General features: G+C 28.1%; 77 protein-coding genes, 4 pseudogenes and 2 riboswitches. Of the genes and pseudogenes, 7 read left to right on the plus strand and 74 right to left on the minus strand.

What is annotated here, in order from left to right; all coding sequences use genetic code 11:
• Positions 1-59 precede the first annotated feature (59 nt).
• The 17 genes from TY07_RS07400 to TY07_RS07480 all read right to left on the minus strand — a co-directional run bounded on the left by TY07_RS07400 (position 60) and on the right by TY07_RS07480 (position 17,438).
• Positions 60-1,241: a glycosyltransferase gene (locus TY07_RS07400; RefSeq protein ID WP_042397496.1), complete on the minus strand. Its 1,182-nt coding sequence runs from the start codon at positions 1,239-1,241 to the stop codon at positions 60-62.
• Between the two features lie 6 nt (positions 1,242-1,247).
• Complete coding sequence (locus TY07_RS07405; protein ID WP_042397499.1) at positions 1,248-2,345, minus strand: polysaccharide pyruvyl transferase family protein; 1,098 nt, start codon at positions 2,343-2,345, stop codon at positions 1,248-1,250.
• A gap of 24 nt (positions 2,346-2,369) precedes the next feature.
• Positions 2,370-3,554 carry a glycosyltransferase gene (locus TY07_RS07410; RefSeq protein ID WP_198133982.1) on the minus strand — a complete coding sequence of 395 codons (1,185 nt, stop codon included), beginning with the start codon at positions 3,552-3,554 and terminating at the stop codon, positions 2,370-2,372.
• 11 nt (positions 3,555-3,565) lie between these two features.
• A complete protein-coding gene (locus TY07_RS07415) occupies positions 3,566-4,594 on the minus strand; it encodes a glycosyltransferase family 2 protein (RefSeq protein WP_042397507.1) in 1,029 nt (342 codons plus the stop codon).
• 13 nt (positions 4,595-4,607) lie between these two features.
• The gene (locus TY07_RS07420; RefSeq protein WP_042397510.1) at positions 4,608-5,801 is read right to left on the minus strand and encodes a glycosyltransferase; all 1,194 of its coding nucleotides are present in this window, start codon (positions 5,799-5,801) and stop codon (positions 4,608-4,610) included.
• Positions 5,802-5,808: 7 nt separating this feature from the next.
• Positions 5,809-6,579, minus strand: a complete 771-nt coding sequence (locus TY07_RS07425) for a glycosyltransferase family 32 protein (RefSeq protein WP_341349574.1) — start codon at positions 6,577-6,579, stop codon at positions 5,809-5,811.
• A complete protein-coding gene (locus TY07_RS07430; RefSeq protein WP_042397516.1) occupies positions 6,570-7,640 on the minus strand; it encodes an EpsG family protein in 1,071 nt (356 codons plus the stop codon). The genes TY07_RS07425 and TY07_RS07430 overlap by 10 nt, the downstream gene beginning before the upstream one ends.
• 32 nt (positions 7,641-7,672) lie before the next feature.
• Positions 7,673-8,560 carry a glycosyltransferase family A protein gene (locus TY07_RS07435; RefSeq protein ID WP_042397519.1) on the minus strand — a complete coding sequence of 296 codons (888 nt, stop codon included), beginning with the start codon at positions 8,558-8,560 and terminating at the stop codon, positions 7,673-7,675.
• A gap of 25 nt (positions 8,561-8,585) precedes the next feature.
• Positions 8,586-9,149, minus strand: a complete 564-nt coding sequence (locus TY07_RS07440; RefSeq protein ID WP_052330639.1) for a serine O-acetyltransferase — start codon at positions 9,147-9,149, stop codon at positions 8,586-8,588.
• A gap of 12 nt (positions 9,150-9,161) precedes the next feature.
• Entirely contained in the window at positions 9,162-10,277 is a 1,116-nt protein-coding gene (locus TY07_RS07445; protein ID WP_042397520.1) for a glycosyltransferase, read from the minus strand.
• Positions 10,278-10,297: 20 nt separating this feature from the next.
• Positions 10,298-11,455, minus strand: coding sequence for a glycosyltransferase family 4 protein (locus tag TY07_RS07450; protein WP_042397524.1), 1,158 nt, complete (start codon positions 11,453-11,455; stop codon positions 10,298-10,300).
• Positions 11,424-12,113: an acetyltransferase gene (locus TY07_RS07455; RefSeq protein WP_042397527.1), complete on the minus strand. Its 690-nt coding sequence runs from the start codon at positions 12,111-12,113 to the stop codon at positions 11,424-11,426. The genes TY07_RS07450 and TY07_RS07455 overlap by 32 nt, the downstream gene beginning before the upstream one ends.
• 19 nt (positions 12,114-12,132) lie before the next feature.
• Positions 12,133-12,828, minus strand: coding sequence for a CpsD/CapB family tyrosine-protein kinase (locus TY07_RS07460; RefSeq protein ID WP_042397531.1), 696 nt, complete (start codon positions 12,826-12,828; stop codon positions 12,133-12,135).
• On the minus strand, positions 12,779-13,513 hold the full coding sequence (locus TY07_RS07465) for a YveK family protein (RefSeq protein WP_042397532.1): 735 nt from the start codon (positions 13,511-13,513) through the stop codon (positions 12,779-12,781). The genes TY07_RS07460 and TY07_RS07465 overlap by 50 nt, the downstream gene beginning before the upstream one ends.
• Positions 13,514-13,628: 115 nt before the next feature.
• Positions 13,629-14,225, minus strand: coding sequence for a sugar transferase (locus tag TY07_RS07470; protein ID WP_042397535.1), 597 nt, complete (start codon positions 14,223-14,225; stop codon positions 13,629-13,631).
• 85 nt (positions 14,226-14,310) lie between these two features.
• Positions 14,311-15,420: a DegT/DnrJ/EryC1/StrS family aminotransferase gene (locus tag TY07_RS07475; protein WP_242833236.1), complete on the minus strand. Its 1,110-nt coding sequence runs from the start codon at positions 15,418-15,420 to the stop codon at positions 14,311-14,313.
• A 104-nt stretch (positions 15,421-15,524) separates the two neighbouring features.
• Positions 15,525-17,438 carry a polysaccharide biosynthesis protein gene (locus TY07_RS07480; RefSeq protein WP_042397541.1) on the minus strand — a complete coding sequence of 638 codons (1,914 nt, stop codon included), beginning with the start codon at positions 17,436-17,438 and terminating at the stop codon, positions 15,525-15,527.
• A 661-nt stretch (positions 17,439-18,099) separates the two neighbouring features.
• On the opposite strand from TY07_RS07480, the gene TY07_RS07485 reads away from it, so the two are divergent.
• Entirely contained in the window at positions 18,100-18,771 is a 672-nt protein-coding gene (locus TY07_RS07485; RefSeq protein WP_042397544.1) for a helix-turn-helix transcriptional regulator, read from the plus strand.
• A gap of 1,090 nt (positions 18,772-19,861) precedes the next feature.
• On the plus strand, positions 19,862-20,302 hold the full coding sequence (locus TY07_RS17225) for a prepilin-type N-terminal cleavage/methylation domain-containing protein (protein WP_052330640.1): 441 nt from the start codon (positions 19,862-19,864) through the stop codon (positions 20,300-20,302).
• A 394-nt stretch (positions 20,303-20,696) separates the two neighbouring features.
• Here the strand turns inward: TY07_RS17225 and TY07_RS07495 are convergent, their stop codons facing one another.
• Positions 20,697-21,992: a M18 family aminopeptidase gene (locus tag TY07_RS07495; protein WP_042397547.1), complete on the minus strand. Its 1,296-nt coding sequence runs from the start codon at positions 21,990-21,992 to the stop codon at positions 20,697-20,699.
• A gap of 560 nt (positions 21,993-22,552) precedes the next feature.
• On the opposite strand from TY07_RS07495, the gene TY07_RS07500 reads away from it, so the two are divergent.
• The gene (locus TY07_RS07500; protein ID WP_042397550.1) at positions 22,553-23,728 is read left to right on the plus strand and encodes a cation diffusion facilitator family transporter; all 1,176 of its coding nucleotides are present in this window, start codon (positions 22,553-22,555) and stop codon (positions 23,726-23,728) included.
• Positions 23,729-24,120: 392 nt separating this feature from the next.
• On the opposite strand, the gene TY07_RS07505 is transcribed toward TY07_RS07500, so the two are convergent.
• The 4 genes from TY07_RS07505 to TY07_RS07520 form a co-directional block, all read right to left on the minus strand.
• A complete protein-coding gene (locus TY07_RS07505; protein WP_052330641.1) occupies positions 24,121-26,694 on the minus strand; it encodes a tetratricopeptide repeat protein in 2,574 nt (857 codons plus the stop codon).
• Positions 26,695-26,845: 151 nt separating this feature from the next.
• Entirely contained in the window at positions 26,846-27,568 is a 723-nt protein-coding gene (locus TY07_RS07510) for an amino acid ABC transporter ATP-binding protein (RefSeq protein ID WP_042397552.1), read from the minus strand.
• Positions 27,555-28,235 (minus strand): amino acid ABC transporter permease, encoded by a 681-nt coding sequence (locus tag TY07_RS07515; protein ID WP_042397555.1) that lies wholly within the window; start codon positions 28,233-28,235, stop codon positions 27,555-27,557. Before TY07_RS07515 ends, TY07_RS07510 begins: the two co-directional genes overlap by 14 nt.
• A 118-nt stretch (positions 28,236-28,353) precedes the next feature.
• Entirely contained in the window at positions 28,354-29,202 is an 849-nt protein-coding gene (locus TY07_RS07520; RefSeq protein WP_042397558.1) for a transporter substrate-binding domain-containing protein, read from the minus strand.
• A gap of 363 nt (positions 29,203-29,565) precedes the next feature.
• On the opposite strand from TY07_RS07520, the gene TY07_RS07525 reads away from it, so the two are divergent.
• Positions 29,566-30,648, plus strand: coding sequence for a PRK06851 family protein (locus TY07_RS07525; protein WP_042397561.1), 1,083 nt, complete (start codon positions 29,566-29,568; stop codon positions 30,646-30,648).
• Positions 30,649-31,264: 616 nt separating this feature from the next.
• Here TY07_RS07525 and TY07_RS07530 read toward each other — a convergent pair.
• The 15 genes from TY07_RS07530 to TY07_RS07600 all read right to left on the minus strand — a co-directional run bounded on the left by TY07_RS07530 (position 31,265) and on the right by TY07_RS07600 (position 49,635).
• Positions 31,265-32,188 (minus strand): IS1/IS1595 family N-terminal zinc-binding domain-containing protein, encoded by a 924-nt coding sequence (locus TY07_RS07530; protein ID WP_042397567.1) that lies wholly within the window; start codon positions 32,186-32,188, stop codon positions 31,265-31,267.
• Positions 32,189-32,328: 140 nt separating this feature from the next.
• Positions 32,329-33,462: a M20 family metallopeptidase gene (locus tag TY07_RS07535; protein ID WP_042397570.1), complete on the minus strand. Its 1,134-nt coding sequence runs from the start codon at positions 33,460-33,462 to the stop codon at positions 32,329-32,331.
• Between the two features lie 336 nt (positions 33,463-33,798).
• Positions 33,799-35,241 (minus strand): YfcC family protein, encoded by a 1,443-nt coding sequence (locus tag TY07_RS07540; RefSeq protein ID WP_042397575.1) that lies wholly within the window; start codon positions 35,239-35,241, stop codon positions 33,799-33,801.
• Positions 35,242-35,438: 197 nt separating this feature from the next.
• Positions 35,439-35,614, minus strand: a riboswitch (Lysine riboswitch).
• Between the two features lie 173 nt (positions 35,615-35,787).
• The gene (locus TY07_RS07545) at positions 35,788-36,492 is read right to left on the minus strand and encodes a GntR family transcriptional regulator (RefSeq protein WP_042397577.1); all 705 of its coding nucleotides are present in this window, start codon (positions 36,490-36,492) and stop codon (positions 35,788-35,790) included.
• 274 nt (positions 36,493-36,766) lie between these two features.
• A complete protein-coding gene (locus TY07_RS07550; RefSeq protein ID WP_042397579.1) occupies positions 36,767-37,033 on the minus strand; it encodes a PTS sugar transporter subunit IIA in 267 nt (88 codons plus the stop codon).
• 12 nt (positions 37,034-37,045) lie between these two features.
• The gene (gene chbG / locus TY07_RS07555; protein WP_042397581.1) at positions 37,046-37,780 is read right to left on the minus strand and encodes a chitin disaccharide deacetylase; all 735 of its coding nucleotides are present in this window, start codon (positions 37,778-37,780) and stop codon (positions 37,046-37,048) included.
• A gap of 13 nt (positions 37,781-37,793) precedes the next feature.
• Positions 37,794-39,101: a 6-phospho-beta-glucosidase gene (locus tag TY07_RS07560; RefSeq protein ID WP_042397584.1), complete on the minus strand. Its 1,308-nt coding sequence runs from the start codon at positions 39,099-39,101 to the stop codon at positions 37,794-37,796.
• A 257-nt stretch (positions 39,102-39,358) separates the two neighbouring features.
• Positions 39,359-40,681: a PTS sugar transporter subunit IIC gene (locus TY07_RS07565; protein WP_042397586.1), complete on the minus strand. Its 1,323-nt coding sequence runs from the start codon at positions 40,679-40,681 to the stop codon at positions 39,359-39,361.
• Between the two features lie 82 nt (positions 40,682-40,763).
• The gene (locus TY07_RS07570) at positions 40,764-41,069 is read right to left on the minus strand and encodes a PTS sugar transporter subunit IIB (protein WP_042397590.1); all 306 of its coding nucleotides are present in this window, start codon (positions 41,067-41,069) and stop codon (positions 40,764-40,766) included.
• 335 nt (positions 41,070-41,404) lie between these two features.
• On the minus strand, positions 41,405-43,498 hold the full coding sequence (locus TY07_RS07575; protein ID WP_042397593.1) for a HelD family protein: 2,094 nt from the start codon (positions 43,496-43,498) through the stop codon (positions 41,405-41,407).
• A gap of 182 nt (positions 43,499-43,680) precedes the next feature.
• Positions 43,681-45,774, minus strand: coding sequence for an ATP-dependent zinc metalloprotease FtsH (ftsH, locus tag TY07_RS07580; protein ID WP_042397596.1), 2,094 nt, complete (start codon positions 45,772-45,774; stop codon positions 43,681-43,683).
• Between the two features lie 46 nt (positions 45,775-45,820).
• Positions 45,821-46,342, minus strand: coding sequence for a signal peptidase I (lepB, locus tag TY07_RS07585; RefSeq protein WP_042397600.1), 522 nt, complete (start codon positions 46,340-46,342; stop codon positions 45,821-45,823).
• Complete coding sequence (locus tag TY07_RS07590; protein ID WP_042397603.1) at positions 46,339-46,566, minus strand: DUF3006 domain-containing protein; 228 nt, start codon at positions 46,564-46,566, stop codon at positions 46,339-46,341. The genes lepB and TY07_RS07590 overlap by 4 nt, the downstream gene beginning before the upstream one ends.
• A 565-nt stretch (positions 46,567-47,131) precedes the next feature.
• The gene (gene lysA, locus TY07_RS07595; RefSeq protein WP_042397607.1) at positions 47,132-48,424 is read right to left on the minus strand and encodes a diaminopimelate decarboxylase; all 1,293 of its coding nucleotides are present in this window, start codon (positions 48,422-48,424) and stop codon (positions 47,132-47,134) included.
• Positions 48,425-48,644: 220 nt separating this feature from the next.
• Positions 48,645-48,811, minus strand: a riboswitch (Lysine riboswitch).
• 149 nt (positions 48,812-48,960) lie between these two features.
• Entirely contained in the window at positions 48,961-49,635 is a 675-nt protein-coding gene (locus tag TY07_RS07600; protein WP_042397611.1) for a beta/alpha barrel domain-containing protein, read from the minus strand.
• A 292-nt stretch (positions 49,636-49,927) separates the two neighbouring features.
• Here TY07_RS07600 and TY07_RS07605 point away from each other — a divergent pair, with 292 nt between their 5' ends.
• Positions 49,928-51,169, plus strand: a complete 1,242-nt coding sequence (locus TY07_RS07605) for a DUF1576 domain-containing protein (protein WP_042397614.1) — start codon at positions 49,928-49,930, stop codon at positions 51,167-51,169.
• Positions 51,170-51,172: 3 nt separating this feature from the next.
• Entirely contained in the window at positions 51,173-51,517 is a 345-nt protein-coding gene (locus TY07_RS07610) for a hypothetical protein (RefSeq protein WP_042397617.1), read from the plus strand.
• A 255-nt stretch (positions 51,518-51,772) separates the two neighbouring features.
• Here the strand turns inward: TY07_RS07610 and sfsA are convergent, their stop codons facing one another.
• Both sfsA and TY07_RS18345 read right to left on the minus strand, forming a co-directional pair.
• Positions 51,773-52,465: a DNA/RNA nuclease SfsA gene (gene sfsA, locus TY07_RS07615; RefSeq protein ID WP_042397620.1), complete on the minus strand. Its 693-nt coding sequence runs from the start codon at positions 52,463-52,465 to the stop codon at positions 51,773-51,775.
• 484 nt (positions 52,466-52,949) lie between these two features.
• Positions 52,950-53,126 (minus strand): hypothetical protein, encoded by a 177-nt coding sequence (locus TY07_RS18345; protein WP_172676138.1) that lies wholly within the window; start codon positions 53,124-53,126, stop codon positions 52,950-52,952.
• A gap of 396 nt (positions 53,127-53,522) precedes the next feature.
• On the opposite strand from TY07_RS18345, the gene TY07_RS07620 reads away from it, so the two are divergent.
• Positions 53,523-55,202 (plus strand): PTS transporter subunit EIIC, encoded by a 1,680-nt coding sequence (locus tag TY07_RS07620; protein ID WP_042397623.1) that lies wholly within the window; start codon positions 53,523-53,525, stop codon positions 55,200-55,202.
• Positions 55,203-55,273: 71 nt separating this feature from the next.
• Here TY07_RS07620 and TY07_RS07625 read toward each other — a convergent pair whose 3' ends face one another.
• The 35 genes and pseudogenes from TY07_RS07625 to uvrB all read right to left on the minus strand — a co-directional run.
• The gene (locus tag TY07_RS07625; protein WP_042397626.1) at positions 55,274-56,452 is read right to left on the minus strand and encodes an SAM-dependent methyltransferase; all 1,179 of its coding nucleotides are present in this window, start codon (positions 56,450-56,452) and stop codon (positions 55,274-55,276) included.
• A gap of 201 nt (positions 56,453-56,653) precedes the next feature.
• Positions 56,654-58,060: a radical SAM/SPASM domain-containing protein gene (locus TY07_RS07630; protein ID WP_042397629.1), complete on the minus strand. Its 1,407-nt coding sequence runs from the start codon at positions 58,058-58,060 to the stop codon at positions 56,654-56,656.
• A gap of 17 nt (positions 58,061-58,077) precedes the next feature.
• Positions 58,078-58,659, minus strand: coding sequence for a manganese efflux pump MntP (locus tag TY07_RS07635; RefSeq protein WP_042397631.1), 582 nt, complete (start codon positions 58,657-58,659; stop codon positions 58,078-58,080).
• A gap of 220 nt (positions 58,660-58,879) precedes the next feature.
• Entirely contained in the window at positions 58,880-59,440 is a 561-nt protein-coding gene (locus tag TY07_RS07640; protein WP_042397635.1) for a TetR/AcrR family transcriptional regulator C-terminal domain-containing protein, read from the minus strand.
• Positions 59,441-59,728: 288 nt separating this feature from the next.
• Entirely contained in the window at positions 59,729-60,229 is a 501-nt protein-coding gene (locus TY07_RS17810; RefSeq protein WP_198133983.1) for a GGDEF domain-containing protein, read from the minus strand.
• A gap of 234 nt (positions 60,230-60,463) precedes the next feature.
• The gene (locus TY07_RS17815; protein ID WP_052330643.1) at positions 60,464-61,144 is read right to left on the minus strand and encodes a cache domain-containing protein; all 681 of its coding nucleotides are present in this window, start codon (positions 61,142-61,144) and stop codon (positions 60,464-60,466) included.
• Positions 61,145-61,499: 355 nt separating this feature from the next.
• Positions 61,500-62,870 (minus strand): 23S rRNA (uracil(1939)-C(5))-methyltransferase RlmD, encoded by a 1,371-nt coding sequence (gene rlmD / locus TY07_RS07650; protein WP_042397636.1) that lies wholly within the window; start codon positions 62,868-62,870, stop codon positions 61,500-61,502.
• A gap of 414 nt (positions 62,871-63,284) precedes the next feature.
• On the minus strand, positions 63,285-64,697 hold the full coding sequence (gene pyk / locus TY07_RS07655; protein ID WP_042397638.1) for a pyruvate kinase: 1,413 nt from the start codon (positions 64,695-64,697) through the stop codon (positions 63,285-63,287).
• 67 nt (positions 64,698-64,764) lie between these two features.
• The gene (pfkA, locus tag TY07_RS07660) at positions 64,765-65,724 is read right to left on the minus strand and encodes a 6-phosphofructokinase (protein ID WP_042397640.1); all 960 of its coding nucleotides are present in this window, start codon (positions 65,722-65,724) and stop codon (positions 64,765-64,767) included.
• 475 nt (positions 65,725-66,199) lie between these two features.
• Positions 66,200-67,429 (minus strand): annotated as a pseudogene (locus TY07_RS17820) (helix-hairpin-helix domain-containing protein); the annotation flags it as partial.
• Between the two features lie 294 nt (positions 67,430-67,723).
• Positions 67,724-68,593 carry an LAGLIDADG family homing endonuclease gene (locus TY07_RS07670; RefSeq protein WP_042397642.1) on the minus strand — a complete coding sequence of 290 codons (870 nt, stop codon included), beginning with the start codon at positions 68,591-68,593 and terminating at the stop codon, positions 67,724-67,726.
• Positions 68,594-68,662: 69 nt separating this feature from the next.
• Positions 68,663-68,908, minus strand: a pseudogene (locus tag TY07_RS07675) (hypothetical protein); the annotation flags it as partial.
• Positions 68,909-69,006: 98 nt separating this feature from the next.
• The gene (locus tag TY07_RS07680; RefSeq protein WP_052330645.1) at positions 69,007-69,546 is read right to left on the minus strand and encodes a helix-turn-helix domain-containing protein; all 540 of its coding nucleotides are present in this window, start codon (positions 69,544-69,546) and stop codon (positions 69,007-69,009) included.
• A 663-nt stretch (positions 69,547-70,209) separates the two neighbouring features.
• A pseudogene (locus TY07_RS07685) lies at positions 70,210-71,028 on the minus strand (DNA polymerase III subunit alpha); the annotation flags it as partial.
• 430 nt (positions 71,029-71,458) lie between these two features.
• Positions 71,459-71,920, minus strand: coding sequence for a helix-turn-helix domain-containing protein (locus tag TY07_RS07690; protein WP_052330646.1), 462 nt, complete (start codon positions 71,918-71,920; stop codon positions 71,459-71,461).
• Positions 71,921-71,971: 51 nt separating this feature from the next.
• A pseudogene (gene dnaE, locus TY07_RS07695) lies at positions 71,972-73,234 on the minus strand (DNA polymerase III subunit alpha); the annotation flags it as partial.
• 98 nt (positions 73,235-73,332) lie between these two features.
• A complete protein-coding gene (gene whiA, locus TY07_RS07700) occupies positions 73,333-74,283 on the minus strand; it encodes a DNA-binding protein WhiA (protein ID WP_042397649.1) in 951 nt (316 codons plus the stop codon).
• A 128-nt stretch (positions 74,284-74,411) separates the two neighbouring features.
• A complete protein-coding gene (locus TY07_RS07705) occupies positions 74,412-75,743 on the minus strand; it encodes a gluconeogenesis factor YvcK family protein (RefSeq protein ID WP_042397651.1) in 1,332 nt (443 codons plus the stop codon).
• Complete coding sequence (gene rapZ, locus TY07_RS07710; protein ID WP_042397654.1) at positions 75,740-76,624, minus strand: RNase adapter RapZ; 885 nt, start codon at positions 76,622-76,624, stop codon at positions 75,740-75,742. The genes TY07_RS07705 and rapZ overlap by 4 nt, the downstream gene beginning before the upstream one ends.
• Positions 76,625-77,082: 458 nt before the next feature.
• On the minus strand, positions 77,083-77,997 hold the full coding sequence (gene murB / locus TY07_RS07715; RefSeq protein WP_042397657.1) for a UDP-N-acetylmuramate dehydrogenase: 915 nt from the start codon (positions 77,995-77,997) through the stop codon (positions 77,083-77,085).
• A gap of 79 nt (positions 77,998-78,076) precedes the next feature.
• The gene (gene uvrC, locus TY07_RS07720; protein WP_042397661.1) at positions 78,077-79,942 is read right to left on the minus strand and encodes an excinuclease ABC subunit UvrC; all 1,866 of its coding nucleotides are present in this window, start codon (positions 79,940-79,942) and stop codon (positions 78,077-78,079) included.
• Between the two features lie 140 nt (positions 79,943-80,082).
• On the minus strand, positions 80,083-81,636 hold the full coding sequence (locus TY07_RS07725; protein ID WP_042397664.1) for a peptidoglycan D,D-transpeptidase FtsI family protein: 1,554 nt from the start codon (positions 81,634-81,636) through the stop codon (positions 80,083-80,085).
• A gap of 3 nt (positions 81,637-81,639) precedes the next feature.
• Positions 81,640-82,860: an FtsW/RodA/SpoVE family cell cycle protein gene (locus TY07_RS07730; RefSeq protein ID WP_042397666.1), complete on the minus strand. Its 1,221-nt coding sequence runs from the start codon at positions 82,858-82,860 to the stop codon at positions 81,640-81,642.
• A 13-nt stretch (positions 82,861-82,873) separates the two neighbouring features.
• Complete coding sequence (locus TY07_RS07735; RefSeq protein WP_042397669.1) at positions 82,874-83,323, minus strand: FHA domain-containing protein; 450 nt, start codon at positions 83,321-83,323, stop codon at positions 82,874-82,876.
• 75 nt (positions 83,324-83,398) lie between these two features.
• Positions 83,399-86,224: an excinuclease ABC subunit UvrA gene (gene uvrA, locus TY07_RS07740; protein ID WP_042397671.1), complete on the minus strand. Its 2,826-nt coding sequence runs from the start codon at positions 86,222-86,224 to the stop codon at positions 83,399-83,401.
• A gap of 292 nt (positions 86,225-86,516) precedes the next feature.
• A complete protein-coding gene (locus TY07_RS07745; protein ID WP_242833235.1) occupies positions 86,517-87,455 on the minus strand; it encodes a sensor histidine kinase in 939 nt (312 codons plus the stop codon).
• Between the two features lie 185 nt (positions 87,456-87,640).
• Complete coding sequence (locus tag TY07_RS07750; RefSeq protein WP_042397674.1) at positions 87,641-89,257, minus strand: ABC transporter permease; 1,617 nt, start codon at positions 89,255-89,257, stop codon at positions 87,641-87,643.
• Positions 89,250-89,963, minus strand: coding sequence for an ABC transporter ATP-binding protein (locus TY07_RS07755; protein ID WP_042397677.1), 714 nt, complete (start codon positions 89,961-89,963; stop codon positions 89,250-89,252). The genes TY07_RS07750 and TY07_RS07755 overlap by 8 nt, the downstream gene beginning before the upstream one ends.
• Positions 89,964-90,005: 42 nt before the next feature.
• On the minus strand, positions 90,006-90,299 hold the full coding sequence (locus TY07_RS07760; protein ID WP_042397680.1) for a hypothetical protein: 294 nt from the start codon (positions 90,297-90,299) through the stop codon (positions 90,006-90,008).
• Positions 90,300-90,319: 20 nt separating this feature from the next.
• On the minus strand, positions 90,320-91,201 hold the full coding sequence (locus TY07_RS07765) for an ABC transporter permease (protein WP_042397683.1): 882 nt from the start codon (positions 91,199-91,201) through the stop codon (positions 90,320-90,322).
• Positions 91,194-92,117 carry an ATP-binding cassette domain-containing protein gene (locus TY07_RS07770; RefSeq protein ID WP_042397686.1) on the minus strand — a complete coding sequence of 308 codons (924 nt, stop codon included), beginning with the start codon at positions 92,115-92,117 and terminating at the stop codon, positions 91,194-91,196. Before TY07_RS07770 ends, TY07_RS07765 begins: the two co-directional genes overlap by 8 nt.
• A 261-nt stretch (positions 92,118-92,378) precedes the next feature.
• Entirely contained in the window at positions 92,379-93,080 is a 702-nt protein-coding gene (locus TY07_RS07775; protein ID WP_042397689.1) for a response regulator transcription factor, read from the minus strand.
• A gap of 122 nt (positions 93,081-93,202) precedes the next feature.
• Positions 93,203-94,192, minus strand: a complete 990-nt coding sequence (locus TY07_RS07780) for a choice-of-anchor A family protein (protein ID WP_078061310.1) — start codon at positions 94,190-94,192, stop codon at positions 93,203-93,205.
• 27 nt (positions 94,193-94,219) lie between these two features.
• On the minus strand, positions 94,220-94,960 hold the full coding sequence (locus tag TY07_RS07785; RefSeq protein ID WP_042397695.1) for a hypothetical protein: 741 nt from the start codon (positions 94,958-94,960) through the stop codon (positions 94,220-94,222).
• 388 nt (positions 94,961-95,348) lie between these two features.
• Positions 95,349-97,222, minus strand: a 1,874-nt coding sequence (gene uvrB / locus TY07_RS07790) for an excinuclease ABC subunit UvrB (RefSeq protein ID WP_042397716.1), incomplete at its 5' end; no start/stop codon positions are given.

The following is a 97,222-nucleotide window of genomic DNA, read 5'->3' on the forward strand; positions in this document are numbered from 1 at the left end:
AGCAATTCTATTAAAAATCAAGCTATTTTTTCATATCAGCTTAACAGATTCAAAATTAATTATATATTTTTCAATTTTTCTATTTCTGTTGTAGTATTTATAAATACACTTTCTAAATTCTTGATGATATTGTGTTTAATATCTTTATTATCTAATATTCTTTTTAAACATTTATAAATTTCAAATTCATCAATATCACAAACTAATCCTGTCCTTTCATGTTTTATTTGTTCATTAGCCCCAGTAAAGTTAGTAGTTACTATAGGATTATTAAAGCATCTTGCTTCTGCCAAAGTAATACAATATCCTTCATGTCTAGATGGTTGTAAATATATATCACATGCTTTCATATATACATATGGATTAGTTTTAGCTCCTAAAAATATAAAGTCATCTTGAAGGTTATTTTCTTCAACTATTTTTTCATAGTTTTTTCTATATGTTCCATCTCCAACACAGTAGCCTCTAACATTATATCCATCATCTTTTAATCGCTTTAATGCTTTTATGAATAAATCTTGTCCTTTTTCTTTAGTTAATCTTCCTACAGTTAAAATTCTAGTACCACTATAATCATCATTAAACCCGATATCTTCATTAGCTTGTTTTAATATTAATTTTGAAGAAATAATATTAAAAAATGTATCTACTTTATCTTTAAGTATTGGAACTAAATTAATAAGTTTATCTTTGCCCTCATTTGATACAACAAATACTTTATCAAATTTATCATATATCTTTTCTACAAATTTTTTATTTAAACCTATTTTAGTAACATCGAAATGTATCCATTGTATCTTCTTATTAGCTTTTACCTTGTTTACTATAAAATAGCTTATAAAATCCATTGGCCCTGCATAAGCTACTGCAATATCATACTCTTCTGTAATATTGGGATAACTTTTTAAAACATATTTAAAAAAATTACTTCTTTCTCCTTTTACTTTAGAAATAAAATGTGATATTAAGGTATTTACTCCCTTAATTACTTTTCTATTTTTAATTAATTCTTTGGCTGTTTGCTGTGGTGGATTATTTAATATATCTTTAATTTCATCGTAGTAATCTAAATATTTAATTTTAACATTCTTGGGTATATCTTTTAAAAATCCTCCATATTCCTCTAACATTAAAATTGTTATATCAAATTCATCCCTCGGCATTTCAACAATCATATTTAATAATGCCTTTTCAGTTCCACCTACGTTCATATTTATTAACATAAATAATACTTTTTTCATATATACCTACTCTTTTATAAATAAAGATAATTTTTTAAATTGAGCTTTTGAATTAATGGTAACTTCATTTAAATCTGCCATATTACTAAATGCTTTTTTAATTACTTCTTCATTATATAATTTACTTAAATTTTCCATAGATATCATTATGGAATCTAAATTAATATCTCTAAGCATATTAGAAGTTTTATTACTATATATAACTGGTAATATAGGTACTTCTAACAATTGTGCTATAATATTTGCATGGAATCTTGCTGCTATAAAAAGTTTAAACTCTGATATTATATTAAATGCCTCTTCCAAATTCCCCTTATACTCATAAACATCTACATTTTCTTTTATATTATTGTTTAATTTTGATAATATTAAATTAATGGCTCTTACATCCCCCTCTTTTTTACAGAAAGACATTAAACAACATCTATATCCTTTAGATACTAATAATTTAATTGCTTTCGCATTACTATTTATATACTGATCTTCATACTCTGCTAACCCATCTTTATGATTAACATCTATTATTGAAAAACCAATTGTATTTTTTTTTTCATGCTTTTTAAAGCTACTTAAATCTAATTGAAATACTATATCCGGTTCATATCTTACATGCTCCATATCTTTAAATAAATTGTATGAATATGTATCTCTAAAGCATATATCCTTACATTTAGCAAAAAAGTTTCTATAATCATTTAAAAAACTTTCTCTAGTATATGGTCCAAAATTAGAACCTAATATAAATACTGGCTTATTTAATTTTTCAAATTCATTTACCATATTTACTCTATCTTTATATAAACTCTCATGATAACTTTCATCCCTAAATATAGACCCACCAATAAATATCATGGCATCATGCTTTTCTGCTATTTCTTTATAATTAGTTAAAGTATCTTTTATCTTAAGTCTTTGAATTATTTTATCTACTAAATTATATTTTCTTTTTTTAATATTATTATATCTAGCGATAAACTCATCATAATCATTACCTACATAATTAATTGTAAATTCAGCATTAGTATATTTCCTAGATAATATATCTAAAAACAAATCATCTCCTAAATTATATGCCAAATATATATCAACAAAAATCCTCTTCATAACCTATTCCCCTATTACTAATACTTAAGATATCTCATCATAAAATTTATTTATTTCATTTATAGAATTGTATGGTTTAATCTTATCAACATTACTTTTAATTTCATTATAAAAATCAGGCTTATTTATAACTTTTTTTATTCCCTCATATATACTATTTTCATCTTTATCAACTATAACTCCGTCTACGTTATTAGTTAATAGTTCATTGACTGTATCAAATTTAGTTGCTACTATTACATTTTTTAATATTTTAGCTTCAATTACAGTTAATCCAAACCCTTCTTTTCTTGAAGTTTGTACATATAAATCACATTCCCTCATATATGGATATGGATTGGACTTAGCCCCCAATAATATAACTTCATTTTCAACATCGTACTCTTGTATAAGTTCTTCGATTTCTTTTCTTTCAGGACCTTCTCCAATAATAAACCATTTAAATTTTAAGTTATTATTTTTTAGTAACCTAGCTGTTTTTACAGCTAGATCATACCCTTTAACTGTAGCTAATCTACCAACAGTTAATATTTTAAAATCATTATTTTCTTTTAATTCTTTTGCCTCTTCCTCTAATCCCATATCTAGTATTAGCTTTGGATCAACAATATCTAAAATTATTTTTAATTTATTCTTATATCCATATTTCATCTTTGACATAGAATCATATATAAACTTTGATACAACAATAATTTTATCTATCTTATTATAGAATTTATTATCTAAATCTTTATCATACATAGTACTTATATAATTACAATTAATCCAAGCTAACTTTTTTTTAGCATTGACTTTTTCAGATACAAAATATGTAGGTAACCCCTGACTATAGGCTACTGCAATATCATAATCTTTATTTATAGTATTTAAAGAACTATTTATACATTTATATACTATTTGTTCCGAGTGTATTTTTTGTTTACTTTTATTATTAATTCTTAAACTTAAAGATGTTTTAAGTCTTGTACTTAAATACATAGCTTTATTCTTTATAGAACCTACATATTCTCCATTTAAAAATTTAAAATACTCTGGCACTTCCAATAGGTTAACTTTCCCCGGAAGAAACTTTTCAAATTCTCCACCTCTTTTAAATAGTAAAAGATCAACATTATATTTTTTATAATCTATACTATTTAAAAGAGATATTAAGCTTTTTTCTGCTCCTCCGCATGTAAGAGAGTCTAAAACAAATAGTATATTTTTCATAATACAGCACTTTATCTCCTTAATAATTTATCTTTTATTTTCCTCAACTTTATTATAAATATATTAAAATGTAACAACTTAATATATTTTTCATCATTTATTAATCTATTCATTCTTTTATCAAAGCTATTACCATTAACAAATTGAGATTTATATTTTTTTATAAAATTACTTTCTAAAATTACCCTTATATTTTTAACAAATATGTCTTTATTTCTATATTCTAAATATCTATAGGTTTCACTAACTAATATTTTATTTACTAAAGCTTGTACTTTGGTAATTTCAATTAAATTAACTTTATTTTTATTAACATTTAATTCACCTAATAATTTATTTATCTTATTAACTAATAAAATATAGTTTTCTAAATAATTTATATCTATCTTTGAACTTATACTGTTATCATTTAATCTATTATAATAATATAAATTTTCATTTATAACTCCAAATCGTTCACTATATTTACAATATTCAAGTATAAAAATTAAATCCTCACTCATAAATATTTTGGAATCCATTCTTATATTGTTCTCTATAATAATATCTTTTCTAAATATTTTAGCCCATAATACACCGCCAACACCATTGCATACACAATCTAAAAACTTAGACTTATCTAATCTGTAATTTTCATGCCAAAAGTCGTTTAATTTAAATACTCCGTACTTACTCTCATCAACATATCCACAACAAGCTATATCATAATTTTCACTACGTATCTTATTTAATAATTTCTCTACATATATATCACTTACACTATCATCAGCATCTATAAACATTAAGTACTCTCCATTAGAGTTTTCTATTCCAATATTTCTTGCAATAGACGGACCTAAATTTTTTTGAGAAAAATATTTTATTCTCTTATCTAATTTTTCATATATTTTTATAACCTCTTCTGTTTTATCAACTGATCCATCATTTACAATAACTACTTCTATATTTTTATAAGATTGACTTAGTATACTTTCTATACATTTACTCATATAAGCCTCACAATTATATGCTGGAATTATAACACTTACTAATGGCCTCATCTTTTCCTCCGTATTAATTAAATAACTTATATAATTTCTCTAATTCATAACTATTGCTATAATCAGTATTTTTACAGTTAAATGCTAATTTATTTCTTAAATTTTTATCTTTATATAATCTTTCAATTCCATCAACAATACCTCCTATCGATAAATCACATATATTACCATCAAAACCATCCATTAATTGACTTTTGGCTGTTGGATAATTTGTTATTAATGTAGGTCGCTCTAGTATTCTTGCTTCTGTAACAGTTACTGCTTTTCCCTCATATCTAGATGGTTGTACATATAAATCACACGCCTTCATATACGGATAAGGATTTATCTTCTTACCTAGCAATATAAAATTTTCTTCTAATTTGTTCTCTTTTATTAATCCCATTAGTTTTCCTTCATCTCCACCATATCCAACAATATACCATTTTATATCTTTATACCCTTTATCATTTAATATCTTTAAAGCTATAATTGCATTATCAAATGCTTTCTGATAACATAAACGCCCTGTGCTAACTATTTTAAATCCTTTTACTTTTGATATATCATCATCAACTTCCTCATTAGACATATTAATAATAAATTGTGGTGATGTTATATTTTCAATTAATACGATTTTATCTTTTAATGTAGGATACTTATCTAAAAAAGCTTTTGTACAATCATCAGATATTGAAATTATATTATCGAATTTATTCCACATCTTTAAATCCATATCAATATCAGTTTCAATAGTAGAATAATCAGTATGAATCCATGCAATCTTTCTTTTAGCCTTAACCTTATCAGCTATAAAATAATGGGGCCAAAGATAACTTATAGCTACATCATATTGTTTGTCTAATTTAGGTAAAAACGGTAATGAATATCTCCACATAAGTTGCATTTGATAATATCCAACTTCACTTACTTTTTTAACTTTCCCTATTATCTTTGAGTTTAAATTTGCTAATATCCTAGTCATTGCTAATATATATCTTTTTTCTTTAATTACCTCAGCAACTGATTTCCTAAAAGATGAGTATTCTGGTATCTCATCAAGTAAATTATGTTTATTAGGTAGTAGTTTCATAAAATCACCTTTATGCCTATATAGCATTAAATCTACTTGATTATTATCATAATCAAAATTATTTAGCATACTTATTAAACTTCTTTCAACTCCACCAACTTCCATATCAAAAGATGAAATTAATACCTTTTTCATATAACTTTCAACCCCTAATTATCATTTCTCTAATCTTAGCAACTCTATATCCACCAATTATTTTTGCAATAACCTTTTTACAATTACCTTTTGCTCTTTCTTTAAAAGGAAGCCAACTCTTATAAAAATGGTGTTCAGTATAAGTTGTTTTTGTCTTTTTGCTATAACAATTTATATAATCGTATGGTGAGAAATACTCTTGTGGATAAATTGTTGCTACACCTTTAACCTCTTGATAACTGCCATCTAAATTTACGCCTAAACCTTTAATCATCTCAGTCACTATTGCAACATTAGTTAATGTATCAAACTCTCCATTATTCTTTATAAAATTCTTATCATCATATGATTCTAAAAAACTTTTTATTAAACTATTGTCCTTTTTAGCTCCAATTGTACTTGTTGCTATATAGTTTTTCTCTTCAAATCCCCAGAAAGATTCATTTTTTAAAATTTCTTCACTAAATAGCTTGTACACTTCTACGTCAGTATCCATATATATCCCCCCATAATTATACAAAGCATATACCCTAACATAATCACTAACAAATGCAAATTTTCCTGCGTCATAAGCTTGTCTTACAAACTTATTTGAATCTATATCAAAACTATCTTCATTCCACTCTATAATTTCATACTCATTTAGTACATTTTCCCAAGATTTAATGCATTTTTTAACTATTTTGGGCTTTTCCTTTTTTCCAAACCAACAGTAATGAATTATTTTAGGTATTTTTTGTTGCATAATTAAACTCCTTTGTATAAAACTTAATAAAATAAATCTTCTATTTTTAAAACACTTGGATAACTCATATTCATACCAATAACTTGTTCTCTATAAAAAAACACAAAATAGCAAAGTATTACCCCTAAATAAAGTAATCGTCTTTCTTTTCCTTTAAAGCAATTTCTAATAATAAAAGGTATTAGTATAAAATTATATAATTGCATATATAGAGTAAATCTATTAAATATCCAATTAAACATACCAAATGCTACAAATATAACATTTATCACAGCCATATTTACAAATATATTGCTTTCTGGCCATTCCTCTTTCAATTTATTTCGTTTTACATATGCTAAAAATACTGGAACCATATTTACTACAGTTCTAATAAAGCTAGATCCACCTTCATTAAATTCAGAATACCCTCCATATTGAGTATTCTCTAATACTTTAAATAAAATTGGACTTAAAACATTATAAAATACTACTCCAATGCATGCTAATACTATCATTATCATTACATTTCTAGACCAGGCTTCTTGCCTTACAATAAAATATACTGGTATCATAATTAACGCCGAAGCATGTATTGTTGAAACTATTAATACAATAACAACATACTCCTTAAATTTTCCCTTAATTATAAATGTAGTAAAAGTAAAAAGTATAGCAGCTGCAACACATTGTCTCATTCCATTCATTGTAGTGGTTAAATATCCTGATGCTATATAAATATAAACTTGCAACTCTAAATAACTCCTATACTTATAAAAAATTATCATATTAAGTAGTTGTACAACTAAGGATGTAACAAAAACTAATGTTTGTGGATCACTTGAGAATTGAATCAATATTAAATTTAAAATAGCAAATCCACCATCTCTATCAAGCTTAAGTGTACTCGGATCATTAGCATATAATCTATATGAATGCATGTACATACCTGTATCACCAATTGCTCCAGTTCTAAATCCTGCAAAAATAATTAAAATACTCGAAACAATTACTACCCAAAATAAAGCTAAAACTCTATATTTCTTATCACTAGATATCCTTGATAAAAACGAAAAAATAAATGTTGTAATTAAAGTCGCATACATTGTAGCCATTAATCATATTCTCCTATTCGAAAGAAATAATTTTATATCTTATTTGTTTTAGATACTATATAAACCTTTAATAAATAGCCCAAAGGAAATGCTAATACAGCTAAAGCCTTATAGGGTGTCATTTCAAATAAATTATTATCTTTTATCATTAAAGAACTTGATACATAATGTATGGATTCTTTAAATTTAAACTTTAATGAAGTATTTGGTATTTTTAAATTTTCTACTCTAAAAAAACACCATCCTCTTGGATTATTTCTATATTGTCTAAGCATATTCTTAGATGATCCATCTTCCATATACTCAACCACACATACTACTTTATTTATTAAAGCCAATTCATACTCTTCATCTAGTTTTTTATATTTATAATCTAAACCTACATATTTTTCTCCTTCGTATTCTGGATATGGAAAGTTTTTAATTAATTCAGTTCTATAAACAAATTTTTTATCACCTACTACTCCATATTTATTATAAATATCAAAGTATTTACTCAATTTTATATTTTCAGGAAACTTACTTCCTATGATTTCACCTGATTTAAAAATATTTAACGCTCCTAATCCTGCTAATTTTTTACTTCTGATTTTTTCCCACTCAGTAACTATTATTTCAACTGCATCATCAGTTAAATAATCATCTGAATCTATACATACATTTAGTTCTGTATCTATATTTTCATAAGCTGTATTATGTGCTGTATGCATTCCCCCATTCTGTTTATATATATATATAATTTCAAAATCCGATTCTTCTTTCCATTTTGCAACTAAATCAGAAGTATTATCAGTTGATCCATCATCAATAATCATCCATTTAAAATCTTTATTCGTTTGTCTTGTTAGACTCTCATAACACTTATATAATGTATATGCCCTATTATATGCTGGTGTAAATACCGTAAGTATTTTATCCATAATCACTATCTCCTTAAATAATTATTTAAACTGGCCATCCGATATAACCATCTGTTGCTATTAATGATTCTTTTATGACCCATGGATTACCTAAAACTATAGAATTTGATAGAACATCAAAATTGATAAATGATCCTGGTGCAATCATCACGTTATTTCCAATATTAACTTTCCCAACAATACTTATATTAGCTCCAATCCATACATTATCGCCGATAATTGGAAAACCTTTTTTATTCCCTCTATTTTGTTGACCTATTAATACTCCAGATGTAACATTCACATTCTTGCCCAAAATATCATTTGGATTTATTATAATTGACTCTCTATGGTCTATCTTAAATCCTTCTCCAATCTTTGCCTTATTAGATATTTCAAAACCATACTTTATATTTAATCTATACAACCTAATTCTATAAAATAAGTACTTAATTTTATTTCTATCTCTATAAAAATTACATTTTCTATGAATACATATAAATTTAAATGTTGGATTTAATAATTGATTAATAAATAGCATCTTTCTACTTGTATTGCCACCAATTCTAAACAAATCTGAATTAATAATTTCCTTTAGCTCCGATTTCATTTCTTAAACCTCTTAAGCTATATTATTTATTATCGAATAATACTTTTTTATTATTTTTTCAACATAACCTTGAATATTGAATTGTTCCTCTACAAGCTTAAAAGCATTATATCCAAGAACTGTAGTTAACTCTTTATTATTTTTAATTCTAATAAGTTCATTAATAAATTTCTGATAATCTCCCTCACCAATCAAGATACCAGTCTCCTTATTAATAACCTCATTTATACTTCCCACATTCATACTAACAATAGCTTTTTTAAATGCCATTGCCTCCAATAAAACCATAGGTAATCCTTCATATAAAGATGGTAAAAAGAAAACATCAATAATTGGATAAAACACATTAACATTATCTTGGAATCCAGTTAAAATAAACATTTCCTCCAATTTAAGTTCCTTAATTAAAGCCTTAACTTCCTCTTCCTGCGAACCATTTCCAACTAAAAGAATTACAGAATCACCAAACTCATCTTTATACATTGCTAATTCCTTTATAAAAGGAATTATTCCTTTTTGTTCATCTAGCCTTCCAATGAAGCCCAATACCTTTTTATTAGTAGGTATCCTATATTTTTTTATTACTTCTTCAATCTCCCTTTTATCAACATTAGTTATATAATCTATATCCATTGCATTAGATAATGTTAAGTTCTTATTCTCATTAAAATAATCAGTATTTTCTTTATAAAAATCTGTTACAATCTTTCCACATGTAATATTAAAATCATATTTATTTCTTAAATATTTATCTATTTTTTTATTAAACCCATTTCCTTTTAAAAAAGGATAACAATTATGGATATGAGATATTATTTTTACATCTAATTTAAATAACTTCTTAGCCAAATATGAAATTAGAGATGCTGTATTATCATGAGCATGTACAATTTTTATATTTTCATTTTTTATAATCTTGTTTAAATTACTTATACTACCTAATAAGTTCTTAATTGAAAACTTCATATTATAACTTTTTATTTCATTTTCACTAAATATATTTGATAAATTTTCACCACCACAAACTACAACTGGCTCATATTGTTTCATATTTTTACATATTAATAATGCCATTCTTTCAGCACCACTCATCTTGTTCATTGGTAAAACATGTAACACCTTATCCATAATATTTTCTCCTATTATCTTTACCTATTAGTAGCATAAGAAGCTAATCCCTTCTCACCATTAATCTCTAATTCAATATCCTCATAAACCTTAAGAAGCTCATTATTGACATTCCTAATATCATACTTATTAATTTCATCAGACACTATAAATCTTCTATCACTTGCAAGATAATAATCTTCAATAGCATGAGCTGTTGCTTCAGCATCACCAACATTAACCAAAGTTCCAACACTATAATTACAAACAATATCCCTACAGCCCCTAATATTAGTAGCAATCACCTTTCTTCCACATGCCATAAACTCCATTAAATTTCTCGGTAATCCTTCTCTATACGACATTAAAATTCCAATATCTGATATATTTATTAGATTATTTACATCATGCCTATATCCTAGCATAAATATATTATTTTGTAAATCTTTTGAAATTATTTGTTCACTTAGATATGTAATATAATTACCATCCCCAGCACAAAGCAACTTTATATTAGGATACTTATCCTTCAAATACTCCATTGCATTAATAACCTGCATATGATTCTTATTTTTATTTAATTCAGCAATCATTAATACAACAAAATCATTAGATTTTAAGCCTAAACTTTCCTTAATAGTAGAAATATTATCTTCACTTAGCTTTTTATACTTTTTCAAATCAATGCCAACACCATTAATAAAGTAACATTTCTTAGGCTTAAGCTTATTTTTCGTAATTTCATAATCCTCAGAATTAATATTAATAACTGCATCACTTAACTTTGCCATAGCTTTTTCAATAGGATAATATAATAACCACCCCAATTTAGATCCACCTTTTAAAAAATGATATCCATGAGCAGTATAAATAGTTTTTATATTGTGATAATTAACTTTTAATAGTCTTCCATAAATAGAAGCAATAGGAGTGTGAACATGTACTATGTCATAACTATAAAGTCTTTGAAGCTCATTAAGCTTTTCAAAGGCCTTAATATTCCCAATACCAAGAGGATTTCTTGAAAAAGGCACCTCAAAAACCTTAACTCCCTTATTTAAAAGTTCTTCATCAACCGGCTTGTCTATGGAACAAGCACAATGAACCTCATATCCATTTTCTAAAAGCATCTCAATATGCGGTATTAAAAAAGCATTAATAGTCCTGCTAACAGTTGTTACATACAATACCCTCTTCAAAACTATTCCCCCTCTTACTTTTATCACTCTTAATAACCTTTGCTGGAACTCCAACAGCTGTACTAAAAGATTCAATATCATTTACTACTACTGCTCCAGCTCCTATTATTGATCCCTTCCCTATTTTTTTACCTTGAATAACAGTAGAACCTGATCCCATCATTACGCCCTCTTCAATAAGGTCATTTCCTGAAACATTAACATTCCATAATAATGAAACATAATCTTTAATAATTGAATCATGCCCAACTCCACACTTAGGACTTATAATTACATGATTTCCTATTTCAATATTTGCAGTAAGGATTGCACCTTCATAAATTATTGTTCCTTCTCCCACAGTCATATAATCATGTATCCAAACTTTTGGATGTACTATAGTTGCAAATTTAAATTTATTATTAATCTTATTTACTATATTCTTTTTAACTTTATAATTTGCTATAGCAATAACAATATACGTATCATTAGATAGGAATTCTAATGAATCTATTCCACCTATTACTGAATATCCATTAATAACTTTTCCCCAATTATCAGTGTTATCATCAATAAATCCTAACAGATTCCAAGTTTGCTCTAATTCATTTATTTGCTGAATTATTAATGAAACTTCTCTCCCTACTCCACCAGCCCCTATGATTACTATATTTTTCATCTTTGCAACCCTTCTCTTTTTACTTTCTCTTTATCTTAAACTTTTTTTCCTTATGTTTTTTAAAGTCACCATAATATCCATAATATTTATTATCAATAGACTTATCACAACCATTTAACACAGTTCCAATAACATTTGCTCTTACATCAATAAGCTTGTCATAAGTTTCTTTAACCATCTTTTCCTTAGTCACTCTAGACTTAACAACTATAAGAGTTCCATCAGCCTTTGCTGCCAAAAGTAAAGCATCCGTTACAGGAAGTACAGGAGGTGTGTCTAAAATTATATAATCAAAATTAACCGCTAAATCTTCTAATAGATTTTCCATTCCATGAGACCCTAAAATTTCTGAGGGATTAGGAGGAACAGTTCCTGCTGTTATTAAGAAAAGAGAATCATCAACTTTTTTTATAACACTTTTTAAATCACTATTTCCAACTAATACATCTGTTAATCCTTCACCATTAGTGATAAAAAAGTTATAATGCACAGAAGGCTTTCTTAAATCACAATCAATAATTAAAACTCTTGCGCCATCTTGACTTAATATGTTTGCTATATTTCCTGCTACAGTAGACTTCCCTTCACCCATTATTGAGCTAGTTACTACTAATGTTTTTATAGGTCTGTCTACAGATGAAAACTTTATACTAGTTCTTAAACTTCTATAAGCCTCCGCTGACAGTGACTTGGGCATTTTTTTCGTTATAAACATTTTTATTCTCCTTTCTAAATTCTCTTTCAGACATTGGTATACTTCCTAAAACAGCAACTGGTATAACTTTCTCTAATTGCTTTTTAGACATTATCCTACTATCTAAATAATCCAAAACTAAAATTAATCCTATTGATATAATTATTCCTGCTGCAAAAGCTATCATAGGAAGCTTTGTCTTATTAGGATATATTGTTGAAACTCTTGCTTCACTTAAAACTGTTGGATTAGTTGATGGCATTATTTCCTTTATTTTATCTATAAGCTCATCACAAACCGCATTTAATGTTTCTTCCATTTGTTCATCTGTATAACTTGAGTAATAAATATTAACTATTGGGGTGTTTTCTGAAGATGAGAAACTTAAAGAAGAAGCAACCTCTAGTGATGTTTTATCTATTTTATTTTTCTTTAAAGTATCATCTAAAAATCCATCAATTTTTGATATTTCACTAAATATAGTTATAAATTGTGAATAATAACTTAGCTCATCTTGTGAATAAATATCTAGCATATCATTACTATTCCCCATAAATACCTTTGCACTTGCACTATAACTTGGTTTAAGCTTTGATACCTTATATAAAGCTAAACTAGTCATTAAAACCGGAATAACTATGATTATCCAAAACCTTCTTTTGAATAAATACCACAGCTCTTCAAAATCAAATAATTTATCTTCCATATTACTCCTCCTATATCCTAAGTTCCTATCTATAAATAAATTTCCCCATTTATCTCTAGCAGTTAATTCATCAACTATTCTTTATTTACCCTGATTTGCTATCAATTAAGTTAAATTAATTTGTTCCATTAAAATACTCCATAGTTACAGTTTCACTTTGATTAATTCCTTCTCTCTTAAATACCTTCCAAAAAGTTAAAAAGAAGATTTTAATATCTAACCATAACGACCAATTATCTACATACCAAACATCAAGTTTAAATTTTTCACACCATGTAATAGAGTTCCTTCCATTAATTTGTGCCCATCCTGTAAGTCCTGGAAGTACTTCATGTCTTCTTATTTGTTCACTATTATAATGTTCAAGATATTGAACTAATAATGCCCTTGGACCTACCAAGCTCATATCACCTTTTAAAATATTAATTAGCTCTGGTAATTCATCAATACTAAAACTTCTTAAGAATCTTCCAAACTTAGTTAACCTCTCGTTATCACTTAATAAGTTCCCATCCTTATCAGTAGAGTTTTTCATTGTCCTAAACTTTATCATCTTAAAAATCTTATTATCCTTACCTACTCTCTCTTGCAAGAAAAAAGCAGGACCACCTAAGTTTATTCTTACTAATAAATAAATTATTAGCATAAATGGTGACAAAAGAATTAAAGCAGTTGCTGATATTACAATATCAAGTAGTCTTTTTATAAACATATTACCCTTCCCTTTTCTCTTACCTTTTTATTTAATTCTCTTTTTATTTAATTTGCCTTTTATTTTTATCTAATTTATTTTTTCTTTAAACAAATAGCTCTTTTATAATTTCAATAACTCTATTAATTTCTTCTTCGCTCATTTTTGTATCTGAAGGTAAGCATATCCCCCTATTAAATATATCTTCAGAAACACTAATACCATGATAACTAAAGCTGCTAAAGAAATCGTACTTTTCATAATAAGGTTGCATATGCATTGGCTTCCACACATGTCTTGATTCTATATTGTTTTCTTCTAACTTTAGAATTATATCTATTGGCTTAACCTTTGATTCTTTATTTATTGTTGCAATACTTAACCAATAGTTAGGATCTCCATACTGACATATATTAGCCATATCTATATCTGGAATATCTTTAAATGCCTCTTTGTATTTTTCATAAATATACTTCTTTTTAGTTATTCTTTCATTTATAACTCTTATTTGCCCTCTTCCTATTCCAGCAACTATATTACTCATTCTGTAGTTATATCCAAGCTCTGTATGTTGATAATATCTTGCATTATCTCTTGCTTGAGTTGCCCAAAATCTTGCTTTTTTTATAGATTCATCATCATTAGAGACTAACATTCCTCCACCTGATGTAGTTATTATTTTGTTTCCATTAAATGAATAAATTCCATACTTTCCAAATGTCCCTGTTTGTTGTCCTTTATATGTTGCACCAAGTGATTCTGCTGCATCTTCTATTACTGGAACATTGTATTTATTACAAATCTCCATTATTTCATCCATATTTGCAGCTTGTCCGTAAAGATGAACTACAATAACAGCCTTTGGTAAGGTTCCTTTTTTCTCATAACATTGAAATGCTTTTTTTAATGCTGTAGGAGACATATTAAAACTATCGTATTCTGAATCTATGAATACTGGTGTTGCTTTTTCATACATTATTGGATTACAACTTGCTGCAAATGTTAAATCTGAACAAAATACTGTATCGCCTTCTTTTATACCCAATAGCTTAATTGCTAAATGTATTGCTGAAGTTCCTGATATTAATGCCGCTGCATCCTTTATTCCTACGTACTCTGCAACCTCCTTTTCAAAGTTATTTACATTAGGTCCAAGCGGAGCAATCCAGTTTGTATCAAATGCTTCTTTTATAAAGCTTTCTTCAAGGCCTCCCATATGTGGTGAAGCTAAGTATATTCTTTTATTTTCTTTTTGCTTTGTTACTTCTATACGTTCAGCTTCTTTCTTTTGTAAACTTTCTCTCTCCTTTAATACTTCCATTACTCTTTTCCTCCCAATGTTGTAGCTGCAACCTCTTGTACTACTTTTTTCTTATTATAAAAATCTGGTGAATAATATGTTGGTACTATTTCTTTTAGCTTATCAATTAACATATTTTTATTACCCAATTTTGTTACAAACATTAAATCATCAATTTGTTTTCTTAGCTTAATTAATGAAATAGTTTCTGGCTTATCAATAAATATCTTATTGTGAGCAGTTTTTCTTAACTCATCATTATTCATTAATAATTCTTCATATAGTTTTTCTCCTGGTCTTAAGCCTGTTATTTTAATTTTTATATCTTCATTGGGTTTATATCCTGAAAGTCTAATTAAATTTTCTGCTAAATCATATATTTTCACAGCCTTGCCCATATCTAAAACAAAGATTTCCCCACCCTTTGCATATGCTCCAGCTTGAAGCACAAGTTGTGCTGCTTCTGGTATTAACATAAAATATCTTGTTATATCCCTATGAGTTAATGTTACAGGTCCACCACTTTTAATTTGCCTTTTAAACAAAGGAATTACTGACCCATTACTTCCAAGCACATTACCAAATCTAACTGCAACAAAATCTGTTTTATTTCCTCTTTCATTATTAACAGCTTGTACTATCATTTCACAAAGTCTCTTTGAAGCTCCCATTACATTAGTAGGATTTACTGCTTTATCTGTAGAAATTAAAACAAACTTTTCTACTTTATATTGGCTTGCAAGTTCAGCCATATTTAACGTACCTAATACATTATTTTTTATTGCTTCTCCTGGATTATCTTCCATTAATGGTACATGCTTATGTGCTGCTGCATGAAATATTATCGATGGTCTATATGCACTTATTATCTGATTTAATCTGTATTTATCTCTTACCGATGCTATTATTACCTTCTTATTTAATTTTGGCTCATTATAAGATAATTCGTTTTGTATATCATAAACATTGTTTTCGTAAATATCTAATATCAAAAGTAACTTCGGATTAAATTTTGCAATTTGTCTACATAACTCTGATCCTATAGACCCTCCACCACCAGTTACTAAGACTACTTTATCCTTTATATATTCTTCTATTCCTTGTTTATCTAGCTTTACTTCTTCTCTACCAATTAAGTCTTTTAAATCAACATCTCTCATCTTATTAAAAGAAATTCCTTCTTCTAATAATTGATAATATCCTGGTATTACTTTTACCTTTGCTTTTGTATTACTACATATATCTAATATTTTAGATTTTTCTTCCCCATCTATTTTGGCAATTGCAAAAAGTATTACATCTATATTTTCTCTTTCAACTATTTCAGAAATAGCATCTCTATCTCCAAGAATCTTTACCCCATTTAAATAACTATTTATCTTGCTCTTATTATCATCTATAATACCTACAATATTATATTCAGAACTTTTTTCTTTTCTTATTTCATTCATTATTGCTGAAGCACAATCTCCTGCCCCTATTATCAATACTTTATATTTACCATCTATTTTTTCCGAAACTGTGTAAATAAAAGCCCTAGTTATTACTTTTAGTGACATTCTTAAAGCTGTAATCATTCCTGCTATTAATATCCCCGCTAAAATATTAGTTAAAACTGATATTCCACTTGGAATAATCATCATAACCACTGTTGTTATAACGCATGAAATTATTGTTGATATTACTGTTTGTTTAAACTCAAATACCCCAGCATTTAACCATATACAGCTGTACATTTTAAAAATTATTAATGATACTACGTATATAAATACTACTAATGGTAGTTTTATAAATGTTTCTATTATTTCTGTATGAGATGCATACTGAAACAACATAACTAGATAATAAGATAAAATTATAACTGCTATATCACTTAGTAGTAGTATTACTCTTTTGCTCTTTTTACTTAAATTTATAACTGTAGTTTTAAGCATTGTCCTTCCCCCCTTTTTGATTATTTAAATACTTTACTTTGAATTACCTATAAGTATTAACACACCGTCAATTCACTACATATTTGTTATAATAAATTATATATTTTACATCCTTTTCCAGTAAATAATCTATTAGTTGCACACTGTATATAATTAACATTTATTACTTATTGTATTAATTAGCTATATTATTATTAAATAATTACTTTAAGTTATTTTATTGTTATTCCTTTGAATTATTTTCTACTTAATTATCATTTAATCAACAAAATTTGCATTTCAATTTTAGATAGCGTAATTATTCTATTTATAAACTCTTTAATTTATTACTAATATTTCTCAAATATATTTTTAATAATATTTTATAGATAATACTACAATACTAATTCTTTATTACCCTTGTATTACTCTCAAAAATAATACTTAACTTGATATAGTTTTAATAAAAATTTAATTATGCCAATGATTATTCATTTCATAATTATACTTTTGGATTATAAAATCTATAGTATCTAATTACTACTAAGTAGTAATTTCAGAAATCGTTATCAATACTTCTTAGTATAATTTTTAACATTTAATGTAATTATTAATAGACTTTTACATTTTTTTAGAATATAATTTTAGTAGTAATTACTTTATATATGAAAAGGGGGATAAGATGAAAATTTCTATTTTATGTAGATATCCAGTCATTCATGAAGGTATTAAAGCGATATTAAGAAATAAGTATGAAGATATCACTGGCTTTACTTCTATAGAAGATTGCTTTAAAACATTAGATTCTACAGAAAACACAAGCCTAAATGATACTGAAGATACAATTTTAATAATCACATTATTTAAAGAAGATTTAAAAATAATAGATAATATTCTAGCTATTAAAGACAATTATTCTAAATTAAAACTATTAATCATAGATTTTAACGAAAGTAAGGACATGTTCTTTAAAGTGTCAAAGTTAAATGTTGATGGATATATGTTAGGAACGTTTGCTCAAGAAGACATCAGTTATGCTTTACATAAGATTTCAACTGGAACTAAATTTTATGATCGTGAATTATTGTATAGACTTGTTGAAGATGAGCCTGCTGCTACAATTACAAGCAAAAATAATTTAGGAACTCCACTTACAAGAAGAGAGTTAGAAATACTTTCTCAATTGTCAAATGGATTAAGTAACTTTGAGATAGCTAAAAATCTTAATATTAGTGAAAATACTGTTAAGAAACATATAAGTAATATATTTATTAAGATTAATGTTAAAGATAGAACTCAAGCAATTATTTATGCTTATGAATCTGGGTTAATTGCTAAACCATTATTTTTATAAGTGACATTTTTTATTAAGAACACGCATATAAATTAATAAAAACTAATTAAGTGTTCTTACACAAACTTAAAAGGGCTTCCTTTAAACTTTAAATTAGCGTTTGCATATTTTTATATAAATAAGTAGTGATAAGTCTTTCGGGTAGTTTTATCACTACTTATTTTTTATTACGTCATCTTTTATCACTTCTTTTTTTATTATTTTTTATTACTTTTATTATTTTTTATTACTTTTATCTTTATCATTTTTAACTCTTTATCATTTCTTAATTCTATTCTTTTATTTTTCTCTTAATTCTCTGTTTTTATTTTTCTGCCATCTACTCGCCATTGTTCATTATCTATTATCTATTTTCTATTTTTATATTTACTACAATTATTATATGATTTTTATTATTCTCCAAATTATATTTTTATAAATTAATATATAGTTCATACTATACTTTATATTTTTAAATATAAAAGGATTTTGAAACTATTATTTCTATATTAAAAGATAGTCCTTTACCCTCTATGATTTGTTTTCAAGTGTATTATACATAATTTTGTTATCTCCTGATAAATTTCTTTATCATTCTAATTGCAGTATGTTTAAATGAAAATATCCGAAATTATGCTTAATATTATTTTCAGTAATATTAAAATACCTCTTGAACCATCATATTCCTTTATAAAGCTTTTCTTTACAATATACTTTATATCCAAGAAATCGATATTTTCTCAATATTATAAAATAAAGATACACTATACCTATCCTTGAATTAATAGTTCAAAATCCTCCAAAGAGATAACACTATATAAAATTAAAAAAACAGTAGTAATGCATAACAAACATATTATCATTAACTTCTATTTCAATATTTTATAAACTCTTAGCAGAATGCTTATTTAATATTAATAAATTTTATTCTTTGTCATCTCTTATTATTGTTTTATCCGTTTTAGGCTTAATTTATTCATATTTTTTAGAACTTTTCACAAAAAGTTAAAATTTTTGTTTAGGTTTGTATATATTTTTCTATTCTAGGTAAGACTTCGTAAAGACTTAACTAGGCCTAGAGTTAAGAAATTTATTTTATAGGAGTGACTAAATGATAAAATATAATTTTAATTTAGAAAAGCTAAAAAAATTCTTTAAACTTAAAAGAAAGGATAAAAATGATGGATTTACTTTAGTTGAACTTGTTGCTGTTATGGCCATTATTGCAATTCTTGCTGCTGCATTTATTCCAAGGTTCGGAAATTATCTTACTGAAGCTAAAAAGGTTGGTATTTTAAATGAAGCCAAATCTATTGTTACTGCTTATGAGTCTATAAGGCATAAATCTGGTTTTGATACTGATTCAATAGGTTCCGATTTTGAAGGTGATAATCTACCATTAGAGGCTGGTACTTTAACAAAATTAAGTAGCGCTACAGTAGAACAATGTAAATTAATCATTGATACTGAAAGTAATAATTTTACTTTTAATGATGACGGAACTTCCATAATTATTAACGATGATGTAAGCAATTCTATTACTTTAGATTAGTTTTTATAATATTTCATAACTCCTCAATTATTGTGAAATATAAAAAATTAATTTATTCAACAATTATTAAAAACACTAATAATTTATTCAACATATATTATAAAATCCAAACAGTAATTTATATAATAATCATTAATGTAATATTATAATTTTAAATGGACTAATACATATATCAATTTATAAACTAATTTTTATAAAAGAATTTATTTCCCAGAATATAAGTTTCTGCTACTAAAAAAAAATTATCAATACTTCTTAAAATTATCAATAACTCTTTAGGAAATACACTTTTCTAAAGAATACAAAAGCTGTGTCTAATCTACTGCAACATTAATTTTTTTAATATGCATTGTAGCTTTGACACAGCTAACTTAAAATATATTTATATCATAAATTATAAACTAAAGAATTCTGTAAATGCTTTAACAGTATAATAGTTATCCTTAACACTTGCTAATTCTCTTATTGAGTGCATTCCAAGCACTGGTGCTCCCATATCAATTACAGGAATAGTTAAGTTTGCTGATGTTACAGGACCTATTGTAGTTCCACCTCTAACATCTGATCTATTAACAAACTTTTGGAATGGAACTCCTGCAGCTTCACAAACACTAGCAAATACAGCTCCATTAAAGCTATCAGTACTATAGCTTCCTGATGCAGCTATCTTTAATACTGGACCACCTTCAAGAACTGGTCTATTTGTAGGATCATGCTTATCTCCTAAGTTAGGATGAACAGCATGTGCTAAATCAGCTGATATCATTATAGATTTAGCTAAAGTTCTATAATATCCTTCTCTGTCTTTTCCTAATCCAAGTGTAATTCTTTCTAATATATTATTTAATAATGTTGAGTTAGCACCTTCAGCTGTTAAGCTTCCTATTTCTTCATTATCTATGCAAATCATAACCTTAGTTGCAGCATTTTCTCTGCTATCAACTAATGCCTTAACTCCAGCAAATACCATCCATAAATCATCAAATCTTCCTGAAGAAATAAGTTCTTCATTCATTCCTATTAATGATCCTTTTTCATATTCATATAATCCAAGTTCAAAGTTTAGTATATCCTCTTTATTAACTTGTAGTTCATTAGCAAGAATATTCATTAAGTAATCTTCTTTTTCTAACCTATCATTTATAAGTCCTAATAAAGGTAATGTATCAACTTGTCTGTTGATTTTATATCCATCATTAACTTCTCTATTCATGTGAATTGCTAAACTTGGAATTATTAATAATGGCTTATTAATGTTAACTAATCTTATTTCTGGTTTTAATGGAGAAGCTCCTTTTAATGCAACCTTACCTGCTATTCCTAAAGGTCTATCATACCAAGTATGAAGTATTGGTCCTCCATAAACTTCAGTATTTAATTTAACATATTTACCTTCACTTATCATTTGTGGATTTGGTTTTATTCTAAATCCTGGTACATCTGTATGTGCTCCAATAAGTCTTAGTCCAGTTTCTTCTATATCTCCACTACCTACTTCAAAAGCAATTAATGCTGAATCATTTTTCACAACATAATATTTACCTTTTGGTTGTAAGTTCCACTTGTCTTCTTCTTTTATTTCTATAAATCCATTTGCATCTAATATTTTTTGAGTAGCCTTAACTCCATGACAAGCACTTGGGCTATCATATAAGAAGTCTATTAATTCTAATGCTAGATTCTTTTCCATAGTCATTTGCTCCTTTACTTGTTGTATATATTTTACTATACTTCATTTGCTATTTTTTCTCAACTCATTTAAAAATATGAATTTTCATTTTAGGAAACTCTCCATTCATTTTTGTTAATATTAGTAATTCTATTTGAACAAATTAAAATTTGGAAATTTATTAAATAAAACTAACTATATAACAATATTTTGTTATAACAAATTTATATACTATTCCAACAACATTTTGGTATAACAGTTCTACATACTATTCCAACAACATTTTGATATAACAGTTCTACATACTACCCCAACAACATTTTGGTATAACAGTTCTACATACTATCCTAACAACATTTTGATATAACAGAACTATATAGTACTATTTAACATCTTAATAAATTCATTTAACTTCTCACTCATACTGCTTGTCATTCTTCAAACTTGTAATTCTCTATAGTTGACTTTTATATTAGATTAAATTAGCATAATATAATAAGACGCATAAATGGAAATAATATGTTTCATAAAAATAAATACTTTATTATATATTAATAAAAAATAAATATGGGAGGATTCTTATGTTATCAAATTTTTTAGTAAAAAGATTTGTTAAAAACTCTGAAAATGTATCAGATGTTAAAGTTAGAGAATCTTACGCTAATCTTGCTGGGATCATTGGAATAATTACCAACTCACTTCTTTTTTTAATTAAGTTATCTGTTGGCTTACTTTCTAACTCAGTTTCAATTTTAGCTGATGCATTTAATAATTTATCTGATGCAGCTTCTTCAATAATAACTATTATAGGTTTTAAAATGGCAAATAAACCAGCTGATGCTGAGCATCCATTTGGTCATGGACGTATCGAATATATAACTGCAATGATAGTTTCATTTATGGTTATGCTTGTAGGATTACAATTTGTAAAAACTTCATTTCAAAAGATAGTTAACCCTACTCCAGTAACCTTTGAAATGATACCATTTTTATTATTACTTATTTCAATTGGCTTTAAATTCTGGTTATCTAAATTTAATAAATCTATAGGTAATAAAATAAATTCATCTACTTTAAAAGCAACTGCAACTGATGCTATGGGCGATGTTTTCACTTCAAGTACTGTTGTTATTTCTTTTTTAATTTCAAAGTTTACAACACTTCCTATTGATGGATATATCGGTATAATCGTTGCTTTAGCTATAGTTTATTCAGGATTTTCTCTTATTAAGGAAACACTTAGTCCACTTTTAGGAGAACCACCAGACCCTGTTTTAGTAAGTAATATTACAGATATGGTTATGTCTTATGATAATATCACTGGAATTCATGATTTAATTGTTCATAATTACGGCCCTGGAAGAATTATGGCTTCAATCCATGCTGAAATTCCTAGTAACATTGATATCATGGAAATTCATGATATTATAGATGCTGCTGAAAGGGAAATTTCTAAAAAACTAAATATTTATTTAGTAATTCATATGGATCCTATTTGTGTTGATACTGAAGAAATAAGAGAAGCTAGACAAATGGTTGAAAAAATACTTCTTAAATATGATGAAGTAAAATCTTTTCATGATTTCAGAGTTGTAGGTGATCATGATAAAAAGAATCTTGTATTTGATATTGAAGTGTGTCCAACAAAGCTTACACATGCAGAATCTCATACTAAATTATTATCTAAAATAGAGACTGACATTAAAAAAGAAGCCCCTGAATACCGTTGCGTTATCACTATTGATTTAGCTCTATAGCATAAATTTTATGTTTTTTTTGTATTTTATTACAATATAAAATTCCTTTATTACATGCTATAATTTAATCATGCAGTTAATAAAACTTTGAAAATATTATTTATGATGAATTATTATTAGCTGTTATTTAATTACGACAGATACCATATTTGCTTATAATAATGTACTAAAATATATTTTTGTTACATATATTTCATATAAGCATAAATTATTATAATTTATTCATATTGATTAAATTATAAATTCCTCAAAAAATAAATGGAGAAGTCTACCATTGGATTTCTCCATTTATTTTTTATTTTTTATTTTTAAATAATAATACTTTAATTGATATTCTAAATTTAACTCAAAGGAGTGTATATAATAAATTTGACATTCCAATTATATTAAGTTTACTCCTTCAAATTATAATAAATTTTATCTTCTAATAATTGATAATATAAAAGTTTATCTTCAGGTTTTCTTTCAGAATACCATTTAATTAAATCATTAATTACTTCATATATTCCTTTATTAATAAGCTTACTTAATTTCCTTAAAACGATTAATTCCTCTATAGTAACTATTTTACTCTCTTCGTATTCTTTAAGCTTTTCCTTTAAAATTACATACTCACATTTACTAACGCCTAAAGCTTCTCCCTCCATTGCAATATTAAAGACTTCTTCATATTTAGGGTTGTTATATAAATTATTTTTATATAAATAATTTGCAAGCTGTCCATAGCACTCTAGATTTCCAAGTTCTATTCCTTCTTGATATAAATTTATTATTTCATCACTATTCATTTCAATTAGATTATTTTCAGCTAAATACCCCCTAATGAAATTTGCAGTACCTTTATCTATTTCTTCAATTTCATTTATTAATTCATATCCCTTTTCCTTATTTTCTTCAACACCTATTCCTTTGAAGCAGTAATATACAAGTCTTTCTTTTCCCTTTAAGGCATCCAAATCTATTAATTTAAATACATAATAAATTGCTTTAATATCACTTCTTCTCCCACCTATTCCCCTTTCATATATTTGTATAAGATTTTCGATTCCTTCAATTCCATTTTTATTAGCAGCCTTTTCATACCATTTAATAGCTAAATCTATATTTCTTGATAGAAAAATTCCTTTCTTATACCAATCTCCAAGCTTAATCATTGCCTTAATACAATTCCTCTCTGCTGCAATATTGTAATAACTATAGGCTTCCTCATAATCTTGTAATACACCTATTCCTTTTTCATATATATAACCAAACTTAAAGATTGATTCCTTAAGGTCATTTTCTACTCCAAATCTAATATATTTAACTAACTCTGCTCTATTAACTTCTTTACCTTCATTTAATTCATTAATCATAATTGAAGCTAAATAATCTGCTGCATATGGTGAATTTAATTCATATGCTTCTTTTAATAATTTCTTAATTATGTCAGTTGTTTTATCTCCAAATTTATTTAATCTTAAGTATGCAACTGCAAGTACATACATAGCATGTGGCTCCTTTTTAGCAGCTGCAATACTAACATATTCTATTGCCTTTTCTAAGTCCTTTTCAACACCATCACCATTGTAATACATTATTCCAAGCCTTTGAGTGCATTTTAAATTTCCCTCTTCATGTCCTTCTTCATATGCACTAATAGCTTGATTAATTAATCCTTGCTCCTCATATACTTTACCAATTTTAAAATAAATACTTTTATCTCCAAATTCTATAGCCTTATTATAAAGCTCTAAAGCAGTATAAACATCCTTTTTAACATATAATCCCTTTAAATACATTTCTGCTAATGATTCTATACAATTAGTATCTAATGCTAGATATCCTTTAGATAAATAGTGAAATGCTTTCTTATAATCTGGTTCTAGATATATCCCCTCTAAATATGATCTTCCAACAATATAATATGCATCTTCATAATCATTTTCAGCAGCTCTTTCAATCCAATAATAAGCACTAACTAAGTTTTCCTCACACCCTTCTCCATTCTTATACATTAAGGATAATGCATACTGTGATGCTGGAAAATTATTTTCAGCAGCTTTTTTATGCCATTTAAATGCACTATCTACATCCTTTTCTACACCAAACCCATTGTAGTAACATCTTCCAAGTTGATAATATGCAGCAGAATAATCATTTTCAGCACTTTTTTGGAACCAAATAAAAGCCTTATAATAATCTTTTGGTACTCCATTACCTTCAGAATATAATACCCCTATAGAATATTGTGCAAAAGCATTACCTTTACTAGCAGCTTTATAATACCATTGATATGCCATTTCATAATTTCTAGGTATTCCAATTCCTCTATCATAAAATAATCCTAAATAACTTTCAGCATATTCATCATTCATTTTTGCTGCATCTAGAAAATATTTATATGCAGTTTTATAATCTCTCTTTACCCCTCTTCCAAAATAATATTTTTCTCCAGACTCAACTAATTCCTGTGAGACCTCTTCTGCCTCTGTTTTCTCTAAAATATTACTTTCTATTTTTTTCTTACTTTCTAAATCACCCTTGTCTTTTTTTAGATATTTCTTAAATATTTCTTTTTCTGATTCAAATAAATCACTTATAAATAAAGAATAATTCTCGTTACCATAATTAATTACAAACCAGACAAGCACTTCATATAATAGCTTCATTTCAATAAGCTCTTGATCATTTTCATAATCGTGTTCATTACTTTTAGCCTTTTTACTCCATAATATTATTTTTTGTAATATTTCATTTGGAATAACATCCATCTCTTTCAATATATCTAACCTTTTTAACCATCCTACATTTTCATCATATAATATATTATTTTGTTTACATATATAATAAATAATATCATCAATTACAGCATCTACATCTTTATTTATCATCTCTGGACTAGTTTGTCCCTTTAATTCATTTAAATCTTCATATATATCTCTAAACTCTAACTTTAGAAAATCATAATTAAAGATTTTGTCCATATATCCTCCAATGTTATTACTCCTACTAATAGTTTATTATATGGTTAATAGGTTTATTAGTAGTATTTTTTTAATAAATAAAAAAATACTAGCTATATCAAAGAAAAATTTATTATATAAATCTTCCTTTAATATAGCTAGTTTAACTAAATTATAATACTTTTGATAAAAAGTCTATTGTTCTTGAGTTTTTTGGATGTGAGAAAATTTCTTCTGGAGTTCCTTGTTCAACTATATTTCCTGCATCCATAAATAAAATTCTATCTCCAACTTCTCTTGCAAATCCCATTTCATGAGTAACAACTACCATTGTCATACCATCTTTTGCAAGATCTTTCATAACACTTAATACTTCACCAACCATTTCTGGATCTAATGCAGATGTTGGCTCATCAAATAGCATAACATCTGGCTCCATAGCTAAAGCTCTTGCTATTGCTATTCTTTGCTTTTGTCCACCTGAAAGTGATGATGGATAAGCTTTTGCTTTATCAGTTAGGCCAACCCTCTCTAATAATTCAAATGCTTTCTTTTCTGCTTCAGCCTTACTAATCCCCTTAACCTTAATAGGTGCTATTGTTAAGTTTTCTAATACAGTCTTATGTGGGAATAAATTAAATTGTTGGAATACCATCCCCATCTTTTCTCTGATCTTATTTATATCAACCTTTTTATCAGTTATACTATTTCCTTCAAATACTATTTCTCCTGATGTAGGTTCTTCTAATAGGTTTAAACATCTTAAAAATGTACTTTTTCCTGATCCTGATGGTCCTATTACAACTACAACCTCACCTTTTTTTATATGCTCATTTATTCCTTTTAAAACATCATTTTTTCCAAAACTTTTATGAAGATTATTAACGTGAATCACTTTTTTTCATTCTCCTTTCTATAAGAGATATAATTCTACCTAATGTAAATGTCATAATAAAGTAAAATACTGCTGCTACTATGTATGGCTCTAATCCAAGATATGTAGAACCTACAACAACTTTCCCTGCAAACATTAATTCATTAACACCTATTATTGAAGCCATTGATGATTCCTTAATTATTGCAACGAATTCATTACCTATAGCAGGTAAGATATTTTTAACAGCTTGTGGTATTACAATTAACATCATTGCTGTGCTCTTTTTCATTCCTAAACTTCTTGCAGCTTCCATTTGACCCTTGTCCACTGCTTCTATACCAGCTCTTACTATTTCTGATACATATGCTGCTGAATTTAATGCAATTGCTATAACTGCTGATGTAAATGGACTTAAATCTATTCCAAAGAACATCTTAGATCCTGCATACATAATTAAGATTTGTAATAACATTGGTGTTCCTCTAATTATTTCAATATAAACAACCGCTATTATCTTTAAAGGCTTTATCTTCCAAATATGAAAGTTTGACGTCTTCATAAAGAATAATAAAGATCCAAATAGTGCTCCAAAAAATACTGTAATTAACGAAATTAATAATGTATATTTAACCCCTTCAAAATAGTAAGGTAAATAATTTGGCACGAAGCTAAAATCAAAATTCATTTTTTTCATCCCCCTCAATATCAACTATTCATAGTAATATATTAATAAAATTTACTATTTAACAGTTTAGAGAACATAGTTACATCCCCTAAACTGCTATAACTAAATTCTATATTTATTATTCAGCAACTCCTGCACTTGCAGCTAATTCATTTGCTTTTAATATATAATCGTCCATCTTTCCTGATTCATTTAATTCATTTATAACTTCATTTATTTTAGCTAATAATTCTGGATTATTTTTAGCAACACCTACTGCATTACCACCAGTTTTTTCTTCATAAGTAGGTTCACCTACTGCTAAATCTGGATTATTTTTAACTGCCATTTCAGCAACCGGCTTTTCCATTACTATTGCATCAACTTTTCCAGATTTCAATTCTAATATTAAATTATTAACATTAGCTAGTAATTGTAAATCCGCATTTGGAATTTCTGCCTTTGCTATTTGTTCTTGAGTTGATCCTAGTTGTGCTCCAACTTTTGCACCTTCTAAATCAGCAAATGTTTTATACTTGTCTGCATCTTCAGTTCTTACTAATATTCCATGTTGTGAGTTATAATAGATATCTGAGAAATCTACAACTTTAGCTCTTTCTTCAGTTGGATTCATTCCTGAAATTACAACATCAACCTTTCCTGCTGGCAATGCTGATACTAATGCATCAAAATCCATTTCTTGAATTACTAATTCAACCCCTATTGCATCAGCTATTTCATTAGCTATATCTACATCAAATCCACCAATAACATCTTTTCCATTTTCATCTATGTAGTGGAATTCATATGGTGCATAATCCGCGCTCATTCCTACAACTAATTTACCTTTTTCTTGTATTGTTTCTAATAAGTCAGTGCTATTATTATCTGATGCTTTGTTACTTGATGCCCCACATCCAACAAAACCCATAGTCATTACTCCTAACATTACTGCTGCTATCACTTTTTTCATTAATCCTTTTTTCATATTTAAATCCCCCTCGACTATTCATTGTTAATCTTTTCCTTAACCTTGGTATAATTATACAACACATTATCATATTTATGCAACACTCTTTTTGATTTTTTTATATTTTTTTATATTTATGCATAAATATTATAGTTTTTATGAATATTTATATAACATTTATGAAATTTATAATATTTTCCTACAATTCCCTTATTTTTTTATACATATTTTATACATATCTTCTGCATATATATTTATATTTTCTTTCAAAAATAGCAAGCAATAATATTAAAATTAAATTATTTCATTAAATTTGTCCATTTTTATATCCATCATGAATAAAATATTATGAATAACTTAATTTTATTAGGAGTGAAATTAATGACAACACTAAAAGAGAGACATCTCTTTCCTGGTGGAAACACCTCTAAAGGCTTCTATTCATTTTATAGATATGTACTTTCTCAAGATGATGCAAAACGTATACTTTGTATAAAAGGTGGCCCTGGTACTGGAAAATCTCAACTTATGAAAAAAATTGCTGCTTATTTCAGCAAAAAAGGATATACAATAGAATATCATCATTGTTCTTCAGATCCGAATTCTTTAGATGGAGTTTTAATTAAAGAATTAAACATAGCTTTATTAGATGGTACATCTCCACACATTGTTGATCCTATAAATCCTGGAGCTGTAGATGAAATACTTAATATGGGTGATGCCTTAGATATGGATGTACTTTCTAAAAACAAAAAAGAAATTATCTCTTTAAACAAGGAAATTGGTAAGAACTTTAAAAGAGCTTATAGATATTTAGGCTCTGCTAAATGCATTCATGATGATTGGAGCAGTCTAAATTACGAATCTTTAGATTCTAATAAGATTTCTAATATTATCGAAAACCTAAAAAATAATATCTTTAAGTCTGATAAAATTGGATATGGCGGCGAACGTCATCTTTTCGCAACTGCAATTACACCTGATGGAATAATTACTTATGCTGATCAGCTTAGTAGTGAATTTAAAAAGAAATATGTATTAACAGGTGGCCCTGGCTTTGGTAAGACTGATATTTTAAAATTTATAGGCAGTAGTGGTCAAAAGAAAGGTTTCTTTATTGAATATATGCATGATCCTTTTGTTCCTGAAAGAATCGAGCATATTTTTATTCCTGAATTATCAACCTGCATTATAAGCAATAATGAAATTAACCAAGCTAATTATACTGGTATTGAATATAATTTATTTGACTACACTAAATCTAATTTACCATCTTCAAAAATTGACGATATAAAATATAATAGTAATTTATTCTATGAATTAGTTAATAAGAGTATTTCTTTAATCCATAATGCTCATATATTACATGACGAATTAGAAAGTTATTATATTAAAGCAATGGATTTTTCTGTTGCTAATGATATTTATGATAATGTTATTAAGAAATTAAGTAAATACGAATAAATTAAAAAGATTACATCAATGTTATTAAATATTGATGTAATCTCCTTTTACTTTTTTTTACTTAACAACCAATTAAATTACTAACCATAATCCAATAATTTAAATATGTTTTTTTCTCAAAAATATGATACTACATTTTTAATATTCCCTGTTTCATTCCATCGATTAAAACTTATTCTCTTTTTGGAATTAAAATATAATTTGATAAGTTAATATTTAATTTTTATCAAACCTCATATTTTGTATATTTTTACAAAGCAAATTCATTTTATTTATTTTTATTTATTCACTATAACATAAATCATTTTACACTAATTCATCTCAAGGGTATATCATATGTCTTTTATCCCTATACGAATCTGTTATATCAAATTGTTGTTAACAACAATTTGATATAACAGATTCGTATAGGACTTAACTGCTACTCTATAATCTTATGTCTGACTATAAATTTCATTTATATATAATCTAGAAAAAGCAACCTTTTTTAACTTTTAAGTAGCACAACTAAACCACTATCTAATTTGAATAGTGGCTTCTTAATCATCACAATATATAATAAAAATTCTCCCTCATTTTCTGACTATATATCAACACTTTATTTTTAGAATTAAGTTTATACTTCTAATTCTTTTAGTTTTATTGAATTCCATGTAATATACGTACTTATTTCTACACCTAAATTAATTTTAAATTTTATTCTTTCTTCAATTGGTATACAATTTTTATATTCACCATTATTTTTATATTCAAAAGCCCTCAAACTTAAATAATCACTTAGGTATTTACTTGCAATACCTCTAAATTTTTTTAGCCATAATTTAGCTTTAATAGAATACTTTCTATGAGTGTTTTTCTCAATTTTCTCATTTAACTTGCTCTTATTTACTTCTATGAATACTTTACAAAAATAATCAAGTCTTGCATCTATCATTCCAACTATGTATGCCTTCTCATCTATGCGTTGTATTAATTTTTTCTTTATTTCATTAAATCCAAAGTACCTTCTACCAGCTATAACTGAAATTATGTTAATAGAATCATTTACACCATTAATAGTTACAATCTTATCTCTTTCTTTAGTATTTATATTTCTACTACCTTTAAAATTCTCAGTTGTTACTAGCTTAGTAAACTCTACATAAGAATCTATTCTTTCAATATGATTTTTTATCTTTAAATCATGTAAAAATCTATGTCTCCAATAAAATGACGTTACTAAAGTAATATTTAATGCTTTAGCACATTCCCTTAATGTTAGTCCATTAATAAAAACATCATAGTATTTTACCCAGTTCTCCTTAAATTTTTTAGAACATCTAAAAGGATTATTGCTCTCCTTAGTAAATGTTTTTTCACATTTTGTATTCTTACATCTATATCTTTGAATTCCTTTATAACTTCCAAACTTAATAAATTCAGTACATTCGCAATATGGGCATTTTTCACTTTTATCCTCAATATTATCTACTTTTAATTCATTTATAATTTTATTATTTCTTCTCTGATTTATAATTAATTTTTTATATGCATTTCTCATAACTCATCACCAGTTATGATTATTAACATATGACTTAAGTTCTAAACCGCATTATTATAAAATTTATTCATTTAATAAAGTTTTTAGTATAAAAAGGGATGGTTTAAAAATAACCATCCCTTTTTATCAACATAATCTATTTATTTTCTTAAATCTTCATTTTTAACTATAACATCATACCCTGTGTAAGCTAATGCTAATGCTGCAACTAATAATCTATCATGAGCCTTATCTGTAGTTGTAGTATCAGCCATTTTAGTTGTATGCCCTGATAGCGGACAATCTGTTAACCCTATATACGGATGAATTGTTGGAGCAACATGACTCACATTACCTATATCACTTGATGCTAAGCTCTTTTCTGGAGCATTTATTTCTGTAATTCCTAATGTTCTTAAGTTTTCATTAAACATTTCTGATAATGTTTCATTAGTTTTTAAGTTATCATATGGTAATTCATATCTATCCATTTCTAAAGTTGCACCAGTCATTAAGGCTGCCCCTTCGGCAATCTTTTTAACTTTTTCTAAAACATCATAAACTTTTTCTCTAGTTTCTGCTCTTAAATAGAATTGTGCTACGGCTTCATCTGGAACTATATTCGCAGCAACTCCACCCTTAACAATTATTCCATGCATTTTTACATCTGGAGTTACATGTTGACGAAGTGCATCTATTCCATTGAATAATTGAATAACACTATTTAATGCATTTATTCCCTTCTCTGGACAAGCTGCTGCATGAGCTGTTTTACCTTTGTATGTAAATTGAATTGCATATAGTGCATTACTTGATCCACTTGCTCTTGTTTCCCCTGCTGGGTGTACTATCATTGCTGCATCTAATTCATCAAATGCTCCAGCTTCTGTTAAAATAACTTTTCCACCATTTGTTTCTTCTGCTGGTGTTCCATAAACTATAACTTTACCACCAATTTCAGATAAAACTTTACTTAATGCAACTCCTGCTCCAGAAGATATAGGCCCTATCATGTTATGTCCACATCCATGTCCTATTTCAGGAAGTGCATCATATTCACATAAATATCCTACTGTTTTTCCTGGTTTTCCACTATCAAAAGTAGCTTTAAATGCTGTTTCCATCCCAGCATAAGGACATTCTATTTCAAATCCATGCTCTTTTAAGAATGTTGTTAATGCTTCAACAGCTTTATATTCTTCGTTTCCTAGCTCTGGATTATTGTATATGTAATCACTTATTTCTACTAATTTTTCTTTAATTAATTGACCTTCATTATATATTCTTTCCTTCATTTATTCTTCCTCCCTTGTAAAACAAATTAATAAGAAATTTAGTTAGTAATTAATAGTTTTAGGTTAGTAGTTGAATATAAAGCCTCTAGGAGCTTATTACTAATATTCCTTTAAAATTCAGTTTAATTGAATTTATTCTTAAACTACTACCTACAAATTATAAGCTACAAACTTATAATTCCTAACTATTACTTACTAACTAATAACTATTTACTATTACTTACCAACTCTTAAATATTGATCTAACTTTTAACTATTAATTCTTAACCAGCTAACTTAGCTATTAACCATTAATTCTAACTGATAACCTAATTACTAATTTAACTATTAACTAAATTAAGCCCATCCCATCATCATTGCACAAGTTACAAATATAATTCCAAGTGCAAATAAGATTATTTGTAATGGCATAATCCATTTAACCCATTTTGAATATGGTATTCCTGCCATTCCAAGACATGCCATTAATACTCCTGATGTTGGGAAGATAGCATTTGAGAATCCATCTCCTAATTGGAATATTAAAACTGTTGTTTGTCTTGATATCTCAAGTAAATCACCAAGTGGTGCTAATATTGGCATAGTTAACGCCGCTTGTCCTGAACCTGAAATAACAAAGAAGTTTATAAACATTTGAACTGGTAACATTACACATGCAGCTAATAATGATGGTAATTTACCTATAAATGATGATAAACCATATAATATTGTATCTATAATTTGAGCATTTTCAGCAATTATAACTATAGCTCTTGCAAATCCAATTACCATAGCAGCTCCAATCATATCCTTAGCTCCTGCTATGAATGCTTCTGCCATTTCATCAGCTTTTAATCCACCAACTATTCCTGCAAATATTCCTGTTATTAAGAATACAGCTGCTATTTCTGGAATCCAGAATCCTGCTTTTAGAACTCCCCATATAATAACTGCTAAGCAAACACCGATAGATGCAATAATAATTTTATGTGAAACTGTAAATTTAATTTCCTCACTTTGAGTTTGACTTAATTTTTTACGTTTTTCTTCATCTAATTTATACATTGGGCTAAATTCTGGATTTTTCTTAATTTTTCTTGCATAAATCATTAAGAATATAACTCCTACAGCGGTTGTTATAACCCATAAAATAGTACGGTATGCTAATCCTGAGAATAGTGGAATTTCAGCTATTGATTGTGCTATACCTACTGTAAATGGATTAAGCATAGCTGTTGCAAACCCTACGATACATCCTAAGTAACTTATCCCTACTGCTAATATACTATCAAATCCAAGTGCTAACATTAACGGAACTAAAATTGTTATAAATGGTATAGCCTCTTCAGTCATACCAAAAGTTGCTCCTCCAAGAGAAAACAGTGTAAATATAATAGGAATTATTAATAATTCATTACCTTTAAAAATATTAACAACTTTAGCAATAGCTGAATCTATTGCTTTTGTTCTAGTTATTAAACTAAATGCCCCACCAACTACGAATAAGAATGCTATAATTTCTGCTGATTGCTCTAATCCGCTTATCGGTGCCTGCATTACTGAAAATAATCCTTGTGCTTCATTTTCAACATATTGGAATGAACCATTTAATACTACAGTTCTACTTTGTCCATTTACTTCTGTAACTACTCTTTCATATGCTCCACCTGGAACTATATATGTTGCTATTGCCATTAATATTATTATTGAAAAAATAATAACTAATGTATGTGGAACTTTTATTCCATTACTAAATTTTTTCCAAAAACCTTTTCTTTCGTTTTCTACTACGTTTTGCATTAGTTTAAAATCCCCCCTGAATTTATTATGTGACATTCTAGTTGAAGGAGATATCTTTTTAAAAGCTTCATGCTAATAAGTGATAGTTCTTCACAGTTTAATTAAAACAAAAAAAGCCTTGAGTTTATCACTCAAGACTATATTACTAACAAAAACTAATAAAATTTAACTCTTATCTTTTGTAAAAATATAACCATATTAGTGATAGCTCCTCACAAAGCGAACTGTGACAGTGTTATGTATCTTCTACATAACCCCAATGTTATAGCCTCAAAGCATTAGCTATACATTTCGGCGAAATTTCCTTTCTGTTTACATCACTGTGCTTACCTCCGCAAACATACTATTAAATATCGCAACCTCTACCTACTTCATATCTATTTGTCACTTATAATATACATTTTTTTATGTATATTGTAAAGATAATTTTGTATAATTATAAACTTTTCCGTCTTAATTCCTCAAAATACTACATATATAATCTACTTATAAGCCTAATTTAATATTTACATTAATTAATATATATTCTTGTATTTATATCCAATTTCAATACTTATCTACAGCAGCATTTAATGTCAATTTATATCCATAATGATATGTATGTGAATATTCAAAAACTTCTCCACCTTCTAATATTGCCACTTGCTCTATATGAAGAATAGGTGATTCACATTCTAATTCTAGTAGTTCCATTAATTCTTCACTTGATATTAATGCTTCAACTACACGTTGTGCCGTAGATATTTTATATCCACACTTCTCTAAATATTTATATAACGAATCACAATCAGTTTTCTTTAAATTGGGGAACATCTTTACAGGCATATAAGTTATCATATATGAAACCGGCGACCCCTCGGCATACCTTACTCTTTTAACTTCCCAAACATTTTCTCCCAATTCTAAATTTAATTTATCTTTTATAGTCTTATCAGCTTCAACTATAGACAAACTAATTAATTTAGTTATTACACTATACCCCTTATTAATCATTTCCTTAGTATAACTGTGAATATTGCTAATATTGTCAGAAATTCTATTAGCTAAAACAATGCTACCTATACCTCTTTTTCTTGTTATATAGCCTTCTTTAACTAAATTATTGTAAGCTGATCTTACTGTCATTCTTGTAACATTAAATTTTTCACATAATTTATTTTCTGATGGTAATAATTCACCTTGCTTTATTTCACCAGAATCAATTAATTCTTTTAAATATTTTTCTATTTTAACATACATTGGTTCAACCATTCTTTAAACTCCTTTGTATACTACTATAAATATAAGATGTATATACAAATAATAATAGTATATATATTCTATTATATCATATTTACATCTCTAAATTTTTGTATATTATTTTTATTTATAGAAAATTAACGATATAACTTTAAGAAATATTTTCTTAAGCCATACCGTTAAATGTATAAAATGTATAAGATATATAATATAAAAAATGGTTCGCTTATTTATTTTCTAACTTTACTAATCTTTCATAAACTTCTATAAATTCTTCAGCTAGTTGTTAAAAATTCATAGCATTCATTAAATGATCTTGTGCATGAATTAATAACACATTTACTTCTACGCTATTTCCTGAAGCTTCTTCAGTAATAAGCTTAGTTTGGAATGCGTGAGCTTTATGCATTTCTTCTTTTGATTTATTTATTAATTCTTTTGCTTCTTCAAAGTTACCAGCTTTAGCTTTGCTTAATGAATCATATGCTAATCCTTTAGCTTCTCCTGCATTAGCTATAAGACCAAATGATATTTCCATTAATTCTTCGTTCATATTTATATCCTCCTAAAGCTTACTGTAATTAGTAAGTTCTATGTTATTTTTTCTTAAATATTCTTGTACTTTTTCTGATGTTAAAATACTATATTCTTTCATTCTTTGCATTGCATAAGATGTTGAATTAACTAAGTACTCATCTACAAATGCTGGATGACACATGATATCTATTACATCATGCTTTTTAAGCTCATCCATATATTTTTCAAAATAATCCTCTGTTACATTTTCATTATAAAAACTTTCTGTCATTGGTATAACTTTGTCATAATCTAGTTTTGATTCAAATCCACCTCTTATAGGAAGATTATACTTCTTAACTATTTTCTCTATAACAGGTTTTAAACTTGATAATGTATGAACATGATGATGAGAATCCAAGTGATCAACATTTACACCACTATTAATAACCTTATTTATTTGGCTACAAAATTCTTCGTATACTTCATCTAAATCAAACTTTTCTTCTATAAGTTCATTAGTTATTCTTCTATAAAAGTTACCATTTTCATCTACTATTGTCTTATGATAATTTAAAACAGGTTTATTTAAGCTTAAAGTCATATGAACTCCACAGCCTAACCCTTTATTTTCTTTTAATAGTTCAACAGCATGATCAAAAGCTGGCATTCCTGCCATTATAGTAGTTGATCTTACTATTCCATTTTTATATGCTGATATTATTCCATAATTAACTGCTTCACTTAATCCAAAATCATCTGCATTTACTATTAATTTAGTCATATTAACACCTCTTCTATTTGAATTGTGGTAAATATTCTTTATGTGCTTCCATCATCTCATCTAGAATAGTTTTAGCTAAGTCATCTGATGGTATTAATGGATTTATACATAATGCTTGTAACGCTGCATTATAATCACCTTCAACTGCTGCCTTTGCTGCTAATATTTCAAATGCTTTTATTTCAGTAACTAATCCACTTACTGCAACTGGTAAATATCCTACTGATAAAGGTTTTGGACCTTCCTTAGTTATTACACAGCTCATTTCTGCTGCTGAATCTTCTCTAAAGTCTCTTATTGCACCATTATTTAATGTATTTACAACTTGAATATCCTTCTTATCATTGTAAATTGAGTTTATTAAGTTACAAGCTGCATCACTATAGTATGCTCCACCTCTTTTTTCTAATTGTGGTGGTTTAACAGCTAAATTTTCATCTTTATATAATTCAAATAAGTCGTCTTCTAAGGCTTTAACAGTTTCTCCTCTAGTTTTTCCATCCTTGAATCCTTCTAATTCTTCTTCTAACATTTCTTTATGTTTATAGTAATATTTATGATATGGACAAGGAATAACTCCTAGTGCTCTAACAAAATCAGCATTTAAAGGAATATCCTTTATATTTTGCATTGTTAATGATGAAGTAACGAATTTCTCAATTGCTTCTTTTGTTATATCTTTACCATCTAATCTTACATTCAATGCATAAACCATATGATTAAGTCCAGCAAAGTCCATTTCTACTCTATCTTTTTCCACTTCTAATATGTCTGCCATACCATTTTTAACACCTATTGGAACATTACATAATCCAATATATCTTCTAAAGTTTGTATATTTAAATACTGCTTCTGAAATTACTCCTGTTGGATTTGTAAAGTTAACAAGCCATGCATTTGGACAAAGTTCTTCAATATCCTTAATTATATCTAATACTACTGGAACTGTTCTAAGTGCTTTAAATAATCCACCTGCTCCATTAGTTTCTTGACCTATCACTCCATGTGAAAGCGGAATTCTTTCATCTTTTATTCTTGCATCTAATAATCCAACTCTTAATTGAGTAGTTACGAAATCAGCATCCTTTAATGCTTCTCTTCTATCTAAAGTTAGATTAACCTCCATATCCACTCTATCTTTTTTTACCATTCTTTTGGCAAGATTTCCTACTATTTCTAACTTATGTTTTCCTTCTTCTATATCAACTAACCATAATTCCTTAACAGGTAGCTCTTTATGTCTTTTTATAAATCCTTCAACTAATTCTGGAGTATAGCTTGATCCTCCACCGATTGTAACTATTTTAATACCATTTTTCATATTGTCCACCATCCTAACATTTATATTTATAAATTTGCTTTAATTAATCTGTATGTATTGTATTTTATTTAATAGTTCTTATTTTCTATAATCTCATTTAAGATAGCATTTTATATGCTGATTTTTACTCACTTTGTAAATGAATATAAAGCAAAATATAAAATGTTAGGAGTTTTGAGTTTGGGATAAAGTCAACATTTATGTCAACTTTATTCTTTTATTAACTCCAAACTCCTATGCTTATTTTTCTATATCAATTAAGCTACTTGATCCATTTCCATTTTTCTAGCATCCATCTTTTCTGCCATAGCCACGAATGGTAAGTATATTAAGATTGAAACTGCTATATTAACTATACATAAAACTGCTCCTGACCAATGTCCTGTTGCCATAAATCCACCAAGTATTGGAGGTGTAGTCCAAGGCATAGTTGCCATTATTATTGGATGAACTAATCCAAATGAAATTGATAAATATGATATTATTGTTGTAACAATTGGTGCTATTACAAATGGTATTCCGAATATAGGATTTAATACGATTGGTAATCCAAATATTACTGGTTCACTGATGTTGAAGATTGATGGTGCTAATCCTAAAGCAAGCATATCTCTTCTTCTCTTACCTGCAATTGCTATAGCAATTAATAATCCAATTATTACTCCTGATCCTCCCATGAATACGAAAGCATCAAAGAACGGTCCTGCTAATACATGTAATTGATCTAATGGAGCTCCATTTTGAATCATTTCTGCATTTTGTGCTCCTAAGTTAGTTAACATTGTTCCTGTGAAAGGTAATGCAATATTTGCTCCATGTAAACCAACAAACCATAATCCATGAATAAAGAATGCTATCAATATAGCTGATGGTAATGTATCTGTTATATTACTTAATGGAATTCCTAAGTATTTGTTTATTAAATCTGTTAAGAATTGTCCATCTGCTGCTAATCTTATTAATAATCCTGCAACTGCAAATATAACTACTGTTAACATACCTGGGATTAACTTAGCAAATGATCTTGATACTGCTGGTGGAACCCCCTCAGGCATTTTAACTACTAATTGTTTTAGTTTTCCTAATCTAATAAATACTTCTGTTGATAAAATTCCTATTATAATTGCTGTAAATAATGCTCCTGTTCCTAAGTATGCAACTCCAATGAATCCCCAACCTTCTACTGCAGGTTGTCCATCAATTGCAATCTTTGCAACTTGTGGAATTAAAAGAATAAATATTGATGTTGCTATCATTGCTGATTGAAGCCCATTCTCTTCATATGATTTAGCTAAATTATATGCAACACCTATTACTAAAAGTAAAGCCATAATAGCTAATGTTCCAAACCATATATCTCCGTTTAATGATTTTATTTGCTGTCCAAATGTATTATCTGCTAAAAAGTTACTTAATGCCTTTATTGGTGCGTTATTTATAAGTGTTGCTAACGAACCTATTATTGTTAACGGTATCATTGCAACGAAAGCATCTCTTACTGCTACTAAATGTCTTTGTGCTCCCATCTTAGCTGCATATGGTGTAATGTACTTATCCATAAAAGCCATAAACTTTTCCATATCGTTCCCCTACCTTTATCTTGATATTTTTATAATTTCCCATTAATTCTCAATACCACTTTCTTTAAATCATACTTATATCTTATTTCTTTAATTCTAATGCTCTTTCTAAAACAGCTTTACCATTACATCTTCCGTAATCCATCATATTAATAACTTCTACTGGAATTCCGTGTGGTGCTGCTAAATCCTTAGCTTTACTTAAAATGTATCTAACTTGTGGCCCTAATAATAAAACATCGCACTTTTCAATTTCACTTTGTAGATTTACTTCTGAAATCGCCCAGATTTCACACTCTACTCCTTTTTCCTTTGCAGCCTCTTGCATTTTTGTTACTAATAAACTTGTTGACATACCTGCTGAGCAAGCTAACATAATTTTTATCATAATATATACCTCCAAACATTTATTTGATTCATGTATTCGTTTACTTACCTTATGTATACATAAGTATATTCATTGTCTATACATTTCAAGCGTTTTTTAAAATATTTTTTGTTTTTTTATTTTCATACTCATTTTGCACTATTTATATACACTTTATTAAAAACAACCTCCTTAAAATATTAATTTCTTATTCCAATTCATATCGCTTTCATTCTTTACCAACATATTTAAAATTAAATGTATAGGTATTTAATTTTAATATATATATTTACTTCTGACTATAAAAAAACTGCAAAGTTAATCCATTCATTCGATTAACTTTGCAGTCCTACTATTTATTTAAAATTAATTACCTTTAATCTATGTAGAGCTCTAGTTGCCATAATATATTTTACTAAATCATCTGTATTATCATCAAAATTAACTATTATAACTCCATCAAACTCAAGTCCTTTTGCATAATAAGAAGGAACTATGACTTTCCCACCTCTGTAAATAACATCTTCTCTATCAAAGGCTAAAAGCTTAGTAAACTTTTTAAGCTCTGGCGCTATTCTTCTAAGTTGTTCCTTATCCTTAGTTATTATTGCAATATTATCATAATTTTCATCATCATAATCTTCTAATGTCTCTAAAATAGTATCAATTAAATCATCTTGATCTTTAACATCAATTTCTTCAACATCATACTTACCTTTTCTAACAAAAGGAACTATTGCATCTTCATTTAATAATTTACTTGCATACTCCATGATTTGGAATGTAGATCTATAACTCTTATTTAAAGCATAGTTCTTAACAAATCCACCAAATAAAGATTTTAACCTAAGCATTGCAGGTGTTTCTTCTACTTTAATTAATCTTTGATTTGCATCTCCAACTATAGTGTAGCTTCTACAACCTGTTAATTCTTTTAATACAATAAATTGAAGCATGCTATAATCTTGAGCTTCATCAATTACTATATGCTTAATTTCTTGACTAACTTTTTTACCATCAAGTTTAATCATTAAATAAAGTATTGCTGGTAAATCTAAGTATGATAAGTTTTGAGTCTTAGTAAATTCTTTATAAATGTCTACAATACTTTCATTATCTATCCATTTAGCTAAATTGTTTTTTTGAGTCATAAGTTCTCTAACAATTTCTCTAATTCTTATCTTTCTTTGGAACTCTATATTATTTTGTTCAATTACTAATTGTTCTTCTGAAAGAGCTGATAATTTTTCTTTTACCTCATTATTTAAATTTCTTACTAGTTCATCTCTCTTATCTTTAAGCTTTGAAGTAATAATTCTCTTTATCTTTTGACTTCTTCTAAATAAAGGCATGTATTTATAATGTTTTTCAAATAACTCGTTAATTTCTTCTACTGAAACTACTTCTTCATCAAAGAATTTAGCAGGTTCAAAATTAAAGTAGTTAGCCTCTAATTCGTCACATTTTTCATCTAAAACAGTTATAAATTCTTCCCCGCCCTTATATTTTATCTCACTTATTATTTCTTCATTTCCATTTAGAACTTCTTCTAAATAAGCTGTAATATCAATTACTGGTTCATGTAATCCAATTTCATTTATTGCAAAACTAGCAAATGTTTGTTGATTAACATTACTTTCTCCTAAAGTAGGAAGGACATCCCCTATATAATCAATAAATATATCATTAGGTCCTAATATTAATACTTTATCTCCTAACTGCTCTCTGAAATTGTATAAAAGATATGCAACTCTATGAAGTGCTATTGTTGTTTTTCCTGAACCTGCAACTCCATTAACAACTACAACCTTCATTCTTTCTTCTCTTATAATTTCATCTTGCTCTTTTTGGATAGTCATAACTATATCCTTAAGCTTTTCCCCAGCATTTGAAGATAAAATCATTTGTAAGATATCATCTTTAACATCTACATCAGAATCAAAGCATCCCTCAAGCTTACCTTTTTTAATAAGTATTTGTCTTCTAGCTAATATATCAACTGGAACTTCCCCCTCTGGAGATTTATAACTAGTATTTCCTAATGTTCCTTTATAGAATAATGAAGCAACTGGTGCTCTCCAGTCAACTATTGCTGCATCAAAGCTTCCTTCCGGAGTTAATCCATATCTTCCAACATAAATTTCTTCAGCATATCCATTATCCTCAAAATTAACTTTACCAAAGTAAGGAGATTCTTTTAACTTTGTAAATTCAGCTAACTTTCTATCTATAGTTCTATACATTTCCTCTTTGACATATCTCTCATGGTCAAAGTATTCCATTACTTTATCTTCATCATCTCTATATTCTTCAATAAACTTCTTTCTATACTCTAATATGTAATCTGCAACATCTTTTCTTTTTTGTATGTAATTTAATATTTCTTTACTTAATAAATTAAGAGTATATTCTAAATTTTGTTCTTCTTGTAAAAATTCAAATTTATTCAAAGCTCCACGCACCCCTTCGGTTAGTTAATAGTTAATAGTTTTGAGTTAAAAGTATATTTATAGTTAAGAGTTTAAAGGAGTTAAGCTATAAAATAATAGCTTAACCCCTTATTAATTATACCTATTTATAATTTATCTTTTAGTTTATTTTCTGAGTTTTAATATACTTTTTAAGCCTTATCTTAGTCTTCTTTAGTTTCTTCCTCAGACTCTTTTTCTTTGTCCATATCTAATATAACTTCATCATTAGAAGATGATTGTTTCATTATATCTTCTTCTTCTTTTTCAACAGCTTCAATAACTTCTTGTGCTACTTTAGCATCTTGTAAGTCTTCTGAAATTTCTTCTGAAACTTCATCTGCCTTTTTTTTGTTATTTTCAAGCTCTCTGCTTTTCTTTTCTTCTTCTCTCTTTTCCTTTAATTCTGGATATTTTTCATATACAAACTTAAAGAATTCATCTCCGAAAATAGTTTCTTTTTCTAATAAGTATTCAGAAATCTTATCTAATAAATCTCTATTTTCTCTTAATATTTCTCTTGCTTTTTGATGGCACTCTCTAATTATAGATAAAACTTCTTTATCTACTAAAGTAGAAGTTTCTTCACTACAATTTCTAACTGCTCTACCATCTAAGTATCTGTTTTGAACTGATTCTAAAGCCATCATATCAAAGTTATCAGTCATACCATAAATAGTAACCATATTTCTTGCTGTTTGAGTTGCTCTTTCAATATCGTTTGAAGCTCCTGTAGATACAAGATTAAATACTTCCTCTTCTGCAGCTCTACCACCAAGCATAACCATTATTTGGTTCATTAATTCTTCTTTAGAAACAAGGTATTTTTCCTCTTCTGGAAGTTGCATAGTATATCCTAATGCCCCCATTGTTCTTGGAACTATTGTAATTTTATGAACTGGATCTGTTCCTTCTAAAAGTCCAGCAACTAATGCATGCCCAACTTCATGGAATGCAACAACTTCTCTTTCTTTCTTAGAAAGAATTCTATCTTTCTTTTCTTTACCAGCAATTATAACTTCAACTGCTTCTTCTAAATCTTCTTGAATAACTGTTTCTCTTCCACTTCTAACTGCTCTTAAAGCTGCTTCATTTACTATATTAGCAAGGTCAGCACCTACAGCACCTGGAGTTCCCTTTGCAACTGATTCTAAGTTAACTTCTGGTGACATCTTAACATCCTTAGAGTGAACATTTAATATTGCAATTCTTCCTTTTAAGTCAGGTCTATCAACAATAACTCTTCTGTCAAATCTACCTGGTCTTAAAAGCGCTTTATCTAATATTTCAGGTCTATTAGTTGCACCTAAAATAACTATTCCTTTTGATGTATCAAATCCATCCATCTCAGTAAGTAATTGATTTAAAGTTTGTTCTCTTTCATCATTACTTTGCATTTGATTATCTCTACTCTTACCTATAGAATCAATTTCATCTATAAATATTATACAAGGAGCCATTTTTTCTGCTTCTTTAAATAAATCTCTTACCTTAGCTGCACCCATACCAACAAACATTTCAACGAAAGTTGAACCTGAAACTGAAAGGAATGGAACCTTTGCTTCACCAGCAACAGCTTTTGCTATAAGAGTCTTACCTGTCCCTGGAGGCCCTACTAAAAGAGCACCCTTAGGCAATTTAGCACCTATTTCTGTATATCTCTTAGGGTTATGAAGGAAATCTATTATTTCTGTTAATGATTCTTTAGCTTCATCTTGCCCTGCAACATCTTCAAAACTTACTTTTATATCTTTTTCAACATATACTTTGGCATTACTTTTACCCATGCCACCCATGCCCATTGGACCTCCGCCCATTTTTTTAGACATTTTGTTAAATATAAATCTAACCACAAAGAACATTATTACTAATGGAAGTACATTTAATATAATAAAGTCCATCCATACAGATTGTTGCTTTGTTATTTGAGGATAATACTGTACGTCATTATCTATTAATAATTGTATTAAATCTGGATTATCTGCATTTCCTGTATAAAGAACTTTACCTTTCATATCACTTGAATCTTGAGGTGTTATTACAAGTGCTGTCCCATCTACAGTAACTTCTTTAACTTCCTTATCTTTAACCATTTGAACAAATTCATTATATGAAATTTCCTTTGTCGTTAACATTTCCTTAGCTGTCGAAAATGAATATAAAAACAAGAAAGCTACTACAACATAAATTAATAAGAACTTATTATTGTTATTCTTCTTCTTTTCTCCGCCTTTTCTATTGTTCACATTATTATTCATACTTTTTTATTTCTCCTACTAACTCTTAATGTCTTTTTATAAGCTCTTATTCTATTTTTCCAAAGTCTTTCCATGGATATACCTTTATTTGAGCTTTACCTTTTATTTCACTACCATCAATATATGGATCATTCCAATATCTAGAATCTAAAGACCAATATCTATTATCTCCTAAAAAGAAATACTTACCTTCTGGCACTTCAAATTCACCTGTATAATTATCTGCGGTTCCTATATAGTTTTCTTGAAGTGTTTCTCCATTTACGCTAACCACACCATCTTTTATAATAACTTTATCACCTGGTAATCCTATTAGTCTTTTAATCATATCTTCATCTTTTTCTTCCGAATGAAAAACTACTATCTCACCACGCTTAAGCTTTTCTGGATTATAAACTCTGCTAACAAACAATCTATCACCAACATTTAATGTTGGAACCATAGATTCTGATGGAATTTTAACCTTAAAAATTAAAAACCTATTAATTAAAAATGCTAATATTACAGCTACTACTATTGGTACAATCCAATCATTAAAAAAGTTCGTTTTTTTTACATCTTGGCTCACTCTTCCCACATACCTTTCATTAAAGCATTTATATTACTTTTTCGCTCTTTAGTTGCGTCTTCATTTACCTTAAATGAATTATCATCAATCTCAACTACTACATCGCCTTCACTAGGTTTAGTATCAAACAAATTTATATCTATTAAGATTATACCCTGTTTTTCATCTTCTAAAACAATAGAATTTCCTTCTATTCTGTCCACTATAAATTTCTTTTTTCCCATACTAATACCCTCTGTTTATTAATCTTTATTTAAGATGTAAAGTCAATAACAAGTAAATAAACTATATACTTTAAATTTATTTATATTGAAACTTACCATAATTTCAATAACTGTTTATAAGTATATCACATTTCATTAATAACTAATAGTATCACTCTTCATTATATAGTGTTATTATGTCATTTCTGTTACAAAAAATTTAATGTTATATTAAAATATTAACTATTAATACTTTCAAAGTATTTAATTTATAATACTGATTCAAAATATTTATATACTTAAATATAATTAAAAAATTTTAAGCTATAAAATAAAAATAACATTGTTAGTAAGATTAATACAAGAGAAACTTAAAGCGAAAATATTTTTAGCTAACACTCTTAGTAAGTGACAAGCTTAATAACTGACAGGTAGCAAATGACAAGTGTAGAGTTTAGGAATAAATTCAGCTCAACCTGAATTTAAAAACAAAATAGCCTAAATCATCTCCGATGATTTAGGCTATTTTTTAAAGAAACTCCTAAGGAGTTTTTAATTCAACTCTTAACTATTAACTCTTAACTACCTAAACTTCTAGCTCTAAAAGTTCCTCATAACTTTGTCTCTTAGATACAAGCCTTACAACTCCATCCTTAATAAATACAACTGGTGCTTTAGGATTTTTATTATAATTACTAGACATTGAAAATCCATATGCTCCTGTTGAAAATACAGCTAATATATCTCCTATCTCTGGCTTTTGTATACAAATATCTTCAATAAATATATCTCCTGATTCGCAACACTTTCCTGCTATTGCAACCCTAGTATTAGCTTTTTCATCAATTTTATTAGCTATAGCCATTTCATACTTAGCTCCATATAATGCAGGTCTTATATTATCAGTCATTCCTCCATCTACAGAAACATAAGTCCTAACACCTTCAATATTCTTAATTGCTCCAATTGTATAAAGTGTTATACCTGCATTTCCAACTATTGACCTTCCTGGTTCTATAGTTAGTATTGGTCTTTCTATATTTAATCTTGAACAAACTTCATCAACTTTATTTAATATTACCTCACAGTACTCCTTTGGTTCTCTTGGTTTATCTTCATCAGTATAATGTATACCGAATCCACCACCTAAATCTAATTCAGGTATTATATGTCCTGTTTGGTCCTTAATTTCTTTCATAAAATTCATCATTATTTCAACAGCATCCTTATAAGGTTCTGTTTCAAATATTTGAGATCCTATATGGCAATGTAAGCCCTTTAAATTCAGATTTTCACAATCTAAAGCAAGTTTTACTGCATTCATAATAGTTTCTCCAACAGGTGCAAATCCAAATTTTGAATCTATTTGTCCTGTTTTAATATAATCATGTGTGTGAGCTTCTATTCCAGGGGTTAATCTTAAATAAATATCTTGCTTTATATTATTTTTTCCAGCCTCTTCATTTAGCATTTTCATTTCATCTAAATTATCTACAACAAATCTTCCAACCCCAAGTTTAACTCCTAATTCAATTTCTCCTCTGCTTTTGTTATTTCCATGAAAATACACTTTATTTAAAGGAAATCCCGCTTTATATGCTGTAAATAATTCTCCCCCAGATACTACATCTAAATAAAGTCCTTGCTCATTTACAAGCTTACACATTGCCTTTGTTAAAAAAGCCTTCCCTGCATATGCAACTCTATTATGATTCTCTTTACACTTAAAATTATCATAATAACTTTTGCATGTGCTAATTAATAAATTTTCATCCATTACATATAGCGGTGAACCAAATTCTTTAACTAAATCACTACAGCTAATTCCTCCTATACATAATTCATTACTTTCAATTTCCATTGCCCCAAATAATTTCATTGTTATACCTCCAAAATATTATTAATTAGGAGTTAGATATTATAGACGTCATTAATAGGTTATTCACTAAAACTACTTTTGTTATCCATATTCACAAACTACCAATTTATAAAAAATAATAATAAAAAACTACCCCTATAGAAAACCTATTGAGGTAGTTTACTTATTAAAATGCAATTTTAATTCAAAAATAAATTCAATTCCCTTGATTGAATAATTGCACCTTTTTAGCACTCCACTTTCGTGACAGTTATACATATATTCTATGCATACCCAGAAATAACTTTTTGCATAAATTATTCCTTCGGCCATCATACCTTTCATAAATCATCTTAGCTCGCCAGCTCCTATTTACTACTCTTTATAAACAGCACCTCTAACATAGGTATTCTATTAAATTTTCTCTTAAATAATTAAATTCACTTTTCTCTGTTATGCTTAAAAGTTTCATTCATATATCATATGTACATCGTTATTAATATGATACCATATTAATTGAATTATTCAACCATATTTTATTTTTTATTCCATTTTAATTATTCACTTCTATATTTATCCATAAGATTACTCATAGTATCACCATTTGCTGGTGGTGTATAAGTTATTGCATTTGCTCCTGCTTCTATTGTTTTTCTTATTGTTTCTTCATTTGGCCCTCCTGTAGCTATAACTGGAAAATCTGGGAACTCGTCCTTTATCTTTTTAACTATCTCTGGAGTGTTTTTACCACCTGAAACATTTAATATAGTAGCTCCTGCTTCTATTCTTTCTCTTATATTTTCGTGAATAGATACTACCGTCACTATTAATGGTATATCTATAGTTTCTTTAATTTTTGAAACAACCTCATTTGACGTAGGTGAATTAACAACTACTCCCATTGCCCCTTTAAACTCTGCATCTAATGCTAAATTAACAACTCTTTTACCTTGAGTTATTCCTCCTCCAACTCCACAAAAAACTGGTACATCTGCAGCCATTACTAAAGCTGCTGTTATTAACGGTTGAGGAGTAAATGGATATACAGCTATAATAGCATCTGCATTTGTATTCCTAATAATTGCAACATCAGTTGTAAATAATAAAGATTTTATTCTTTTACCAAATATTTTTATTCCTGAACAATCTCTAATACATGAAGGTACTTCAATAACATGACTTCTTAAGATACCTTTTATTTCAGGTACAGTTTTATGCTTTTTAATCTCCATCTTAACACTCCTATTACTTGTTTTATAAATATAATTATACTAGTTTAATTCAAGATTTAAAGAACTTTAAAACAAATTGAACTAAAAGTTAACACTTTATATATAAAAAACAAATAAAATTTGATAAAATATTAATAAATATGCAATATAGTATTTTATGTTAGAAGTAACTTCTTTTCCTAACGTTGAATGAGCACATTGTATTTATTTTCTATTAACTAGCTTTTAAATTAGGAATATTAGTTCACTTCAATATATTTAAAATTTATAATTTGACTTATGAGGTGTTTTAATGAAATCTTTTAAAAATTATTATCCCCCATATGTAATCCTTTCCTTTTTGTATTTATTATTCATTATTTTTGCATTCTTCTTAGATTCTCCACTGGAAATCTATCAAGGATTAAAAAGAATAATATTTTCTTCTGATATACTAATAACAGATTATATGGAACTTGGCGGAATTGTTGCCGCTTTAATTAATGCAGCATTAACTAGTTTATTATCCATTTCACTTTTAATGATTAACGGTATTAAACCTAATGGGTCAACAATTATGTCTTTATGGCTTATGACTGGCTTTTCTTTTTTAGGTAAGAACATTTTTAATATATGGCCTATTATTTTAGGAGTTTACTTATTCTCAAGATATCAAAAGGAACCTTTTCTTAATTATATTTTAGTAGCAATACTTGGGACTAGCCTTTCTCCTATAGTTAGTCAAATAAGCTTTGGAGATCATTTATCCACTCCAATAGACTTTCTAATTGGAATATTACTTGGGGTTTTAGTTGGCTTTATATTACCACCTATAGCCTCTCATAGCATTAAAGCTCATAATGGATATAACTTATACAATATAGGCTTTGCTAGTGGATTACTTGCCACTTTATTGATGTCTATATTAAGGAGCTTTGGAGTAAATTTTGATTCAAGATTAATTTGGCATAGTGGTTCTAATAAAATATTATTTATTCTATTAATGATATGTTGTTTTTACTTAATTATAGTTGGATTAATTCGTGGCAAAAATAAGAAATCTACTTTATCCACTATAAATAAACAAACTGGTAGACTTATTAGTGATTTTTATATCCTTTTTGGTGAAACAACTTATATAAATATGGGTATATTAGGAATACTTGCTACTCTTTTTGTTGTACTTATTGGTGGTGACTTAAATGGAGCTACAATATGCGGTATTTTCACTATAATTGGATTTGGTGCCTTTGGAAAAAACATAAAAAACACAATTCCTGTTGTTATTGGAGCAAGTATTGCTGCTTTATTCAATGTAAATCCTATCACTTCACCCTCTTTGCTATTATCAATATTATTTTCTACAACTTTAGCTCCTATATGTGGTAAATTTGGTTGGAAATATGGTATACTAGCTGGTGTAATTCACGTTAATATAGTAACAAATATAGGATATTTGCATGGTGGGCTTAATCTTTATAATAATGGTTTAGCAGGCGGCTTTGTAGCAATGATATTAATTCCGTTAATAACCACCTTCAAAAAGGAGATTTAACTTATGAAATTTAAAATTGAAAAAAACATTAAAATCATTAACGAATTAATTGCTTACTTTTACAAATTTGGAACTACCGATGTTCATATTGATTTAAATTCTGATTCTAAGAATTCTTACTTTAATATTTATGGTAAAATAGATAATATTTCAAAAGATGAATTAGAATCTTTAATAGATATATTAAATACTCCAAGGCAACGTGAAGTAGAAAATTATTATTGGAACTTAGGCGGTGAGTGTGAGTTTGATACTGAACTTACATTAGTAGGAATGATGATAAATTCAGCTAAAGTTACTTATATTGATAATGTATTAACCATTAGTATTATTAGAGAAGAAAGTTAGAAATTCATCATTTATAAATAACAACCTTTGTTAGTTTAAAGTCGCAATTTTAGCAATTGAGAAATTTCAAGTGATAAGTGACAAGCTTCATCAGTTTAGAATGATAAGTTTCAAATTGCAAGTTAAAGAATAAATTTAGCTATGGCTAAATTAAAATAAAAAAATAGCTTCAATAATTAAAATGATTGAAGCTATTTTTTTAAAGAAACTTCCAAGAGTTTCATTCTTAACTTGTCACCTGTCACTTGTAACTGATTAAAGTATTATTTCAACTGGTTCATTTATCTCGATTCCATCTTCAGTAACTATGCAATTATACGCAAAAATATCTACACCATTTTCTTTTGCAAATCTAAGAGCCTTACCAAACTCCTGATCCCTTTCATCATTTGGTGAGAATTTATTAACATCTTTTAACTGAATTAAGAACATTGCTCCAGCACCATACCCTTGCTTTTTAGCTTCTACTAATTCTAATAAATGCTTTGCTCCTCTTTCTGTCGGTGCATCTGGAAATCTTGCATATCCCTTATCCTCTAAAGTTACTCCCTTTACCTCTAAAAAATATTCTTCATTTTCATCATTTGAAATCTTAAAATCAAATCGGCTTTTTCCAAAAGTTTTTTCTCTCAAAATTTTAATATACTGACTAAGTTCTTTTACCTTACCATTTTTTAATGCTTCTTCAACTACTTTATTAGGTATCTGTGAATCTATACTTATTAATTTATCTTCCTTATATACTGCCACTAAATCATAGGGGGTCTTCCTAGTAGGATTTAGTTCTTCTCTTAGAAAAACTGTACACCCTGGTATAAGAAGTTCCCTACATCTTCCTGTATTAGGTACATGTACAGTAATCTCTTCTCTATTTAATTTAACTACTGCATTAAATCTATTTGGTCTGCTTATAAATTCTGCTGTTACTATTTTTTTATTATATTTCATGTTTTCTCCTCAAATCCTTACAAATTATGTCTTTTTTCTATTATTATTTAAGATTTATTATATCTCTTAATAATAGTTATCCACAACCTATAATTATATATTCATATGTTTTTATCCGAATAATTACTTAAATATCGGGTTATCCACAGATTTTGTCCACAATTCTGTTAATATTGTTGATAACTTTTTAAAAGAATGCTTGTTCGATTTTTTTTATTCTACAAACTGCTTGTTTTTTTTACATTACCCCCTATATAGTTATTAATTTTTGTAGTACCCTAATATATTGTGTCAATACTTTGGAAAAAGTTTTCAACACTTTTTAAAAGTTATCCACATTTTGTGGATAACTTTTCTTATATATATTATTAGCAATCCACATATTAATCATTTTTAACATATAAATTATTTACTTAAATATAAAAATAAGCTGTGGATTACATTAAAATATTTATACTTAATATAACCCGCAGCTTTAATTAAATTAAATCATTTTCTTTTCCTTAAATAATGTCACTAAATATTGAATAATAAATATTGCTGGTCCTAAAATTACAGTAACTATTGGCCAAACAATATGACTTTGAGATTTTTCTTTAGCTAATTTATATGAACAATATACTGAAGCTATTAATAATGCATATGAAAATATGTATGACATTCTGTCTCCCCCCTATTGTTTAATAATAATCATTTTACAAAAAAAATATATTATTCTCAATGTATTTTTCTAGGATTTTATCATTTTGTTATTTATACTTATTGTTTATTACATTTTTTCCCTTTATAAAAAATTTTTTTATAAAAATCCTTTACAGCAGTTTTTTACTATGCTATTATAACTAATGTAATCGAATAACGAGCGTGTTACTGGTGATGCAGGCAAGGCTTAAATATGTATAAATTATTATTATATCTCAAATAATACTTATGGGATAATTATATAATTTATAGATATTTGGGCCTTTTTTTATTGTTTAATTTAAACATTACATTTAGTCCCATGCTATTATATTTAATTTATAAAAAAACTATAGATTTTAGGAGGAATAATAAAATGATGCAATTTCTACAAAGAATTGGTAAAGCTATAATGCTTCCAATTGCTGCTCTTCCAATTGCAGGTATCTTACTTGGTATAGGTGGTGCGTTCTTAGGTATCGCAACTTTACAAGATGCTCCTGCAATATACAAAGGATTAATTGCTGTTGTTAATATCCCAGCAGTTACTGCTATATTAACAGTTATGAAAAATGTAGGGGATATCGTATTCGGTAACTTACCAATATTATTTGCTGTTGGTGTTGCTGTTGGTCTAGCTAAAAAAGATAAAGGTACTGCTGCTTTAGCTGCTGTATTTGGTTTCTTAGTTATGAACCAAGTTATATCTACACTTTTAGCTTTAGGTGTTACTCAATTAGGTGTTGTTACTGCTGACTCAGTTGGTAAATATGGTACTTATGTTACTACTAATGTTGGTATATTTACATTAAACATGTCAGTATTCGGTGGTGTAATTACTGGTTTAGTTACTGCTTTATTACACAATAAATTCCACACAATCCAATTACCAGCTATTATAGGATTCTTCTCTGGATCAAGATTCGTTCCTATAGTTACTGCTGTTACTATGGCATTTGTTGGTGCAATATTAGCATTTGCTTGGCCAGTTGTTCAAGATGGTATCAGTGTATTATCTACATTAGTTAAAAATGCTGGTGCAATCGGAACATTCTTCTATGGATTAATAGAAAGAGCTTTAATACCATTTGGATTACACCATGTATTCTATACTCCATTCTGGTATAGTTCATTAGTTGAAGGTAATGTTTTAGTTAATGGTTCTGTTCAAACTGTTGCTGGTGCAAACACAGCATACTTCGTACAATTATCAAGTATGTCAAGCTTAGTTGGTGCTTCTGCTTCAACTATGAGTGATGTTATAAGTGGAACAACTAGATTCATGGCTGGTAAATTCCCATTCATGATGTTCGGTCTTCCTGGTGCTGCACTTGCTATGTACAAAGCTGCTAAACCAAGTAAGAAGAAAATTGTTGGTTCATTATTAGCTACAGCTGCTTTAACATCATTCTTAACTGGTATTACTGAACCATTAGAATTTACATTCTTATTCGTTGCTCCAGCATTATATGCTGTACACTGTGTATTCGCTGGATTATCATTCATGTTAATGGATTTACTAAACGTATTTATAGGTATGACATTCTCTGGTGGTGTAATTGACTACGCATTATTCGGTTTACTTCCAGCTGGTGCTGGTGTTCCAACTAACTGGTACTGGGTACTTGTTGTTGGTGCTGTATATGCTGTACTTTACTACTTCGTATTCTACTTCTTAATTACTAAGTTAAACTTAAAGACTCCAGGTAGAGAAGAAGATAACGAAGAAACTAAGTTATTTACAAAAGCTGATTACCAAAAAGAAAAAGGTAACGGTGCTGCAGCTGCTCCTGCAAAAACTTCTGCTAAAGGTGAAATAGCTGAAAAAGCTCCTCTAGTATTAGAAGCTTTAGGTGGAGAAGCAAACATAGTATCTGTTGATGCTTGTATCACAAGATTAAGAGTTGAAGTTAAAGATAAAGCAAATGTTAATAAGGATCAATTAAAAGCTCTTGGAGCTGCTGGTGTTGTTGAAGTTGGAAACGGCGTTCAAGCAATATTTGGTGCAAAAGCTGATGCTTATAAAAATGCTATTAACGAAATTCTTGGAGAATAACATTAAATATCAATAATTTAAGTGTGTTTTAAAATATTCGGGTTAAAAAAAGTGGCTTATGCCACTTTTTTTTATTTATACATATAATCTCTTGTCATTGGCAATTCATTATTAGCACCTTTTACAAATAATATTTGATGTAAATCTACTATACCATTATTAAATACAGCTGCACATGCATATAAGTACATTCTCCACATTCTAATAAATTCATCATCAAACATTGTCTTAATTTTATCTATGTTATCATCAAAATTTTTAGCCCACATTAATAATGTCTTTTTATAATGTAATCTTAAACTTTCAACATCTATTGTATGATATTTATAATCACCAGATATATTTATAATTTCTCTAAAACTTGGTAGAACCCCACCTGGGAATATATACTTCTTAATCCATGCATCTCCCTCTGATTCTTGGAGACCACTTATATAATGTAATAAGAATAATCCCCCTTTCTTTAATACAGAATCTACATTTTTAAAGAACAAATCATAATTTGGTCTTCCAACATGCTCTAACATTCCAACACTAACTACTCTATCAAATTTAAGATGACTTTTGGATAGTTCTCTATAATCCATTATTTTTACATCTATATAATCTTGAAGGTTTTCCCTTTCTATTCTTTCTTTAAATGCCTTGTATTGTTCTTCACTTAAAGTAATTCCTAATCCTTTTACCTTATAGAGTTTAGCTGCTTCTATTAATAATCCACCCCAGCCACAGCCTATATCAAGCAATGATAATCCTTCTGATAAATTTAACTTCTTTAATATATGATGAATCTTATTCATTTGCGCATCATGTAAAGTATCATCACACTTCTTAAAATAAGCACAAGAATAACTTAATGTATCATCTAACCATATTTTATAAAAATCATTACCTATATCATAATGTGATGTAACTTCTTCTTTTTGTTTCTTCATAGAAGTTGATCCACCAAATATCTTTGTTAATGCTCCAAAGTTAGTTGAAAATTCATCTATGCATTTAAGTAATTCATCAAATACAGTAAATAAATCACCTTCTATTTCTATATCACCTTTCATATAGGCTTCACCAAACGCTAATGTAGTACTTGTTAATATATCTTTCTTTTTTAATGGTTTATGAAGTATAATTTTAAACTTTGGATTATCTTCACCTACCTTAACTTCATCTCCATCCCAAAATTCTACATTAAAAGAAACACCTTTAAATTTACCTAAAAATGTTTTTAAAAAGCTTTTTTCTAAATCCATAAGTAACTCCTATTCTATTTATTTTATCTAATATAGATAAGACTTTGCTGTTAATATTTTTTATTAGGGCGCTATTGATAATAAATAAACTACTAACAGCAAAGCACATGAATCTAAAAAAGATTCATATTAAAAATTATTCCAAAATAACTAAATTTTATTCAAAAAATAGGCAGTAAGTTTCCTTACTGCCTACACAAACTAATTTTTAATTAAACAATCATTATTTTCTTTTTTATTCTTTTCTTCCTTAGCTTTTTGTTTATTTTCTAGATTTTCTTTCCATAATGGCTCTGCTCTCTTAGCCCATGTTAATCCATAATTTATAGTCTTCTTACATAAATCATCTACATTTTCTGGATCTATAAATTCAGTAGATTTAGCACCTGAATTTTTAACCATTTCTGCTATCTTAGGTGCATTATCTAATATTGGACATGGTCTGAATTGATTTTGATTAAATGGTTGATTCTTTTGATATTCCATAAATAATGGTTGACCTAAAGCTTCTATTAAAGATACATCTTTTATATTTGCATTTGAATAATGGCAGAATACACAAGGCTCTACATCACCATTTGCGTTTATATGGCAGTATCTTCTTCCTCCTGCAACACATCCTCCAACATATTCAGCATCATGCCAGAAATCCATATTAAATATAGCTTTAGTACTACGCCAGCCCCTTATAGTTCTATATAATTTTTCTCTTTGATCTGGATTTGCCATTAATGATGTATCTGTTTTACAGCCTATTGGCATAAATGTGAAATACCAAGAGAAATATGCCCCTTTATCTATCATTAAATCAATAAATTCTTCTGAAAGAACGCTATCGCAATTAGCTGTTGTAAAGCAAGTTGAGAATCCAAATGGAATTCTATTAGATTTCATAAGCTCCATAGCTCTCATTATATCTTTCCAAGAGCCTTCCCCTCTTCTTCCATCTGTAGCATCATCAAATCCTTCAACACTAATTGTCGGTACTAAATTACCAACTTCAATTAAATCATCACAGAATTTTTGGTCTATTAATGTACCATTTGTGAAGAACATAAATACACAATCATTATGCTTTTTAGCAAGCTTTAATATATCACTCTTTCTTACTAATGGTTCTCCACCAGTCATTATATAGAAGTATATTCCTAATTCCTTTCCTTCTGTAAATAGCTTATCTAGTTGTTCATAGCTTAAATTTAAAGCCTTATTGTAATCTGCTGCCCAACATCCTACACAATGCTTATTACAAGCTGTAGTTGGATCTACTAATATTGTAAATGGTATTTCATGGCCATACTTATCTTTATTTCTTTGTATTTCATCCCAACCTCTAATAGATGCATTTAATAGGAAATTAGTAAATACTGTTTGAACTATGTTTGGATGTACATTATTGATTATGTTACACATTAGTTTAGTCCAGTTATTTTCTGGATCTTTTAAATATCCTTCTATCATATCATATTGATCAACATATATTTTTTCTGTATCAAACTTTCTAATCCATTCAATTATTTTAGGTAAATTCTTTTCCGGATCTTTCTTTAAATATCCTAAGACTTGTTTTAATGCAAATTGTTGAATTTTATATTTTGGACTTAACATTTAAATATCTCTCCCTTTCAAATAATATTAAAATAATTACATATAATTTTTATACCAATAGCTAAAAGAATAATTCCCCCACAAATATCTATTTGTTTTTTATATTTGTTGCCCATACAGTATCCAACCCATAAACCAATAGTAACTAATATACTTGTTACTATAAATAAAATTAAAATATTACTTATAATTTCTGTTCTCAATAAGCCAAATCCTATTCCTAAAATAAATGCATCTATACTTGTCGCTAGTGCCAATCCTACACTACCTTTATATCCAAAAAATTCTTCTCTCCTTTCATTATATTTATTAACCTTAAATGCATTTCTAAAAAATTTTATACCTAAATAAAATAATATTATTGCTGAAAACCATTGATTTATTGATATGATTTTTTCATTATTTATATTTAACATAGGGTATAATGCAATAATCATTCCAGCTGCTAACATAATTGTTTGAATTGCTCCAAATATTATACCAACTAATAATGCTGTTGATTTTTTTAAATTTCCCTGTGTAGATCCCCTACATACTGCTACAGTAAATGCATCTAATGCTAGTCCTACAGAAACTATAATTATTTCCCATAATCTCATTCATCTACTTCCCTCCTCATATTTTTTATTTTAGTCTTTATATCCAAATAAAGGAATCTATAATATTACTCATTTGTATTTATAAATAAACAATAATAATAATTTGTAATTTTTAATATACAAACACTTAAAAATGTATATTAAATATAATATAGAAATTAATAGACCACTTAAGTGCACTAATTACACCTAAGTGGTCCATATTTTATATATTACATTATTAATTTAAATCGTTAACTATATCATCTAATGAGTTAGTCACTAACACTTTATACTTATTAGACAATTCTTTTGCAGAAATACTTACTCCTTCCTCTATCCATCTTTTAATTATAAATGTTAATCCCCTTGAATAGTATTCTGCAATATCATCTACTGAAAATTTTTCATTTTTTTCGTTACTGGTTCCATATTCCTCAAATAACCTTTTAAACATTTTAACTAAATTACTATTAATAATTTCCTCAAAAGAGTTCTGCCCTGTTACCTTAACTGCTTGTAAGTAAAAGCTCTTATTACTTTCTATTCTTGAAAACATATAATGTATAGCTTCATAAGGCATTTTGCTTTCTATTAACATTTCGCTTCCTTTAAATATATCTTCATAGCAAATTTCCTCTAAAACTTCATACTTATCTGCATAATGATTATAAAATGTTGGTCTTATAAACCCTGCAGCATCAGTTATCATCTTAATAGTTATCTTATCAAAGCTATGCTTCAGTATTAAATTTTTAAAGCTCTCTTGCAATGCTGTATGCACATCTTTTCTATTATTCATAACTCACCTACAAACTGCCTTATATTAAAAGTAAATAACTTTATTTTATAAACTTGAAATTATAGTAATCTAAATAAGACTAAAATTATACAGCTTAAATTATATCATGCTTTGTAATATTTTACCATCATCCATACTGTATATATCTTTCATATATTATTATATAAGCTACTATAATAATATATAAAAATTCCTAATATTATTACTATTTATTAATAGTGATTATCCTTATCTTTTATAAATATAAAAATGAACATAATATTACTACTATGTTCATTCTTACATTTGCTATATGCTTTTTATTTGCTTTTTAAACACATACATTTTCTTATCAGCTTCTTTATATATTTCAATTAGAGGTCTTTTATCACCATTACCTCTATTAAAATATCCATAAGAAATTTCTAATTTACAAATTTTATTATAATTATAATCTTCTATTTTTTCTTTCATATCATCTATCTTTGACTTAATTACTTCTATATCAATATTATTTAAAATTGCTATAAACTCATCTCCGCCCATTCTTCCAACAAATCCTATGCTTCCTAATGTTTCTTGAAGTATACCTGCAAATTTAATTAGTAATTCATCTCCTATATGATGTCCAAAATTATCATTAACATATTTAAAATTATTTAAATCAAATGATACTATTGTTATATTAGATTTATACTTGTTGTCTAACTCCTTAAATTTTATATCTACTGCTGCTCTATTATTTGTATTTGTTAATCCATCTGTATAAGCTAACCTATGATTTTCAATATTCTTATAAATTATTCTCACTCCAAAAATAATTAATAAGAATCCAGAAGTTAGAGCCAATAATTGAAATATTACAAATTTATTGAATCCTGATAATACTTCATCCTTTGGAATTAAAAATACAGCATTCCATTTAACCGAATCTAATGGATTAAAGTTTGCGTAATATGTCTCTCCATTTAATTTTACTTTTCCTAAAGACGTTTCACCTTTATTAATTCCTTCTCTTAAGAAATCTATGTTATTAGATTTCCCTTAAAAATCTTCAAAAATATTTTTTGAGTCATGTACAAATTGCATATCTTTATGTGCTACATAATCACCATTATTATTAATTAAAAAGCTGTAACCACTCTTTCCAACAACTTTATTTTTAAATATATTATATATTTTATTTAAATCAATTACTCCACAAAGTGCTCCAACCTTCTTTTTACCTTTATATATAGATACGCTTAATGTAGTTATTGATCTATTTTGATGAACTTCCATGAAAGGCTCTGTTACAAATCTTTCATTATCTATGACATCATGAAAAAAATCTTCATGAGATTGGTCTTTAACTTCATTTCTATTAACATAATATCCATTACCTAGCATGTCCATTATTATAAAATGTTCAAAATTTAATAAAGTTTCCTGCCCCTTTAAAAATGAATATTGTTCATCCCAATTCATGTTATAGATATTTTCATTATTAGCCAAATAACTTAAGATTTTAAAACTGTACTCAAAGTATTCTTCAATGGATTCTTTACATTGATTTCCATTATCTTCAAGGCTTTTTTCAATTATTCCTACTTGATTTTGTTTTGATTTATAAAATGATATTACTGAAAAAGTTAATGTTAATATAAAACATATAAATACTATTGCTATTATTACTTTTTCATTCATCTTAACTTTTACATTATTTGTATTTTTCCTTTTGTACATTCTTACTACCCAATTTAAACCCTTTTTTTTCTATTTATATAATTATATTATATCTAATATCAAACAATTAAAAAAGGTTAATTCCTATTTTATACCAACTAAGTGCTAATTGTCTTAAATCTATACTACTTTAATAATTATTTATAAATTTATTGCCATATCAATGCTAAACTTTTGTATGTACATAAATAAAAAAAGAATTAGATAATACATTTATTATCTAATTCCCTCATTAATTATTCTATATATCTAATACACCTAGCTACGTTATCAGCAGTGGGCTGTTTCAAATCACTTGCTTCGCTCGTTCTTTGACAGCCTTTGCATGGAACGTGCCAAATACTTCTCTTCGTCACTATCGTTCCTTGACAAGTAAGGCTACGTTCTCAATATGAGCTGTATGTGGGAACATATCTACTGGTTGAACAGTTGTAGTTTTATATCCATTTTCCTCTAATATAGCTAAATCTCTTGCTAAAGTACTTGGATCACAACTTACATATACTATTCTTTCTGCATTTATATTTGTTATGGCATTTAATAGTTTAACATCACAACCTTTTCTAGGTGGGTCTACAACCACAACATCAGCCTTTATTCCTTTGTTAATTAAATCTGGTATAACAATTTCTGATTCACCAACAAAGAATTCAACATTATCAACATTATTTTCTTTTGCATTTATATTAGCATTTTCAATAGCTTGTGGAATAATTTCTACTCCATAAACCTTCTTAGCCTTTTGTGATAAGAATAAAGTAATTGTTCCCGTTCCACAATATGCATCAAATACAGTTTCATCTCCACTTAATTCTGCATATTCAAGAGCCTTACCATATAACACCTCTGTTTGAATAGGATTGACTTGGAAGAATGATAATGGTGAAATATTAAATTTGAAATCACCTATATAATCACTTATAGTAGGCTCTCCCCATAATGTTATACACTCTTGCCCTAATATTACATTTGTAGGCTTAGAGTTAATATTTTGAACTATACTTTTAATTCCTGGTATATTATCCACCATTAATTTTATAAATTCATCTTTGTTTGGTAACTTAGCTCCATTAGTAACTAATACAACCATTACTTCATCAGTTTTAAAACCACGTCTAATCATTACATGTCTAAGTATTCCACTTTCATCATACTTTCCATCAACATTATATGGTTTTATATTATTCTTTTTAATCCATTCTCTAGTCAATTGTACTACTTTATCTGCAACCTCATCTTGAATCAAGCATGTTTCCATATCTATTATTTCATGACTTCTTGGTGCAAAGAATCCTATTTTTAATTCTCCATTTACCATTCCAATAGGTAATTGAACTTTATTTCTATATCTCCAAGGTTCTTTCATACCTAGTGGGAATTTTACTATTCCTTCATCAAGTTTGCCTATTTTACTTATACAATCCTTAACTCTTTCAAATTTGAAATTCAATTGTTCATTATATGTAGAATGCTGTAATTTGCATCCTCCACATCTTTTATGTATGTTACACTTTGCTTCACATCTTTCTGATGATGGCTCTATTATGTCTACTAATTTACCATATGCAAAATTCTTTTTAACTTTTACTATCCTTGCATTAACTCTTTCTCCTTTTAATGCGCCTTCTACAAATACAGGAAAAGTATCATTTACTTTTGCTATTCCTTCTCCTTCATATCCTTGTGAAATAATATCAAGTATATATTCCTTATTTTTTTCTATCAAATCTATCACCTATCAATCTTCTTATGTTATTCTAACAAACTATTAATATTATATACCAAACTACTAATGTAATAAACATACCATATCTTTTTTATGTAAAAAAAAGACACCTTTCGGTGCCAAATAATGAAATCAGTTGCCTTTACCATTTTAATTCTTTCGAACTTACTCTGATATTATCAATTATACCCTAATTTATCAAGTCTATTTGTAAACTTTTTGTTAACTTTTTATAAAAAATAGTATTTTTGATATGATATCTTGCAGTTTTTAAGCATTTTATATTTGCTTATGAATAATTTTATGCATTTTTTCTTTCTAGAATAACTTAAATAATAAAATTTTCTTTGATAATACTTTATAAAGAACAAAAAAATAAGAAGTGCAAATTTACACTTCTTATTTTATGTTAAATTATTCTACTACACTTACTTTTAAAAGGTTAGTTGATCCAACTTGATCTAATCCAGCAGCTATTACAACTGTGTCTCCAGCTTTAGCAAATCCATTTTCAACTGCTATCTTAGTAGCGTTAGCCATCATAGCATCTGTTGAATTTTGGTCTTCAGCAACTACTGGGTAAACTCCGAAGCAGAATGCTAAGCTCTTAGCAACTTTTTCACATGGAGTTACAGCTACGATTGGGCATTCTGGTCTGCATTGAGAAATTCTTCTTGCAGTTGCTCCACTCTTAGTTGAAGAAACTATTGCAGCAGCGTTTAATTCGTTAGCAGCATTGCAAGCAGCTCTTGAAATAACTCCTGATACAGCTGGAATGTGAGATTTAGCTGTTGAAACAGCTGTTTCATAGTTTAATTTAGTTTCAGCTTCAACAGCTATTTTAGCCATTGTTTGAACTGATTCTACTGGCCAATCTCCGTTAGCTGATTCCCCAGATAACATGATTGCATCTGTTCCATCTAATATAGCATTAGCTACGTCAGAAACTTCTGCTCTTGTTGGTCTTGGGTTTCTCATCATAGAATCTAACATTTGAGTTGCAGTTACAACTGGCTTTCCAGCAGCGTTACATTTTTCGATCATCATCTTTTGAACAGCTGGTAACTTTTCAAATGGAATTTCAACTCCTAGGTCTCCTCTAGCAACCATTAATCCGTCAGAAACTGCTAATATTGAATCTATGTTATCAACACCTTCTTGGTTTTCGATCTTAGAGATGATTTGGATGTGTTCTCCACCATTTTCATTTAATATTTGTCTGATTGTTTCAACGTCTGAAGCTTTTCTTATGAATGAAGCAGCTACAGCATTTACTCCGATTTCACAACCGAATTTTAAGTCAGCTATATCTTTTTCAGTTAAAGCTGGTAACTTAATTGAAACTCCAGGAACGTTAACTCCTTTGTGAGTTGCAACAAATCCAGTGTTTTGAACTATACAGTGGATTTTGTTTCCTTCGATTGATTCAACTGTTAATCCTACTAAACCGTCATCGATAAGGATAGTGTCTCCTGGTTTAACATCATTAGCTAATCCAGCATATGTTACTGAACACTCTTCAGTGTTACCAACCACGTCTCCACCTGCATGTACAGTGAATTTAGCCCCTGCTTGTAATTCAACTTTCTTAGGTTCAAATTTACCAGTTCTTATTTCTGGTCCTTTTGTATCTAACATAACAGCGATTTCTTTGTTGTACTTCTTAGCTAATTCTTTAACTAAGTTAATTCTTGCTGCATGTTCTTCGTGATCTCCATGAGAGAAGTTATGTCTTGAAACGTTCATTCCTGCTTCAATTATTTGTGATAATATTTCTGGGTTTTCACTAGCTGGACCGATAGTGCAAATGATTTTAGTCTTTCTCATTTAAAACTCTCCTTTTAATCTCTAATTTAATGTATTTTAAAATAAAATATTGGCAATATTAATTAAATTATTTAGAAATCTCTTCTGAAATTTCATATAATTTTTCATCAAATGTTCTGTTTAAAGCTAAAGCTTCATCTATATCTTGGTCAAAGATTTGATTGTTCTTTATACCAACAACTTTTGAAGTTTTACCTTCCATTAAAAGTTCAATTGCTTTTGAACCCATTCTTGAAGCTAATACTCTATCAAAAGCACTTGGAGCTCCACCTCTTTGGATGTGTCCTAATACAGTTGCTCTTGTTTCAATTCCAGTTTGAGCTTCAATATATTTAGCTAATTCAGAAGCTCCACCAACACCTTCAGCAAGTAAAACTAAGTTATGCATTTTTCCAGCTTTCTTACCTTCTAAGATAACTTTGCATAATTCATCTTTATCATATCCTTTTTCTGGTGTAATGATGTATTCAGCTCCACAAGCTACACCTGTGTGAAGAGCAATATCTCCACAATTTCTACCCATAACTTCTACGATAGAAACTCTTTCGTGAGAAGTTGATGTATCTCTTATTTTATCTATAGCATCAACTACAGTATTTAATGCCGTATCAAATCCTATTGTGTAATCAGTGTAAGTTAAATCATTATCGATTGTACCAGGTAAACCTATAGTTTTTACTCCTAATTTTGATAATAACTTAGCACCAGTGAAAGATCCATCTCCACCGATAACTACTAAAGCTTCTACACCATTATCAGCAAGAATTTGTACCGCTTCTTTTCTTACTTCTTCTTGTTTGAATTCTAAACATCTAGCAGTTCTTAAAATAGTACCGCCTCTTTGAATTATATCTGAAACAGATGATCTATTCATTGGGAATAACTCACCATTTATTAATCCAGCATATCCTCTTTGTACTCCCATAACTTCAATACCATTATGTATTGCAGTTCTTACTACCGCTCTTATTGCAGCGTTCATTCCTGGAGCATCTCCACCACTTGTTAAAACAGCTATTTTTTTCATAAAATATTCCTCCTCGAAACTACTAAGGACTCTGCATGTCCACACACTTTGAAATATTCCTTATTATTCTTTTATTGTTAAACTTTTTACCACCTTTTTTATTTTACTTGTAATCTCTTCTTATTGCAACTAAAATAAATATTCTTATGTCTAATTTTATCGTTTATTTACATTATTACCTGTTTATTTTGCCCTTAATCAATTAAAATTATATAAACATTTTTTTATTTTTGTATCTTTACACATATTTCATATTAACACTTTTTTTATTATTTTTCATTAGAAAATAGAAATTATTATCAATCTTTGTTATATAATTAACATACTTCACAGGGTAGTTTTGGTTATTTTTAGTTGAAATTTATATTGAAAAACTTTTATTATCTTATTTTATTTGTGAAATGTTACAAATTTTCAAAAAAAAATATTATCTTGCTCAAAATTTTTGAATCAAGATAATATTTTTTTAACAATTTTACTCTACAACTTTAACATTTGAATCTCCAAAAACTTTTTTTAATTCAAATACTACTTCACTATTTAAATCAACCCACATATCTCGTGGCATTCTATAATTTTTTCTATCATTGGCAGTAAATACATACAAGGCAGAATCACCTTTATATTCAGAAACTACGTCAATTAGCTTTTGTTTCATTGCCTTAGCCATTTGCAAATCATCAACCCTTATATATACTTTATCACTGTTTACTTTCTCTAAAGGTTCTATACTTTCACAAATAAGTTTTGGTTCTTCATCTTCTTTTATATTCACTCTACCATTAATAACTACCATTGAATCTAAATTAATTAAGTTTCTAACTTTATCTAATGTTTTAGGAAAAACAACTACTTCAATAACTCCAGTTAAATCTTCTAGCTTTAAGAAAGCCATTATTGAATTATTTCTAGTTACTTTTTGATTTACCTCTGCTAATATTCCTCCCAATATTACTCTTTGATTATCTTGAATTAAGTGATCATCATCACCTAATCCATCCATAATAGCTTCATATGATTGGAATATAGTTTCAATTGTAGTAGATGTCATCACCTTTAAACTTTTTTCATATTCATCTAAAGGGTGACCTGATATATAAAGCCCTGTCATTTCCTTTTCCATTGATAATAAATTATTTTTTGCAAATTCTTTTATGTCTGGATATTTTACTTCAGGCTCTTTTATACTCTCATCTGCTATACCAAAAAGACTAATTTGCCCATCTATATTTCTCTTTTTCTCATTATATATGCTATCCATTACTTTTTCATAAACAGCTAGTAATTTTGATCTATATATTTTAAACTCATCAAATGCACCTGCTTTTATTAAGCTTTCTACAGCCCTTTTATTTATTGTTGATAAATCTATCTTGCTAATGAAATCAACTAAAGACTCAAAGTTACCTTTGCTTTTTCTAGCCTCAACTATTCCATCAACAACATTTACCCCAACATTTTTTATTGCTGCAAGACCAAATCTTATACTGTTTCCTTTTACAGTAAACTTTGAATAGCTTTCGTTTATATTTGGAGGTAACACTTGTATACCTAAGCTTTCTGCAAATTTTGTATAATGTGCTACTTTTTCACTTGTTCCCATAACAGAATTAACCATTGCTGCTATGGTTTCTACTGGATAGTAATGCATTAAGTATGCTGTCTGATAGCCTATTACTGCATAGGCTGCTGCATGTGATTTATTAACATTAATGTTATTATAAAGCTTTTATGCTTTATACTTCATATTTCTATAAAGATCGGACTATATCATTATCCTAATCACTTTAGGATATAGGGCACTCGTGGATATTTCACCATATAAAATTTACTTAGGCTATTTTATCTAGTCTCTGAACCTTTAACCTATTTCTAGGAGACTTGGCTGCGGATTAACCAATCCTTAAACTTTTTACTATACCTTAGATAATTACTCTAAGCCCCTAATCATATTACTATATTAGGTTAGTATTTAAGGCTCTAAGGTCTTCCCCGCAATTCACCCTATTTGCTTTACAGCTCCTACTGTAAAGGCACTCTTTATTTCGTTCCACTTATTATATTTTCTTTCTAACTTTATAGTTGATTTATCATACAAATAGTTAAATATATTATCAAACTCTTTTTTTGCATTTATTTTTAGACACTTTATCTTTTCTGTCTTTGTATCATATAATTTCACATAATTAAATTTAGTTTCTCTTTTAATTTCATTAAGAAACGATTCAGTTCCTAGAATCATAAAGCAATATGTTGGATAAATATATTTTATAATTCCTTCATTAGCTTTATAATAACTAGTATTATGAGATAATATTATACTTCCATCTCCATCAAAATAACCTCTTATAAAATGCCTTATTAAAGCCTTATCAATATTAGGCAATTTATCCATCGTTAGCGATTTATTGGGATATAATCCTATTTCCCTCAATCTAGTTGCCATTATTTTAGAGGAAAAACTTAATGAATATCCTTCTTTAGAATTTTCAAAACCACCCTTCTTGGTACGCCTAATATCTCCAGTAAATTGAAGCTCATTAGCCATAAACTCTAGTATCTCTAAATCATTTATAGATACTACTATATTATTATGATTTTCATCTCCAACAAATCCATCAGCATAAATAAATTCTAATATATATGCTTTAGCTTCTGTATCAATACAAGCAAAATAACATTCATCTAAAACATATCTATTTTTTAATCTAGTATTTATACCTTCTTCTTTTAAAACACGTCTTACAGCTCTATCTGATACATTTAAATTTTTTGAAATATCTCCCATACAGACGCCTTTATTTTTATAATAATAATTTACTATTTTGTATTTATCATAACCATTAAGTTCTCTATAATTTTTAAACAAACTTATATTCACCTCTATGAATATAATTTCTAAATTATAGGTAAATTATACATAATAATCATTAACTTTCTTATAGAATGCATACGAAGCAAAGTCCATCATCTGGTCGAAAATTTCATTTGCCGCTTTTTCACTTATGCCATTTCTCAGACAACCTGGTACTTCTACATTACCATTTTCATCTACTATTCCATATATAAAATTCTTTCTTTCTTGCTCCATTACACTGTGCTTTTTCTTTGACATGGCTCTTCTAACCATATCACTTCTTCCAAGTGAGTATCCACCTAGATCTCTAACAATCTGCATAACTTGTTATAGTGATAGGTAACTCTACCTTCGTCTTAACGGTCAGGTTTTGTTTTCCCCCACTTCACACCGTACATGCGACTTTCATCGCATACGGCGTTCCATTAATTATTACAAATGTATTTCATTCTCTCGTATTTTCTTTTAAGATATAGTGTTGAATCATTATACATATATTCAAATAGTTCTCTTGAAAACTTTTTTCCACCTAAGAAGTAACATATATTTTTACTTTTAGTATTAAATATGCTCAAATCACATCTATTTAACTCAACTAGAATTCTATTTACTAGATTATTACTCCCAACAAACCCACTCCTAAATCTCCTTATATCTGTTATTCCATCTCCATCAAAAACTCCTCTTATGAAATCTCTAATATATACTTTAGGTATATTATCTGGAAAAATTTCAAATCCTGTTTTTTGAGGTACAATCCCATAATTACTAAGACTTTCACACATATGCCTTGATGTCAAACTCACATAACAACTTGGATTTTTCCCACATTTCATTTTTGCTTCATTTATCCATTTTCTAATAGTTGCTTCATTTGCTCCTATGAGACAAGCTACTTTTTGAGCTGAATAACCAACTAAATAATATTCTATTGCTTTCTTTTTTGTTTCAACACTATATTTCACTTAGACAACCTCTAATTGTATTATTTTCCAAACAATTAGAGAATATACATTTGCTTAACTAACTATGCCCCTTCGCTCCATAAAAATTACTTTACTTCATCACTACTACAGGCTGCTGCCCTTATTCTTTGTGAATCATTTCCTATTCACTAGTACCATCGGATTTCAACATCCTTAACATTTACTGAATAAGTTCAAACGTTCCTATCATTCTATCTTTACATATTAACTTAGGCCTTCTCTATGAACCGTCAAGTGCCTTTTTGCTATCTTAAGGTAAGCTAAAAGCAATTATTTTTTAATAATTATAATTTAAATAACCAAGAATACTTAAATTACACTTGAATCTAAATACTTTCTCTTCGTACTTTAATGGTTAACGATTCTTCAAACGAGAATTTCTTTCGTAGCCATATTAATTTTATAGACCCCCGATTACTTCTCTAACCACTTCCCAGGTCTGATTTTCACCGACTTCAACGAGCTTCATACATATTCATGTTGAACTAAATATGCATGTCGTAGTATTAGGGAAGAACTACCTTAATTAGTTCTTAAAAGGTATTTCACCTTTAATATCAAATGATAAGTTAGATAAATATTTATCCCTACAATTTTATACTACATTTCTATAGTTTTTGTATTTGTAGAACGTTTCGCACCTTGATATACCATTACCCCATATGTGACATCCAGTATACTTTCAAGTTCTGGTGTCTCATAATGCACACTGTCTTTATTTCTTTTACCTTCTATATATCTCGGAATCTCAGCCATAGGACCTGGTCTATATAAAGATATACCAGCTATGATATCTTCTAAGCAGTCTGGCTTAAGTTCCTTCATGAATGATGTCATTCCTGGAGATTCTAATTGGAATACACCAGCTGTTTTTCCTTCACCAATCATGTTATATACATTTTTATCTTCAAAATCTATTTTATCTAAATCAATATCTATTCCTCGATTTTCTTTAATCATCTTAACAGCATCACTCATAACTGTTAAAGTTCTTAAACCAAGGAAATCCATCTTTAGAAGTCCTAGCTCTTCTAATGTTGTCATATCAAATTGAGTTACTATCATTTCATCATTTCTTTGAAGTGGTACATATTCAACCAATGGCTTCGATGCTATAACCACCCCAGCTGCATGCGTTGACGAATGCCTTGGTAACCCTTCTAGAGTTTTACTAACATCAATTAATGTTTTTACTCTATTTTCTGTCTCATATGCAGCCTTAAGCTCTGGATTTAAATCTAATGCCTTTTCTATTGTTATTCCAAGCATTGTAGGAATCATTTTAGCTATTCTATCTACTTCTGCATAAGAGTAGTTCATAGCTCTTCCTACGTCTCTTAAACACAATCTAGCCGCCATTGTACCAAAAGTAATTATCTGTGATACATTTTTAACTCCATACTTTTCAACAACATAATCTATTACTTCCTGTCTTCTTTCATAACAAAAATCCGAATCTATCTATTACTACCCTCTCTTTCGAGATACTTAAACACTACTTTTGTAGTGGGTATAGACTATATCTTCACCCACCGACCTTTATACGGTTTGGGCTGCCCCACTTCGCTATGTTTCATAAACATAGCTACGTCCCCTTGGACTAGTCGTTGAACGTTTCCCTCTTCAGGACTTCGCTGCTTATTACCCAATCTATTAATTTTTCAACATTCACGTTTAAGCTTATTTCATCTTTACGTTGTAGTATCAATAGCTCTAAGGGCTTTCAAGCAATTCGAGGCTCTTTAAGTATATTATTTCTAATATACACGACTATTAAGTTAAAATGTAGATTTTAAATTTATATATTTGATATATTTTCTATCTAGATAAATTGTAGAATTATCATATAAATAACTCATTATATTGAATGTTTTTAGACGCCCACCATAACTTATATAATAGTTATTTTTCTCATCATTATATCTTTAACTAATTTTTCGCTATTTATTAATATTCTACAATATTTACAACTACCATAAACCGAGTTAGATACATACGATTTAATTTTATAATCTGAACCTATACATTTCTTGAATTTTTCTAAATGCATCCTATCTAAATTAGCTATTGCTATTCCCAATTTACTTCCAGTTACATATCCATCTGCATAAATAAACCCTAACCAATATGCCTTTTCTTCAATATCTATTTCAGAAAAATAATCATCATTCACTGAATAAACTAAATGACTATCCCTTAAATTTCTAGTACTAACTTTCCATCTTTTTAACGCATCATAGATACCACATAAACTACATCCAAGTTTATCTGCAATTTTACTACATGATAATTTTTGATCAATATATAAATTTATAATTTCAAACTTATACTTATCCAACTCATATCGCTTCAAATTTCTACACTCCTAAGAATTTAATATATTCTTAGTATAAACTTATTTCTAATCTGGCATACTAACTCTTTCCGGATTTAAAAATCTTTCAAAGAGCAAGCTATACTTTATCGGATTAATTTTTGTTATTCCCAGAGTATAAGCAACTATAGAGCCTGCTGCCGATCCCCTTCCTGGTCCCGTTGGTATTCCATGATCATTTGAATACTTAATAAAGTCCCAGGTAATCAAGAAATAATCAACATATCCCATTTGATTAATTACACCAAGCTCATAACTAAGCCTATCAACATAAGTCTTTGCTTCCTCATTAGTTTCAGCAAATTCCTTTACATCTTGAACATTAATTAACTTATTCCTAAATTGTTCAAAAACATCATATCTTTCAACAAGCCCTTCAAAACACACCTCTTCAAGATAATCAAAGTGAGTTTTATATTCCTCAGGAACTGGGAAATTAGGTAACTTAGATACATGGAATTCATAATCAAAATTACATTCATCTGCAATTTTAATTGTATTTTCTAATGCCTCTGGAACATAAGAAAACATATTCCACATTTCTTCTGGTGATTTCAAATAGAACTGATCCGAAGGATATCTTCTTCTATTTGCATCTTCAACAGTTTTACCTGTTTGAATACACATAAGGATATCATGAGCCTTAGAATCCTCTTGTTTAATATAATGGACATCATTAGTTGCAATTAAAGGAATTCCAGTTTCTCTAGCTAACTTAATATTACCTTCTGTAACCTTTCTTTGCTCCTCCATTCCATGATCCTGAATTTCTAAATAAAATCCATCTTTAAATATGTCCTTATACATCAAAGCAACTTCTTTAGCTTTTTCATAATCATCTCTTAATAAATTTTTTTGTACTTCTCCACCAAGACAAGCACTTAAAGCAATTAAACCTTCACTATGCTCTCTTAAAAAATCATGGTCAACCCTTGGCTTATAGTAAAAACCATCAATTGAAGCAGCTGATACTATTTTCATTAAATTTTCATATCCAACTTGATTTTTTACTAATAAAACTAAGTGATATGTACCATTATCCTTATCATTAATTTTAATATCCATTGATTTACTTGCTACGTAAACCTCACAACCAAGAATAGGTTTAATTCCTTGTGCTATAGCTTCTTTATAAAAAGCTACACAACCATACATTACACCATGGTCAGTAATTGCTATACTTTCCATACCTAGTTCCTTAGCTCTGCTAATAACCTTTTTAATTTTAGCCGAACTATCAAGTAAACTATACTCAGTATGTAAGTGGAGATGACAGAACTTTTTATTTTCCAATAAAACACCCCCGTTTGAATTAGTTAAAAGTTTTTAATTAAGAGTTAATAGTCTATTGTATAAATCCCCAAATGATTTATATATTAACTATTAACTAACTAATAGTTTCCACTTCTAATTTCTTCTGCTATTTTTTCTATTTTTCTTAGCCTATGATTAATTCCAGACTTACCAACTGGCGGATCTAGCATTTCTCCTAGCTCTTTTAGCGATTCATCTGGATAGCTTAATCTAAGTTCTGCAACTTCTTGAAGATTTTTAGGCAATCTTTGAAGTCCAATACTATTTTGAATAAGCTTAATACTTTCAACCTGTCTTACTGCTGCATTAACTGTTTTACTCAAATTAGCTGTTTCACAGTTTACAAGTCTATTTACGTTGTTTCTCATTTCCTTCATTATTCTTATATTTTCTAATTCAAGTAATGAAGTATGAGCTCCTACTATGTTTAAAAGGTCAACTATTTGCTCACCTTCTTTAATATATATTATAAAACTATTTTTTCTTTGAATAACCTTTGAGTTTAATCCAAAGGAATTAATTAGTTTACATAAATCAATTGCATATTCTTCACTATGAGTTACAAACTCTAAATGATATGTCTTTTCAGGATTAGTTACACTTCCCCCACCAATAAAAGCTCCTCTAATATAAGCTTTCTTATACTCTTCAGTCTTTACCATTTCAGGATCAATTTTATAATCAATAGTTAGTACTCCATCTATTTCCTTGAAAATCCCTGTTTCTTGAAGTAAGTCCCTAACCCCCATATCTTCTTCTATTAAAACCATGTAGATATTGTTCTTCTTTAATGAGTTACTCTTTTTAACCATTAATTTAGAATGTATATCAAAGTGTTCCTTTAGCAAAGTGAATATATGTCTTGCTGAAGCTGGATTTTCTGTTGTAATTCTAAAGCTAAGACCTTTTCCACTAAATCCTATAGTTCCACTACCTTTCATTATTGCTGAAAGCTCTGCTAATGCTTCCTCTTTCGATATATCAGTATATCTGCATATTTCTCCTTTTACTTTCGCTGAAAACGACATAAATTCTTTCTCCTAACTAACTATAAATATATAACACATTATATCATAAACTGTTCCTACTGTGTCATAATATAATAATGGAAAATTACTTTAAAGAAAAATAGAGGATATTGCCTATGCAATATCCTCTATTTTTCTTTATTATTTTTAATTTTTTTAGAAACGTACATATACTCCATTATCTTCTTTTTATCATATAATAGCTTTTTATCAAGAACAGTTGTCATCAATACTTGTGCCAAATATTCTGAATCATGTTTTACATATCCCTTAGTTATTTTAACCAAATCTGTTTCTACTACCTTAACACCTAAGTCCTTTATATTATCATAATCTAGCTCAACTAATTTAGAACCTTCACTTAAATATCTTTCCTCTATATCCTTAGGAATTGTCCCATTATTTGCAATAACATATTCAACACTATTTTTACCACTATACTTCATTAACGTTTTTATATGATCAGAAACAGTAAAATCATCAGTTTCCCCCGGTTGAGTCATTACGTTAGAAATATAAATTTTAATTGCATCACTTTTATTTATACACTCTGCAATATCCTCTACTAAAAGATTTGGAATTATGCTTGTATACAAACTTCCCGGCCCCATGACTATTGCATCTGCCTCGCTTATAGCCATTAATGCATCTAATAAAGGCTTTGCCTTTTCAGGTTCAATCTTTAAGTTTTTTATTTTACTTTTTTGTTTAATAACTTCATCAGGTATTATAGATTCACCCTCTACAATATTTCCATTTTCAAGTTCTGCAATCAACTTCATATCATCTAAAGTAACTGGTAATACCTTTCCTGTTACAGCAAGTACTGAACTCATTTTTTGAACTGCCGCTTCAAAGTTATCGCTTATCCCATCCATGGCAGCTAAAAATAAATTACCAAAACTTTGTCCCTTTAAAGTTCCTTCTGTAAATCTATATTGAAGTAAATCCTCCATTATTGGCTCAGTATCAGCTAAAGCTAAAATACAGTTTCTTATATCCCCTGGTGGAAGCATTCCAAGGTCAGCTCTAAGTTTTCCTGAGCCTCCCCCATCATCACCAACTGTTACTATTGCCGTTATATTATTAGTATATAATTTAAGTCCTCTCAGCATTGTTGATAAACCTGTTCCCCCACCTATAACAACAATCTTTGGTCCTCCTACATGAACTCTCTTTTCATCAACTAAATCCTCAATATTTTTATCAGTTATAGTTATTTTAATTTTTTCATTATTTATTAATGCAATAAACGACTTTATAAATTCTGATAAAGCTATATACATAATTAAAAGTCCTATTAAGCTTAGAAATAAGTATAAAACTTTAAATGCTATACTTTCTCCTACCTGTGAAAAAATTTCAATAAACCCTACTACCGATAAAACCATACCAATAAAGCCTAAAAAAATCCATCGTTTAATTTTTATACCAGGCTTCATCAAAAACTCCATTATCATAGTTTTTTATCCCCTTTATGAACATCTTCCTTAATATCTCTATGTTCTATATAAACATCATAATTTTTTTCATGTAAATTCTTATAAATTTCATTTGCAATAGCAACTGATCTATGTCTTCCCCCTGTACATCCTATTGATATAATAAGCTGTCTCTTTCCTTCTTTTTTATAATTAGGAATTAAAAATTCTAACATATCAGTTAGCTTATATAAAAAGTTCTTTGTTTCATCTTGTTCTAAAACATAGTCTTTAACTGGAGTATCTAATCCTGAGAAAGGCTTTAATTCCGGTATATAGAATGGATTTGGTATAAATCTAACATCAAAAACTAAATCAGAATCAACAGGTATACCATATTTAAATCCAAAACTTAATACTGTAATAGACATTTGCTTTTCTGGAAGAGTTTCATCACCAAAATACTTAGTCATTTCTTCTCTTAAATCTCCAATTTTATATTTTGATGTATCTATAATGATATCTGCTTTATCCTTAACCTCTCTTAATTTTTCTCTTTCTAACTCTATTCCAGTTATAACTCTTCCTCCACCTGATAATGGATGGCTTCTTCTCTTTTCTTTAAATCTCTTTACTAAAACTTCATCAGTTGCATCTAAAAATAGTATTTCATACTTAAATTGATCTTTTTCTAGTTCTCTTAAACTTTGGAATAAATCATTAAAGAATACTCCACCTCTTATATCTATTACTAATGCAACTTTATCAATTTTACCGTTACTTTGTGAACAAACTTCTGCGAATTTTGTAATTAATGTTGGTGGTAAATTATCTACACAAAAATATCCCATATCCTCTAAACTTTTTGTAGCTTCTGATTTACCTGCACCTGATAAACCTGTTACTATAATGAATCTCATATAATACCTCCAAAAACTTCTGCTTTATTTAATCTTATGATATAACTTTACTAACTCTGAACTTATATAATTCTGTATAGAATAATTATATCAAAACAACTTTGCTTTTACACGATTTAATTAACTAAATGTAATATTTAGAACACTTCATAAATTATTTTTAATGAAACTCCTTCTCCTATCCGTCGAATGAGTAAGTTTGCCTTGCCAAATATAAAATTTGGAGGCTCAATTATATCAAAACAACTTTGCTTTTACACGATTTAATTGAGTAAATAGAATATTTAGAAACCTTCACGAATTATTTTTAATGAAACTCCTTCTCCTATTCGTCGAATGAGTAAGTTCTCCTTGCCAAATATAAAATTTGGAGGCTCACTTATATCAAAACAACTTTGCTTTTACACGACTTAATTGAGTAAATCTAGGCATAAAAAAAGTTGCCCTAAGGCAACCTTTTACTCTTCACCAATTATTCTAACTTCTGGATGAAGCTCTACTCCAAATTGTCTCTTAACTTCATCTTGAATATATTTTATTAAATCAGTTATATCTTTAGCTGTAGCATTTCCTTTATTGATTACAAATCCTGAATGTTTTTCAGAAACTGCTGCTCCTCCTATAGAATAACCTTTTAAGCCTGCATCTTGAATAAGTTTTCCTGCAAAGTACCCTGTAGGTCTCTTAAATGTACTTCCTGCTGATGGATATTCAAGTGGTTGTTTTGATTCTCTTTTATTTGTTAAATCATCAACCAACTCTTTTATTGTCTTTACTTGCCCCTTTTCTAATTTAAACACAGCTGATAATACTGTATATCCTTTTTTCATAACTATTGATGATCTATATCCAAAGTCTAAATCCTTATTTGAAAGTCTTACAATATTGCACTCTTCATCAATTATTTCAGCACTTTCTATAACATGAGCTATTTCTCCATCATAAGCACCTGCATTCATAAATACGGCTCCACCTATAGTTCCTGGAATTCCACAAGCAAATTCAAATCCAGTTAATGAATTTTCCATAGCTTTATCAGAAACTGCTTTAAGCATAGCTCCACACTCTGCTTCTATTTTATCTCCATCTACAATAATAGTGTTAACTTCTTTTAAAGAAATTACAACACCTCTAAATCCACCATCTCTAACTAGTATGTTAGAACCATTTCCTATTAAATAAAAAGGAATTTTGTTTTCCTTACAAACTTCAACACTCTTTATTACCTGCTCTTTTGATTTTGGAATCAATAATATATCTGCTGGCCCACCAACTTTAAAATTAACATAACTACTTAGTTTCTCATCTATCTTAATATCATTTTCATCATAAAATTTCCCAAACAACCCTACAAATTTATCGTATTTATTCATGACAAGCTCCTTAAAATTATAAAATATTTACAATTTAATAGTATAAATTAATTTATACTATTAAACAAGTGATTTAGCTTTAATTATTACCATTAAAGTAATTATAAATACTTTGTGCTGATTTTTTATCTATAGATTGTGTATCTAAAAGTTCTTCTATCGTTGCCTTCTTTATGTTATCAACGCTTCCAAACTTCATTAATAATGCTCTTCTTCTTTTTTCTCCAACATTAGGTATATCATCTAAAATTGAATGTAAAGTTCTTTTATCTCTTAAGCTTCTATGATATGTTATTGCAAATCTATGCACCTCATCTTGAATTCTTCTAATAAGCTGCATTAAATTTGATCCTCTATTTATAATCAGCTCTTTATTATTATATACTATCCCCCTTGTTTGGTGTTTATCATCCTTAACTAGTCCACAAACTGGAATATCTATATTTAACGATTTTAACACCTCTAAAGCAATATTAACTTGACCTTTTCCACCATCCATCATTATTAAATCAGGAAATGTTGAAAATTTTCCTGCTGATAGCTTTAAATCTCTTTGTTGAATAGCTTTTATTTCATCTAACCCATGATTAAATCTTCTAGTTAATATTTCACGCATACTATCATAATCATTGGCACCCTTAACTGTTTTTATCTTAAATCTTCTATAATCACTATTCTTTGCTCTTCCTTCTTCAAATACAATCATTGTTCCAACAGAATCTACACCCTGTATATTAGAAATATCATATGCTTCTATTCTAGAAGGCCATTCATCTAAACTTAATAGCTCTTGAAGTTCTAATAAAGAAACTCTATTTAATTCTTTATCTTTTAAATATTTATCTTTAAACTTTTCTAAGGTAATTTGTGCATTATTTTTAACCATTTCAAGCATATCTTTCTTTTGTCCCTTTTGTGGTACTTTAATCCATACCTTAGAACCCCTTTTTATGGTCAAATATTCTTCCATTAATTCTAACTCATTAATTTCTGGTACAAAAATAGTTTTCGGTACCTTTGCTGTTCCTCCATAAAAGGTAGCTATGAATTCTTCTATTATTTCACCAATTCCTTCATTTGCAGTATTTTCAAATATGAAATGCTCTCTTCCGATTATCTTACCATCTCTAGAGAAAAATACTTGAATACAACTATCTTTTTCATCTTGCTCTATATTAATAAAATCTTCGTCACCTTCCATAGTTTTAAAAATCTTTTGCTTTTCAACTATAGCTTCTATAGATAATATTTTATCTCTCAATGCTGCTGCTTTTTCAAATTCTAATTCTTCAGCGGCTCTTTCCATTTCATCCTTTAGCATTTTAGTTACATAAGTTTCTTTACCACTTAAAACATCTATTATATCACTAATCATCTTCCTATATTCTTCTTTAGTAATATGGCCACCACATGGCCCAAAGCATTTTTTAATATGATAATTCAAACAAGGTCTTACCTTCTCTCCATTTTCTCTTATTGCAAGTTTACAAGTTCTTAATGGAAATATCTTATATATTAAATTAATAGTTTCATAAACTGCTGCCCCATTAGTGTAAGGTCCAAAATATTTGCTTCCATCCTTAGCAAAATTTCTAGTAACAAACACCCTTGGATAATCATCTTTTATAGTTATTTTTATGAATGGATAAAACTTATCATCCTTTAGCAGAATATTATACTTAGGACTATACTTTTTTATTAAGTTGCACTCTAAAATTAAAGCCTCCATTTCTGAATCTGTAACAATATACTCAAATTCGGAAATATTTTTAACCATTACACGCACTTTTTCAGAATGATTTTTTGAGTTTTGAAAATAACTTTTAACTCTATTTTTTAGTATTTTTGCTTTTCCTACATAAATTACTTCCCCTAAAGAATTTTTCATTAAATATACTCCAGGTTTATCTGGCAAATTCTTTAAATGATATTCAAAATCAAACATTTTAGAATCCTCCCCTCTTTAGTTTAGTAGATAATAATTAAGAGTTAAAGGTTACTCTAAGCAAACCTAAACTTAATTATACTTAAGCTTGCTTTTGTCCCCCTTAACTCTTATATTAGCACATAATTTTTTTATTTATTTTAATAGCCTAAAACCGCCTGTCTTACAACTTTACTTGCAACAGTTGCTGCTTTACCTGAACCAGTTCCACCATTTTCAACAATTACTGCAACTGCTATTTGTGGATCGTCCATTGGTGCTACAGATATAAACCAACTATGTGGTGTTGCTTCGCTACCATCTGGTAAAGTATAATCAGCAGTACCTGTTTTCCCTCCAGCATTAGTTCCTTCAAATGCTGGCCACTTACTTAAATTACTGTTAACTAAATTAACCATATAATCTTGTATTGTTTCTGCTATATCACTAGACATGACTTGTTTTAATTGTTTATCATCAATAGTTTTAACTACATTTTGATCTTTATCTACTATAGCCTTAACAAGTTTAGGCTGCATCATTACTCCATCATTTCCAACTGTAGCTGCAACTAAAGCCATTTGCATAGGTGTTGCTAAAACACTACTTTGGCCTATACCACTTTGTGCTATATTCCCAATTTCTGAACTATCTAAAGATGGAAATCTACTTGCAGTTATAGATATACCTGGCCCTTTTATTACAGAGTTGAATCCATAATCCTCTGCAGTAGATTTAAGTGCATCATTTCCTAATTCCATAGCTAATGTACCAAATACAACATTACTTGATACTTTATATGCTTGCTTTAAGTCTATTGAACCATAAGCATTATTTCCAAAGTTACTTAAAGATCTTCCATCAGGAAATTTAATTTTTCCTTCATCACTAAAAGTTCTATCAACTACTGATGGAATATTTTCTAATGCGCTTGTTAATGTTACAGTCTTAAATACAGATCCTGGAGGATATAATCCATTGATTGCCCTATTTATTAACGGTGAGTCTTCTCCACTTCCACTATTAGCTGCATTCATTTCATCTGCTAAATTATTAGGATTAAATGTTGGTTTTGATACCATTGCTAATATTTCTCCTGTTTTAGGATCTAATGCAACTACAGCACCTTTATTATTACCTAATGCATCTGATGCCACTTGTTGAAGTGTTGTATCTAATGTAGTTACAACTCCATTTCCTACCTTAGCGTCTTCTTCTGTTAGTAAGCTAAAATCTATCTTATCTTTAAATTCTTTAAAATTCTCTGTAAAGTTAAAGCTTCCTGTACTTTCCTTATCGCTCTTTATATTTTCTACTAACCCATTTAAATCAATAGTATCTAAGAACTTTCTGAAATTATTACCAAAAGCATTATAAGTAGTTAATTCACTATCATACTCTTCTTCAAGACCAGTAGTTCCATATACAGCACTTGTATAACCTAATGCATGCACATATAAATTACCATATAAATAATCTCTTTTTTGTGAAGTTTGATTTAACCTTTCACTTGTAGTTAATGCAGTCCCATTTCTATCATAAATGGTTCCTCTTAAAACTTCATTCTTTTTAGCTATAACCCTTGTGTTACCTGCCATTTCATTAATTTTAGGACTTTTAATTAGCTGAAAATATGCAATATAGGATATCAATGCTATAAAGAAAACTAAGAAAACTGTCATTACATGCTTAACACTTTTTGCTAAATCATTCATATCCTATGCCTCCTCTGATATTTTTTGTAATATTCCTAATGCAAAGAATATTGTTAATACTGATGAACCACCATAACTTATAATAGGCAATGTTATACCTGTTAATGGGATAACAGCAAATATTCCTCCTATTATAACTAATGTTTGACATGCTATCATTGTACTAAAACCAACTGCAATCAATTGTGAATAACTGTCTTTTGTAACAAATGCTGCTCTTATACCTCTATAAAATAATAGGAAATATATTATCATTAATCCAATTGCAAAAATTATTCCAAATTCCTCACATATAATTGCATAAATCATATCACTTTCTTTAACAGGCAAATTTTCAAAATGACCTTGCCCTAATCCAACTCCAAAAAGTCCGCCTGCAGCAATAGAATACATTCCTTCAACTATTTGATAAGATGATCCTAATGCATACTTCCATGGATCTAACCAAATCTTAACTCTTTCTCTTACATGCCCAAACATAGCATATCCAGCTACTGATCCTATAGCTGCTAATCCTAAAGCAGTAAATACATATTTTCTCTTTGATGTTGCAACATAAAGTAATGTTATTGAAATACCAAAGAATATTAAGGCACTTCCTAAATCTCTTTGAAGCACCATACACCCCATTGAAAACCCTGCAACTAATGCTGGTTGCCATAATTGCTTGGCATCTCCTTTAAAGTTATTTTTAGCTTCATAACTTGATAATGCAGCTGCTAAATATAATACTAATGCAATCTTTCCAAATTCTGAAGGCTGAAAAGATATCGGTCCTATTATTATCCAGTTCTTTGCCCCATATAATTCTGTACCGAATATTAATGCTAATGGCATTAATATTAAAGTTATTATCATATATATATTCTTATATTTTACAAAACTCTTTAAGTCTGGCAATATTACTACTATCAATATATAGGCTATTATTCCTAAAGATATCCAAACTAATTGTTTAATAGCTGTAACTGTATTTATTCTATATAATGTTGCTACTCCTACTACTGCTAATACACTTGCAAAAATTAAAATAAATTTATCGCCATCTGGATAAAACCTTCTAATTACAAAGTGGGAATAGCCTATTAATACACATAAGACTACCCCCATTATTAATGCAAATTTGTCAAAAGGTTGTTGTAAAAAACCTAATGCTGTGAAAAGTAGTAAGCATAGCAGATATACTAATCTAAGTAATCTTTTTTCTCGCTTTATTGCTTTCATATCATCACCTCTATTATCTGCCTGACTTTAAAACTTTAAAAATAGCACTTCCTATTTTTACTTCATCATCAGCAACTAGCTTATACTTTTCCTGTATTCTTTCATTATTTACATATACACCATTGGTACTATTTAAGTCTTCAACATATAAATTATTATTTTTAGCATATATTTTTGCATGGTTACCTGATACAAAAGGCTCGGTTAATACTATTGTATTTTCTGGCTTTCTACCTAATGTAATAATTCCTCTTATAGGAACTACTGACCCCTGTTCTAATGTAGAATTAACTCCAGTTTGAATAACCTCAATACCATATCTTATACCTGAGCTATTATTTCTTGCTTTTCCACCAGTCTTAACATCTTTATACATTATCTTTAACGCATAATATATAATGACATATAATAAAATTATGAAAACTATACCAAATGTAAAAGTAACCAACTTTCCAAAACTCATACCTTCACCTCAAATTAACGTATATTTACCATTATATATTAAATCTTATTGTAAAAAATAACAAGTCATCTAAGACTAACTTAATAACTTCTTAAGATATTTCCCTGTGTGTGATTTGTCGTTTTTAACTATTTCTTCTGGTGTTCCTTGCGCTACTAATGTACCACCTTTATCTCCACCTTCTGGCCCTAAATCTATTATATAATCGGCACATTTTATCATATCTAAATTATGTTCTATAACAACAACTGTATTTCCCGCTTCAACTAATCTTTGTAGTATTTCAACTAATCTACTAACATCATCTACATGAAGTCCTGTTGTTGGTTCATCTAAAATATATAAAGTCTTTCCAGTACTTCTCTTTGATAATTCAAATGCAAGCTTAATTCTTTGAGCCTCACCACCTGATAATTGAGTTGAAGGTTGACCTAATCTAACATATCCTAATCCTACATCTTTTAGTGTTTGAATCTTATTTTTTATCCTTGGAATATTTTCGAAGAATTCTAATGCCTCTTCTACAGTCATATTTAAGACATCATCAATATTCTTACCTTTATATTTAACTTCAAGAGTTTCTCTATTATATCTCTTTCCTTTACATACTTCACATGGAACATATACATCAGATAAGAATTGCATTTCTATTTTTATTATTCCATCACCAGAACATGCTTCGCATCTTCCACCTTTTACATTAAAGCTAAATCTTCCTGGCTTATATCCTCTCATCTTAGCCTCTGGAGTTTGTGAGAATAATTCTCTTATTATGTCAAATGTACCTGTATATGTTGCTGGATTTGAACGTGGAGTTCTGCCTATAGGACTTTGATCAATATCTATAATCTTATCAATATTTTCATATCCTGTGATATCTTTAAACGCACCAGTTGGGTTTTTACTCTTATTAATTATTTTATTTAATCCTTTATAAAGTATTTCATTTACTAATGTACTCTTACCAGAACCTGAAACACCTGTAACCATTGTTAAAACTCCTAATGGGAATTTAACATTTAAATTTTTAAGATTATTTTCCTTAGCACCAGTTACAGTAATAAAATTTCCATTACCTTCTCTTCTTACCTCAGGAACTTTAATTGATTTTTCTCCTGTTAAATATTGACCTGTAATTGATTCTTTACATGCCATAATTTCATCAACTGGACCTGCTGCAATTATTTGACCACCATGTTCTCCTGCTCTTGGTCCTATATCTACTATATAATCTGCTTCTCTCATAGTATCTTCATCATGCTCAACAACTATAACTGTATTTCCTACATCTCTTAAGTTTTTTAAAGTTTGAATTAATTTATCATTATCTCTTTGATGTAATCCAATACTAGGTTCATCTAGTATATATAAAACTCCCATTAATGCTGATCCAATTTGAGTAGCAAGTCTAATTCTTTGTGCTTCCCCACCAGAAAGAGTTCCTGAACTTCTTGAAAGATTTAAATAGTCTAATCCAACATTAACTAAGAATTGTAATCTGCTTTTTATTTCTTTTACTATTTGATCACTTATAATTCTTTCCTTTTCAGATAATGTAATTGAATTTATAAACTCAAGCTCTTCCTTAATTGACATTTTAGTAAATTCATATATATTTTTATCTCCAATAGTAACCGCTAAAACTTCTTTGTTAAGTCTAGCCCCTTTACATTTCGGACAAGCATTGTTGCTCATATATTGTTCTATTTCACCTTTTATAACATCTGAGTTAGTTTCTTTATATCTTCTTATAAGTGAATTAATTTCTCCATCATAAGAATATGCGTATTTTGCCTTTACTCCATCCTTAGTATAAATAACAGATAACTTATGTCCATTAGTTCCATATAATAATAAATCTAAATGTTCTTTAGATAATTCCTTTACTGGCCTATTTAAATCTAAATCATACTCTTTACTTAATGCTTGCAGTATAGCATATGTCCATGAATCTTCCTTTAGTCTTCCTTCTCCCCAAGTAGCTATAGCCCCTTCCATAACACTTAGGTTTTTATTCGGAATTACTAAGTTTGGATCTATTTCCATTAAAGTTCCTAAACCATCACATTTGTCACATTTTCCATATGGTGCATTAAATGAAAACATTCTTGGTTCAAATTCTTGTATGCTAATTCCACAATCAGCACATGCAAAATTTTCACTAAATAATATATCTTTATCACCAATTACATTTATTATAACTAGACCTTCTGCTAATTTTAATGCAGCTTCTAGTGAATCACTTAATCTACCTTCAATTCCTTCTTTAATTACAAGCCTATCAACAACTGCTTCAATATTATGCTTTTTAGTCTTTTCAAGTTTTATTTCATCTTCAGCTAATTCATATATTTCGCCATCTACTCTTGCTCTTACATATCCATTTTTCTTTATATTATCTAATATTTTTTCATGAGTCCCTTTTTTTCCTCTTATAATTGGAGCTAAAACTTGAATTTTAGTTCTATCCCCAAGAGCCATTACTTGATCCACAATTTGATCAACAGACTGCTGACTTATTACCTTTCCACATTTAGGACAATGTGGAATACCTATTCTTGCATATAGCAATCTTAAGTAATCATAAATCTCAGTAATTGTCCCCACTGTAGATCTTGGATTTTTGCTAGTTGTTTTTTGATCTATTGATATTGCTGGTGATAAACCTTCAATATAGTCAACATCAGGCTTATTCATTTGCCCTAAAAATTGTCTTGCATAAGCAGATAAAGATTCAACGTATCTTCTTTGTCCTTCAGCATATAACGTATCAAATGCTAAAGAAGATTTACCTGAACCAGATAATCCAGTAAATACTATTAATTTATCTCTGGGAATTTCTAAGGAAACATTTTTTAAATTATGTACTCTTGCACCTTTTACTATAATCTTATCTTTCATTTTTCTACCCTCTTCGATATACTTCATTATTTTATTTTTGTCATAATTTCTTTTCTTTAATCTCGAACAAATATTCTCTTTATTATATTTTAGGTTTATTGAAATTTATTGTCAATAAAATTCATGATTAATATTTATACGATTATAATTTGGTTTTTATATCTTTGCATCATCCAACATACTTACTTAAAGTCTCAATAATATTTTTTTCTTGTATATCATCTGTTTATAAAAAAATACAAGCAAATACTTTTCTTTAAATTTGCTTGCATTAATTATAACTATTTTTATCTTATTTCCATAAAATTTGTATTATTAATTCTTCGTTTTTTAAAGTGGAATTTATACTATATCCTAATTTTTCTACTAAGACCTTAGTTATATACAACCCTAATCCTGTATTTCTATCACTTCTTGATTTATCCACAGTATAAAATCTATCAAATAATTTATCCACATTTTCTTCTGTTAAAGCTGTTGTCTTGTTAATAAACTCTGTTATTATTACATCATCCTTTTGTTTCAAAGTAATTTTTACATAACTTTCACCATGTTTAATCATATTTCCTATTAAATTAGTAAAAATTCTTGTAATAGCTCCTTCATCTGATATAATATCTCTAACATTTTCATCTACTTCAATAATCGGATTAATATTATTATTAATAAAATCATTGTAAAATGCAGCTATATTTTCGCATAATATGTTTTTTAAATTTACCTTTTTATAATTAAAGTTATACTCATTTCCCTCTATTCTAGATAAATCATAAAAGCTACTAATAAGATGCTGCAATGATTTTGCCCTATTTTCTACAATATCTATATACTCATTTTTTTCCTCTTCTGATATGCCTTCTAATCTTATCATTTGCAAATATCCCATTATTGATGTTAATGGTGTTCTTAAATCATGTGACATATTCGATATACTAGCTCTTAATTCTTCTTCATTTTTGTTTTTTTCTGCCACAATCTTTTGTTTTGAGTCAAATATTAGATTTATATCTTCCACTAAACCTTCTACATCTTTATCTACAGATTTGGTTTTTATATTTGCATATTCATCTAAATTATTATTAATTTGCTTACTTATTCTTCTAAACTCTCTTTTATATCCTATAATAACAGCTATTAAAACAATAATTATTGCTATTAAAATACATGTTATTCCCATATTTTCTCCTATTCTATATATCAATTCATTATATATACCCCTAGATATACTCATCTATAATTAAACCTCTTAATCTATTTGCATATGAATTCAAATCTAATTTTATAAATATCAAAATTCAATTTATTCTTTAAGTATATTATATACTCTATGCTTAATCCTTCCAACACTATATAAATATAAGCAAATTACCTCAATAGAATATTCTAAAAAATGAATATTCCACAGAGGCAACTCTTCTATAATCTATTAAACTTTTCACTACCTATATTATTCAATACCTTAATTGAAACAAATAAAGCTATTAAAAATATAATTAATACTGAACTTAAAATAATCATCATATTTGTAATATTGAATACTTTAACTAATACAACTGATACTGCTACAACTACTAATATTAATATCAATATTCCCAAAATAGTAATCATTACACTTGCGCTTTGCTTTACTACTGTTGTTGGATTTGTCCACTCCATCTTTGGAAAATATAAATTAATTATTATTCCTAATATAGCTGATACAATTGCAAATACTATACTAATTACTAAGTTAAATATTAAATACTTTATATCAAACTTTAATCCTATATAAAAAAATACATTTGCTATAATTGATGCTGGAATTGTTATTATTAAATTAGTTATTATTTTACCCTTAAAGATATCATTAGGTTCTATTGGCAATGATTTTAATATCCATAACCTATTTCCTTCTAATGATATTGATGAATTTGTTGTACAAGATAGTCCAATAGTAAATACTAAGAAAACTAATATTGCAACTGGAATCATATTAGCTATCTCAGGATACCCCAAAAATTCCACTAACGTTTCTTTACTTACAAATAACGTTGCAATGGATGCTGCAACTAATAATACCATCCCAAACGCTGTATTCATAACATAAATAGGTGTTGCAAAGTATCTTCTTAGTTCTTGCGTAATCAATGATTTTATTACACTGCTTGCTTCTAACTTTGACACCTTATAATTTGCCTTTTTATAGCTTTCTGATAATTTCCCATTTATAACTTTAAATGTCTTACTAAATACCAAAATAAATATTAAAAATGGAACTATTGATATTAGTATAAACTTTATTAAAGCAAATATATCATAATTTACTAAAGCTTCTTTTAAATACATTGCTGGTAGATATATGCTAGATAGTCCTTTTACTATTGAGTCACTATTTGCAATAAATTCATTAATATAATTTTGCATATTCATTGAAAGCATCATAATTAATAAAAATGCTATCATACCAACAACTGTAGTTACTATATTTTTATGCTTAAATCTTGATGATACAAATGTTATAGCAACAGCTATTATTGAAGCTGATATTATTGGAATCATTGGTATAAATATTAATCCTATTATTAATATAATGAAGAAAATCCATGACAAACTTCCATTATAGATAAAATATACTATTGAAGCCGGTACTATTACAAGTGCTGTTCCTATATAGTTTATAGACATTAAACTTAATATTTTACTAGTTAATATTGTACTATTTCTTATAGGTAAAGCCATTAATAAATCGTAATCTTTTGAACTAAATAATGTTCCTTGCGCTTTATATATTGATGTTATAAAGCTTAAAATACATGAAAATAATACAGCAACTATTAATATTAAATCTAAATATCCCATTGGTTTTAATACTGTAGCTAACGCTATTGAATATGTGGTTGACATAAAACATATTACTGCTGCTATTAATAACAATGTAGCTGTAGTAATTAATAACTTCTTCTTTTCATTAGAAGTGCTAACCCCTTTAGATAAAGAATTAATTCCTGTGCTATTTATAAATGAATTTTTTAATAAAATAAATAAATTACTCATTATCAATCAACTCCATAAATACTTCTTCTAAAGAATTATTACCTTTAACTTGTTCAGTGCTACCAACTGCAACTATTTTCCCATCTTTAATAATTGCAATCTTATCACATAATTTTTCTGCTACCTCTAATACATGAGTTGAAAAGAATATTGCACTACCCTCATTACAAAGTTCTCTCATTATTTCTTTAAGTGTATGAGAAGCCTTAGGATCTAATCCAACAAATGGCTCATCTAATATTAATAACTTTGGTTTATGAATTAATGCTGATATTACTGCTAACTTTTGTTTCATACCATGGGAATATGAAGAAATTAAATCCCCTAAATATTTAGTTAACTCAAGCTTATCTCCATAATATTTAATTAATTTCTCTCTTTGTTCTTTACTTATTTTATAAATATCTGCAATAAAGCTTAAATATTGTATTCCAGTTAAAGCTTCATAAAGATCTGGATTATCTGGAATATATGCCATTACTTTTTTACATTCTATAGGATTTTTCTTAATAGATTTACTATCTATTAATATATCCCCTTCACTAAATTCTAATATTCCAACTATAGATTTAATCGTTGTTGTTTTTCCTGCACCATTGTGACCTATAAATCCAAATATCTCCCCACTATTTACAGTTAAAGATATATTATCAACTGCTTTTTTGCCCTTTGAATATTCTTTTGAAAAGTTCTTTATTTCTAACATACTATTTCTCCCCTTATACTTATTCCCCTTTTTATAATATCCTTATAAATTTGAAACTAATGTAAAAATTTGAATAACTATAGCTAATAATGATAAAATTATATTCCTTTTTATTTCTGCTGATTTACCATTTCCATTGGGTAAAAAACCAAGTCCATATAGCCCAATTGGTATAATAACAGCAATTATCTTTGGCATATAATTTTGTAATTTACCACTAACTGAAATCTGCATTCCTACTTTATTAGGTAATATAATAAATGATATAATTCCTAAAATAAAAATAACTATCCCAAAGCCTAATTTAATGATCTTTTCTAATTTACTATTAATCATTTTTAATCTACTAACCTTTCTTATTTGATATCTTGCGACTTAAATATTTTTATTCCCACAAATAACGAAATTGCTATTGTTACTAATGAAATTATTACTGATCTTAACAAATCTCCATTTCCTGCTTTAATTGAAGTTGCTAATGCTGAATTATAAAATGGTAATACCTCATAAACTCTATCGAACCAAGGATATATTCCGTATAAAAATCCAGCTAACGTAGGAATCCCTATAAATATTGCTACTGTTATTCCTATTGTAGCTCCATTACTTTTTACTAATGTTGCTATAATCATAGCTAATGCTGCTACTGCTGAACCTGCAATAACTGATGCAACAAATGTTTTTATCATTCCTAATAGTTGTGAAATTTCAAAAGCTTTCCCCCAGCCATTCATGAGCGTTACTACTATGGTTGGTAGGATTGTCATAACAGCTAAAATTATTGTAACTGCTATAACCATAGATACAAATTTTGCTAGATAAAATTCTTCTCTCCTCTTACCGTAAGCTAAGAAATTTTTAATTGTACCTTGTGAGTATTCTTTTGCTATTAATGCTCCTACTAATATACCTATTATTATTTCTATAACTCCTGACCCAAATGAAGCATGGTATACTTCTATTGAAGTTGGATTCATCATATCTTTAGCTTGTAACTGAATTCCTAGTTGGCCTGGTGTTACTATTGCTTCACTTTCAGACATACTTGTTAATTGTTCCATAAGAACCTCTTTTTGATCTTGTGGCATATTTCCTAAACTATCATTAAGTATTTTTTCAAAAACCGATGAACACATAACTACTGTCAATGTAGATAATAAAACTGCAACACATATTAGTACTTTAAATGTTCTATTTTTAAATAGCTTATATAATTCTGCTTGTATTGCTTTAAGCATTTAAAACACCTCCAACTTTATTCATAAAGTATTCCTCCAAATTTTCACCTTTAACACTTATACTTTCAACAATAATTCCGGATCTTGATAATAACGAATTTATTTCACCAACATTATCCAAATTAGAAAATACCTTTATGTTACTATCTTCTAATACCTCATAATCACTTATTCCTAATTCTCTCTCTAACAAAATTACCGCTCTAGCTGTATCATCAACCCTTAAATCTATATATTGTCTACATTTTTCGGATAGTTGCTTAGCTGTAATTTCTTCAATTAATTTTCCATTTGAGATTATTCCATAAGTTGTTGCAAGTTCTGATAGCTCACTTAATATATGGCTTGATATCAATATTGTCATATCTTTTTCTTTATTTATCTTCTTTAATAATTCTCTTATTTCAACAATTCCCATTGGATCAAGTCCATTTATAGGTTCATCTAATATAAGCAATTTAGGATTTCCCATTAGTGCATTTGCAATTCCTAATCTTTGTCTCATTCCTAAAGAAAAGTTCTTAACTTTTTTCTTTTCAACATCTTTTAATCCAACTAATTCTAATACTTCATCTATACATTTCTTTCCTGGTATATTCCTTACCAATCTAGATACTTCTAGGTTTTCTCTTGCCGTCATATTAGTATAAAATGAAGGGGTTTCAATTAAACTTCCAACCATTGTTCTTGCCTTATTTAACTCATTTTCCTCATTTGCCCCTAAAAGCTCTATTTCTCCACCACTTTTATGAATTAATCCTGTAATAAGTCTAATTAATGTTGTTTTACCAGCACCATTTTGACCTATAAATCCATATATATCACCTTTTTTAATAGTCATATTAACATTATCTACAGCCAGTTGTTCACCATATTTTTTAGTAATGTTATATATCTTCAATACAACTTTTTTCATTTTTATTTACCCCCTAAGTATTAATTTATCTATCACTTCTTTTTTTATTTAAATTCTTAATTTACTTACATTGTATATCCATAGTTGTAAGATACCTTAAAGAAAATATTAAGAAAGTATTAAGTTTCAAAGATAAAAAATAAGATTAAAAAATGGTTGGTAGAACTCATTAAATTTTCTACCAACCACTATTTAAATTGTATAATTACATTTTTTAAATATATTATTTCCTATTGTAATTTTCTTTCCTACAAATATTAACTATTCAGACTTTAATTTAAATCCAATTCCCCATACTGTTTGTATATATTCATTTTCCTTATCTATCTTAGATATCTTGGCTCTTAAATTACTAATATGTACATTAACAGTATTATCATCTCCAATGAATTCATCTTTCCAAACTGCCTCAAATAAATTTGCCCTTGTAAACACTTTGTTAGGATTACTAATTAATAGCTCTAATATATCAAATTCTCTAACTGTTAAATTTATGTTTATTCCATTTACCTGTACTTGTCTACTATCTATATCTAAAGTTAAATTTTTATGAGTTAATTTATTATTGCTATTTGTTTTAGAACTAGAAAATGCTTTATACCTTCTTAATTGTGCCTCTACTCTAGCCAAAACTTCATTTATATCAAATGGCTTACTAATAAAATCATCCGCCCCCATTTTTAATACTCCAATCTTATCTTCTGGAGTTGTCTTAGCTGACTCGACTATTATTGGCATTAAATAATTCTTTCTAATTTCCTTTATTAACTCTTCTCCGCATATCCCTGGTAACATTAAATCTAAGATTATAAGATCATATTGACTTTTCTCAATGCACATCTTTGCTTCTGATCCCGAATATGCCCCTCTTACATCATATCCATTTTGACTTAGTATCTTACATAACAGCGCATTTATATCCCAGTCATCTTCAACTACTAATATTTTGTTACTTGCATTCATAAATTCTCCATCCTCTATAACAAATAATTATATAAATTATATCAAAAAATTATATCTCTATAAATTAGTATTACTAAAGCCTGTAGAAATTATTTTCTACAGGCTTTAGTTTATTATTACATTTAATTAATTTTCAACCTTTTTCCTTTTGATACTACATTATTATCTTTATCTAAAACTTGGAATTCAAACATTCCTTCTGTTAAATCTTTTCCTGTTAAATTCTTTGTTCCTTCTAATATTACTGATGTTGATTTGCTATCTTCTAATTTCCCTGTAAAGTCCCACTTATGAGACTCCTGGCCATCATTTTTAACTTTATTAGCAATTAAATTTCCATTTAATGCACCATATTCAATATTTGCATTAGGAGCTAATATTGTTCCCATGAAATAATCCCCAGTACCAACCTTCGCATAATCACTAGTAGTAAATAATTTATCTTCTCTTAAGCTATCATATAAATTCCACAAAACATTATTTTCTTTCCCTATAACTTGCTCTGTGTTTCCATGGTCATTAATTTTAGTTACTAAATTTGCTAAATAATCTTTATCTACACCAGTCATATCTACATTAATAATTAATGTTTGCCCTTCAGCTATATTTATCTTTAGATTTCTCTTATTATTTCCATCACTAATTTCATTAGCTTTAATATTCAAATAATAAAAACTACTATTTCCATCAGTGGTTATCTCTTGATTTTCACCATTTAAGCTCCCTAATTTTACTCCACTTGATGTTGGATTATCTGATAATGCTTTTGAAATTTTTTTCAAATTATCTAATTCAGCATCAATATTTATATACGGCTTTGAACCTTGTTCTTCCTTATATACTTCTATATTTTGAAGTCCAGTACCTCCAATTCCTATACTAACCTTATTTCCATTATCGGTTATCTGTGTTGGAATCTTGTTTCCAATAACAACATTTCCATCACTCTTTATTTGTGTAATATTATCCGCACTATTTTGAATGTAATTCTCCTCATTCAATTTTAATGATGAAGACTGGCTAGCCCCAAATCCTTGTCCCCCTGCATCTAAATCTTTAGTTGCTATATTTCCATTAGTATGAGCTGATAAAATAGCTTCTGTTGAAAAAATATGAAAATCAAATGCTGGTGTAGTATATTAAATACCATCCTTTACATATCTAAAAGTATTTTTGCTCTTATATTCTTCTGTCAATTTCTTAGTTGCATCCAAAACATTTATCGCTTCAAATTCAATTGAACTTTTTGTAATTTCTTCACATTCATCGATTTCAGATATTCCTAATACTTCATCAGTAACTTCAGTTGAATTTTGTATATCATCTATTTTTTCACTATCTTCTTTAACTTCATTAGTATTTTGTATTTCATCTATATTTCCAGAAACCTTATCTGTACTAGATTCTATATTAACTGCTATATTAACTTTTTCTTGTCCAATATTAACGACAATACTATCATTCACTAATTCTTCAACTTCTAAAATTGTGCCAATAATAGAAATATTAATTTCAGACGAATCAACTGCTTTATCATTCAGAGTTAGAGTATATACATTCTGACTATCAATCACAGGATTTGAAGTAAAATACTCTGGTTCATAATTTATTTTTACATTTTTAAAATTTAATGGCAAATCAATATTAACTTCATCTCCAGCTTGTATATTTTTATTGCTATTGGTATATTTTATATCTAATTCTACCTCATCATTTGCACTAAGGTTAACTACTGAATTAATGTCAGTTATCATTGAATTAATTTTTAATACACTTAATATATTTGTATTCAAATTAGTTGCAAATACATTTGAAGTATAAAAAATATTAAACAATAACGTTATTACTAACATTAACGCTACCTTATTTTTTTTCCCCATAACATAATCCCCCCTTATAATAACCATCAGTCAAAATAATCTTATGTAAAATTTTACCAGTCAACTAGTATTATATTCCGTTTTTTTATCAAATAAATAATCCTATATAATAAAATAAAACTACATACTTATGATTAACTCTTCGTATTATTTTTTCACTTTATTCCTTAAGGTTAATAGGGGTATAAAAAAACTGATTCCTACACTAAATAGGAATCAGTTAATATATATTTGCTATGAAATTTATGATGAATGGATATATTGAAACTATATCTATTCATTAAGTTTTCAAAACAGTTCAAACACAGTATATCATATATACAATTATTTTAATTATGAGATTTTTAAATGACTTTCATAAAAATACTTAATGCAATTTCCTAGGAAATTATTTTTCCTTTAAATCATTAATCATATCTCTAAGCTCAGCTGCTCTTTCAAATTGAAGATTTTTAGCTGCATCTTTCATTTCTTCAGTATATTGCTTAATTAACTTCTTCTTTTCTTTCTCAGTTAAAGTAGAAGATTCTTTACTAATCTTATATTCTGAAGATTCCTCTGCAACTTTAGTTGCTTCAATTACATCTCTTATATCCTTAATAATTGTCTTTGGTACAATACCATGCTCCTCATTGTACTTCATTTGGATTTCTCTTCTTCTATTTGTTTCTTTAATAGCTCTATCCATAGACCCAGTCATTTTATCTGCATACATAATTACTTTACTTTCAGAATTTCTAGCTGCTCTACCTATAGTTTGAACCATAGATGTTTCAGAACGTAAAAATCCTTCCTTATCTGCATCTAAAATTGCAACAAGAGCAACTTCTGGAATATCCAGCCCTTCCCTTAATAAGTTTATTCCAACAAGAACATCGAATTCACCTAATCTTAAATTTCTTATTATCTCCATTCTTTCAATAGTCTTTATATCAGAATGCATATAAGTAGTTTTAATACCTAATTCAGTTAAATACTTAGTTAAATCTTCAGCCATTCTCTTAGTTAATGTTGTTACTAAAGTTCTAAATCCTCTTTCTGTTGTTTTAATTATTTCTGCATAAAGGTCATCTATTTGTCCTGTTACAGGTCTAATTTCAACTATAGGATCTAACAGTCCTGTAGGTCTGATTATTTGCTCTGCAATATTAGTCGAATGATCTAATTCATATTGAGCTGGTGTTGCAGAAACAAATATAAGCTGATTAATTTTACTTTCAAATTCATTGAATTTAAGTGGTCTATTATCATAAGCACATGGAAGTCTAAATCCATATTCAACTAATGTATCCTTCCTAGATCTATCCCCTGCATACATTGCTCTACATTGTGGCAAAGTAACATGACTTTCATCTATAAACATTAAATAGTCATCTGGGAAGTAATCTAACAAAGTCTTCGGTGGAGTACCTGGTGCTCTTCCATCTAAAACTCTTGAGTAGTTTTCTATCCCACTACAATATCCCATTTCCTTAATCATTTCTATATCATAATTAGTTCTTTGTCTCAATCTTTGAGCCTCTAATAATTTATCTTGAGATGTTAGCTCTCTTAATCTATCTTCTAATTCATCTTCAATTTGTTTTATTGCCTTATTTAAAGTTTCTTGAGATGCCGCAAAGTGAGAAGCTGGGAAAATAGCAACATGCTCTCTTTCTCCTAATATCTTTCCTGTTAATATATCAAATTCTCTTATTCTATCAATTTCATCACCAAAGAACTCTATTCTAATTCCCTTAGTTGAAGATGAAGCTGGAACAATATCTAATGAATCTCCTCTAACTCTAAATGTACCTCTAGAAAAATCAATATCATTTCTCTCATATTGAATTTCTATAAGCTTCTTAATTATTTCATCCCTTTCCTTTTCCATTCCAACTCTTAAAGAAATAGTTAACTTCTTATATTCATCTGGATTACCTAATCCATATATACAAGATACTGATGCTACTATTATTACATCTCTTCTTTCAAATAATGCTGATGTAGCCGAATGCCTTAGCTTATCTATTTCATCATTTATAGAAGCATCTTTTTCAATAAAAGTATCAGTTTGTGGAACATATGCTTCAGGCTGATAATAATCATAGTATGATACAAAATATTCTACTATATTGTCTGGAAAGAACTCCCTAAACTCTGAACATAATTGTGCTGCTAATGTTTTATTATGAGCTAAAACTATAGTGGGTTTTTGTACCCTTTCTATTATATTTGCCATTGTATATGTCTTACCAGAACCAGTTACCCCTAGTAATGTTT

It is taken from the genome of Clostridium saudiense, from assembly GCF_000577815.1.
GTDB lineage: Bacteria > Bacillota > Clostridia > Clostridiales > Clostridiaceae > Clostridium > Clostridium saudiense.

Coding starts and splice junctions, on each gene's coding strand:
- TY07_RS07400 (WP_042397496.1), bottom strand. CDS start 1,241: ATGAAAAAAGTATTATTTATGTTAATAAATATGAACGTAGGTGGAACT.
- TY07_RS07405 (WP_042397499.1), bottom strand. CDS start 2,345: ATGAAGAGGATTTTTGTTGATATATATTTGGCATATAATTTAGGAGAT.
- TY07_RS07410 (WP_198133982.1), bottom strand. CDS start 3,554: ATGAAAAATATACTATTTGTTTTAGACTCTCTTACATGCGGAGGAGCA.
- TY07_RS07415 (WP_042397507.1), bottom strand. CDS start 4,594: ATGAGGCCATTAGTAAGTGTTATAATTCCAGCATATAATTGTGAGGCT.
- TY07_RS07420 (WP_042397510.1), bottom strand. CDS start 5,801: ATGAAAAAGGTATTAATTTCATCTTTTGATATGGAAGTTGGTGGAGTT.
- TY07_RS07430 (WP_042397516.1), bottom strand. CDS start 7,640: ATGGCTACAATGTATGCGACTTTAATTACAACATTTATTTTTTCGTTT.
- TY07_RS07435 (WP_042397519.1), bottom strand. CDS start 8,560: ATGGATAAAATACTTACGGTATTTACACCAGCATATAATAGGGCATAT.
- TY07_RS07440 (WP_052330639.1), bottom strand. CDS start 9,149: ATGAAATCGGAGCTAAAGGAAATTATTAATTCAGATTTGTTTAGAATT.
- TY07_RS07445 (WP_042397520.1), bottom strand. CDS start 10,277: ATGGATAAGGTGTTACATGTTTTACCAATGAACAAGATGAGTGGTGCT.
- TY07_RS07455 (WP_042397527.1), bottom strand. CDS start 12,113: ATGAAAAATATAGTAATCATAGGGGCTGGTGGAGTAGGGAGAGAAGTT.
- TY07_RS07460 (WP_042397531.1), bottom strand. CDS start 12,828: ATGTTTATAACGAAAAAAATGCCCAAGTCACTGTCAGCGGAGGCTTAT.
- TY07_RS07465 (WP_042397532.1), bottom strand. CDS start 13,513: ATGGAAGATAAATTATTTGATTTTGAAGAGCTGTGGTATTTATTCAAA.
- TY07_RS07470 (WP_042397535.1), bottom strand. CDS start 14,225: ATGTTTATAAAAAGACTACTTGATATTGTAATATCAGCAACTGCTTTA.
- TY07_RS07475 (WP_242833236.1), bottom strand. CDS start 15,420: ATGGGAGGCCTTGAAGAAAGCTTTATAAAAGAAGCATTTGATACAAAC.
- TY07_RS07480 (WP_042397541.1), bottom strand. CDS start 17,438: ATGCTTAAAACTACAGTTATAAATTTAAGTAAAAAGAGCAAAAGAGTA.
- TY07_RS07485 (WP_042397544.1), top strand. CDS start 18,100: ATGAAAATTTCTATTTTATGTAGATATCCAGTCATTCATGAAGGTATT.
- TY07_RS17225 (WP_052330640.1), top strand. CDS start 19,862: ATGATAAAATATAATTTTAATTTAGAAAAGCTAAAAAAATTCTTTAAA.
- TY07_RS07495 (WP_042397547.1), bottom strand. CDS start 21,992: ATGGAAAAGAATCTAGCATTAGAATTAATAGACTTCTTATATGATAGC.
- TY07_RS07500 (WP_042397550.1), top strand. CDS start 22,553: ATGTTATCAAATTTTTTAGTAAAAAGATTTGTTAAAAACTCTGAAAAT.
- TY07_RS07505 (WP_052330641.1), bottom strand. CDS start 26,694: ATGGACAAAATCTTTAATTATGATTTTCTAAAGTTAGAGTTTAGAGAT.
- TY07_RS07515 (WP_042397555.1), bottom strand. CDS start 28,235: ATGAATTTTGATTTTAGCTTCGTGCCAAATTATTTACCTTACTATTTT.
- TY07_RS07520 (WP_042397558.1), bottom strand. CDS start 29,202: ATGAAAAAAGGATTAATGAAAAAAGTGATAGCAGCAGTAATGTTAGGA.
- TY07_RS07525 (WP_042397561.1), top strand. CDS start 29,566: ATGACAACACTAAAAGAGAGACATCTCTTTCCTGGTGGAAACACCTCT.
- TY07_RS07530 (WP_042397567.1), bottom strand. CDS start 32,188: ATGAGAAATGCATATAAAAAATTAATTATAAATCAGAGAAGAAATAAT.
- TY07_RS07535 (WP_042397570.1), bottom strand. CDS start 33,462: ATGAAGGAAAGAATATATAATGAAGGTCAATTAATTAAAGAAAAATTA.
- TY07_RS07540 (WP_042397575.1), bottom strand. CDS start 35,241: ATGCAAAACGTAGTAGAAAACGAAAGAAAAGGTTTTTGGAAAAAATTT.
- TY07_RS07545 (WP_042397577.1), bottom strand. CDS start 36,492: ATGGTTGAACCAATGTATGTTAAAATAGAAAAATATTTAAAAGAATTA.
- TY07_RS07550 (WP_042397579.1), bottom strand. CDS start 37,033: ATGAACGAAGAATTAATGGAAATATCATTTGGTCTTATAGCTAATGCA.
- chbG (WP_042397581.1), bottom strand. CDS start 37,780: ATGACTAAATTAATAGTAAATGCAGATGATTTTGGATTAAGTGAAGCA.
- TY07_RS07560 (WP_042397584.1), bottom strand. CDS start 39,101: ATGAAAAATGGTATTAAAATAGTTACAATCGGTGGAGGATCAAGCTAT.
- TY07_RS07565 (WP_042397586.1), bottom strand. CDS start 40,681: ATGGAAAAGTTTATGGCTTTTATGGATAAGTACATTACACCATATGCA.
- TY07_RS07570 (WP_042397590.1), bottom strand. CDS start 41,069: ATGATAAAAATTATGTTAGCTTGCTCAGCAGGTATGTCAACAAGTTTA.
- ftsH (WP_042397596.1), bottom strand. CDS start 45,774: ATGAATAATAATGTGAACAATAGAAAAGGCGGAGAAAAGAAGAAGAAT.
- TY07_RS07590 (WP_042397603.1), bottom strand. CDS start 46,566: ATGGGAAAAAAGAAATTTATAGTGGACAGAATAGAAGGAAATTCTATT.
- lysA (WP_042397607.1), bottom strand. CDS start 48,424: ATGAAATTATTTGGGGCAATGGAAATTGAAAGTAATGAATTATGTATA.
- TY07_RS07600 (WP_042397611.1), bottom strand. CDS start 49,635: ATGGAGATTAAAAAGCATAAAACTGTACCTGAAATAAAAGGTATCTTA.
- TY07_RS07605 (WP_042397614.1), top strand. CDS start 49,928: ATGAAATCTTTTAAAAATTATTATCCCCCATATGTAATCCTTTCCTTT.
- TY07_RS07610 (WP_042397617.1), top strand. CDS start 51,173: ATGAAATTTAAAATTGAAAAAAACATTAAAATCATTAACGAATTAATT.
- sfsA (WP_042397620.1), bottom strand. CDS start 52,465: ATGAAATATAATAAAAAAATAGTAACAGCAGAATTTATAAGCAGACCA.
- TY07_RS18345 (WP_172676138.1), bottom strand. CDS start 53,126: ATGTCATACATATTTTCATATGCATTATTAATAGCTTCAGTATATTGT.
- TY07_RS07620 (WP_042397623.1), top strand. CDS start 53,523: ATGATGCAATTTCTACAAAGAATTGGTAAAGCTATAATGCTTCCAATT.
- TY07_RS07625 (WP_042397626.1), bottom strand. CDS start 56,452: ATGGATTTAGAAAAAAGCTTTTTAAAAACATTTTTAGGTAAATTTAAA.
- TY07_RS07630 (WP_042397629.1), bottom strand. CDS start 58,060: ATGTTAAGTCCAAAATATAAAATTCAACAATTTGCATTAAAACAAGTC.
- TY07_RS07635 (WP_042397631.1), bottom strand. CDS start 58,659: ATGAGATTATGGGAAATAATTATAGTTTCTGTAGGACTAGCATTAGAT.
- TY07_RS07640 (WP_042397635.1), bottom strand. CDS start 59,440: ATGAATAATAGAAAAGATGTGCATACAGCATTGCAAGAGAGCTTTAAA.
- TY07_RS17815 (WP_052330643.1), bottom strand. CDS start 61,144: ATGTACAAAAGGAAAAATACAAATAATGTAAAAGTTAAGATGAATGAA.
- pyk (WP_042397638.1), bottom strand. CDS start 64,697: ATGAGAAAGACTAAAATCATTTGCACTATCGGTCCAGCTAGTGAAAAC.
- pfkA (WP_042397640.1), bottom strand. CDS start 65,724: ATGAAAAAAATAGCTGTTTTAACAAGTGGTGGAGATGCTCCAGGAATG.
- whiA (WP_042397649.1), bottom strand. CDS start 74,283: ATGTCGTTTTCAGCGAAAGTAAAAGGAGAAATATGCAGATATACTGAT.
- TY07_RS07705 (WP_042397651.1), bottom strand. CDS start 75,743: ATGATAATGGAGTTTTTGATGAAGCCTGGTATAAAAATTAAACGATGG.
- rapZ (WP_042397654.1), bottom strand. CDS start 76,624: ATGAGATTCATTATAGTAACAGGTTTATCAGGTGCAGGTAAATCAGAA.
- murB (WP_042397657.1), bottom strand. CDS start 77,997: ATGAATAAATACGATAAATTTGTAGGGTTGTTTGGGAAATTTTATGAT.
- uvrC (WP_042397661.1), bottom strand. CDS start 79,942: ATGTTTGATTTTGAATATCATTTAAAGAATTTGCCAGATAAACCTGGA.
- TY07_RS07725 (WP_042397664.1), bottom strand. CDS start 81,636: ATGAATGATTTAGCAAAAAGTGTTAAGCATGTAATGACAGTTTTCTTA.
- TY07_RS07730 (WP_042397666.1), bottom strand. CDS start 82,860: ATGAAAGCAATAAAGCGAGAAAAAAGATTACTTAGATTAGTATATCTG.
- TY07_RS07735 (WP_042397669.1), bottom strand. CDS start 83,323: ATGAGTTTTGGAAAGTTGGTTACTTTTACATTTGGTATAGTTTTCATA.
- uvrA (WP_042397671.1), bottom strand. CDS start 86,224: ATGAAAGATAAGATTATAGTAAAAGGTGCAAGAGTACATAATTTAAAA.
- TY07_RS07745 (WP_242833235.1), bottom strand. CDS start 87,455: ATGAGTATATCTAGGGGTATATATAATGAATTGATATATAGAATAGGA.
- TY07_RS07750 (WP_042397674.1), bottom strand. CDS start 89,257: ATGAGTAATTTATTTATTTTATTAAAAAATTCATTTATAAATAGCACA.
- TY07_RS07755 (WP_042397677.1), bottom strand. CDS start 89,963: ATGTTAGAAATAAAGAACTTTTCAAAAGAATATTCAAAGGGCAAAAAA.
- TY07_RS07760 (WP_042397680.1), bottom strand. CDS start 90,299: ATGATTAATAGTAAATTAGAAAAGATCATTAAATTAGGCTTTGGGATA.
- TY07_RS07765 (WP_042397683.1), bottom strand. CDS start 91,201: ATGCTTAAAGCAATACAAGCAGAATTATATAAGCTATTTAAAAATAGA.
- TY07_RS07770 (WP_042397686.1), bottom strand. CDS start 92,117: ATGAAAAAAGTTGTATTGAAGATATATAACATTACTAAAAAATATGGT.
- TY07_RS07775 (WP_042397689.1), bottom strand. CDS start 93,080: ATGAATGCAAGTAACAAAATATTAGTAGTTGAAGATGACTGGGATATA.
- TY07_RS07785 (WP_042397695.1), bottom strand. CDS start 94,960: ATGGGGAAAAAAAATAAGGTAGCGTTAATGTTAGTAATAACGTTATTG.